113 protein-coding genes and 2 tRNA genes (1 of these 115 cut by a window edge) are annotated in these 115343 nt (G+C 41.1%); 30 read left to right on the top strand and 85 right to left on the bottom strand.

The annotated features are described in order from the left end of the window. The 3 genes in view from NDN11_RS17235 to tsaC are tightly spaced (at most 36 nt apart) and all read left to right on the top strand, a layout consistent with a single transcriptional unit that may run on beyond the window. Positions 1-574 carry the end of a LysM peptidoglycan-binding domain-containing protein gene (locus NDN11_RS17235; protein WP_251110312.1) on the top strand. Its footprint begins 578 nt before the window's first position, so the window shows 574 of its 1152 coding nt (coding positions 579-1152); the start codon falls outside the window, past its left edge; it ends in the stop codon at positions 572-574. Between the two features lie 12 nt (positions 575-586). Continuing rightward, positions 587-1717: a DNA-processing protein DprA gene (gene dprA / locus NDN11_RS17240; RefSeq protein WP_251110313.1), complete on the top strand. Its 1131-nt coding sequence runs from the start codon at positions 587-589 to the stop codon at positions 1715-1717. A 36-nt stretch (positions 1718-1753) separates the two neighbouring features. Further along, positions 1754-2323, top strand: coding sequence for an L-threonylcarbamoyladenylate synthase type 1 TsaC (tsaC, locus tag NDN11_RS17245; protein ID WP_251110314.1), 570 nt, complete (start codon positions 1754-1756; stop codon positions 2321-2323). Between the two features lie 393 nt (positions 2324-2716). On the opposite strand, the gene NDN11_RS17250 is transcribed toward tsaC, so the two are convergent. Both NDN11_RS17250 and NDN11_RS17255 read right to left on the bottom strand, forming a co-directional pair. Then, positions 2717-3637, bottom strand: coding sequence for a DMT family transporter (locus NDN11_RS17250; protein ID WP_251111564.1), 921 nt, complete (start codon positions 3635-3637; stop codon positions 2717-2719). Positions 3638-3740: 103 nt separating this feature from the next. After that, complete coding sequence (locus tag NDN11_RS17255) at positions 3741-4394, bottom strand: TetR/AcrR family transcriptional regulator (protein WP_373885796.1); 654 nt, start codon at positions 4392-4394, stop codon at positions 3741-3743. Between the two features lie 137 nt (positions 4395-4531). Here NDN11_RS17255 and NDN11_RS17260 point away from each other — a divergent pair, with 137 nt between their 5' ends. From NDN11_RS17260 to NDN11_RS17280, 5 genes are all read left to right on the top strand, one after another. Further along, entirely contained in the window at positions 4532-5755 is a 1224-nt protein-coding gene (locus NDN11_RS17260) for an MFS transporter (protein WP_251110315.1), read from the top strand. A gap of 309 nt (positions 5756-6064) precedes the next feature. After that, complete coding sequence (locus NDN11_RS17265; RefSeq protein WP_005319710.1) at positions 6065-7279, top strand: MFS transporter; 1215 nt, start codon at positions 6065-6067, stop codon at positions 7277-7279. Between the two features lie 14 nt (positions 7280-7293). Beyond that, on the top strand, positions 7294-8067 hold the full coding sequence (locus NDN11_RS17270) for an AraC family transcriptional regulator (protein ID WP_167250923.1): 774 nt from the start codon (positions 7294-7296) through the stop codon (positions 8065-8067). Positions 8068-8185: 118 nt separating this feature from the next. Further along, on the top strand, positions 8186-8731 hold the full coding sequence (locus NDN11_RS17275) for a glutathione peroxidase (protein WP_251110316.1): 546 nt from the start codon (positions 8186-8188) through the stop codon (positions 8729-8731). Between the two features lie 171 nt (positions 8732-8902). Then, positions 8903-9502 carry a PM1805 family lipoprotein gene (locus NDN11_RS17280; protein WP_251110317.1) on the top strand — a complete coding sequence of 200 codons (600 nt, stop codon included), beginning with the start codon at positions 8903-8905 and terminating at the stop codon, positions 9500-9502. 57 nt (positions 9503-9559) lie between these two features. Here NDN11_RS17280 and NDN11_RS17285 read toward each other — a convergent pair whose 3' ends face one another. The 11 genes from NDN11_RS17285 to NDN11_RS17335 all read right to left on the bottom strand — a co-directional run bounded on the left by NDN11_RS17285 (position 9560) and on the right by NDN11_RS17335 (position 18893). Further along, positions 9560-10522: a hypothetical protein gene (locus NDN11_RS17285; protein WP_251110318.1), complete on the bottom strand. Its 963-nt coding sequence runs from the start codon at positions 10520-10522 to the stop codon at positions 9560-9562. Between the two features lie 193 nt (positions 10523-10715). Continuing rightward, positions 10716-11135: a F0F1 ATP synthase subunit epsilon gene (locus NDN11_RS17290; RefSeq protein WP_004773226.1), complete on the bottom strand. Its 420-nt coding sequence runs from the start codon at positions 11133-11135 to the stop codon at positions 10716-10718. Between the two features lie 28 nt (positions 11136-11163). Continuing rightward, positions 11164-12558 carry a F0F1 ATP synthase subunit beta gene (atpD, locus tag NDN11_RS17295; RefSeq protein WP_004656517.1) on the bottom strand — a complete coding sequence of 465 codons (1395 nt, stop codon included), beginning with the start codon at positions 12556-12558 and terminating at the stop codon, positions 11164-11166. A 30-nt stretch (positions 12559-12588) separates the two neighbouring features. Beyond that, the gene (gene atpG, locus NDN11_RS17300) at positions 12589-13458 is read right to left on the bottom strand and encodes a F0F1 ATP synthase subunit gamma (protein WP_167250929.1); all 870 of its coding nucleotides are present in this window, start codon (positions 13456-13458) and stop codon (positions 12589-12591) included. 77 nt (positions 13459-13535) lie between these two features. Then, positions 13536-15080, bottom strand: a complete 1545-nt coding sequence (gene atpA, locus NDN11_RS17305; protein WP_004656522.1) for a F0F1 ATP synthase subunit alpha — start codon at positions 15078-15080, stop codon at positions 13536-13538. Between the two features lie 42 nt (positions 15081-15122). Continuing rightward, positions 15123-15659 (bottom strand): F0F1 ATP synthase subunit delta, encoded by a 537-nt coding sequence (locus NDN11_RS17310; RefSeq protein ID WP_251110319.1) that lies wholly within the window; start codon positions 15657-15659, stop codon positions 15123-15125. A gap of 11 nt (positions 15660-15670) precedes the next feature. After that, positions 15671-16141: a F0F1 ATP synthase subunit B gene (locus NDN11_RS17315; RefSeq protein ID WP_004801977.1), complete on the bottom strand. Its 471-nt coding sequence runs from the start codon at positions 16139-16141 to the stop codon at positions 15671-15673. A 39-nt stretch (positions 16142-16180) separates the two neighbouring features. Continuing rightward, a complete protein-coding gene (gene atpE / locus NDN11_RS17320) occupies positions 16181-16426 on the bottom strand; it encodes a F0F1 ATP synthase subunit C (RefSeq protein ID WP_000424060.1) in 246 nt (81 codons plus the stop codon). 82 nt (positions 16427-16508) lie between these two features. Continuing rightward, entirely contained in the window at positions 16509-17384 is an 876-nt protein-coding gene (gene atpB / locus NDN11_RS17325) for a F0F1 ATP synthase subunit A (RefSeq protein WP_016542587.1), read from the bottom strand. Positions 17385-17484: 100 nt separating this feature from the next. Continuing rightward, the gene (locus tag NDN11_RS17330; RefSeq protein ID WP_167250933.1) at positions 17485-17883 is read right to left on the bottom strand and encodes an ATP synthase subunit I; all 399 of its coding nucleotides are present in this window, start codon (positions 17881-17883) and stop codon (positions 17485-17487) included. Between the two features lie 170 nt (positions 17884-18053). Then, positions 18054-18893: a metal ABC transporter substrate-binding protein gene (locus NDN11_RS17335; RefSeq protein ID WP_251110320.1), complete on the bottom strand. Its 840-nt coding sequence runs from the start codon at positions 18891-18893 to the stop codon at positions 18054-18056. Positions 18894-19111: 218 nt separating this feature from the next. On the opposite strand from NDN11_RS17335, the gene NDN11_RS17340 reads away from it, so the two are divergent. The 3 genes from NDN11_RS17340 to znuB are packed head-to-tail and all read left to right on the top strand — an operon-like array spanning position 19112 to position 21183. Then, positions 19112-19609, top strand: a complete 498-nt coding sequence (locus NDN11_RS17340; RefSeq protein WP_167250937.1) for a transcriptional repressor — start codon at positions 19112-19114, stop codon at positions 19607-19609. Further along, positions 19582-20370: a zinc ABC transporter ATP-binding protein ZnuC gene (gene znuC, locus NDN11_RS17345; protein ID WP_251110321.1), complete on the top strand. Its 789-nt coding sequence runs from the start codon at positions 19582-19584 to the stop codon at positions 20368-20370. Before NDN11_RS17340 ends, znuC begins: the two co-directional genes overlap by 28 nt. Before the next feature lie 3 nt (positions 20371-20373). Then, positions 20374-21183, top strand: coding sequence for a zinc ABC transporter permease subunit ZnuB (gene znuB, locus NDN11_RS17350; RefSeq protein ID WP_251110322.1), 810 nt, complete (start codon positions 20374-20376; stop codon positions 21181-21183). A gap of 6 nt (positions 21184-21189) precedes the next feature. On the opposite strand, the gene NDN11_RS17355 is transcribed toward znuB, so the two are convergent. Then, positions 21190-21816 (bottom strand): LysE family transporter, encoded by a 627-nt coding sequence (locus NDN11_RS17355; protein WP_251110323.1) that lies wholly within the window; start codon positions 21814-21816, stop codon positions 21190-21192. Between the two features lie 157 nt (positions 21817-21973). Here NDN11_RS17355 and NDN11_RS17360 point away from each other — a divergent pair, with 157 nt between their 5' ends. The 3 genes from NDN11_RS17360 to NDN11_RS17370 all read left to right on the top strand — a co-directional run bounded on the left by NDN11_RS17360 (position 21974) and on the right by NDN11_RS17370 (position 25735). Beyond that, the gene (locus NDN11_RS17360) at positions 21974-22894 is read left to right on the top strand and encodes a Dyp-type peroxidase (RefSeq protein WP_251110324.1); all 921 of its coding nucleotides are present in this window, start codon (positions 21974-21976) and stop codon (positions 22892-22894) included. 172 nt (positions 22895-23066) lie between these two features. After that, the gene (gene argS, locus NDN11_RS17365; protein WP_251110325.1) at positions 23067-24857 is read left to right on the top strand and encodes an arginine--tRNA ligase; all 1791 of its coding nucleotides are present in this window, start codon (positions 23067-23069) and stop codon (positions 24855-24857) included. A 266-nt stretch (positions 24858-25123) separates the two neighbouring features. Further along, positions 25124-25735: an SPOR domain-containing protein gene (locus NDN11_RS17370; RefSeq protein ID WP_004801958.1), complete on the top strand. Its 612-nt coding sequence runs from the start codon at positions 25124-25126 to the stop codon at positions 25733-25735. 56 nt (positions 25736-25791) lie between these two features. Here the strand turns inward: NDN11_RS17370 and NDN11_RS17375 are convergent, their stop codons facing one another. The 7 genes from NDN11_RS17375 to NDN11_RS17405 form a co-directional block, all read right to left on the bottom strand. Further along, positions 25792-26445 (bottom strand): glutathione S-transferase family protein, encoded by a 654-nt coding sequence (locus NDN11_RS17375; protein WP_167250951.1) that lies wholly within the window; start codon positions 26443-26445, stop codon positions 25792-25794. 97 nt (positions 26446-26542) lie between these two features. Next, entirely contained in the window at positions 26543-26941 is a 399-nt protein-coding gene (locus NDN11_RS17380; protein ID WP_167250953.1) for an OsmC family protein, read from the bottom strand. After that, complete coding sequence (locus NDN11_RS17385; protein WP_167250955.1) at positions 26938-27885, bottom strand: pirin family protein; 948 nt, start codon at positions 27883-27885, stop codon at positions 26938-26940. The genes NDN11_RS17380 and NDN11_RS17385 overlap by 4 nt, the downstream gene beginning before the upstream one ends. 164 nt (positions 27886-28049) lie before the next feature. Further along, entirely contained in the window at positions 28050-28289 is a 240-nt protein-coding gene (locus tag NDN11_RS17390) for a DUF2798 domain-containing protein (RefSeq protein ID WP_167250957.1), read from the bottom strand. 44 nt (positions 28290-28333) lie between these two features. Continuing rightward, complete coding sequence (locus NDN11_RS17395) at positions 28334-28630, bottom strand: DUF3861 domain-containing protein (protein WP_167250959.1); 297 nt, start codon at positions 28628-28630, stop codon at positions 28334-28336. Between the two features lie 20 nt (positions 28631-28650). Beyond that, on the bottom strand, positions 28651-29040 hold the full coding sequence (locus NDN11_RS17400) for a Fur family transcriptional regulator (protein ID WP_167250961.1): 390 nt from the start codon (positions 29038-29040) through the stop codon (positions 28651-28653). Positions 29041-29053: 13 nt separating this feature from the next. Further along, a complete protein-coding gene (locus NDN11_RS17405) occupies positions 29054-29581 on the bottom strand; it encodes a PadR family transcriptional regulator (protein ID WP_167250963.1) in 528 nt (175 codons plus the stop codon). 427 nt (positions 29582-30008) lie between these two features. Between NDN11_RS17405 and NDN11_RS17410 the strand changes: the two genes are divergently transcribed. Further along, complete coding sequence (locus NDN11_RS17410; RefSeq protein WP_251110326.1) at positions 30009-30428, top strand: hypothetical protein; 420 nt, start codon at positions 30009-30011, stop codon at positions 30426-30428. A gap of 367 nt (positions 30429-30795) precedes the next feature. Here the strand turns inward: NDN11_RS17410 and guaA are convergent, their stop codons facing one another. Beyond that, a complete protein-coding gene (gene guaA, locus NDN11_RS17415; protein ID WP_167250967.1) occupies positions 30796-32364 on the bottom strand; it encodes a glutamine-hydrolyzing GMP synthase in 1569 nt (522 codons plus the stop codon). 445 nt (positions 32365-32809) lie between these two features. Here guaA and NDN11_RS17420 point away from each other — a divergent pair, with 445 nt between their 5' ends. After that, complete coding sequence (locus tag NDN11_RS17420) at positions 32810-34036, top strand: DUF445 family protein (protein WP_171067187.1); 1227 nt, start codon at positions 32810-32812, stop codon at positions 34034-34036. Between the two features lie 50 nt (positions 34037-34086). Here NDN11_RS17420 and NDN11_RS17425 read toward each other — a convergent pair whose 3' ends face one another. Next, a complete protein-coding gene (locus NDN11_RS17425; RefSeq protein WP_167250969.1) occupies positions 34087-34458 on the bottom strand; it encodes a NirD/YgiW/YdeI family stress tolerance protein in 372 nt (123 codons plus the stop codon). 147 nt (positions 34459-34605) lie between these two features. Next, positions 34606-35022 (bottom strand): DoxX family protein, encoded by a 417-nt coding sequence (locus NDN11_RS17430; RefSeq protein WP_251110327.1) that lies wholly within the window; start codon positions 35020-35022, stop codon positions 34606-34608. Between the two features lie 219 nt (positions 35023-35241). On the opposite strand from NDN11_RS17430, the gene NDN11_RS17435 reads away from it, so the two are divergent. Next, the gene (locus NDN11_RS17435; RefSeq protein ID WP_167250973.1) at positions 35242-35877 is read left to right on the top strand and encodes a DedA family protein; all 636 of its coding nucleotides are present in this window, start codon (positions 35242-35244) and stop codon (positions 35875-35877) included. 16 nt (positions 35878-35893) lie between these two features. Here the strand turns inward: NDN11_RS17435 and NDN11_RS17440 are convergent, their stop codons facing one another. From NDN11_RS17440 to NDN11_RS17460, 5 genes are all read right to left on the bottom strand, one after another. Continuing rightward, positions 35894-36484 carry a LysE family translocator gene (locus NDN11_RS17440; protein WP_167251120.1) on the bottom strand — a complete coding sequence of 197 codons (591 nt, stop codon included), beginning with the start codon at positions 36482-36484 and terminating at the stop codon, positions 35894-35896. A gap of 210 nt (positions 36485-36694) precedes the next feature. Then, a complete protein-coding gene (locus NDN11_RS17445; RefSeq protein ID WP_251110328.1) occupies positions 36695-37084 on the bottom strand; it encodes a hypothetical protein in 390 nt (129 codons plus the stop codon). A 9-nt stretch (positions 37085-37093) separates the two neighbouring features. After that, positions 37094-37936, bottom strand: coding sequence for a ParA family protein (locus tag NDN11_RS17450; protein ID WP_004801912.1), 843 nt, complete (start codon positions 37934-37936; stop codon positions 37094-37096). An 82-nt stretch (positions 37937-38018) separates the two neighbouring features. Beyond that, on the bottom strand, positions 38019-38408 hold the full coding sequence (locus NDN11_RS17455) for a SirB2 family protein (RefSeq protein ID WP_251110329.1): 390 nt from the start codon (positions 38406-38408) through the stop codon (positions 38019-38021). 9 nt (positions 38409-38417) lie between these two features. Next, the gene (locus NDN11_RS17460; RefSeq protein WP_004801908.1) at positions 38418-38726 is read right to left on the bottom strand and encodes a BolA family protein; all 309 of its coding nucleotides are present in this window, start codon (positions 38724-38726) and stop codon (positions 38418-38420) included. 190 nt (positions 38727-38916) lie between these two features. Here NDN11_RS17460 and NDN11_RS17465 point away from each other — a divergent pair. Together NDN11_RS17465 and NDN11_RS17470 are read left to right on the top strand one after the other, a co-directional pair. Next, positions 38917-38989 (top strand) — tRNA-Gly (locus NDN11_RS17465). A gap of 41 nt (positions 38990-39030) precedes the next feature. Then, positions 39031-39106, top strand: a tRNA-Gly gene (locus NDN11_RS17470). Between the two features lie 74 nt (positions 39107-39180). Here NDN11_RS17470 and NDN11_RS17475 read toward each other — a convergent pair. The 7 genes from NDN11_RS17475 to NDN11_RS17505 all read right to left on the bottom strand — a co-directional run bounded on the left by NDN11_RS17475 (position 39181) and on the right by NDN11_RS17505 (position 47782). Then, positions 39181-40542: an MFS transporter gene (locus NDN11_RS17475; RefSeq protein ID WP_251110330.1), complete on the bottom strand. Its 1362-nt coding sequence runs from the start codon at positions 40540-40542 to the stop codon at positions 39181-39183. Between the two features lie 117 nt (positions 40543-40659). After that, positions 40660-41685: an enoyl-CoA hydratase/isomerase family protein gene (locus NDN11_RS17480; RefSeq protein WP_251110331.1), complete on the bottom strand. Its 1026-nt coding sequence runs from the start codon at positions 41683-41685 to the stop codon at positions 40660-40662. A 13-nt stretch (positions 41686-41698) separates the two neighbouring features. Further along, positions 41699-42472, bottom strand: a complete 774-nt coding sequence (locus NDN11_RS17485; RefSeq protein ID WP_251110332.1) for an enoyl-CoA hydratase — start codon at positions 42470-42472, stop codon at positions 41699-41701. A gap of 21 nt (positions 42473-42493) precedes the next feature. Next, positions 42494-43621, bottom strand: a complete 1128-nt coding sequence (locus NDN11_RS17490; RefSeq protein WP_251110333.1) for an acyl-CoA dehydrogenase family protein — start codon at positions 43619-43621, stop codon at positions 42494-42496. A 10-nt stretch (positions 43622-43631) separates the two neighbouring features. Beyond that, positions 43632-45281 (bottom strand): AMP-binding protein, encoded by a 1650-nt coding sequence (locus tag NDN11_RS17495; RefSeq protein ID WP_251110334.1) that lies wholly within the window; start codon positions 45279-45281, stop codon positions 43632-43634. 78 nt (positions 45282-45359) lie between these two features. Next, positions 45360-46250, bottom strand: a complete 891-nt coding sequence (gene mmsB / locus NDN11_RS17500) for a 3-hydroxyisobutyrate dehydrogenase (RefSeq protein WP_171526159.1) — start codon at positions 46248-46250, stop codon at positions 45360-45362. Positions 46251-46264: 14 nt separating this feature from the next. Continuing rightward, positions 46265-47782 carry a CoA-acylating methylmalonate-semialdehyde dehydrogenase gene (locus NDN11_RS17505; protein ID WP_251110335.1) on the bottom strand — a complete coding sequence of 506 codons (1518 nt, stop codon included), beginning with the start codon at positions 47780-47782 and terminating at the stop codon, positions 46265-46267. A gap of 165 nt (positions 47783-47947) precedes the next feature. Between NDN11_RS17505 and NDN11_RS17510 the strand changes: the two genes are divergently transcribed. Continuing rightward, positions 47948-48829, top strand: a complete 882-nt coding sequence (locus NDN11_RS17510; protein WP_251110336.1) for a LysR family transcriptional regulator — start codon at positions 47948-47950, stop codon at positions 48827-48829. Between the two features lie 67 nt (positions 48830-48896). On the opposite strand, the gene NDN11_RS17515 is transcribed toward NDN11_RS17510, so the two are convergent. The 4 genes from NDN11_RS17515 to NDN11_RS17530 all read right to left on the bottom strand — a co-directional run bounded on the left by NDN11_RS17515 (position 48897) and on the right by NDN11_RS17530 (position 53272). Next, positions 48897-50330 carry an amino acid permease gene (locus NDN11_RS17515; RefSeq protein WP_167250987.1) on the bottom strand — a complete coding sequence of 478 codons (1434 nt, stop codon included), beginning with the start codon at positions 50328-50330 and terminating at the stop codon, positions 48897-48899. Positions 50331-50519: 189 nt separating this feature from the next. After that, positions 50520-50879: a RidA family protein gene (locus tag NDN11_RS17520; protein ID WP_251110337.1), complete on the bottom strand. Its 360-nt coding sequence runs from the start codon at positions 50877-50879 to the stop codon at positions 50520-50522. Positions 50880-50888: 9 nt separating this feature from the next. Continuing rightward, on the bottom strand, positions 50889-51992 hold the full coding sequence (alr, locus tag NDN11_RS17525; protein ID WP_251110338.1) for an alanine racemase: 1104 nt from the start codon (positions 51990-51992) through the stop codon (positions 50889-50891). A gap of 23 nt (positions 51993-52015) precedes the next feature. Next, the gene (locus tag NDN11_RS17530) at positions 52016-53272 is read right to left on the bottom strand and encodes a D-amino acid dehydrogenase (RefSeq protein ID WP_167250990.1); all 1257 of its coding nucleotides are present in this window, start codon (positions 53270-53272) and stop codon (positions 52016-52018) included. 139 nt (positions 53273-53411) lie between these two features. Here NDN11_RS17530 and NDN11_RS17535 point away from each other — a divergent pair, with 139 nt between their 5' ends. Beyond that, a complete protein-coding gene (locus tag NDN11_RS17535) occupies positions 53412-53879 on the top strand; it encodes an Lrp/AsnC ligand binding domain-containing protein (protein WP_005186529.1) in 468 nt (155 codons plus the stop codon). Positions 53880-53940: 61 nt separating this feature from the next. Here NDN11_RS17535 and NDN11_RS17540 read toward each other — a convergent pair whose 3' ends face one another. The 14 genes from NDN11_RS17540 to NDN11_RS17605 all read right to left on the bottom strand — a co-directional run bounded on the left by NDN11_RS17540 (position 53941) and on the right by NDN11_RS17605 (position 66866). Then, positions 53941-54306, bottom strand: a complete 366-nt coding sequence (locus tag NDN11_RS17540; RefSeq protein WP_004801857.1) for a ribonuclease E inhibitor RraB — start codon at positions 54304-54306, stop codon at positions 53941-53943. Between the two features lie 136 nt (positions 54307-54442). Further along, a complete protein-coding gene (locus NDN11_RS17545; RefSeq protein WP_251110339.1) occupies positions 54443-54916 on the bottom strand; it encodes a GNAT family N-acetyltransferase in 474 nt (157 codons plus the stop codon). 24 nt (positions 54917-54940) lie between these two features. Continuing rightward, positions 54941-55606, bottom strand: coding sequence for an RluA family pseudouridine synthase (locus NDN11_RS17550; protein WP_167250996.1), 666 nt, complete (start codon positions 55604-55606; stop codon positions 54941-54943). A 98-nt stretch (positions 55607-55704) separates the two neighbouring features. Beyond that, a complete protein-coding gene (locus NDN11_RS17555; RefSeq protein ID WP_251110340.1) occupies positions 55705-56157 on the bottom strand; it encodes a hypothetical protein in 453 nt (150 codons plus the stop codon). 232 nt (positions 56158-56389) lie between these two features. Beyond that, the gene (locus NDN11_RS17560) at positions 56390-56797 is read right to left on the bottom strand and encodes a hypothetical protein (RefSeq protein WP_251110341.1); all 408 of its coding nucleotides are present in this window, start codon (positions 56795-56797) and stop codon (positions 56390-56392) included. A gap of 498 nt (positions 56798-57295) precedes the next feature. Continuing rightward, complete coding sequence (locus NDN11_RS17565) at positions 57296-58183, bottom strand: DMT family transporter (RefSeq protein WP_251110342.1); 888 nt, start codon at positions 58181-58183, stop codon at positions 57296-57298. A 72-nt stretch (positions 58184-58255) separates the two neighbouring features. Then, on the bottom strand, positions 58256-58957 hold the full coding sequence (locus NDN11_RS17570; protein ID WP_251110343.1) for a hypothetical protein: 702 nt from the start codon (positions 58955-58957) through the stop codon (positions 58256-58258). 42 nt (positions 58958-58999) lie between these two features. Continuing rightward, positions 59000-59575, bottom strand: coding sequence for a DUF4126 domain-containing protein (locus tag NDN11_RS17575; protein ID WP_251110344.1), 576 nt, complete (start codon positions 59573-59575; stop codon positions 59000-59002). A gap of 127 nt (positions 59576-59702) precedes the next feature. Continuing rightward, positions 59703-59846 (bottom strand): zinc ribbon-containing protein, encoded by a 144-nt coding sequence (locus tag NDN11_RS17580; protein ID WP_004637424.1) that lies wholly within the window; start codon positions 59844-59846, stop codon positions 59703-59705. Positions 59847-60001: 155 nt separating this feature from the next. Continuing rightward, positions 60002-61147 (bottom strand): hypothetical protein, encoded by a 1146-nt coding sequence (locus tag NDN11_RS17585; RefSeq protein ID WP_251110345.1) that lies wholly within the window; start codon positions 61145-61147, stop codon positions 60002-60004. Positions 61148-61342: 195 nt separating this feature from the next. Beyond that, positions 61343-63961 carry a Fe/S-dependent 2-methylisocitrate dehydratase AcnD gene (gene acnD, locus NDN11_RS17590; RefSeq protein WP_251110346.1) on the bottom strand — a complete coding sequence of 873 codons (2619 nt, stop codon included), beginning with the start codon at positions 63959-63961 and terminating at the stop codon, positions 61343-61345. Continuing rightward, positions 63961-65118, bottom strand: a complete 1158-nt coding sequence (gene prpC / locus NDN11_RS17595) for a bifunctional 2-methylcitrate synthase/citrate synthase (protein ID WP_004656677.1) — start codon at positions 65116-65118, stop codon at positions 63961-63963. Before prpC ends, acnD begins: the two co-directional genes overlap by 1 nt. 160 nt (positions 65119-65278) lie before the next feature. Beyond that, positions 65279-66163: a methylisocitrate lyase gene (gene prpB / locus NDN11_RS17600; protein ID WP_005209856.1), complete on the bottom strand. Its 885-nt coding sequence runs from the start codon at positions 66161-66163 to the stop codon at positions 65279-65281. Further along, a complete protein-coding gene (locus tag NDN11_RS17605; RefSeq protein WP_005186499.1) occupies positions 66156-66866 on the bottom strand; it encodes a GntR family transcriptional regulator in 711 nt (236 codons plus the stop codon). Before NDN11_RS17605 ends, prpB begins: the two co-directional genes overlap by 8 nt. A gap of 453 nt (positions 66867-67319) precedes the next feature. On the opposite strand from NDN11_RS17605, the gene NDN11_RS17610 reads away from it, so the two are divergent. Further along, a complete protein-coding gene (locus NDN11_RS17610; RefSeq protein WP_005186496.1) occupies positions 67320-68534 on the top strand; it encodes an amino acid aminotransferase in 1215 nt (404 codons plus the stop codon). 59 nt (positions 68535-68593) lie between these two features. On the opposite strand, the gene dld is transcribed toward NDN11_RS17610, so the two are convergent. The 4 genes from dld to lldP all read right to left on the bottom strand — a co-directional run bounded on the left by dld (position 68594) and on the right by lldP (position 74343). Next, positions 68594-70300, bottom strand: a complete 1707-nt coding sequence (gene dld / locus NDN11_RS17615; RefSeq protein ID WP_251110347.1) for a D-lactate dehydrogenase — start codon at positions 70298-70300, stop codon at positions 68594-68596. 455 nt (positions 70301-70755) lie between these two features. Then, positions 70756-71907: an FMN-dependent L-lactate dehydrogenase LldD gene (gene lldD / locus NDN11_RS17620; protein WP_004801823.1), complete on the bottom strand. Its 1152-nt coding sequence runs from the start codon at positions 71905-71907 to the stop codon at positions 70756-70758. After that, positions 71904-72638, bottom strand: a complete 735-nt coding sequence (lldR, locus tag NDN11_RS17625; RefSeq protein WP_251111565.1) for a transcriptional regulator LldR — start codon at positions 72636-72638, stop codon at positions 71904-71906. The genes lldD and lldR overlap by 4 nt, the downstream gene beginning before the upstream one ends. A 37-nt stretch (positions 72639-72675) precedes the next feature. Continuing rightward, positions 72676-74343 carry an L-lactate permease gene (gene lldP / locus NDN11_RS17630; RefSeq protein WP_251110348.1) on the bottom strand — a complete coding sequence of 556 codons (1668 nt, stop codon included), beginning with the start codon at positions 74341-74343 and terminating at the stop codon, positions 72676-72678. Positions 74344-74726: 383 nt separating this feature from the next. Here lldP and NDN11_RS17635 point away from each other — a divergent pair, with 383 nt between their 5' ends. Then, entirely contained in the window at positions 74727-76097 is a 1371-nt protein-coding gene (locus NDN11_RS17635) for a phosphohexomutase domain-containing protein (protein WP_251111566.1), read from the top strand. A gap of 50 nt (positions 76098-76147) precedes the next feature. On the opposite strand, the gene galE is transcribed toward NDN11_RS17635, so the two are convergent. The 19 genes from galE to wecB form a co-directional block, all read right to left on the bottom strand. Next, a complete protein-coding gene (galE, locus tag NDN11_RS17640; protein ID WP_251110349.1) occupies positions 76148-77164 on the bottom strand; it encodes a UDP-glucose 4-epimerase GalE in 1017 nt (338 codons plus the stop codon). Continuing rightward, entirely contained in the window at positions 77157-78830 is a 1674-nt protein-coding gene (pgi, locus tag NDN11_RS17645) for a glucose-6-phosphate isomerase (RefSeq protein ID WP_251111567.1), read from the bottom strand. The genes galE and pgi overlap by 8 nt, the downstream gene beginning before the upstream one ends. Before the next feature lie 2 nt (positions 78831-78832). Then, positions 78833-80092: a nucleotide sugar dehydrogenase gene (locus NDN11_RS17650; RefSeq protein ID WP_251110350.1), complete on the bottom strand. Its 1260-nt coding sequence runs from the start codon at positions 80090-80092 to the stop codon at positions 78833-78835. A gap of 16 nt (positions 80093-80108) precedes the next feature. Further along, on the bottom strand, positions 80109-80984 hold the full coding sequence (galU, locus tag NDN11_RS17655) for a UTP--glucose-1-phosphate uridylyltransferase GalU (protein ID WP_251110351.1): 876 nt from the start codon (positions 80982-80984) through the stop codon (positions 80109-80111). 12 nt (positions 80985-80996) lie between these two features. Continuing rightward, complete coding sequence (locus NDN11_RS17660; protein WP_251110352.1) at positions 80997-82871, bottom strand: polysaccharide biosynthesis protein; 1875 nt, start codon at positions 82869-82871, stop codon at positions 80997-80999. 142 nt (positions 82872-83013) lie between these two features. Next, positions 83014-84186 carry a DegT/DnrJ/EryC1/StrS family aminotransferase gene (locus tag NDN11_RS17665; RefSeq protein WP_251110353.1) on the bottom strand — a complete coding sequence of 391 codons (1173 nt, stop codon included), beginning with the start codon at positions 84184-84186 and terminating at the stop codon, positions 83014-83016. Between the two features lie 25 nt (positions 84187-84211). Next, positions 84212-84862, bottom strand: a complete 651-nt coding sequence (locus NDN11_RS17670; protein WP_251110354.1) for a NeuD/PglB/VioB family sugar acetyltransferase — start codon at positions 84860-84862, stop codon at positions 84212-84214. After that, complete coding sequence (locus tag NDN11_RS17675) at positions 84859-85470, bottom strand: sugar transferase (RefSeq protein WP_251110355.1); 612 nt, start codon at positions 85468-85470, stop codon at positions 84859-84861. The genes NDN11_RS17670 and NDN11_RS17675 overlap by 4 nt, the downstream gene beginning before the upstream one ends. A 55-nt stretch (positions 85471-85525) precedes the next feature. Beyond that, entirely contained in the window at positions 85526-86782 is a 1257-nt protein-coding gene (locus tag NDN11_RS17680; protein WP_251110356.1) for a glycosyltransferase family 4 protein, read from the bottom strand. Beyond that, the gene (locus tag NDN11_RS17685) at positions 86782-88614 is read right to left on the bottom strand and encodes a hypothetical protein (RefSeq protein WP_251110357.1); all 1833 of its coding nucleotides are present in this window, start codon (positions 88612-88614) and stop codon (positions 86782-86784) included. Before NDN11_RS17685 ends, NDN11_RS17680 begins: the two co-directional genes overlap by 1 nt. A gap of 197 nt (positions 88615-88811) precedes the next feature. After that, a complete protein-coding gene (locus NDN11_RS17690) occupies positions 88812-89912 on the bottom strand; it encodes a glycosyltransferase family 4 protein (RefSeq protein ID WP_251110358.1) in 1101 nt (366 codons plus the stop codon). A 1-nt stretch (position 89913) separates the two neighbouring features. Further along, on the bottom strand, positions 89914-91089 hold the full coding sequence (locus tag NDN11_RS17695; protein ID WP_251110359.1) for an O-antigen ligase family protein: 1176 nt from the start codon (positions 91087-91089) through the stop codon (positions 89914-89916). A gap of 54 nt (positions 91090-91143) precedes the next feature. Beyond that, on the bottom strand, positions 91144-92472 hold the full coding sequence (locus tag NDN11_RS17700; RefSeq protein WP_251110360.1) for an oligosaccharide flippase family protein: 1329 nt from the start codon (positions 92470-92472) through the stop codon (positions 91144-91146). A 5-nt stretch (positions 92473-92477) separates the two neighbouring features. Further along, the gene (locus NDN11_RS17705; RefSeq protein ID WP_285292129.1) at positions 92478-93647 is read right to left on the bottom strand and encodes a glycosyltransferase; all 1170 of its coding nucleotides are present in this window, start codon (positions 93645-93647) and stop codon (positions 92478-92480) included. Then, positions 93637-94719, bottom strand: coding sequence for a DegT/DnrJ/EryC1/StrS family aminotransferase (locus tag NDN11_RS17710; protein ID WP_251110361.1), 1083 nt, complete (start codon positions 94717-94719; stop codon positions 93637-93639). Before NDN11_RS17710 ends, NDN11_RS17705 begins: the two co-directional genes overlap by 11 nt. Before the next feature lies 1 nt (position 94720). Further along, entirely contained in the window at positions 94721-95299 is a 579-nt protein-coding gene (wbpD, locus tag NDN11_RS17715) for a UDP-2-acetamido-3-amino-2,3-dideoxy-D-glucuronate N-acetyltransferase (RefSeq protein WP_005209808.1), read from the bottom strand. After that, a complete protein-coding gene (locus NDN11_RS17720) occupies positions 95296-96246 on the bottom strand; it encodes a Gfo/Idh/MocA family protein (RefSeq protein WP_251110362.1) in 951 nt (316 codons plus the stop codon). The genes wbpD and NDN11_RS17720 overlap by 4 nt, the downstream gene beginning before the upstream one ends. 27 nt (positions 96247-96273) lie before the next feature. Then, positions 96274-97569 (bottom strand): Vi polysaccharide biosynthesis UDP-N-acetylglucosamine C-6 dehydrogenase TviB, encoded by a 1296-nt coding sequence (gene tviB, locus NDN11_RS17725; protein ID WP_251110363.1) that lies wholly within the window; start codon positions 97567-97569, stop codon positions 96274-96276. 209 nt (positions 97570-97778) lie between these two features. After that, positions 97779-98918: a non-hydrolyzing UDP-N-acetylglucosamine 2-epimerase gene (gene wecB / locus NDN11_RS17730; RefSeq protein ID WP_251110364.1), complete on the bottom strand. Its 1140-nt coding sequence runs from the start codon at positions 98916-98918 to the stop codon at positions 97779-97781. Positions 98919-99486: 568 nt separating this feature from the next. Between wecB and NDN11_RS17735 the strand changes: the two genes are divergently transcribed. The 5 genes from NDN11_RS17735 (at position 99487) to bamJ (NDN11_RS17755) (ending at position 104839) form a co-directional block, all read left to right on the top strand. Then, positions 99487-100587 carry a polysaccharide biosynthesis/export family protein gene (locus tag NDN11_RS17735; RefSeq protein WP_251111569.1) on the top strand — a complete coding sequence of 367 codons (1101 nt, stop codon included), beginning with the start codon at positions 99487-99489 and terminating at the stop codon, positions 100585-100587. Between the two features lie 5 nt (positions 100588-100592). After that, the gene (locus tag NDN11_RS17740; RefSeq protein WP_251110365.1) at positions 100593-101021 is read left to right on the top strand and encodes a low molecular weight protein-tyrosine-phosphatase; all 429 of its coding nucleotides are present in this window, start codon (positions 100593-100595) and stop codon (positions 101019-101021) included. An 18-nt stretch (positions 101022-101039) separates the two neighbouring features. Further along, positions 101040-103223 (top strand): polysaccharide biosynthesis tyrosine autokinase, encoded by a 2184-nt coding sequence (locus NDN11_RS17745; RefSeq protein WP_251110366.1) that lies wholly within the window; start codon positions 101040-101042, stop codon positions 103221-103223. Between the two features lie 176 nt (positions 103224-103399). Further along, on the top strand, positions 103400-104107 hold the full coding sequence (gene bamJ / locus NDN11_RS17750; RefSeq protein ID WP_251110367.1) for a BamJ family beta-barrel-assembly machinery protein: 708 nt from the start codon (positions 103400-103402) through the stop codon (positions 104105-104107). 48 nt (positions 104108-104155) lie between these two features. Then, positions 104156-104839, top strand: coding sequence for a BamJ family beta-barrel-assembly machinery protein (gene bamJ, locus NDN11_RS17755; protein ID WP_251110368.1), 684 nt, complete (start codon positions 104156-104158; stop codon positions 104837-104839). On the opposite strand, the gene NDN11_RS17760 is transcribed toward bamJ (NDN11_RS17755), so the two are convergent. The 3 genes from NDN11_RS17760 to ampD all read right to left on the bottom strand — a co-directional run bounded on the left by NDN11_RS17760 (position 104836) and on the right by ampD (position 108007). Next, the gene (locus tag NDN11_RS17760) at positions 104836-105771 is read right to left on the bottom strand and encodes an acyltransferase family protein (RefSeq protein WP_251110369.1); all 936 of its coding nucleotides are present in this window, start codon (positions 105769-105771) and stop codon (positions 104836-104838) included. The genes bamJ (NDN11_RS17755) and NDN11_RS17760 overlap by 4 nt on opposite strands. A gap of 29 nt (positions 105772-105800) precedes the next feature. Continuing rightward, positions 105801-107351, bottom strand: a complete 1551-nt coding sequence (gene murJ, locus NDN11_RS17765; RefSeq protein ID WP_251110370.1) for a murein biosynthesis integral membrane protein MurJ — start codon at positions 107349-107351, stop codon at positions 105801-105803. 62 nt (positions 107352-107413) lie between these two features. After that, positions 107414-108007, bottom strand: a complete 594-nt coding sequence (gene ampD / locus NDN11_RS17770; protein WP_167251128.1) for a 1,6-anhydro-N-acetylmuramyl-L-alanine amidase AmpD — start codon at positions 108005-108007, stop codon at positions 107414-107416. 145 nt (positions 108008-108152) lie between these two features. Between ampD and nadC the strand changes: the two genes are divergently transcribed. Further along, the gene (gene nadC, locus NDN11_RS17775; protein ID WP_167251071.1) at positions 108153-108998 is read left to right on the top strand and encodes a carboxylating nicotinate-nucleotide diphosphorylase; all 846 of its coding nucleotides are present in this window, start codon (positions 108153-108155) and stop codon (positions 108996-108998) included. Here the strand turns inward: nadC and NDN11_RS17780 are convergent. Then, positions 108995-109180, bottom strand: a complete 186-nt coding sequence (locus tag NDN11_RS17780) for an ABZJ_00068 family colistin stress protein (protein WP_251110371.1) — start codon at positions 109178-109180, stop codon at positions 108995-108997. The two genes, nadC and NDN11_RS17780, sit on opposite strands and share 4 nt — an antisense overlap. 195 nt (positions 109181-109375) lie before the next feature. Between NDN11_RS17780 and NDN11_RS17785 the strand changes: the two genes are divergently transcribed. Next, positions 109376-109615, top strand: coding sequence for a hypothetical protein (locus NDN11_RS17785; protein WP_167251075.1), 240 nt, complete (start codon positions 109376-109378; stop codon positions 109613-109615). 68 nt (positions 109616-109683) lie between these two features. On the opposite strand, the gene NDN11_RS17790 is transcribed toward NDN11_RS17785, so the two are convergent. The 4 genes from NDN11_RS17790 to NDN11_RS17805 all read right to left on the bottom strand — a co-directional run bounded on the left by NDN11_RS17790 (position 109684) and on the right by NDN11_RS17805 (position 115202). After that, positions 109684-111864, bottom strand: coding sequence for a phosphocholine-specific phospholipase C (locus NDN11_RS17790; RefSeq protein WP_251110372.1), 2181 nt, complete (start codon positions 111862-111864; stop codon positions 109684-109686). A 311-nt stretch (positions 111865-112175) separates the two neighbouring features. After that, the gene (gene rph / locus NDN11_RS17795; RefSeq protein ID WP_004801766.1) at positions 112176-112892 is read right to left on the bottom strand and encodes a ribonuclease PH; all 717 of its coding nucleotides are present in this window, start codon (positions 112890-112892) and stop codon (positions 112176-112178) included. Between the two features lie 108 nt (positions 112893-113000). Continuing rightward, positions 113001-114143: a fatty acid desaturase family protein gene (locus NDN11_RS17800; protein ID WP_251111570.1), complete on the bottom strand. Its 1143-nt coding sequence runs from the start codon at positions 114141-114143 to the stop codon at positions 113001-113003. A gap of 33 nt (positions 114144-114176) precedes the next feature. Further along, positions 114177-115202: a flavin reductase family protein gene (locus NDN11_RS17805; RefSeq protein ID WP_251110373.1), complete on the bottom strand. Its 1026-nt coding sequence runs from the start codon at positions 115200-115202 to the stop codon at positions 114177-114179. Between the last annotated feature and the right edge of the window lie 141 nt (positions 115203-115343).

A 115343-nucleotide genomic window follows, 5' to 3' on the forward strand; every position in this document is an offset into this window, starting at 1 on the left:
ACGTGGTAAAGGACTTGAAAACGGTCAACGCTATGGCGTATTCCGTGAAGGTGAACCCTACACCGCATTAGATCAAAATGGCAAAAAACAAATCATTGGTGTTGAATTGACCCAAGTCGCTTCAGCCGTTGCGATTCGTAACGAAAATGACATCACCACAGTTGAACTGACAGATAGTTATAACGGTGAAGTTCGTCGTGGTGATCGTATCATGGCTGAACAAGATGCCATGCTACCGACTTTATTCTATCCAATTGATGCCAATCAGGTAAAAGACGGCGGTAAAATTATTCGCGTGATGGGATCAATCGGTACAGCAGCCAAAAATGGTGTTGTTACTGTAGATCGTGGCACAGCTGACGGTGTTGAAACAGGGCAAGTCTTTAGCATCTATCAAGATGGTGAAACAGTACGTGATCCAAAAACTAAAGAGAAAGTAAAACTCCCGGGGCAATACCTAGGTAGTGTTATGATCTTTAAGAGTTTTGACCGTATCAGCTATGCTTATGTACTCGAAAGTGAGTTACCAATTAAGCTTGGCTCAGATATCAAACCACCTCGTCTCGACGACTAAGTTCTCAAGCAGATGTTGAATCAACTGTCACCGCACCACTATCACACTGTGCTGGTGTGGTACTTGGTTCAACATTCGCTCTCCAGTTTTGCCAAAATTCAGCAACATTTTGGCAATTGTGAGCAAGCGACGCTGCCACATCGTTTCTCTGAATGGTCTCAACTTGGCTTACATGCCAATCATTTAAAACGCGTAGACGAATTTCAAAGCCCTCAAGGACAACAACAATTCCAACAATTACTTGATCTTGTTTATAAACATAGTGATTTTATTTTAACGCCTGATGATATTGGCTACCCAACTCAACTATTGCCATATGTAGATCGTCCGCCCATTTTGTTTGGGCAAGGTCAGGCGCAAGCATTATTACAACCGCAAATTGCCATGGTGGGCAGTCGTAAACCCAGCCCTCATGGACGGCAGGTCGCTTATGACTTTGCTTATTATTTAAGTGAAAAAGGCTTTTATATCAGTAGCGGTCTCGCACATGGAATTGATCAGGCCGCACATCAAGGTGGACTGGCTCATCAGCGCACCATTGCAGTGACGGGTACAGGTCTAGATACGGTTTATCCATCACAACATACCCAACTGGCACAACAAATTGTTCAATCAGGTGCGATTGTCACCGAGTTTCTACCGACCACCATGCCCTTGCAACAACACTTCCCTAGACGTAATCGTATTGTCAGTGGTCTTAGCCTCGGCGTCTTAGTGGTAGAAGCCGCACTCAAAAGTGGTTCTCTCATCACCGCGAATGAGGCGGCAACACAAGGTAAAATGGTGTTCGCGATTCCTGGGCATATATACAGTGAGCATCATCAAGGCTGTCATCAACTGATTCGCGAAGGTGCGACGTTGGTCGATCATCCCGAGCAAATCATCGAAGATCTTGCATTACCAACGCAATGGCAAACCCAGCAACATCCTACTGAAGTAGCACCCATAGCCCCAGCAACGTTACCCAATCATCTGATTGCGCTTTATCAAGTTTTAGATTGGGTCGGACAAGATCTGGATCAGTTGATTCAACGCCATCCGGTCCCCATTGCAGAACTGACAGCACAATTAATGGAGTTAGAATTACTCGGTTTATGCATGCAACAAGCAGGACGCTATTTACGTTGTCGCCGAATGCATTAAACTAGTCATACTCTCTCCTGTTTTCACATACTTCCCATGATTACTTCCTCGATTTCTGAAGCAGCTCAACTTTTAAAGCAAGGACAAGTTCTGGCTTATCCCACAGAAGCAGTTTGGGGATTGGGTTGTGATCCATTCAATGAACAAGCGTTTCAAGACATTTTAGAACTCAAACATCGTCCCGTTGAAAAAGGCGTGATTTTATTGGCAGGGCATTTAGACCAAGTTGAGCATTTGCTACCAACTTTAAATGCAGAAATCCGAGCACAAGTGATCGCAAGCTGGTCGAATCGCCTTGAGACAGAACGTGCCACAACCTGGCTACTGCCTGCTGATCAAAGTATTCCAACATGGATCAAAGGGCAGCATCCTTTGGTCGCAGTTCGTGTAACTACCCATCCTCTATGCATGCAGCTGTGCCAGCAATTTGGTGGCTTTATTGTCTCTACCAGCGCCAACCCTGCAGGTCTCTCCCCCGCACAAAGCTTAGAAGAAGCCCAGCACTACTTCAGCACTTCATTAAATTATCTCGAAGGTGATTTAGGCTTGAGCCGAGAGCCAAGTCGCATTTTGAATGCACTGACAGGTGAAGTTGTTCGTGCCTAATTAGGTGAATAGCGGACAAAAAAAAGCTCAGTTATATAGGGATAACTGAGCATAAAAAGGATGTGTATAATCACATCCAGAGGGTTCGCAAATTTGGTAAGCAACTTATTCATTCTAAAATGAATCATCGTGCTGTGGTTGGTATTATGGGGGAATCGTCCCATTTATACAAATATATTATTTATCTAACAAAAAGTGTGAAAAGCGTACCAATTTTGTCACTTCCGTATTTTCAATAAAATTATATTTATATTTTTATTCAGCTTTTTTTTGATCATAAATTTAGTAAATCTAAAAAATATATTTGCAAATCATATAGAAAGCACAGTCATCAAAAAATATTTTTGGTGCGTTTGTTTATATTTTAAACAAACGCACCACCAATTTTCACATTTAGGATGCAGACTCAACCAGTGGAGCCGATGCTTTAACCGTTTTCTTCTGCGCCATAATGATCCCCATCAGGATCATCAGACCACCAATGCTATGATAAATCGTCCAATGCTCTGACAACCAGAAACTGGCAATAATCGCAGTGAATACCGGCATTAAATTCATGAAAATACTGGTACGATTTGGGCCAATCGCCTGTACAGCGACCATCCATAATAACGGTGCAATTAATGAAGGGAACATACCTGCATAGAGAACACTCGCTGCATTCTGTGCATTAATCCCATCTAGGCCAAACCAGAGCAAGAATGGGATGTGATATACCAACGCAAAACCAATTTGCACATACAAGCTGCTTAACAAAGGAAGCTGTAGCTGCCATTTTTTCAAGAACACGCCATAAAATGCATAGAAACCTACAGCCAATACCATGACCGCATCGCCCCAGTGCCCGCCTTGATCAAATAGGTTTGACAGGTGACCTTGACTCATCACATAAATCAAACCCGCAAAAGACAAGAGACTGCCAAAAATGGCAAAACGATTGGGTGCATCTTTTAAAATAAAATAAGAGATAAAGATGGTAAAGATCGGGACAAAGGCATTCACAATGCCCATATTGGTCGCAGTGGTATAGTGAGCAGCGGTATAAGATAAACCTTGGTACAACACCATACCAAAAGCACTGAGTACGGCTAATTTAGGAATCAATGGGCGAATTACAGCGCGTTGTCGCCATACTTTCGGCAACATAAACGGTGTCAAAATAATAAAGGCAACAAACCAGCGATAAAAACTAATACTCACAGGCGAAATATAGTCCGCCACATAGCGTGTCACTGCAATATTCAGCGACCAAATCAAAACTGCAATCAAGGGCAATACGAAGGCCCATTTTTGGTACTTACTTAACTGACCCATCATTTTCTCACCATATCTCAGCAATGGGAGTATTGTGGAAGATGTCCAAAATAATTGAAATATCGTATTTCAGACATTTATATCGCAGTCACGACATCGTGGCTTAGAACAGCTCCCATGCGCGCATCGCGTGTTCAACCACCTTATGCAGTTGCTCAACCGTCGCCCCATCTCGTGCTTGAATCGTCAGCCCCTGCACAACCGTTGCATAGAAGTCTGTCATTTCCTGTAAAGGCGCTGTTGCTGGCAAATCCCCGTTGGCAACGCCCTGCTCTAAACGTTCAAACAGTTTTTGCTTAGTCTGCAAACGTTTTTCCAGAATATTGTGTTGCACCGCCTGCGCATTGTCGGAACAACTCATGGTCGCAACAACCAACATACAACCTGCAGGTTTATTCGGTTGAGCCAACCGTTTGACGTTGTCATATAAATAAAGCTCAAATGCAACTTTGGCAGTTTTGGCTTCTAAAAAAATAGGAACTATCGGACAAGCTTCATGTGCCAAATAATAATCAATGCATTTATAAAACAGCCCAGCTTTATCACCAAAGCTACTATATAAGCTCGGTGCAGTCAGCTCTAGCGCTTGTGTCAAATCACTGATCGATGTGGCTTCATAACCATGCTCCCAAAATAGCAACATGGCCTTTTCCAAAGCCTGTTGCTCGTCAAAGCACTTTGGACGACCGCGCTTTTTTTTCAAGCTGTCATCGCATGGTGTTGGCAGGGGATCAGGTGCATTTGTCATAACAGTCACAGATATTTTCATAACGATCACTATCAAATTAATTGACGCAGCAACATTAATCAACTATTTTATTTTATATCGATCGTTATAAAAAATTACTATTTTTCAATTTTATTGTTATCCGACTAACAATAAAGGGAATTTTTATGGAAAATCCATCTGCAACCGACATCAGCTCGCTGGAGTCAAACCCTTCACAAGGGAACTGGCTCGCACTGCTCTCTGTTACCTTCAGCGCTTTTGCCTTGGTCACTGGTGAGTTTCTTGCGATTGGTGTACTCAATGACATCGCACGGGACTTTCAAGTCTCGGTTGGAACAGCAGGTCTAACCGTTTCATTGACCGCAATCGTCGGTATGTTTGCTGCAGTGCTAATTCCAATTTCAGCAAAGACACTGGATCGGCGCACGTTGTTACTGATGCTTACCCTGCTAATGATTGTCGCCAATCTCCTCACCGCATTTGCGCCTAACTTTATCCTGCTGTTAGTCGGACGTATCATTCTGGGTATTGCTGTTGGCGGATTCTGGGCCACTGCGGTTGCTTTAAGTGGTCGCCTTGCACCTCCCCATTTACCCATTGCCAAAGCAACGGCTTGGGTGGCTTTCGGAGTGACCTTGGCCAGTGTATTGGGGGTGCCAATGGGCACGTGGTTGGCTCAGTATAATGGTTGGCAAACCTCTTTCACGGCGATTTCATTGATGGGGGTACTCTTATTTATCTTCCAGTATCTGTATCTGCCTCAACTCAAACCCGCTTCTTCGCTACGTTGGAAAGAACTCCCAATCCTGTTGCAACATCCTGCTGCACGTAAAGGCTTGATCATCTTTATTTTTATGGGCTTTGCACATTTTGCGGCTTATAGTTATTTTTCTGCCTTTTTTAAGCATCAATTGGACTTCTCTGACGGCTTGATTAGTCGTTTACTGCTGGTCTATGGGATTGCTGGGATTTTTGGCAACATTTTTGCGGGCTATCTCGGTCAGAAGAATATCCGTTATACCTTTGCCGTCAGTGGTATCACCTTCTTCTTTGCCTTTCTGTGCCTGCCGCTGTCTGGTGCACATGTCGTCTCTGCAATCATATTGACTGCTTTATGGGGCTTCGCTTATGGGATTATCCCAACTGCAGTTAACATCTGGATGTTTACTCATGCGCCTGAAGCCGTTGAAAAAGGCATGCCAATGGTGACATTGACCTTTTTAATTTTGATTGCGTTGGGCAGTATGTTTGGCGGCATTATCGTTGATTATTTTAATGGTACGGTCTTATTTTTCGCCATGCTGCCATTGGTCCTCTGTTCTTTGGTATTGATTTTTACGTTGGCACGGGGTCTAAACAACCCTAAAATCCATTATCAAAAACAATGATACAGGCTGAGGTCAGCAATATGAGTATTCTAGCTGAGCTGAGATCCTGTGTTTAATCCATAATCAATGGTCGCTTTTTACAACGATACGTTAAGGCGACCCTATTGATTCATTTACATTTGCGCATCACTTTCCTCTTCATCAGCTATGCATATTTATCATAAGCCTAACAAATATTTTTATAACGATCACTATTAAATTAATTGACGACCTTGCATTTATCTACTATTTTATTTTATATCGATCGTTATAAAAACTTTATTTATTCATAAACCTTTTGTCATCTTACTGACAAATAAGGAAATTCATATGGAACAATCCACTTCCTCAGATGCACGACCCATCGAAACCACGCAAGGTAGTTGGTATGCAATTTTAGCTGTCGCGATTGGTGCTTTTGCATTGGTGACCAGCGAATTCTTGCCTGTAGGCGTACTGAATAGTGTTGCAGCAGACTTAAATATTTCCGTCGGGACTGCAGGTTTAATCATTACCTTGCCTGGTGTAATGGCAGCAATTGCTGCACCGCTATTACCCATTTGGGTCAAACAGCTTGATCGTCGTTATGTATTGATCTTACTGACTGCAATTATGGTGATTGCCAATACCATTACGGCATTTGCCGATAACTTCAATGTGCTATTGCTCAGCCGCTTGGTACTCGGAATTTCAATTGGTGGCTTCTGGGCAACCGCAATCGCGCTCAGCGGTAAGCTTGCACCACCCCATTTACCTATCGCCAAAGCCACTGCAATTGTGATGGCAGGTGTTACTTTTGCAACTGTCCTAGGTGTTCCAATCGGGACATGGCTGAGCGAATTCTATGGTTGGCGTAGTGCCTTTGGCATTACTGCGGTGATTGGACTGCTGGTTTTGGTTCTACAAGTGATTTTCTTACCCAAACTGAAACCTGAGTCTGCCATTCATTTACGCGACCTACCTGCATTATTGCGTACCCCCAAAGCACGTAGCGGTATGTTGATCGTGTTACTGATTGGTCTTGCTCACTTCTGTGCTTATAGTTACTTGGCACCCTTCTTTAAAAATATTGCAGGTTTTAACGGAACCACCATTAGCTCATTGCTTCTGCTTTATGGTATTGCAGGTATTTTTGGTAATGCCTTTGCAGGCTATAGCGGCAATTTAAATGTGCGCTATACCCTTGCCTTTGTCGGGATCTGTTTTGCAATCGTATTCTTTGGCTTCCCAATTTTTGCCATTCATGAGTTTGGTGCCATTGTCCTGACCGCCTTATGGGGTTTTGCCTTCGGCGCTTTCCCAACCTCAGCCAATATCTGGATGTTTGTGCACGCCCCTCATGCCGTGGAAAAAGGGATGCCTCTGTTCGTGGGCATGTTCCAAGTCATGATTGCAACAGGTTCATTGCTCGGTGGTTATGTAGTTGATCATTTCAATGAAAATATCTTAATTTATGGTGTAATCAGTTTTGTTGCTTTGGCCTTGATTAGCATCTTTACTTTAGCCAAAGGTCTAAACAATCCTAAAGTGACTTACGAAAACTAAAATGAGACCCTCAAATGAAGCATGATGTTGCTGAACAATTTCCCTTTTTGCACGGTATAGAAGTACACGAATTTCTATATCAAAAAGATGATATTGTCACACCTCATTCTTCACTTTGGGGTGATTTCAATTTCAGTTTGAATGGAACTTTAGAGTTTGATATTGAAGGCAAATACTACCTATCACCACCGAGTTACGGATTATGGTTACCCTCACGAACCGAACATCAATCGCTCCCTGTTGAGCATGAGATTCATTATATTTGCATCCGCCTGCATCCGAAGTTTGGCGATTTTTTAGGAAATACTTGTCGCTGTTTTAGTATCGAGCCTTTCTTTCGGGCATTGGTACTACAAATCTTAGAGCAACAAAAACAAGCTGCTCCCCCTGAATATCTCGAACACCTGCTACAAGTGCTGTTCGATCAGCTCAAACAAGCGCCTGCTTATTCACATTACTTACCCCAAAGCAGTCATCCCATTTTATCGCCAATCCTAGAGAAGCTGTCTGATCCTGAATTATTCAATAGCAGTCTACAGCAGGTCTTGCAGAACTTTACCGTGAGCGAGCGGCATGTCTTACGCCTGAGTCAACAAGAGTTACAACTGTCGCTGTCAGAATGGCGTAATCGCGCCAAGATTATCTTTGCCATCAACCAAATTCGCCAAGGTATGACTATTAAACAGTTGGCCTTTGCTTTGGGTTATCACCACAGTTCCAGCTTTATTGAGTTCTTTAAGCGCTATACGGGACAAACCCCCATTCAACTTAAAAATGCCTCCCTCTAAAATAAAGGCTTGGTTTTTCTAATTATTTGTATGGATTCATATCAAGAGCATTGCACTCTACGGCAATAGCAGTTAAAACAAACGGGTATTGTCACAACAACAAATTAGGACGTATTCAATGAGCCAATCGGTTTATCACATTCCAGTTAAAGACATTAAAGGTCAAGAAGTCGATCTAGATCAATATCAAGGCAAAGTCCTTTTGATTGTCAACGTTGCATCAAAATGTGGTTTAACACCGCAATACGAAGGTCTGGAAAAACTGTATCAAGCTAAAAAAGATCAAGGTTTAGAAATTCTTGGTTTCCCTGCGAATAACTTCTTGGAACAAGAGCCAGGATCAAATGATGAAATTCAGCAGTTCTGCTCGCTGAACTATGATGTGCACTTCCCTCTGTTTGCAAAAATCTCGGTTGCGGGTGAGGATAAACATCCCTTATATCAAACCCTGACTCAAGCAATTCCAGAGCGTCAAGGTGAAGGTCCATGGTGGAAAGACTTGGTTGATTATGGTTTAACGCCAAACAACCCACCAGAAGTGTTATGGAATTTTGAAAAGTTCTTAGTAAATAAGAACGGTGAAATTGTAGCTCGTTTTGCACCAGATATTACTGCGGATGACGAGCGTATTGTCAGCACAATTGAAGCAGAATTAGCAAAATAAAGTGAAGAAATAAATATAAAAGAGCAGTTGATCTGTTCTTTTATATTCAAACTTAGAAAGCCCTTCATCCCTCTGCGTTGATCAAACTGTTGCTGAATTGCAAAAATCACTTCTTTCTCCACACTTTCTCATTATAGTGACCATCTTCATATAATCTGGTGCCGTTCAGCCATGATGGAAAATCTATCCCTCAAAGCCCTTCTTTCCGCATCTACACTTACAGCGGTATTAATGCTCACTGGCTGTGATCAGGCCCCTCAAGAAAATGAACAAGCTGAGCAAACAACTGTATTTGAACAAACAAGTACAACTACTTCTGAAAATGAAGAAAGCGCAACAACAGTCACTCAAGACAGCCAACCCTTAAGTCGTGGCAATATGTTGAACATCGCCCGTGATATTGCCAAGTTGCAAATCGAGACGGATGATTACGTCACTCTGCTTAAGCAATCACAAAGCAACCTTGAACAAGCGATTCAAGATAAAAATGTTCAAAGCCTGCAAAAGACAACAGCTGCTTTAAGCCAAGAGTTGAATGGTTTACATGATGCCTTACTGGCACTTAATTTAAAAAGTACCGAAGTAGATCAAATTCGCCAAAGTTTATTAAGTGCAAATCAACAATTACTCAATATGCCGTTATTACATGGTCAAACCGATCTTTCAAAAATTGATTTTGCCAAGATAGAAAAACAATTCAATACCATTCAAATGGATATGGTTAAACTGGCAACTCTGGTCTTAGGGAATAAGCCAGACTCAGCAGCTTAACTCAGAAAATAGTTCAACACTGGAATGAATCACAGGGATCCACTCCAGTCTCAAATTTTATACTGACGTGATCTGGTACAACCATGGCAATCCTAACGCTAATACAATACTAATGACTAAACCCGTTGCAGCTTTCAGCGCATCTGAACGTACAATTTTGGCAGTTTCGTAGATAGAAGGTTTAAACATATGCATCGAGATTGCAAATTCACGACCAGCCAATAATCCAAGGAATACCCAAGTGGTACTCATTGGTACATGACTCCACTCTTTGAAAACTAATAAAATAATGGCGTAAATAAAATCGATAATCGTCGCAGCTCGAATATCCGTTGTTCCTGTTTTCGAAGTCACAATTTTTTGGATCGCTCCACCACTACGATAAAAGATGAAGCCCAATAAGGCTACGAATACAAATGTGGCAAAAATCATCCACTCCAAAGAAACTTGACGTGGTAGGTACACAAAGATATTGGCTAAATCTTGAATGAGCCACTGGCTCCAAAGAAATGCAGTTGAAAGCCATTGCAATGCCAACCAATATTGAGGTGCAGGCTGCCCTGCAGTTCGGTCAAAGTACTCCGTCATGTGTTTAATCACAAAACGATACACCAAAATACCGACAATAAAAGCAACCACATACCCCATTAAGGACTTGGTCAACATTGAGCCCAAACTACTAGGTGCAAATATAGTGAGTACCAAGAAAGTGGTACTTACTGGAATAGAAAAACGCGTTAAAATTAAGATCACTAATGGCGGAATAATATAGAGCCAATTGAGCCCACTTTCAGGAAAAGGGATTTTATCCAAGCGTTGATATGAAGCATCACCTACGCCTGAAGCATACCAGCCATAGAACAGCACTACGATGAGAACGCTGCTCGCAAACAACCACAGGGTCCACCACGGCCGTTGACTATTAGAAGAAATAAAAGTCCCTAAAGTCTGGATTGCATCATTAGCGATAATTGAATAAGCAGCCAGCACAAAGCCAACCACCATATAGACTTCCAACATAACAATTCTCTTTTAATTTTTAGTATGTTAGTTATGCAATAAAAATATTACATTTTTAAGTATTGATTAATAATTTATTTAATTTTTTATAATAATAGGCTTGCATACCTGATCATTAAAATAATGATAAAAACCTAAAAAATAAAAAAAGCCACCTGACGGTGGCTTTTTTTCAATCTCAAATCGGCAATAATTAAAGTGCGCGGTTTTTGATTTTACGAATCGTTTCAAGCTGGCCTGAGATCTCTGAAAGAGATGCCAATGCCGCAGCTGAGTCCAAATCACTCTTTTGATTGGCTAACAATGCTTCAGCTTGTTTACGAGCTTCCATAATTGCAGCTTCATCTAAGTTGTCAGCACGGATTGCAGTATCTGCAAGCACGGTCACAACATGAGGTTGAACTTCTAACACACCGCCTGATACATACACGATTTCTTCTGTACCATTTTCCAACTGAACACGAATCGGGCCCGGTTGGAGTAAAGTTACGAGTGGCGCATGCCCTGGTAAAATACCAAGCTCACCGCCCGCACCTTTTGCGATTAACATCGTAACTTGCCCAGAGTAAATCGACTCTTTAACACTTACAACGTCACATTGCATAGTCGCCATGAGAATCTCCTTAAATTAGAGTTGCTAATTAAAGTTTCTCGGCTTTAGCAATCACTTCGTCAATACCACCAACCATATAGAACGCTTGTTCTGGGATGTGGTCGTATTCACCAGCTAATAGACCTTTAAAGCCACGAATCGTTTCTTTAAGTGGTACTAATTTACCAGGTGCACCAGTAAATACTTCAGCTACGTGGAACGGTTGAGAGAAGAAGCGTTGGATTTTACGCGCGCGGTAAACAACCAATTTATCTTCTTCAGCTAACTCGTCCATACCCAAGATTGCGATGATGTCTTTAAGCTCTTTATAACGTTGCAATACGTTCTGTACAGAACGTGCAATTTCATAATGCTCAGCACCAACAACCAATGGATCTAACTGACGTGAAGTTGAGTCAAGTGGATCGATCGCTGGATAAATACCAGAAGATGCGATGTCACGGCTCAATACAACTGTAGCATCTAAGTGAGCAAACGTTGTTGCAGGCGATGGATCGGTTAAGTCATCGGCAGGTACGTATACTGCTTGGATCGATGTGATCGAACCAGATTTAGTCGACGTAATACGCTCTTGAAGAACACCCATTTCCTCTGCAAGTGTTGGTTGGTAACCTACTGCAGATGGCATACGACCTAACAATGCTGATACTTCAGTACCCGCAAGTGTATAACGGTAGATGTTGTCGACGAATAATAATACGTCACGACCTTTACCGTTTTCGTCTTTTTGATCACGGAAATATTCAGCCATGGTCAAACCAGTTAACGCTACGCGTAAACGGTTACCTGGTGGCTCGTTCATCTGACCGTAGACCATTGCTACTTTGTCAAGAACGTTAGAATCTTTCATTTCGTGATAGAAGTCGTTACCTTCACGAGTACGCTCACCAACACCAGCAAACACAGATAAACCTGAGTGAGCTTTCGCGATGTTGTTGATCAACTCCATCATGTTAACGGTTTTACCAACACCGGCACCACCGAACAGACCAACTTTACCACCTTTCGCAAACGGGCAAAGTAAGTCAATGACTTTAATACCTGTTTCTAAAAGATCTGTAGAAGCCGCTTGTTCAGCATAAGAAGGTGCTTGACGGTGAATCGGCAAACGCTCTTCAGTCGCTACAGGACCTGCTTCATCAATTGGGCGACCCAATACGTCCATAATACGACCAAGTGTCGCTGGACCTACTGGAACAGAAATCGGTGCATTTGTGCTGGTTACATTTAGGCCACGTTTAAGACCTTCTGTAGAACCCATTGCGATGGTACGAACAACACCATCGCCAAGCTGTTGCTGAACTTCTAATGTAGTTTCAGTACCGTCAACTTGGAGAGCGTCATAGATCTTAGGAACGCTATTGCGCTCAAACTCGACGTCGATAACCGCGCCGATGATCTGAATGATACGACCGCTACTCATTGCTGTCTCCTCAATTCAAACTTAATAATGTTAAACGGCAGCGGCACCGCCAACGATCTCGGAAATTTCCTGAGTAATCGCGGCTTGACGCAGCTTGTTGTAAATGAGTTGTAGGTCTTTAATCAATTGTCCTGCGTTGTCTGTCGCTGCTTTCATCGCGACCATACGAGCTGACTGCTCACATGCAACGTTTTCAATCACACCTTGATAAACCATAGACTCGATATAGCGAACCAACAAACCATTTAACAATTCTTCTGCTTCTGGTTCGTAGAGATAGTCCCAACCATAAGTACGGTTGAGGTCATCGCCTTCTTCTGCCGGTGCTAAAGGAACAAGTTGTTCAACTTTAGGCTGCTGAGTCATTGCATTGACGAAACCATTTGATACGAGGTAGATACGATCTAATTCGCCCTTATCAAATGCATCAAGCATAACCTGTACTGAGCCAGTTAACTGTTCCAAACTCGGCGCATCGCCAAGTTGGGTCGTTGCACCAAGCACTTTACCGCCGTAATTCTTAAAAAACGAAACCGCTTTTTGACCAATCAAAGCAAATTCAACTTCAATTGACTGCTCTTGCTGTGCTTTGACATGCTGCACAACTTTCTTGAACAAGTTAATGTTCAAGCCACCTGCCAAGCCACGATCTGAAGACACTACAATATAGCCAACGCGCTTAACTGGGCGTTCAACCATATAACGGTGTTTATATTCAGGGTTTGCTTGTACCAAGTGAGCAATTACACGGCGCATATTATCGGCATACGGACGGCCCTGAGCCATGCGCTCTTGCGCACGACGCATTTTCGAAGCAGCTACCATTTGCATCGCGCGAGTAATCTTTTGCGTGCTCTTGATACTAGCTACTTTGGCGCGAATTTCTTTTAAATTTGCCATACGCTTAACCTAGTATTCGAAAGCTCTTTCGAGCTTCCGAAGGTTGATCCGTGAACCAAACTTAACTAAAGATTAACTTAGTAAGTTTGAGTCGCTTTGAAGCTCTCAATACCTGCTTTGAATGCTGCTTCGATGTCTTTGTTGTAATCACCAGTTTCATCGATCTGTTGCATTAACGCAGCATGTTCAGAACGGAAGTAAGAAATTAACGCAGCATCAAAGTCTACGATTTTCTTCACTTCTACGTCAGCCATGTAGCCTTCGTTAGATGCATATACAGAAACAGCTTGGTCAGCAATTGAGTATGGAGCATATTGTTTTTGCTTCATTAACTCAGTTACACGTTGACCATGCTCAAGTTGCTTACGCGTTGCTTCGTCAAGATCAGAAGCGAACTGAGCAAACGCAGCCAATTCACGGTATTGCGCTAGAGCGGTACGGATACCACCAGACAATTTTTTGATGATCTTAGTCTGAGCAGAACCACCAACACGTGATACCGAGATACCCGCGTTCACAGCAGGACGAATACCTGCGTTGAATAATGATGTTTCTAAGAAGATCTGACCGTCAGTAATCGAAATTACGTTGGTTGGTACGAATGCAGATACGTCACCAGCTTGAGTTTCAATGATCGGTAACGCAGTTAAAGAACCAGTTTGACCAGTTACTGCACCGTTCGTGAATTTCTCAACATAATCAGCTGAAACGCGCGAAGCACGTTCAAGAAGACGCGAGTGAAGATAGAATACGTCACCTGGATACGCTTCACGACCTGGTGGACGACGTAAAAGTAATGAAATTTGACGGTAAGCAACAGCTTGCTTAGACAAATCATCATAAATGATTAACGCGTCTTCACCACGATCACGGAAGTATTCGCCCATTGTACAGCCTGAGTACGGAGCTAAATACTGCATTGCTGCAGGATCAGCGGCCGCAGCTGCGACAACAGTTGTATACGCCATAGCGCCAGTTTCTTCTAGCTTACGTACAACGTTTGCAATTGTTGATTGTTTTTGACCAATCGCAACGTATACACATTTAATGCCAGAATTTTTCTGAGCGATGATCGCATCGATCGCCATTGCTGTTTTACCAGTTTGACGGTCACCAATAATCAACTCACGCTGACCACGACCTACAGGGATCATGGTATCAACTGATTTATAACCAGTTTGAACAGGTTCGTCGACAGACTGACGCCAAATTACACCTGGTGCTACTTTTTCAACAGCATCAGTAAGTTTCGCATCAATTGGGCCTTTACCATCAATTGGGTTACCCAAAGCATCTACCACACGGCCAAGAAGTTCAGGACCAACCGGAACTTCTAATACACGACCTGTACAACGAGCTTTTTGACCTTCTTGAAGGCTTAGGTAGTTACCTAAAACAACGGCACCCACTGAATCCTGTTCTAGGTTCAGTGCCATACCAAATAAGCCGCCGTCGAATTCGATCATTTCACCGTACATTGCATCTGCAAGACCGTGAATGCGCACGATACCGTCAGATACCATGACGATGGTACCTTCATTCTTCGCGGTCGCGCTGGTGTCCAGATCGCCGATACGCTGTTTAATGAGCGCACTGATCTCGGATGGATTCAGTTGTTGCATTGCGCTATTCCTCAATCTTTTTTAAGTTCAGTCTTTTTGCTATTACGCAAGAAGACGAGTCCGCATTTTTTCAAGCTTGTTAAGCGCAGAGTCATCTATCACTTGGTCGCCTGCACGAATCACAACACCTGCGATCAACGCTGGATTAACGTTAACAGTGACATGAACTGTTCTGTTAAAACGTTTTTCAAGCGCATGAGCTAAAATATGCTCTTGTGTCGCATCCATTGGAAAAGCAGATTCAATCTCTACTTCCAATGTGTTGTTGTTCTGCGATTTAAGTAGTTCGTATTCTGCTGCAATTTCAGGCAATAAAACTAAACGATCGTTATCTGCAAGCAATGTCAAAAAGTTAGACACTGGTGCAGTTTGACCTTCACCTAAAACCTTGGCAAAAAGACCTACTTGTTCCGCAGGAGTCAGCTCAGGGCGATTTAAATAAGCGGAAAATGCTTCATCTTGCACCGCAGCACTGAGCAGTTGTAACGCATTTGACCAAGCGTCAGTTGCATTCTGCTCAGATGCATAAGCAAATGCTGCTTTGGCGTACGGGCGTGCTAACGTCAAGAGTTCAGCCATATTCGCCTCGCTTAAAGTTTAGCAGCCAGCTGATTCAGCATGGCATTATGAGCTTCTGCGTCAACTTGTTGGTTCAGAATTTTTTCTGCACCAGCAACTGCCAAAGCAGCAACTTGTTGACGTAATTCTTCGCGAGCAGAATTGATGTCTTGATCAACAGTTTCTTTCGCCTGTTGACGAATACGCTCACCTTCAGCAGATGCTTGGGTACGCGCTTCTTCGATCAATTGTGCTGAACGACGGTTCGCTTGTTCGATCAATTGAGCCGCTTGTGCTTTTGCTGCGTCTAATTCTGCCTTTACTTGTGCTTGCGCATCAGCAAGGTCAGCTTTTGCTTTTTCAGCAGCATTTAAGCCATCAGCGATTTTACGCTGACGCTCACTAATCGCATTGATTAGTGGAGGCCAAACAAACTTCATGCAGAATGCGACAAAGATCGCAAATGCAATTGCTTGGCCAATCAATGTGAGGTTGATATTCATTTCGCTATTCCTCAATATGTGGATTTAGGAATTAAGCTATTAACCTACAAATGGATTAGCGAAGATGAAGAACAAGCCAATACCAACACCGATCATAGGCACAGCATCAAGAAGACCCGCAATTAAGAACATACGAGTTTGAAGTTGTGGAGCCAATTCTGGTTGACGAGCAACAGCTTCTAAGAAGCGACCGCCTAAAAGACCAAAACCAATCGCAGTACCTAAAGCACCGAAAGCGATCAAGATAGCAGATGCAATTGCAACTAGACCTAAAGTGAGTTCCATGAAAAATTCCTCAGAGGTTAGGTTATTACCAAATTAAACTAAAATTTAAGCCTAACGATCAGGTGATAGTTAGGCAATACCATTAATGCTTTTCGCTTGCCATGCTCAAGTAAACGATGGTCAGCATCATAAAGATAAATGCTTGCAGCGTGATTACAAGAATGTGGAAAATAGCCCAAGGCACAGATAACGCCCACTGGATCCAGAACGGCAATAATGCGATCAAGATGAAGATCAACTCACCCGCATACATGTTACCGAACAGTCGTAGAGCCAACGAAACTGGACGAGCAAGGAAAGTTACTAATTCCAAAATTAAGTTCACTGGAATCAATAACGCTTTTGCAACTGGGTTACTTGGGTTGAATGGGTTAAGTGCCAATTCACCGACGAAACCGCCGATCCCTTTCTCGCGAATACTATAGAACAAGATTAAAACAAATACAGACAACGACATACCAAGGGTAATGTTCGGGTCAGTAGATGGAACAACCTTGAAGTAAACGTGGTGAGGGTCCATGCCAAATACGTTTGCACCAATCAATTGAGCTGTATACGGGATCCAGTCAACAGGGATTAAGTCCATTGCGTTCATGAGGAAAATCCACACGAAAATGGTTAATGCCAAGGGTGCAATTAAACGTGATTTGCCGTGGAAAGTATCACGAACACTTGAGTCCACAAACTCGATAATCATTTCAATTGCTGATTGGAATTTAGTTGGAACACCTGCATTCGCAGCTCTCGCAACTGTCCAAAACAACAAACAGAAAATCACACCAAGTCCGATAGACCAACCCATTGAATCCAAGTGAATTGCAGTGAACCCCATCGAATGAGCTTCTTCAGCAGTCTCAGCCAATTTCCATGTACCATCAGGCATTTTGCCATAGGTCATATTGGTCAAGTGATGCTTGATATACTCGGTCGAAGTCAGGGCATGTTCTTCAGCAGCCATAAATCACACCTGGTCAATGTCAATCATTAAAAAGAAGTAGAAACGAATCAAGCGGATGGCAAAGATCCCGCCTCTACTTCCAAAAATCTCAAAATGTGCCTTACCCTCGTTTTTGTAGACGTGCCACCCAAAATGGCGCGACCCACGACATCGCTTGTACGAGAATAAATCCACAAAACAATGCAACCGGTGACAGCGGTTTAACATTGCTCAAAATTAATATAAAACCCACGATCACAATCGCAAACTTACCGAGCATTCCTCGGTACATATTCAGCATGACTTGTTTTGATGCTCTTGCGCCTGCCGTTCTAAACGACTGCCAAGCAAAATAACAATGTGCCAACCAACATACCAAAGCCCCAAGCGCAGCACTCAAAGCAGCAGTTTTATCTTTCATTGCCCATGCCAGTAAAGCGGCAACAGGAATCATACATGCTTGTAAGAAGACCAAAGCTTTTGCTAATCGTCGGTCAATCATGCGACTAGTTTGGCTCATTTTTTACCCACTTACAGCAGAACTGCTTGACAAGTTTTAATCATGATCGTTTCGAATCGCAGGCATTATAGAGTTACACCCCTGAACATGCAATCTTTTCTCGACTTAAGTCTGCTTTTTTCGTTACCATATTTTCTGACGATAGAGTCAATTGATTTTTATTTTTTTTATCAATTTTGTGCACTTATTACGCATTTATCGGTTTTTGAAGCCAATTTTTGCCACGCTGTTACAAAATTGTCTTCGCCACGCATGCTTTCATCGACCGACTGGAAAACTACTGGGTTCATTTTTTGGTACTGACTGGCACTCGCTGTCGTTTCGGCCAATAAGCACATTTTATTTTGCGGACGATTGTCTCTTAAGTACTTAATTTGAGCAGCAGTTGGTGCAATATGCGGGTCATCCGTCAAGGCGCCTGCAAATTTCAAGTTCAAGGCACGCTCTAGGTACTGGTAGGCATCATGATAAGACCAATAGTTTTTGGCTTTATTTGAGCTTTCATATTGTTGTGAGGCCTGCAGCATTTGCTGTGAGAATTCTTTCGCATTGGCCATATATTTGGCTTTATTTTCTGGATATTGCTGTGCGCGTAAAGTTGCAATAAAAAACGCAATGCGCACTGCATTATTTGGATCTAACCAAACATGGCTATCCACTGTATTCGCCATGGATACACCACGTAGATTACGTTGCGGCAAGGTGGTTAAAATCCCTGAATCTAATAAAGCAATCGCTTTACGGTTCTGATTCAACATTTTTTCCAACGGCGCCTCATGTGACTTACCTAGCCAAATCACTAAGGAAGCATCTTGGATTGCTTTACGATGCGCTGGCGTAAGTTGTACATCATGGCCACTTTGATCTTTCAATAGCAAAACAGGCTCTTCGACCCCTTCTGTTACTTCTTTGGCAATCAAATAAATTGGGTGTGTTGAAACCACCAAGCTTTGTGTCCAGCCCCATGTGCTTAACATCGAAAACAAGACAAAAACAATCAGGCGAGACATCACAACATTACTCAATTCAGCGAAGCATGTTATAATATAACAAAAGTTAAAAAATGCCTATGTCTATTTTTAGATTGATCAGATGATCAGTCGTAGGTTTAACTTATATAGATAGTTATCCTAAATTGCGTGTTATGATAGCGAGTCTATTGAGACGTCATAACCACTATGACCCAATGCAAAATCAATAGGTTCTACAAAAACAACGAGGTCAATCTATGAGTTCTTGTTCACATGAACATGACAATGCGTTACATGGTGTTCACGGTCATCACGATATTAAAGCGCGACTAGCTGAAGCAGAACTTTTATGTACTGCGACTGGCGCTCGCCTGACACCTTTACGCAAAGAAGTACTTGAACTCATTTTAAATGCATCGGCACCGATGGGTGCCTATGATTTATTGGCTAAAATTAAGGGTCAAGCAGACCGCCCTGCTGCCCCTCCTACGGTATACCGCACTTTAGACTTTTTATTAGAAAAAGGTTTAATTCACAGATTAACCTCTATTAATGCCTATATTCCTTGTTGTCATCCACGTGAAGGACATCAAGCCGCTTTTCTGATTTGCACGGAATGTCATTCTGTCAAAGAAGCATCTGCACAAGGCTTGATTCAACAGCTAGATCAACTTGCGTCCTCAGACCAGTTTTTAGCGCAACACAGCATTATTGAAATTTCTGGAAAATGTCATCAGTGCAGCACACGCCAATAAGCACTCCACTGATTCAGCTGGAGAAAATCTCAGTTCGACGTGACGAACGAGATATTTTGAGAAATGTCGATTTTGCCTTGCAAGCAAAAGAGATTGTGACGCTCATTGGTCCCAATGGCGCAGGTAAATCAACACTGATCAAAGTGCTGCTCGGCATCATGCCACCCAATAAAGGCAAGGTTCTTTTTTCAAAAAAATTAAAAATGGCCTATGTGCCGCAGAAGTTTAATCCTTCTGCAAGCCTACCTTTGCGCGTACAAGATTTGCTGGATCTAGAAGTCTGCGAAAAGACTTTACGTGAAGAGATTATTCGCGATACAGGCATCGAAAAATTACAGGCATCCAAAGTACAGCAACTTTCAGGTGGAGAACGGCAACGGGTTTTACTGGCCCGTGCTTTATTACGTCAACCTGATATTTTAGTACTGGATGAACCCATGCAAGGACTGGATATCCAGTCCGAAGCCGAACTGTATGAATATGTACGGAGCTTACCTGAACGCTACGGCTGTGCCGTTTTGATGGTATCGCATGACCTACAATGGGTGATGCAAGGGACACATCGTGTGGTCTGTCTGAACAAACATATCTGTTGTAGCGGCTTACCCGAAAGTATTCAGCAACATCCTGAGTACCAAGCGATTTTTGGTACTCAACGCATGTTCTACCAGCATCATCACAACCACTGTGGACATAGTGATCATGCCGAACCATGTTCGCACGATCCACGCCCACATATTCACCCTGAGCCAAAGGTCTAAGCCATGATGGAATGGTTACAACTCCTCCTACCTGCTTGGATCATGGGGTCATTACTGGTTTTCCTAACCGCCCCACTGGGCTGCCTGATGCTTTGGCGCAGAATGTCTTTTTTTGCAGATACCATGGCACATGGCACCTTACTCGGCGTGGCCGTTGCAGGGATTTTGAATTTACCTTTTTGGCTGGGTGTTGCTTGCCTTGCGCTGTTGTTAGTTGCTCTTCTTTGGGTTTTGCACGATTCACGCCTACCCAATGATGCATTACTCGCTTTAAGCTCTGCCACCCTACTCTGCTCTGGTCTGCTGTTGATTCAGCAAGTACCAAGTTTGCGCCCTGAACTACTTAGCTATTTATTCGGTGATTTACTCAGTATCGAATGGGCTGATTTACCAATGTTTGCCGTGGTGATTGCAGGCGCACTGGTCATACTTTATCGTTCATGGTCAGCACAAATACAAATTGCGATTGATCCTGATATTGCCATGAGTGAAGGCGTCAGCGCCAACTGGCAACGCTTGATCTTCATGTTGTTATTGGCATTGTTTACAGTATTGGCTTTACGTGCTGTTGGTTCATTACTCATGGGTGCTTTATTGGTGATCCCTGCATTAAGTGCACGATTGTTGGCGCACTCTCCCAAACAAATGGTGGTTTGGGCCTTTGTTTTGGCGCAATTCGGTGTCACCGTCGGTCTATGGTCAAGTGCCGCCTTAAATATTTCAACAGGTCTAAGCATTGTGCTGTGTATGGCGCTTTGTTTTGCAGCCATTTTTATCGCACAGAAATTCAAAAACCAATCTCAATCGGCCTAACAAGGTTTAGATGGATTGCTGAATAGCACTTAATAACAGTGCTGCGCAACTAAACATCACCGCAAAACCACGATTTAAATATTTTTGCTGTTTTGGGGAACGAAGCAGCCTTAATACTTTCGATGCTAGTCCAGTATATGCAGCCATCACAATAAGATCGATGGTCACCATGGTGGTCGCCATAATTAGATATTGTGGCCACTGCGGTTGAGTCAAATCCAAGAATTGCGGCAGAACAGCCAGTAAAAATACAATGGCTTTAGGATTACTCATATTCACCACAAAGCCTTTAAACACCAGCACCCAAGCAGATTTATCATTTTGTTCGTGCTGAATCTCAATCGCCTGAATGGGTGCTTTCCACTGCGCATACGCCAAGTATAGCAAATAGATCACCCCAAACCATTTCACCACCTGAAAGGCCCAAGGTGTTGTCGCAAACAGTACGCCAACACCTGCTGCCACAATCAGAATTTGTATCAGCAGCGCGACTTGCAAGCCAATTGCATTCCAGTAACCATGCCTGAAACCATAGTTAAGCCCACTCGACATTGAGGCAATCGCACCAGCGCCTGGGGAAATACTAATCACCCAGCACGCCAACATAAAAGCAAACCAAACCTGCACAGACATAACAACAGCGTTGAACAATAAAAGATGAATTATAACGTTTTATCAACATATCGTGATGCTATTTTGGGCAATAAAATTTCACGAATAAACTACTCAGCTCAAGTAACATCAGGCACAATTATCCTTTTGCCCCTTAAAAATAAATAAGGAGATTTTAGTGACTGCGCAATCTGTCATTCTTCCATTACCTTCTGACCATGCCCGCTTTATTGTTTTACGTTTAAAAGATTTAAGCCTTGCCGAATTAAAACAACAGATTGAAGCGCTACTTTCGACACGTGACCGCTTGATCACGCAACATCCGAATGACCAGATTAAAACAGCCATCGCTTTTGGTCCCGAACTTTGGGCACAACTCAATTCACAAACACCAGAAGGTTTTAAACAGCTCGATCCGCAACAGGGTGCGTTTAATATGCCTGTGGTGCCAGCTGATGTATTTATTCATCTTGCCAGCGCCCGTGCAGATATTTGTTTTGCCATGAGCCAAGCTTTTTTTAGCGGCATTCAAGACAAAGTCGAAGTCCTAGATGAGCGTGCTTGCTTCCGCTTCTTTGATGGCCGTGATATGACAGGCTTTATTGATGGAACAGAGAATCCGCAATTTCCAGATGACCGTGCAGAAGCAGCATTGCTGCCAGAAACAGCAGGTGCCTTTGCCGATGGCAGCTTTATCTTTGCGCAGCGTTATATTCACGATCTGACAAAATGGCAAATGCTGAAAGTCGATGCGCAAGAACATGTGTTTGGCCGTACCAAACTTGAGTCGATTGAGCTTGATGACGATGTGAAACCACAAAATTCACATGTGGCTCGTACCGTAGTGGAAGATGAAGAAGGCGAAGAAATGGAAATCTTGCGTCATAGCTTGCCTTATGGCGATGGTAAAGGTGAGCAAGGCTTATTCTTCGTCGCTTATACCAACAACCTCAGCATTATTGATGAAATGCTAAAACGCATGTTCGGCACCACAGGTGATGGCATTCATGACCGCTTATTGCATTTCACCACCGCTATTGATGGTGCTTATTATTTTGCGCCTAGTGATGAATTATTAGAACAGGTTTTAGAAGACTAAAAGACCAAGATGCTATATCTATCAATGGTATAGCATCTTAAATAGACACATTAAAATATCGGATTCAAAAAGTTTTATTGGAATATGTTAATTCCAGATCAATCCCACTCCCCCTAAGCCAATAAATTTTGCTATATTGTTCGTTTTTCCGCGACATTTATTTTCGGTAACTATGAATACGGCAATACAAGCAGCTCTCGATCATGCGGTACAAACCCTGCAACAACAAGGTGTACTTCCTTCAGATTGGACCAACACGAGCCATTTAACCCGTACCAAAGACCGAAGTCACGGAGACTTTGCTTCAAATATCGCCATGATCGGTTCCAAAGCCGCTGGCATGAAACCACGTGATCTTGCTGAAAAAATCTTGGCAGCCCTTCCTGAAGTGGCTGACATTACCAAAGCAGAAATTGCAGGTCCGGGTTTTATTAACTTCTTTTTAAATGCAGACCAACGCTATGCAGTGCTTGATCAAATCCAAGCACAAAAAAATGACTATGGTCGTAGCCAAGCTAATGCAGCTAAAAAAATCCAAGTCGAATTTGTCTCTGCCAACCCAACCTCTAGTCTGCATGTCGGACATGGTCGTGGTGCAGCCTACGGCATGACCGTTGCGAATCTATTAGAAGCAACGGGTGCCAAAGTTGATCGCGAATACTATGTCAATGATGCAGGTCGTCAAATGGACATTCTGGCGACTTCGACTTATTTACGTTATTTAGAATTAACTGGTCAAACGCTAGTCTTCCCTAAAAATGCCTACCAAGGCGACTACGTTAAAGAAATTGCTCAAGAAATTATTGATAAAGATGGCAATGCACATGTTCGTGCCGTTGTTGATATCTATAAAGATGTACCAGAAGACGTTCAATACGCTGAAGAACTTGATGCAGAAGGCAACAAAGTTGTACTTTCTGGTGACAAAGAAAAACACATCGATGGTTTGATCGCAAACTCGCAACAACACTTGGGTGCGGACTACCGTGTTTTCCATCAAGCAGCGTTACATGCCATCTTAGATGACATTAAAGATGATTTGGCTGACTTTGGCGTGACCTTTGACAAATGGTTCAGCGAAGACTCATTGACTGACAAAATTGATGAAGCACTCGAAACATTAAACCAACGTGGTTACCTCTATGAAAAAGAGGGCAACATCTGGTTCAAATCAACTGAATTTGGTGATGAAAAAGACCGTGTGGTGAAACGTCGTAATGGTCAAACCACTTACTTTGCTTCTGACATTGCTTATCACTTGAATAAACTACAACGCGGCTATACCGACCTGATTGATATTTGGGGTTCTGACCACCACGGTTATATCTCACGTGTCAAAGCGGCGATTGATGCCATGGGTTACGACTCGAAGAAACTAACTGTGCTTTTGGTTCAGTTTGTCAGCTTGTGGCGTGGTGGCGAGATGGTGCAAATGTCATCTCGTTCGGGTCAGTTCGTGACTTTACGCGATCTACGTAAAGAAGTCGGTAATGATGCGGCACGTTTCTACTATGTGATGCGTAAGTCTGAACAACATATCGACTTTGACTTAGACCTTGCTGTTTCACAAAGCAAAGACAATGCAGTGTATTACATTCAATATGCCCATGCGCGTATTTGCCGTATGTTAGAAAAAGCAGCATCTACAGAGATTAGTTTTGATATTGCATCAGCACGTGAACAAGCTAATCGCTTAGAGCTTGATGCTGAAACAGAAATCCTGTCTAAGCTTGCTGCTTATCCAGATATTTTAGTACGTGCAGCAAATGCCTATGAACCACACCAAATTGGTAACTATCTTAAAGAGTTAGCTGCCCTCTTCCATGCTTGGTACAATGAGCATAAAGTTTTGGGTGATGATGTCGCACTTACACAAGCACGTTTATTGCTTTCAATCAACGTACAGCAAGTTTTGCGTAATGGCTTAGAATTACTCGGTGTATCCGCTCCTGAGACGATGTAAACAGCAAAGCAACGCTTTGCACATCGTCGCAAGACCGAAGGCTATGCCTGAGGTGGCGATGTAAGCAAGCTCTCTTTGCATCGTCGCAAGACCGAAGGCGATGCCTGAGATAAACGACAATCAGTAAATCAAAGCTTAAATACATGTAAACTTAAGCCATGATTGTTTGACAATATGGTAAACAAAGCATTATTTTTAAACATAATGCTTTGTTTTTAAGCAGATTCAAGTTACAAATAACCTAATAGGATCAAGAGGAATTTCTGGTGTTTGGAAAAACGCAACGTGGTGTATCTGAACGACCAAACAAGCCTAAAAAACCACTCATTCCAAAGTGGTTGGGAATGCTTGTCGCAGTTCTCGCGATCCTGTGTGCTGCTGTAATGTTGATGCTTTGGCAACCTTGGCAACCGGTACCTGCAAAAAACCAAGTGACGTCTGAGCATTATGAAGAAGAAAATACTAATAAAGACTACCGTTTTTATGACTTACTTCCGCAACAGCAGGTAACCCCAATTCCTGAACAAGCCGTGCCAGAGTCTAAACCTCAGGGCAATGTTGTGATTATCGAGTCACCAAAACCTGAAACCACAACCACAGAAGATCCGAGTGGCATCACCCCAAGTGAACAAGCTGCAGCACCTGCACATGCGACCTATATTTTACAAGTACGTAGCTATCCCGACCCAGACAGTGCTGATGCACGTCGTGCAGAAATCATCCTGAATGGTTTATCTGCAGATGTGGTGAAAAGCGTTGAAAATGGTCAGACTTGGTATCGTGTTTTCTCTGGACCTTATGATAGTCAAGAGTCTGCGCTTGCTGCTCAACAGACCTTACAACATAGCGGCATTGATTCAATTGTAATTAAACGCTAAAAATAGAGTCACAATAAAAAAGGGAACAATCAGTTCCCTTTTTTATGCTTAAAGATTTATGCGCATTGAGAATGTAGAGTTCCTTGTTCAGCACGTTGAAAAGCTGGACGCTGCTGAACACGTTGTACAAAAGCCTGAATATTTGGATACTTACCATGTAAGCGGTTCTGAATCGCAATCAGTGGAAAGGCCATTTGAATGTCAGCGAAAGAAAAATCACCTGCAAAATAATCATGTTTTGACAGATAATCCTCAAGATACAAAATGTGTTCTTTAACACGCGGGCGTACAAAGCCTGCTTTAACACCATCACTAATTTTTTCAGCAATAGGACGAATCACCCAAGGCACATGTTTGCTGACACTGTTCATCACCAAGGTCATAACGAGCAAAGGCATCAATGAGCCTTCGGCATAATGCATCCAGTACGAATACTGACGTTGATCGCTGGAGTGCTGTGGTTTAAATTTATGTTGTAGATCATATTGTTGCTGAAGATAATCCAGAATCACGGCGGACTCTACAATTACATCTTCTCCATCTACTAAAATGGGTGCTTTACCAAGTGGATGAATCTGTTTAAGGCTTTCTGGGGCTGCGTAATTGGCTGACCTTTGATAATACTCAACTTGGCAATCCACACCAAGTTCTTCTAATGCCCACAAGATACGGAACGAGCGTGAGCATTGTAGGTAATGTAAGGTAATCATTTTTGTGCCTGCTTTTTTGCTGCGTAACTATGGTTTTAATCCCTCTCATAGTCACGCTTAGAATTATGTTTTGCCCAAGCACAATAGCACTTTAGTCTTAAAGAATCATGGTCTGAATGTCTAAACTACGTAACAAAGTTTTAGTAACAGGTGTTTTGCTACAGACATTGAGAAGTTTTTCTTGTAAGTCTTGTGAAACAGGTTGTTTAAATATTACACGACGCTCGATTCGTTCCTGCTGTTCACGATTGGTATGGAAATCCACTTCAACCGAAAACTCACCCAAATCTATTTCCTTATGCTGCGCATACATCCGCAAAGTGATCATGGTACAGGATGCCAGACTTGCAGTGAGGAAATCATAAGGTGCTGGACCTGTATCGTGTCCACCAAATTGCTCTGGCTTATCGGTGAGAAATTGATGCGTACCACTATTCACCGTCCCTTTCCAAGGCTCTGGCAAAGTTTGAACTGCTGCACTCGCGATAATACTCATTTCGATGCCCTCATTTGATCAGGTAAAACAGGTGCTTCTAAGCGTTTGCCTTGGTAATCTGGAATCTCTCCAAAACGTGCATCATGATTAATCCAGTCTTCACGCGCCTGCTTTAGATCTTCCATGGTACGACCGACAAAATTCCACCACAGTAAAATCGGTGATTCAAACGGCTCACCACCTATCAATAACAGACGATGACCTTGAGTTAACTCGACTTCAATCTCAGTTAGACCTGTTTCTAACACCACCATATTATCGGCCGTCAATTCATGCCCATTCACACGAGCCGTACCTTCCAACGCCATGAAAGCATATTCAAACTTAGGATTAAGCGGAATACGGGTTTTAGTGTTCGCTTGCGCAGTTAAATCCACCCCCACCAAAGGTGTATGCACTTGCACAGGTGAGGTTGTATCGAGGAAATCCCCAACCAATACCGTAAATTCAACCTGATCTTTATTCACGATCGGCAATTCTGGATAGTGCTCAAACTTAGGCTCCATATTGCGCTTATCATCTGGCAAAGCGATCCAAAGCTGTGCAGCATGCATTTTTGTTTCAGTATCTGGCGCCACTTCAGTGTGTGAAATCCCATGACCTGCTGTCATCAAATTAACCTGCTTTGGGCGAATTAATTGCTTTGAACCCAAACTATCAGTATGCATCATGGTGCCTTCAATCATCCATGTAAATGTCTGCAAACCAATGTGTGGATGGGGTCCCACATCTAGACCATCACCCGCGGGGAAACTGACAGGTCCAGCATGATCTAGAAAACACCACGCTCCGACCAAGCGTTTTTGTCGGCTCGGCAAGGCTCGTTTAATCACGGTCCCCTTACCAATTTCTGCTGAGCGAATAGTAAATTCTTGAATAAATTGATTGATATATGTTTCGCAGTCTTTTGAATCAGAAATATCGTAATCGTTATTATTGCTCATGATATGACTCTCTTTTACCTATGCTATTGCAATGAGTTGATAGCTTGATCTTATCAATACAATCATTCAGCAATATAGTCTTTTAGTAATACACAGAGTGTTATCAATGAGACAATCTCTCCTCTTTTTTACAGATCTCCTAAATAGAAAATGCCCGAAATTCATCAATGCGTTTTCATATCAACGATCAAACCTGTTAAACGACGTACAATGGGTAATAAGAACATGACCAATGGATAAGCAATCAACCAAGAGAACATCCATGTTGCTGACCATTTACTTAAAAACTCTGGTATGAAGCCAATGCTCATCCACATATTGGCGAATGACAAAGTACCACTCATAAAAAAGGATAAAATTAAGGGTAATACCCACGCTGCATATTTTGCAGGTAGTTTTTTCATAGACCGTTTTCTAGATATCAATTCCATATCGTTGATATTCGCCACTATTTCTTTACCTGCTGCTTTAGATTTTTCATAAATTGACCAAATTGTGGAAGAAACTCCTCAAATAAAGGATGATCTTTATTTTCCAACATCACTTCACTAAACAGCTTTAAACCAACTGCAAAAGATTTAGTGGTTTGATCATCAAAAAATTCTGCTTTCTTCAAACGTTCAACGATCTCAAAAATATCGTCATGGTTGCCTGTATAAAATTCTAAACGCTCGGTATAGGTCGAGACTTGCCCTTTCGCATCCTTTAAATGCTGTACGGTGACATGATATTGGTGTTGTTTCATAACATTCTCCACATGCTTTTTTAAGCACTTTCTTTAATTTCGACCTGCATCAAGTCAATTTGATATTGATTAAACACAACCTTCAAAGACTGTAAAAATTGTGCTTGTTTTGCTGTGGTTAAATCGGCACAGCGAATTTGTAGTAGTTGGATCTTAGACAAATTCGGAAGGTTAAATTTTGTCTCGGCACGATGAAATTGATAACTGGCAATTAGACCTGCGACCACGAGATCACTAACCACTCGATAGACTGTAGCCAGACTTAGCTGCTGTTGTTGCACATTAAGTCGTTGATAAATCTGCTTTACCGTAAGATCATCTGTCTGTTGCGCCAATATGGACAATACCGCCATACGCGGATGCGTGACTCGTAGCCCTGCCTGTTTGATTTTCTGTTGTAGCTCTAGCACCTTTACCTCCAACCTATAAACGTCCAATCGCAATGGCTGCTTGATCAATTTTTTCAGCAATTTGATGGATTTGCTCTTGTTGTAAATCCGCGATATTCAGTTTTAAACGCAGTGCTGTTTTTAAGTTTTCCATTGCACGGTGAATATCAATTAACTGATCGTTATTATGAATTTCACGTCTCAATCGCAGTTTTTGTAGTAATGCTGCCAGCATGTCTTGCTGCTCTTTTAAGTAAGCTTCGCCATATTCAGTCACCTGATATTGCTTACGTTCCACATCGAGTAAATTGATAAGATTCATTTCTTCCAATGCAGTCAGTGTTGGATAGATTGTTCCTGCACTTGGGGTATAACCATCACCTACAAGATCACTAATTTCTTTAATGATTTCATAACCGTGTTTAGGACTCTGCTGGATCAAATGTAACACCAATAGTTTCATACGACCTGATTCAAATAAACGACCACGACGGCCTGAACGGTGATGTTCTCGATGCTGGATATCACGTTCGTGTTCATGATGATCTGTTATGTGTTTCATCTTTATTTTTCTCATATTGCTTACTTTATGTATATTAAGATATATCTTAATTAATCTTATGGCAAGTAAAGATATATCTTTAAATTTTAAAATTCTGATATTGAATGAATTATTTATTTTTTAGATAGATTTTTAGAAAAATTAAGTAATAAAAAAGAGCGTTTGAGTACTATTTCTACCGCAACGAAAATAAAAAATTGCTTACAAAACAGCCGATTTATTTAAAATGCTGCTTTTGTATCTTTCTTAAAATACTGGCTAATTTGAAGTTTAATTTCATATTACTTTTATTATGTTAAATCGCGTTTAGATGCCTGAATCTGACAAAACTATTACTCTACAGCAAAGGATAAATATTAAAGCTGTTTTATAATCAAGCTGCAAAAACCTGCTGAAATGAAAGCCAAAAAATAGAGTTAAAATCTCAATGAATCAAATAGATGCAATCTTAAAACACTTTAAAGAATGGCACCCATTTATGGGGATAGAATATTTATGGCATAGCTGTGATGGTGAAATGGACAGTGAAGATTATCCAGACGTAAAATTTGAATACGATCCAGACACTGCTTTTTTTATGGCATTAGAAAGACTCCTAAAAAGTGGAGAAGCATGTTTATTTTATGTTTCATGTACTGAACATCCAAAAAAATCGGAACTCTTAACAGAATCACCAGATAGCCAAATTACGCTACTCAAAAATGCTTGGATTGGTAAAGAAGAAATGGACAAATTGGATAAAGAGCATGATTATTTAGGTTGGTATTTTTTAGTGCATTGTCCTTATTCATTAATCCAAAAACAATATGATGAACATGGGAATTTTTTAAGGTGGTATGTTAATTAAATTTTTAATAGGAACTTTAACGTTTTCCTAAAATCAATATAATACGCCTCATAGCAAATCAATTTAACCTATTAAATAAAAATCATATATTTAAAAATTTACTTTAACGCAAAACAGCAAAAAGCCGACTTTTCCAAGTCGGCTTTTTTGATCTATTTTAGAGGGATTTCAAATACCATAAAAATACTGCATGTATTTTGAAACCCCTCTGCCACGGCATCTTGCACTTCATTTTAAAGTTTCACTTTAAAACTCGTTCATGGCGTAATTCAGGCAAGAAGCTTCGCTTCATGAACCCCCGTGCTGCCGCAGGCATAGCCTTAGGCGTAAATTTGGCTAAAAGCTATCGCTTTTAGAAAGCCCAAATTTACTCCCATTCAATCGTTGCTGGTGGTTTAGATGACACGTCATACACAACACGTGAAACATCTTTAATTTCATTCATGATACGGGTTGAGATTTTATCAACCAAATCATATGGTAAGTGCGCAAAACGTGCTGTCATAAAGTCAACGGTTTCCACGGCACGCAGGGCAATCACCCATGCATAACGGCGGCCATCACCAACAACACCCACTGATTTTACAGGTTGGAATACCGCAAACGCTTGAGCTGTTTTGTCGTACCAACCACTGTCACGCAGTTCCTGCATAAAGATATCGTCAGCAAGGCGAAGAATATCAGCATATTCTTTTTTCACTTCACCCAAGATACGCACGCCCAAACCTGGACCTGGGAATGGATGACGGTAAATCATACTATGTGGTAAGCCAATCGTTGTACCCAATTTACGCACTTCGTCTTTAAACAAATCACGTAACGGCTCAACCAATTCAAATTCTAAATCATCAGGTAAGCCACCCACATTGTGGTGTGATTTAATCACGTGTGCCTTACCTTGTTTGCTTGCAGCAGATTCAATCACGTCTGGATAAATTGTACCCTGTGCCAAGAATTTCACGCCATCAAGTTTACGTGCTTCTTCTGCAAATACTTCAATAAACTCACGACCAATGATTTTACGTTTTTTCTCAGGATCAACTTCACCAGCCAATGCAGACAAGAAACGCTGTTCAGCATCCGCACGGATCACACGAATACCCATGTTTTCTGCAAACATTTGCATCACTTGATCACCTTCGTTTAAACGAAGTAAACCATTGTCTACAAATACGCACGTTAACTGGTCGCCAATTGCTTTATGCAATAACGCAGCAACAACAGATGAATCAACACCACCAGACAAACCTAACAGCACTTTTTCATCACCAATTTGTGCACGCAATTGCTCTACACGTAGGTCGATAATGTGTTCAGGCGTCCAAAGACCGCGACAACCGCAAATCTTATGTACAAAATTCGAAAGTAATTCAGCACCTTTAGCTGTGTGAGTCACTTCTGGATGGAACTGTACGCCATAGAAACGACGCGTCTCATCACTCACTGCAGCAAATGGGCAGCTTGGTGTGCTTGCAGTCACTTGGAAACCTTCTGGAATCGCACTGACTTTATCACCATGACTCATCCATACGTGCAGTTGGTTCTCGCGATCTTGCAAGTTACCAATCAAATTATCACGTACTAGAATGTCTACTTCTGCATAACCAAACTCATGTACTTTACCTGGCTCTACTTTACCGCCAAGTTGTTCAGACATGGTTTGTAAACCATAGCAAATACCCAACACTGGCACGCCTAATTCAAATACAACTTGTGGTGCGCGTGGGCTTCCTTCTTCATGTACGCTCTCAGGTCCACCTGACAAAATAATCCCGTTCGGATTAAACGCACGAATGTCTTCTTCAGACATATCGAATGCATACATTTCAGAATAGACACCCGCTTCACGTACACGACGTGCAATGAGCTGGCTATATTGAGAGCCGAAATCCAGAATAAGGATACGATCTTCAGTAATTTGAGTATTGGTCGTCATGGTTCATCTTAAAGGCAAATGAATTAAGCGCCACATTCTAACATTTTTCACGCTTTGACGCACCGCAATTCATCATCTATCTTATTTTTTAGTTGGACTGGGAAATAAGCACTGATATTTAAACTAAAATTTCACAACCATGCTGCCAATAAAGAGAGTTAAATCAACAATTCTTGCTTATTCTGCTCAACACAAAACAAAAATTGGTGCTAAGATGATGAGTCGAAATATGTATTACCATGGAAAGGTATTCAGTCGACAATCTCGTTGCCTTTTTATACGATTGTGATGACCTTATTCGAAGGAAAAATAAAGGGTAACTAAAAAATTTAAAGATATTGGCACATCACCACTATCCAAAATATTTCACTATCATCATCTAGCGCTTGCCCGACCACGAGCAACAATTAGGACTTGAAGGACCAATAAAATAATGTTTCAAGAAATGATTGCGGATTTTCAACAGAATTTCTGGTTATACATCTCAATCCCGTTTATTAGTGGCTTTATTGGTTATGTGACCAAAGTCATTGCCATTCAAATGATGTTTTCACCACTTGAATTTAAAGGGTTGCGATTATTTGGTCTGCCACTTGGATGGCAAGGGATTGTTCCTCGCAAAGCAGAGAAAATGGCCACCACTGCGGTGGAATTGATGACCTCTAAACTGATTAAACCCGAAGAAATTTTTGCCCGACTCGACCCCAAACGGATTGCCCAAGAAATTGAAAAACCATTGATGGCAGCAGCTGAAGACATTACCCGAGAAGTTGCACAGCAATATCAGCCGGGTTTATGGGAAGGCATGCCCGAGTTTGCACGACAAAAACTGATTAAACGAGTTCAGGCGAAAGCGCCAGAAATTGTTGAACACATTATGAGTGAAGTACAGAAGGATGTGACCAAGTACTTCGACATCAAACATATGGTCGTCAACAACCTACTCAAAGATAAACGCCTCCTCAACGAAATTTTTAAGAAAGTCGGCAAACAAGAATTCAAATTTTTTAGTAATGTCGGCTTTGTTTTTGGCTTTGCGATTGGTGTTGTGCAAATGCTATGCTGGATCGTCACTCAAGGTAAATATCCTTGGATGCTACCAATGTTTGGCGGCTTTGTCGGTTTCTTTAGTGACTGGATGGCCTTACAAATGATGTTCCGCCCGTTGTATCCGAAAAAGATTATGGGCTACACATGGCAAGGTTTATTCATTAAACGTCAGAACGAAGTTGCGGCTGATTATGCAGCCCTGATCTCGAAACAGTTACTCACCTCACGCAACATGATGGAAGAACTTTTTTCAGGCACACATTCGGATAAAGTCATCGAGTTGGTCAGCCGTCAAGTCAAACAAGAAATTGATTTACAAGCTGGTATTGTCCGCCCATTAGTGGTCTATGCCATTGGTGGTGAGAAATACCAAAACCTGAAAGCCGAAGTTGCAGAGCGTATTTTAAAACAACTTCCAGATACCATGCGCTACGTTGAATCTTATGCAGAAGATGCAATGAATGTGCGTAATACATTAGTTGAGCGCATGCAGAAACTCAGCCCTGAAGAGTTTGAAGGCATGCTGCGTCCAGCCTTTAAAGAAGATGAGTGGTCATTGATTATTGTCGGTGCTGTACTCGGTTTTCTGGTTGGGGAAATGCAAATTCACTTTATGCTCTAATCATTTCAATGATGAAAAAAGGAAGCTTAAGCTTCCTTTTTTTAATGGCTTTATTTATGCGCATGCTTTTCAATTTTAATCACTTCAATATCTGTCGGTTTATAACGATGCGTATCTACTTCACCGACTAAACGCACATGATCACCGACTTTTAGACCAGCTTGACGCCAAATATCATCATCAATTTCAATACCAATCGTGCCACTTTGATCTTTGAACTCATAATGATCACTTTGTAAATGTTTCGTGATTTGTCCTGTCAGCGTCACGCCCGTTTCATCTTTCAGTTTGGCAACTTGACTGACCGTAACCACATTCTTTGCAGCCTCTTGTACAATCACATGGTCATCTTTACCTGCCCATGTCAGTGTTGATAATCCCGTTAAGATCACAATTCCACAACTTGCGATGATTTTTTTCATTTCATGTCCTATTTTATTCTCAAGTCTTTTGATCTAAACAGAAATAAGTACTGATGTCGGCTTCAGTTTGTAATCAAGCGTAATCAATGTAATGGACAACATACGCTTAACCCCGCTACTTAGAGCGGGGTGATTTTCAACAATGAATTATTTTTCAATCACATGGTCTAGACTAAAACGACCGGCACCATAGAGCATTAACGCGAAGAAACCTCCAGCCATTGCAAAGTTTTTCATAAAGTTAATGGCATCCTCCGCCCCAGCATGGAAAATAAAGGCTGTAATAATACTAAAAAGCCCTAAACCCAAAGATGCAAAGCGTGTTTGGAAACCAAATAACAGCGCCAAACCACCACCAAATTCCACCAGAATCACCAATGGTAATAGAGCACTCGGAACACCCATTGATTCCATATAACCAGCAGTACCCGCATAACCAACAATCTTGCCCCACCCAGCAACAAGAAAGATATAAGCCATTAATAAACGTGCAACTAAAATTACAACGTTTGATACACCAGACTGAGTTACGATATTTTTTACAACAACATTCGGATTAAACATAATTGATTCCACAGTGTGTTTGTTTTTTAACATGTAGACAGTTTATGTATCTTTAATTTTGCAATAAACACCAATTTAGTTAACATATCGTTCCTTATTTGCAACAATGAACATCTTCTAAACCTATTCTGAAAAGTTACCAATTAATTTGCTTTTTATACTGACATTCTACAGATGCACTGCTAGGATTTAGTCCACATTCACAGTGTTAACACCTTCATGGAACTCATTGATTTTATTCTGCACGTTGACGAACACCTTTTAGAATTCATTACCAATTATGGCGTATGGATTTATGCCATTTTATTCTTAATTATTTTTGTTGAAACCGGTTTGGTGGTGATGCCATTTTTACCAGGTGATAGCTTGTTATTTGCTGCAGGTGCATTAGCCGCGTCCACTGGGGCAATGGATCCATGGGTGCTTGGCGTTTTATTGTTTATCGCAGCAGTACTTGGCGATACCTTAAACTATCATATTGGCCGTTATGTGGGTCCACGTGTTTTTGAAACCAATTCTCGATTCATTAATAAACAGCACCTGCTTAAAACCCAACAGTTCTTTCAGCGCCACGGTGGTAAGACGATTATTTTCGCCCGTTTTGTTCCTTTTGCACGTACCTTTGCACCATTCGTAGCAGGTGCTGGCAGCATGAACTATAAGTACTTCTTGACCTATAACGTGGTAGGTGCATTCTGCTGGATCGCATCGTTCATTACCCTTGGCTATTTATTCGGAAATATGCCAATCGTGAAAGATAATTTTACCCATTTAATTTTCGGTATCATTATTATCAGTATCTTACCAGGTGTGATTGGCTTTATTCGCCAGAAAATGAAGGGTGTTAAAGCATAATAAATTGAATCTTCGTTTAAAACAGACGAAAGATCATTGGTAGCATACAAATCAGTAATAACATGGCCGATCCTTTATACAAATGATCGGCTTTGAGCCCAACTAGACTCCCCGCCAATAAAGCACGTCCAAACAACATCCAGAAAATACTGACAGGAATTAGAATTAAGCTAAAGATAGCAAACACTAAAGCAGCCTGTTCCATTGAATTCCAGGTTTCACTTGGAAAAATACCAGATGCCAACAATACCGTTTTAGGGTTCTTTAAAGTCGATAAAAATAGCTGTCTTTTACGGATATGCTGATGATGCTGGTCAAGTTTTTGTAGATGAGAGCCTTTCCACAGATGGAATGCCATCCAAAGCACATAGAGTAAACTTAGCGTATGCAGAATCGCCCCAATTGCTGGCCAAATCGGATCAAATAAATGAATGAAAAGCGCCCATAAACTAATGCCATACATATACCCCAACCATTCAATCGGGATAAAAGTCATGGTCTTAGGTACACCGTGTTGATGTGTTGCACTGGCAAGCAAAGCATTGGTCGGACCAGGTATTAACAATACCGCCAACATCGCCAAAACAAAAAACCAACTCTCAATCATATACATACCGAACGACTATACATGGCCGCCACCTTAAACGAATTTAGGGCAAGAATACAAATTTTAGGGGGCTGCTCAAATAAAATAAATCAATCAATTAGCTCAAGTTGAAATTTTAATTATTTGATTTTTATAACTATATTTTGAAACATTTTGCTATAATTTAGTTGCTGACCGTCATCGTGAACCATAACGATCAGCACTCAAAATTTATGATTTTGGACGTTGCTTCACAATGATTGGGCAGCCTTTGAATCTCGCTGCTTGTACAATTGCATCTTGTTGTCCCAACACATTGGCAAGTTCAGTATTTTTGGTATTCATTGACTGTCCCATATTCACCGAGATCGATGGACCAAAGCCCCAGCCACCTCTACCCCAGCCACCACCAAGTCCAAGACCAACCCCGACACCAGTACGTTTTGGCGTTGGTACACCATTTTCGATGTAAAGCTGAATACGGTTGTACTCGGCTTGCAACTGTTGGCAATTCAGTGCTTGATATTGTGTCGGCGATACATAAGCTGGCTTAACCGTTGATGCACATGCACCCAATAACATGCTCGCTGCCAAAACAGGCATCCAATATAAGCGTTTCATAAGATTCTCTTATTTCTTTGATTCAATCTCATTGAACAGGGTCACATAAGCGACGGTCAATTTGTGGTCAGATGCCAAATGAATCAGGGGTAAATTCTTTTGATGTGATTCTTTCATCAAGATCGATGGCGGCAACATGCTATCCAGCACAGGCAAGCCTTCATCTTTTAACTGTTGAACCACTTCACGAGGTAATTTTGCCTGAGATTGGAACTGATTGACCACAATTCCCTCAATCTCCAAGCGATCATTATGATCATCTTGGGTTTCGAGCACATTTTCAATCAAAGTTTGTAACGCACGTTTTGAAAACACGTCACAATCAAACGGAATCAGCACGCGATCTGCTGAAATTAATGCAGATAACGTAAAGAAATTAAACGCAGGCGGTGTATCAATAAAGATGCGGTCATAGCGCGCACTGAGAGACTGAATCGAATCACGTAATTTATAAATTTTGTGTTTACTTTCCAGCGCATGTTCTAATGCACCTAGGCTTGGACTTGCAGGAATCACATCCAGATTGTCAAAAGAAGAACGGTGTACATAACTGTCTAAACCTTTGCCACGTGGCGCTTTCAGGATTGAGCCAATCGCATTGCCGATTAAGCCCTTTTGCTGCGTACTCCCTAAAATATCATCAAAGAAGTTTTCAATGTTTGGCTCTAATGCTGCCTTGTCGGCAGAATAGGTTGCATCTTCACCTAAAAGGTATTGGCTTGAATTCGCTTGTGGATCAAGGTCAATCACCAAGGTTCTAAATCCTTGTTTCGCACTAATCGCAGCGAGATTGACTGTAATACTTGATTTCCCCACACCACCTTTTTGGTTAAACACCACACGCGTTAACATGATTTCCCTCTATAATATTTTTGTAAACTGCATGCAGTTTAACCTAGTGACAAAACAATTACTCAAACAATGTGTCAAACAATCAGGCAAAAACAGGCTTAATCATCACCAAACCGAGAATACCCACCATAGCCACCGTCCCAATGAGTAATCCTGCACGGCGTTGTTGCAATAAAATACTGCTGTCCTGTTTATAGGTTTTGATCAAAGAAGACCACAACACAAAGAACAAAATCACTTTGGCATAGAACCACGGCTGCACCTCAAAATTGTTCATGAACAGTAAAACTGCCCCCGTCACAATAATTAAGGTCAAAGATAGATGTTGTAAACCCACCAAGCCTTTGCGTGCTTTTGGATTGGGCTGTTGGTCTTGTACACCAACAAATAGTGTTGCGCCACGTAATACAAAAGCAATGATCAATAAGCTCACTGCGGACATATGCACAATTTTAGTGAGGAAGAGGTCCATCATTAATCCTTAGCTTTTTGGTGCATGTGCACATTCAGGGCTGGCAGGTGCTTGGCCTTGCCATTCGCTAGGGACATAGGCATGAATCGCAAGTGCATGGATTCGACCAGGACTCATCAACTCCGCTGCAACAGCATAAATTTTTTGATGACGTTGTACTAAGCGTAGGCCTTGAAATTCATCACTTACCACGATGACTTTAAAGTGTGATTCTTTACCTGGGAAATATCCACCATGCCCTGCCGACTCATTAATCACTTCAAGATGGGTAGGTGCAAGCGTGTTTAAATGTTCAATCAACTGTTGTTCTAAGTTCATCAGTCACTCTGTAAGGTCAGATTGAGATAGCTCATTAGTATACATGAGCGGAATCTGAGGGAAACTTTTGTACAAAAATTTGCTTTCTCAGGCTTTTTTTGCATGAAAATGCTTTAATTTTATGCAAATAATCAATTTCTTTGCATAAAATTATTGACCCTATTTTTGCATAATGTATTATACACGGCATGCGGGAATAGCTCAGTTGGTAGAGCATAACCTTGCCAAGGTTGGGGTCGGGAGTTCGAGTCTCCTTTCCCGCTCAAATTTTTAAGTGTAAGTTTTAGTAAAAACTGCTCAATTAGCGGGAATAGCTCAGTTGGTAGAGCATAACCTTGCCAAGGTTGGGGTCGGGAGTTCGAGTCTCCTTTCCCGCTCCAGATTCAAAAAGCCCTAATCGAAAGATTAGGGCTTTTTTCTTTGCAAATTATAATGCTCCACGTGGAACATAAAATTAAGACTGTTCTGTAATCTTGGCATCCAAATTGAGACTTGGTTTTTTAATCTCAGTTTCTACCACACCATATTTTCGATCACGTGGCATAAAGGTGGTCGAGATAATCGCAATCACCGCCATACTGCCAATATATATCATGATCAGATGAGGGCTGCCGCCACCGACACTGAGTAGCTTTGTCGCAATCAGTGGCGCAAGACCACCACCCAATACACCAGCCAACTGCACCGAAATTGAGATCCCGCTATAGCGAATTTCTGCGGGGAACTGGCGGGCAAAAAGCTGTGCCTGTGGTGCGTACATAATCGGAAACACCACCCCGATCGCCAGTACAATTGCAGTCCAAACCAATACAGGATCTTTGGTATTAAGCATGCTAAAGAATGGATAGCTATACAGTGCCAGTACACATAGCCCAAACATAAACATGTTGCGCTGCCCCACTTTATCTGACAAATGCCCACATAATGGTGTCATCACTAAAATCACGGCTGCACCGCAAATCGTTGCAAATAAAATCTCTTGTCTTGCAATGCCAAGCTGTGTGGTGGTGTAGGCCAAAGTAAAAGTAGAAGCAATATAAAACCATGCATTCTCGGCTGCACGCGCTACGATAATGGTGATGAGTTGCTTTGGATGCTTTTTAAAGACCTGTAAAGCAGGAACTTTAACTTCTTCCGCCTGCTGTTTTACTTTTTCAAAATCTGGTGACTCTGGCACTTTGACTCGAATATACCAACCGACTGCCAGTAAAATAATGCTCGCTAGAAACGGAATCCGCCACCCCCAACTAAACAAAGCCTGCTCGGGCAATAAAGAAACTAATCCAAGTGCGATCGATGCGAGCATTAAGCCACCGCCAGTACTGGCTTGAGGAAGGCTGCCCCAAAATCCTTTTTTACCTTCTGGCGCATGTTCAACCGCCATCAGCACTGCACCGCCCCACTCACCACCCATGGCCATACCTTGGATAAATCTCAGGACCACCAAGCCAATTGCAGCCCAGTAACCAATCGTCTCATAGGTTGGCAACAAACCAATCAGTACCGTTGGAATACCCATCAACATCAGCGTGAGCAATAACATCGATTTCCGACCAATCTTGTCACCAAAATGCCCAAACACCAGACCTCCCAACGGTCGCCCGATGAATCCAACTGCATAGGTCGCAAATGCCGCAAGTACACCCGTCAGCGGATCTAAATTGGGAAAAAATAATTTATTAAAAATTAAAGCTGCTGCCGCACCGTAGATAAAAAAGTCATACCATTCAATGGTAGTCCCTACCATACTGGAGATACCCGCCAATCGATGGGATGACTTTTTAGAAGATGAACCGTTTCCATGTATTGTTTGCATCATCATGTTCCTTGCTTGGATTTTCTTGTTTTATGTTTTTTGCTGATCATCAATCCTGACCATCAGCATGTCAGACTTTGTAATACTCCTGAGATTGGTCAATATGAATATTTGGATTTAGCTGAGTTTTTCTAAAATCTGTTCTAGCTCTGGATTACGTTGTTGCCATTGCGGCTGTTTGTCTTTATCTACAATTAAGGCACGCACACCCTCAATAAAATCACCATGTTCAAACCAGATATCTTGTAGATCGCGCTCCAATTGCATACATTGTGGCAAGGAAAGACCACGGCCCAAATGTTGTAGTTTCAAACTGGTTTGTTTGGCAATAAAGGAACGTTGCTGCAAGATGCTGAGCATTTTTTCTGCCCAAGGCTGCAATTGCTCATCCTGCTCATTCGCAAGACTTTGCTCAATTTCGTCCAAATGCTGAAAACCAAAATGTTTGCGAATACCATCTGCCAACTGTTTCAGTTCACTTTCAGCAGGGCGAGTAATAAAACAAGCAACAATATGCTCAATATTCTGTTTACTCAGGTTCGATTCATTGATCAGTGCATTTTGCAAGGCTTGTAGCTTTTCGCTCGGTACGTGATAGTCGATCAAATCCAAATAAAGAGCATCACTGCTACTGATCTGCTCGCCCGTTATGGCCAGATAAACCCCAATATCATCTAGTCGAGACAGGAAGTGGGTCGCACCAACATCTGGGAAAAAGCCAATCGCTGTTTCAGGCATCGCAAATCGAGATTTTTCACTGCTCACCACAATATGACACGCTTGTGCTAGCCCAAAACCACCACCGAGCACATAACCATCGAGCACCACCACCACAGGCTTTGCATACTCACGCAGCAGATTCAGCATTTTATATTCGGCACTAAAATAACCTTTATAATCAGCCGTATCATTTTTATAGCTATCATATAGATAGCGAATATCCCCACCTGCACAGAAGGCTTTGGGGCTATTCGATTTAATCAGGACCGCCTGAATTGCTGCATCATAACGCCACAGTTCCAGTTGGCTACAGATGCCCTCAATCATCTCCAGTGACAAGGCATTTAAATGTTTGACCCGATCTAAGCTAATTAGACCAAGACCACCTTTTTGCTCAATCATTAACTGATTTTCGATATTCATTGTTGTTGATCTCTTATCGATTTTTAAATTTGGCCTGACGTTTTTCCACAAAAGCCTGCATCCCTTCTTTCTGATCCGATGTGGCAAAAATGGAGTGGAACATCCGTCTTTCAAAACGTAAGCCTTCTGTCAGATTGACTTCAAAGGCGCGATTAATAGTTTCTTTTAACATCATGTTGGCTGTTAAAGAACGTGCAGCAATTTTTTCTGCGGCTTGTAGGGTTTGTTCAAGCAATTCTTCCTTACTAAACACACGTGCCACCAGCCCACTTTGCTCAGCTTCAACTGCACCCATTTGTCGTGCGGTAAAGCACATTTCCATGGCTTTGGCTTTGCCAATCGCATGAGTTAAACGTTGTGTGCCACCAATCCCTGGAATCACACCCAAAGTCACTTCAGGTAAACCAAACTTGGCATTTTCGGCACAATAGATGAAGTCACACATCAGTGCCAATTCACAACCACCACCCAAAGCATAGCCACTAACTGCTGCAATGAGCGGTTTACGGCGTTGCGCAATACGATCGGCAAGATGGAAAAAATCATCAAAATAAATGTCAGGAAAGTTCAGATCGGCCATTTCCTTAATATCGGCACCTGCGGCAAAGGCCTTTTCTGAACCTGCCAACACCATACAACCAATCTCGCGATCTTTTTCTAATTCATCTAAAGCCTGATTCACTTCGCTAATCAATTCACTATTCAGCGCATTCAAGGCGTGCGGGCGATTCAGCGTAATCAACCCTACGCCATTGTGTTTTTCTAATAAAATGGTTTGCCACTGCATCATCGATTCCTTGTTCTCTGGTTATAAGCTACGGGCGATCACTAAACGTTGAATATCACTGGTGCCTTCATAAATCTGACAAATGCGCGCATCACGATAGATGCGTTCAATCGGAAAATCTTTAAGATAACCATAACCACCAAACACCTGTAACGCGGCTGAACAGACGCGCTCAGTCATTTCCGAGGCAAATAGCTTAGCCATAGAAGCCTCATTTAGACAGGGTTGCCCTGCTTCTTTAAGACGTGCAGCGTAGTGCACCAGTTGTCGAGCCGCTTCAATCTCGGTCGCCATACTGGCAAGTCGGAATGCGAGTGCCTGATGTTCAAAAATTGGTTTACCAAAGGTCAAACGCTCTTTGGCATAGCGCGTGGCTTCTTCCAGTGCAGCACGCGCCAGACCCACCGCCTGTGCAGCAATACCAATACGACCACCTTCCAGATTGGCAAGCGCGATTTTTAAACCTTCACCTTCCGCACCCAACATCAGGCTTTTATGAATACGCACATCTGTGAGGGCAATCTGACAGGTATCTGACGCATGTAAACCGAGTTTTTCTTCCACTCGAATCACCTCATAACCTGCTGTATCACGTGGAACAAGGAAGGCACTAATGCCCTTTTTGCCTGCATTGGGGTCAGTCACGGCAAAGACGATAATCACGCCTGCGTTGTCGCCCGAAGTAATAAACTGCTTGGCACCATTGAGAATATAGTCATCGCCATCTTTCACGGCACGGGTTTTAATCGCTGCCGCATCCGAACCAGTATGCGGTTCAGTCAGGGCAAAAGCACCGATCATTTCACCTTGTGCCAATGGTTTTAAAAAGCGCTCTTTTTGCTCATCGCTACCAAATTTTAAAATCGGCACACAGCCCACCGAGTTATGCACGCTCATAATGGTTGAAGTGGCGCCATCTGCTGCGGCCACTTCCTCAAGCGCCAAGACATAAGCGAGATTACCTGTATCGGAACCGCCCCATTGCTCTGGAATCAGCATCCCCATAAAGCCAAGTTGCCCCATTTGTGCCAGTGCAGCTTTCGGAAAAGTGCCATGTCGATCCCAGTCACTGGCATTGGGCTTGATTTGTTCTTGGGCGAAGCTTTTCGCCATATTTCGAATTAAGCTTTGTTCTTCAGTTAATTGCATCTTATCTTCCTTACCCTGCTTTCGCTTGCTGTTTCGCAATTTCCTGATTACGTAATAAAAAACGCTGAATTTTGCCACTTGGGGTTTTTGGCAATTCAGTGACAAACTCGACCAAACGCGGATAGGCATGGGCAGACAGGCGTTTTTTCACAAACTGACTCAATTCCTCAGCCAGTTGCTCCAAAGGCTGAATGCCTGCCGATAAAATCACAAAGGCTTTTACCACCTCGGTCCGCTCTGGATCAGGCACCCCGATGACCGCTGCTTCAACCACCGCATCATGTTCCAGCAAGGCACTTTCCACATCAAACGGTCCAATCCGATAGCCCGAGGTGGTGATCACATCGTCACTACGACCAACAAAACTCATACTGCCATCGGCATGTAATTCGGCAGTATCGCCTGTCAAATAGTACTGCCCAATAAAAGGCGATTTACGCGTTTCATGATAGCCACCAAACCACATCATCGGGGATTGACTGATATCCACCGCTAAAATCCCAGGTGTATCTGCAGGCAATTCTTCGCCCTGTTCATTCACCACGGCAACACGATAGCCTGCACTGGCAAACCCTGCTGAACCAGCACGAACCTCATGGCTTAAACCATGGTGATTACACACCACCATGCCCACTTCAGTTTGCCCATAATGATCATAAATTGGCGCATCCAACACCTGTTTAAACCAGCGAATCACTTCTGGATTCAATGGCTCTCCTGCACTACTGACTACACGGAACTGGCCTTTTAACGCTGCCATCTGGGCAGGGTCTGCTGCCATCATCATGCGGTAAGCCGTAGGTGCACCCGCCAGATTGGTAATCTGATAATCCTTCACAATTTGACACAGGCTGTCCGTGCTAAAACCACCGTCATAGAACAAAATGGTGTGCCCTAGAAATAAGGGGCCAGTAATACCGAAGTACAGGCCATATGCCCATCCTGGATCAGCAATATTCCAAAATGAATCGTCTTCCCTTAGACCAACCGCATCTTGCATATAGCGAGCAAATGCCAGTAAGGCTTTTAACGGAACTTCTAAAGGTTTTGCAGGTCCTGTGGTCCCCGACGTAAACATCAGTAAAAATGGATCTTGGATGGTTCGCATCACCAATTCACATTGATCAGACTGCTGTTTAACTTCATCCCAGAAATTAAAGTCTTCTGGATTTAACGGTGTCGCTTGCTGATCTGCAACCGTGACAATCGCTGGACAACGCTCAACTTCATCGAGTTTGCTGCGGTTACCTGTATCCGTCACCACCAGCTTACTTTGTGCCAGTTGTAGACGATGCTCGATTGCCTTCGGCCCAAATGCAGTAAACAAAGGCTGATATACCGCACCAATTCGCCAAGCGGCAAAAATCGTCACCAATAGCTCCGGTGTTCTCGGCAGTAATCCTGAAATACGATCACCAGCTTTTACACCTTGAGATTTTAAGAAATTGGCAAATTGACTCGACCATTGCTGTAACTGGCGAAAGGTGTATTGTTCTTTTCGACCATCTTTACCTTGCCAATACAACGCGATCTTGTCGTCATGCGCATGGCGATCACAACATTCATAACAGGCATTTAGTGCATCGACTGAACCTGACAGCATTTGTGTTGCTGTGCTTTGCAGATCAAAAGCCTGTACCGTCTCTTTATAATTCAACATCTGTGTTCCCTCAGTCTGCTTTGATTGTTATTCATGACAGGGTTTAATTTTTTGGTAGCCATCCTTTGGCTTGAGCTGTTATGCCTCTGGCGGCAGGTATTGCTGAATAATGCTGGAAAAATCGAGATGCGCATTGCCACGCATACACATTTGCTGATACAGCTGCTGCACCATCCCACCCAACACAATCGGTTGTTTGACCTGTCCTGCCGCTTCTACTGCAAGCCCAAGGTCTTTCAGCATCAACTGCGTGGCAAAACCATCTTGATAGCCACGCGAAGCTGGTGCATTTTCATTAATCTGTGGCCATGGATTACAGACTTCCGAACTCCAGCAACGACCACTTGAGGTGTTAATCACACCAGCCAAGGCTTTTGGATCAATGCCCAGTTTGGCACCGAGCGCCATACCTTCTGCCACGGCAGCCATAGAAATCCCGAGAATCAAGTTATTGCAGATTTTGGCAATTTGACCCGCACCCACCTCACCACAATGCACCACGTTTTTGCCCATGTGGCTGAGTACGGGTTTGACTTCATCAAAAGTCTGATCATTGGCACCCACCATAAAGGTCAAGGTACCTGCTTGTGCACCGATGGTGCCACCCGAAACAGGCGCATCACAAATATGAATATTTTTACTCTGCGCAATCGCAGCAATGTCCTTGATGGTTTTCGGGTCAATGGTACTGCTATCGATACATAAGCTACCTGCTTTCAATACCTCTAACACACCATTTTCACCGAGATAGACTTCTTTGACATGTTTTGCCGCAGGTAACATGCTGATCAGTACATCAGCTTGTTTGGCAGCCGCTTGAGGGCTATCACACACCACACCACCTGCCTCGGCAAAGTGCTGAATCGCCACTTCGCTGAGGTCATAACCATAGACTGTAAGTCCTGCTTTAAGCAGATTTTGGGCCATTCTGCCGCCCATATTGCCTAGACCGATAAAGGCGATATTCATCCGTGATCCCCTTATTAACGTAAACTGATGGTGGTATTGACACCGCCCACTTCGTGGCTGTCTTCAAACCAGCGGCTGGTGATGGTTTTGGTTTGGGTATAGAACTGCACGGCTTGTTTGCCGTAAGGACCTAAATCACCGAGTTTTGAACCACGAGAGCCAGTAAAGCTAAAGAACGATACAGGGACAGGAATAGGAATATTGATGCCGACTTGACCGATATCAATCAGGTTCTGGAAAGTACGCGCAATCGCCCCACTTTGAGTGAATAATCCCACCCCGTTGCCAAATGGATTGGCATTGATCAGTGCAATCGCCTCTTCAAGCGTATCGACACAAATAATAGACAGCACAGGCCCAAAGATTTCTTCTTTATAAATGCGCATGTCAGTATTTACACCACTGAAAATCGTCGCTCCGACAAAGTTGCCTGACTCATAACCTTGTACCTGAACATCACGCCCATCGAGCAACAGTTCTGCACCTTGCTCGACACCACTATTGATCAAATCCAGTACACGCGCTTTGGCACGTTTTGAAATCACAGGACCTATATCGGTATTCGGTTCATGCCCTGCATTAACAGTTAACGTTTTGGCTTTTTCGACTAACTCTGCAATCCAGTATTTGCTATCTCCGACCATCACCGCGACCGACAACGCCATACAACGTTGCCCTGCTGCACCAAATGCCGCACCGACTAAAGCATTCAGCGTTTGTTCTTTATTGGCATCAGGCATTACCGCGACGTGGTTTTTCGCGCCCATCATCGACTGCACGCGTTTGCCATGTTGTCCTGCAAGGTTATACACATGCGTGCCCACCGCGGTCGAACCGACAAATGAAATGGCTTTAATATCTGGATGCGTACACAGGCGATCGACCACCTCCTTACCGCCATGAACCACATTGAGTACACCCGCTGGAATGCCTGCCTGAATCGCGAGTTCGACCAGCATCATGGTCGACAATGGGTCTTGTTCTGATGGTTTTAAAACGAAGGTATTGCCGCATACAATTGCCATTGGAAACATCCACAATGGAATCATGGCTGGGAAATTAAATGGGGTAATGCCCGCACACACGCCCAAAGGCTGCTGTAAGGTATAGGTATCTACACCACGCGCCACGCCTTCAACGTATTCACCCATCTGCAAAGTACCCACAGAACAGGCATGCTCAACCACTTCTAAACCACGTTGAATATCACCTTCGGCATCTGCCAGAGTTTTGCCTTGTTCCGCAGTCAGTACCTGTGCAATCTCCTTCATATTTGCACGAATCAAATCTTGCAGTTTCAGCATGATACGCATACGCGCCTGAATCGGGGTCTGACGCCAAGAAGCAAACGCTGCTTGTGCAGACTGGATCGCTGCATCGACTTCCTCTGTTGTAGCAAATGGCACACGACCAATCACCTCCTGCGTTGCAGGATTAATAATGTCTTGCCATTGTTGGGTCTCTGATTCGATAAAACTGCCGTTAATGAGTAACTTGGCTGTTTCCAATTGAATATTTTGGATTGTGTTCATAACCTCTCCATAGGCCGTATTTTTATTGTGTTCAGTGTTTAGAAAATATCGATCGTCGTATTTTCTTTATTCAGGTTTTATTCGAGACTAGCAAAGAAAGCTTTGACCACCAACGCAAATTAATGCACGATCATTGTGCAAATATGCACAAGGAAGACCATAACAATGAAAGTGGATTGGGATCATCTACAGTTTTTTTTAGTGTTGGCACGTACCAAAACTCTAACCAATGCCGCCCGTATTATTGGGGTTGAGCATAGTACTGTTGCGCGACGGATTCAGGCTTTAGAACAAACTTTAGGCATTACCTTGTTTAAACGCGAAGCCTCTGGCTATGAGCTGACTATGGAGGGTTTAGCACTGGTGCCGCGGGTTGAGCAAATGGAATACGCTTTCCTGCAAATTGAAAAACCGCATCAACCGTTGCAGGGTCGTGTGCGAATTGGCACACCTGAAGGTTTTGGTACCGCATTTTTGGCGCGCTTGTTAGCAGAGTTTTCCATACAGTATCCCTCGCTCACGATTGACCTGATTCCAGTGCCGAAAATGATCAAACTGTCGCATCGTGAAGCAGATATTGTGGTCTCGATTGAACGACCCACCTCTGGTCCCTATATCATTACGCGACTCTCGGATTATTGTTTAAAAATTTATGGCAGTAAAAAGTATCTGTCACTCAACCCACCCATCCGTGATTTACAGGATTTAACTTCGCATCGCTTTGTGAATTATATAGATGATCTGGTCTATAGCCCTGAGTTGTACTGCTTGGAACGCTTACCTTTAAAACTCAACGCTAATTTCCGTAGCAGTAGTATTTTGGCACAGCAAATTGCTGTTAGTTCTGGCGCAGGACTCGCCATCTTGCCCAAGTTTTTAGCCGATGATAAACCTGAACTTGAAACAGTATTAGAACAACAAGTGCGTTACACCCATACCTTTTGGATGCTGACTTTTGTCGATTTACAACATGAACCCCGTATTAAACTGGTCTGGGATTATCTACGCAAACAGGCTGATCAATACCAGCACTTATTGGTGGATTAAATACCATTGCCAGACCATAAAAAACCGATCAATGGAGATCGGTTTTTTACTCAACAGATATGAATTATTATGCCAATTCGCGACCCAGTTTTTTCATACGTGGTTTATACATCAGCTGATAAGTCACGGCCAAAATGACTACCCACAATGGACTAACATAAAGTGCTTTTAAGGTATCTGGTTCAAGTGCCAAAATCACCAAAGCAAATAACAAGAAGGCAATCACCATATAAGACATGAATACACCACCCGGCATTTTAAACTTCGATTGTGCATGCAGTTCTGGACGTAGCTTACGGTAGCGCAGATAGCAGACCATAATCAGACTCCAGACACTGATGAATAAAATCACACACAGTGAACTCGCCAGCGTGAAAGCTTCAAGGGTATTCGGTACAAAGTATTGTAGTACCGCACCACCCATGATGAATACGCAAGAGAAAATCAAACCATTGGCAGGCACGGCACTTTTGGATAAACGGCCAAAGGCATTGGGTGCCTGACCATCTTTAGATAAACCAAACAGCATCCGACTGGTGGAGAATACGCCACTATTCATCGAAGACATCACTGAAGACAGTACCACCAAATTCATGATGATGGCCGATGTCACAATCCCAGCATTTAAGAACAATTCGACAAATGGGCTCTTGTCTGCACGGATAATATTCCACGGTGTGACTGACATCACCACCAATAATGCCAACACATAGAACAAGATAATGCGAATCGGAATCGCATTAATGGCCTTTGGCAAATTCTTATGCGGGTCTTTGGTTTCAGCAGCGGTGGTTCCAATCAATTCTACCCCGACAAAGGCAAATACCGCGATCTGAAAACCAGCCAAGAAACCATCCAGACCTTTTGGAAACATACCACCATGCGACCAGACATTGCTAAGTGAAGCGACAGTGCCATGAGGTGCATGGAAATGGCTAAAGATCATATAGCCACCGACACCAATCAAGCCAATAATCGCCAAAATCTTGATCAGGGCAAACCAGAACTCAATTTCACCAAATAGGCGCACAGTGAGCAGGTTTAAGAACAACACAAATAGCACACAGCCTGCACTAATGGCAGCCTGTCCAATTGGAGTAAACATGGTGCCTTCGGGTAACCAAAAGGTGAGATAATTGATCACGGCCGCCAAGTCGGCAATACCGACCAGTACCCAACCTAACCAATAGGTCCAGCCCATGTAGTAGCCAGCCCATGGCCCAATCAGGTCATGCGCCATATCAACAAAAGATTTGTAGTGCAAGTTGGCAAGCAGCAATTCACCGAGTGCTCGCATTAAGAAGAAGAACATCCCACCAATAATCATGTAAATAAACAGAATCGATGGGCCTGCCAAAGAAATGGTTTTGCCTGAGCCCATAAAGAGCCCTGTACCAATGGCACCGCCGATTGCAATCAATTGCAAATGGCGATTTGAAAGTTTTCTTTGTAAGTCTTGGGGCGATTGCTCGCCTTCTGACTGATGCTGTGTAACCGTCATCTTAAGTTCCTTTTACTCTTTCCTAAATGAGTCAGCCTTGATTTATGCGCCATACCTTAGCTGTCTTTTTAAGACTGCTGACTCATCTTCGATTGCAAGAAAATACGTATCTGACTACGTTTTATCTACTGCAAATACGTTACTTTTCTTCTTTTTTTATATTTTTAAACAAAGATAAAGCTGATCGCTTTATTTTTGTGCTGCAACAATTGCAATTTCGATCAACCATTTTGGATTGACCAAATCGGCCTGAATGGTGGCACGTGAAGGTGCAACATGACCTTTCAACCAATCAATCCAGATCGTGTTGACCACAGGAAAATCTGAAAGATCTTTTAAAAACAGTTGCGCTGAGAGTAGACGAGATTTATCCGTCCCTGCTGAAGCCAAAAGTTGTTCAATGGTTGCAAGTACTTCACTGGTTTGTCCTTCAATATCTAAGTCGGCATTTTTAGGTACCTGACCTGATAAATACACCACCTTATTGAATACTGTGACTGCACTCATCACTTCATTGGTATTGAGCTTTTGAATATCTGAATGTGACATGATAAATCCTTATTCCTGAGTTATAAATGAAACGCGCGCAGTCACGCCACACATCAGTTCATAACCGATGGTGCCTGAAGTTGCTGCGACGTCGTCAATGGGTAAAACTGTTCCTGAACTAGACTGGCCCCATAACACCACTTCACTGCCAACATGGGCATCGCTGATCGAACTGAGATCCACAGCCAGCATGTCCATGCTGACCCGCCCAATGGTTTGGGTCCGAATTCCATTGACCAAAACTGGCGTACCAGTGGCTGAAATCCGTTGATAACCATCGGCATAGCCACACGCCACGATACCAATACGGATCGGTTGCTCGGCCACATAGCTAGAGCCGTAGCCAACACTTTCATTGGCATTGAGTTCTTGCACGGCAATAATTTCACTGCGCAGGCTCATGCTCGGTGCAAGACCCCAATCCTGAATCGTGTGTTTAGGATAATCGGGAGAACTGCCGTACAGCATGATGCCACCACGGACATAATCTGATTGCAATTGGGTTTGATATCTTAAGATTGCAGCACTATTACTGACAGACCTTTCCCCAGGTAGACCTTGGATCGTAGCTTCGAATTGCTTGAGTTGATAATCAATACCAGTTTGCCCAAAACGGTCACCATCAGCATCGGAGAAATGCATCATATGGGTGATACTGGCCACGTTAGGAAAACGATTTAAATGTTGCCAGTTTTTACGATACTGTTCTGGTTTGAAACCAAGTCGGTTCATACCACTGTTCATTTTTAAGAAAATATCAAATTGAGCTGGATAGATATGTTGCTGTAGCCATTCCACTTGTTGTTCACTATGTACCGTAAAGCTTAATTGGTACTGCGCACAATCAAATAAGTCTTGTGGGGAGAAAATGCCTTCCAGCAATAAAATCGGGCCTGTCCAACCTAAAGCACGTAAGCGTTTTGCCTCATCGATATCGAGTAAGGCAAAGCCATCTGCGCTTTTAAAAGATTCATAAACACGTTCAATCCCATGCCCATAAGCATTGGCTTTGACCACAGCAAACACTTTGCTGTCGGGTACCGACTGCCTGACCACCGCTAGATTTTGGCGTAAGGCTTGGGTATGGATGACCGCAGTAATTGGACGAGGCATACGATACTTCCTTGTATGTTCAATTATGCTGCGTGTGAATAACGTTGAATCGACAAGCCATCAGTGCTGATGTCTGGACGATGATTCATGACCAGATCACTGATCAATTTTCCAGAACCACAAGCCATGGTCCAACCTAAAGTGCCATGACCTGTATTTAGGAACAGATTCTTATATTGCGTTGCACCGATAATCGGTGTGCTGTCAGGTGTCATCGGACGTAAACCTGTCCAGAACGATGCTTGAGCAAGATCACCACCTGGGAATAGATCTTGTGTCACCATTTCCAAGGTTGCACGACGATCTTCTTTTAGACCAAGATTGAAACCACTGAGCTCAGCCATACCACCAACACGGATACGCTGATCAAAACGTGTCAAAGCAACTTTATAAGTTTCATCCAATACCGTTGATTGCGGAGCGAATTTTGGTTCCACAATTGGGATCGTGAGTGAATAGCCTTTCACTGGATATACAGGCAAATTTAATTCCAGTGGTCTGAGGAAATCACGTGAATAGCTGCCAAAAGCCAGCACAAAACGGTCGGCTGTTAAAATCGCACCATCGACCATGACGCCTTTGATTTCATCGCCTTCAACAATCAATTTTTCAACGTTTTGATCGAATTTAAATTCCACGCCCAAGTCTTGTGCTAATTTTGCCAAGGCATTGGTAAACAGATAACAATCACCCGTTTCATCATTCGGCAGATGTAAACCACCCACCAATTTATCAGTATGCGCTAAGGCAGGTTCTACAGTACCCAACTCTTGAGCGTTCAATAAATCAAAGTCCACACCACATTCTTTGAGTACCTGAATATCACGCTGCACAGCTTCAAGTTGTGCCTCGTTACGGAACACCTGTAAGGTTCCTTTCGCGCGGTTTTCGTAATTGATCCCTGTTTGTGCTCTGAGATCGCGTAAGCAGTCACGGCTGTATTCTGCAACACGCATCATGCGTTCTTTATTCACCGCATAGCTTTGTGGATTACAGTTTTTCAGCATCTGAGCCATCCACTGCAACTGCCACATACTGCCATCAATATTGATGGCTAATGGCGCGTGATGCTGGAACATCCATTTTACGGCTTTGAAAGGAATACCAGGCGCTGCCCACGGCGTTGAATATCCTGGGGAGATTTGGCCTGCGTTACCAAAACTGGTTTCTTTTGCAGGTCCTGACTGACGGTCAAGTACCGTCACTTGCGCACCTTGTTGTGCAAGATAATAGGCACTTGCCACACCAATGACGCCACTTCCTAAAACGATTACGCGCATAATAGATCCCTCACGCACACACTAGGTTATTTAACTAGTATATTTTTGGATCAATAGTTTTTTTCACTTATTTTATGACTATAATCTAGGTAATTTAATATTTTTGTCGCGAAAAAATTAAAATAAAAGGGAATCTTCTATGCGTAAATTAGACCGTATTGATCGCCTGATTTTAGATATTTTGCAGCGCGAAGGCCGAATTGCGATCAGTGAACTTGCTTCACGGGTCAACCTGTCCACGACGCCTTGCTCGGAACGAGTGAAGCGTTTGGAACGCGAAGGGATCATTGTAGGCTACTATGCTCGACTTAACCCAGCCTATGTCGATCGCAGTCTGCTGGTGTTTTTGGAAATCAAACTGTCTGCCAAATCTGGTGATGTATTTGATCAGGTGGCACGTGATTTGGTTGATATTCCAGAGGTATTGGAATGCCATCTCATTTCAGGCGAATTTGATTATTTGGTAAAGGCACGTTTAAAAGAAATGAGTGCTTATCGACGCCTATTAGGTGATTTATTAAAAAAACTGCCTGCCTCTGCTTCTTCACATAGCTATATTGTGATGGAAGAAGTCAAAGAGTCCTTATATTTAGATATGGGTATATAAACTTGCCCGCAACAAAAAAGCCCTAATGGAAGGGCTTTTATTTGATCGAGCTTGAGATGGTTTACTCATCTTCATCATAAATATAGCTCATACAACCCCAACCATCATACTCACCATTGAATTCTTTGGCGATCTTGGTCATCCACTCTTCCAAGTCTTCAATATCTTCATATTCCAAAATCATGTTGACATGAATGTTCAGTACCCACAGATCTGAACCATCTGAATGTACTTCTTCCTGAAAAAGTGAAATTTTTTGTTCTTGGTGTAAAAGATGCAAGGCACATTTTTCTACTTGTTCTTGTTTTTCAAAAACAATCGAAAATTCGACTTCATGTGGCTCGTTGAGTTCATTACCATCTTCAACCATCTGCCATAGCACGTTGCCATTATCATTGTCTGGGAATTGGTCATAGTCGCGAGTCATATAAATATCCTTTGTTGTGTTTTGGACTTGATATTTGGCTATAGATTAACCGATTTTTATGTCATTTTTTAGACGGATTAATAGCAATATTGTAGTCAAAAAACGATCAAAGTAAACGTCTTGAGACTACGGTGTATCAGCCTAATACGATGCCAAGTACCACCTGATCAAGGCAAGCTATGCCATTTTCATAAATTGGTTCTGGGTAGTTCTTAAAAACATCTCGTTCAATATGCGACAGACGAAACCCACACTTTTGATACAGTGCCAATTGATTCAGACTGGAATTGCCTGTTTTAACCCATAAGGTGTGCGTATTCAGCTGTTTGGCAGACTCGATTACATGTTGAATCAATGCTTTAGCCAACCCTTGTCCTTGATAGCCATCCGCCACGGTCAGATTCTTAATTTCAGCTTGATCATCCGTTTCGAGTAAACAAAGCTGGGCAATAATCTGTGCTTGATCATTCAAGATCACAAAAATTTTTGAATTAAATAGGTATGTTTCGATCTCCGCCCAACTCGGATCAGCCTCTAACAACAATGTTTTTAATTGATCTTGTTGTGCCTGTGCCAATAACTTCCAGAGAACAGATTGAATTGAATACATGATCTTGCCTATTTATAGTTGTGCTTAGAACTTTACCTCAGAATGGATTTCAACTTCATGCAGCTTGAGTGGATGTTGAAATGCTAAATAGGCGGCATGCAGCGCCATCCGTTTTAAATGAAATTTGGTTGGTTCAGGATGATAGAGTTTATCCCCCATAATTGGATGACCAATATGCATCATATGTACCCGCAATTGATGCGAACGACCTGTGACAGGCTCTAGACGTACACGGCTTTGATCGGTTGCTGCATCATATGCCATGCATTGAAATAAGGTTTTGGCTTGCTTACCCAATTCAAAATGTACCATCTGACGTGGACGATTTTCCCAATCGGTAATTAAGGGAACTTCCACACTGCCTTCTGACTGAATTTTCCCCTGTACCAATGCCACATAGTATTTTTTGACGGTTCGTGCCTGAAACATTTTACTGACTGCGACTTCTGCATCACGATGTTTGGCAAACATAAGTAAGCCCGAAGTTGCCATATCCAGACGATGAGTGACTTTGGCAGCAGGATATTTGTCCAAAACTCGCAAATAGGCACTATCCTGATGTTCAGGTAACCGCCCCATCACAGACAATAGCCCCGCAGGTTTATTGATCACCAGCAAGTCCTCATCCTCATAAACGATGTCTAAAGGATCTTGTGGCGGAGCATAAATAAAGTTGTCATTTAAAGGCATGGAATAATAAACAAATCAAGCAAAGACAGAAGCAGCAGTGATTATAGATATTCCAAATAGTTTCGCAAACACTGATTCAGATGATGTCTTAAGGCAAATTAAGATGGTGTTTTGAGTGATTTGCCTAGATTTTCTTTATAGCGCTGTTCTAAGCTTTCAATATCTCGATTGAGGAAGGCAATCAGGTAGTCTTTTGCCCGAGCAAGGCTGAGCTGTTTAAATGAGATGCTGTCTTTGCTTTTGCGCGTAACCAAGCCAAATAGATCTTTTTTAGGAATGATGACTGGAATATCACTGTCCAGCTTAAATTCTAGTTGCTGTGACTTGGCATAGGCATCAAGGGTAATGGAAATGGTCTGTTCTGTCTGATGATCGCTGACAATAAAACTGGTATCCGCACCATTGAGTTGTAATTGACGAACCAACTGCTGACGCCAAGCCATCTCATCAAACTTGGTTAAAATCGTTGCCAAATCAAAGCGACCGACATGATCGATGTCATTATGATTCATTTGATGTGGATAGCGGACTTTAAGCTCGAACTCATTCATGATGGTACTGACCTATTACTGTGATTTTTTTGATTTATTAATATAAAAATAATTATATCACCTTGTTTTTTAATATAAAAATATCGATTTATATTCACAATATTCAGATTACAGGATTGGTTTCACATTCAGTTTTAGTTTTATTGATCTAGTTTTTATTATTTTGAGCGAATTATTGATGTTCTATTCAATTAAATTTTTTTAATTCATGTTAAAAGGGATAGCTTTTCAGCTAGCCCTCCAAAATAGGAAAAACATAAACATCACTATCGCTCGCTACAGCTTCATTCATGTTTAAAGTCTGATTCAAAATATCGATAGGAATATGATATTTAATACAATAATTCTCGAAATTTTCCAGCAATACTGTTACTTCTTGATCGACATCGTTAGGAATCGCAATACATGATGCAACGATATCCTGCTCTAATACTTTCTGAGAATAACTTTCTAACATATTTTGAATTAAGTCAGGGATCTGCTCTATATCATCGTAAACAATCAGACTTACTTGTACTGATCCATTCTCATGTAACAACAGACCTAGAGGAGGAATTTTTTGTCCTGATTGCAGCATCTTATTTGTTCTTACAATAAAGTGAGCCATTAACTCTGAAAATTGTTCTTCCGATTGTTGCATATTCATTTCATACGTTTAATTTTAAATTTATTCTAAAGTAAAAAACAGTATGTTATCAAATTGAGTATTACGAGGTCTTGCTCTTATAATCTTTAATTATTCATATAAATTTTATATCAATCATTTTTTAGGGTATCAAGGGAAAACAGAGGTTGTTTACTTCAACACCTATGACTTTGTAAGCCATAACCTTTGCCTATAAACTTTTGATCTATAGCGTCCTAAGCCGAATCGAGACCTTTTGGGTTCGTACACACTTGCTTTATAAGCGTCGGTGCATGCTACTCTTTTCGATCCCTTTCACACCCTTGAGACATAGTTTAGGCAGATCACGGTGGGATTGTTTTCCTAAAAATAGCTATTTTCAAAGATCAATGAAATAATTTTGCATAATCTATTCTAAAAGTTAAAATATTTACCACATCCAATAAAAAACCAAGATTTTTATTCCGACAAATTCAAATTTACATGTGTATTTTTTCAAATAGAGCTTCTCATCTAAGCCCAAATCACCATAATCGCAGCCACAATCACCAGCCATAAACCTAAATGATCGGTTTTAGCGAGTTTTTCTTTAAAAAAGAAGGCAGAGATTAATAGACTAAATAGAATTTCGACCTGACCCAGCGTTTTCACGATCGCGACGGTTTGCATACTCATGGCACTAAACCAACCGACGGACGCTAAAAAGCTACAGATACTCACTCTTAAGGTTAAACCAACACGTTGCCACATTCTATACAGGGTAGGTCGGCTAAAAAATCCGAGATAGATCAGCAATACAATGCATTGAAAGCTGATCAAACTGCACAGCACCCATGCAGCACGATGTAAGAATGGCAACATGCTCAATTCTAAACTAGCTTCACGCACCAACAAAGAAGTAATGGCAAAACAAAGCCCACTACCCAACCCAATCATCAAGGTTTTAAAGGACAGATCGGACTGTTGCTTGCCTTTACTCAGTAAAAATACTGCAAGCCCTCCAATCACTACCCCGATCCAACCCCATGTACTGAGATGTTCCTGTAAGAACAGTACACCGACCAAGGCCGCCAAGATCGCTTCACTTTTGGCGAGTCCGACCCCAATGGCATAATTCTTTTGTTGAAATAGTTTCACCATCAAGGCAGTCGCATAGATTTGGCTAATACCTGCAATCACAATATACAGCCAGAATTTATCGGAAAAATGTACCGATGCGGTAACTGGTTTATGCCAATAGAGAAAAGCCAAATAACTAAAGGCAAAGATCGGTGAGAAGATAAAGCGAGCCAGTGTGGTGCCATAAACATCCACGCTCGTACTGAGTTGTTTTTGAAATGCATTGCGCCAAGCCTGCATAAATGCAGCCATGAGAGTGAACAGAATCCAAGTCATCATCATAAGCTTGAGCGCAATATTATAAGTGCCGCTAATTTACGCTGTTCTGACTGGTTTTTCGATAGTCGCCAGTGCTTAAAAACTTAAATCATTAAAGTCCTTCACTTTGGAGAGATAGATCGGCGCCTGATTGATTTTACTCCATGTTTCTTTAAATCTTGGATCCGCTTCTTCATCTTCACTCATATTTTTCCGTATCACTTTTTTTCCTGTTAAAAAATTAATACTGGTTTGGCTTTGAATGAGGGGGCCATGATTGCTTGAATCATCATAGCCAATCAGGCGTAGATCATTGCCTTCCAAGCGAAATAGATAACGCCAGTAGCCATAACGCCCATGCGAATAATAAACACTTAATACGTTATTTTTAATTTCCATCCATAGGTCAGGCGGGAAATAGACACCACCATCTTCATTTTCTGAGCTAAAACAGTTGAGGTTGCTGACAATAGCTTTGTATTTGCCTTTTTCATTGAGTAATACAATTGCACCTCGGCGGTTGCGGTCTAAATGCCCACGATATTCATCATGTACAAAGGCTTTGGGATCGGTGGCTTTGACGATCAGTACCACATCCTTCAGACCATCTTTATTGAGATCACCTTCGATGGCTTCAAATAGATGATATTTTGCAGGGATATAGGCTTTATAAGTGACTTTATCTTTGCGCAGTTTCAGTTCTTCTGCCGATGGTTGTTCTTGAGCAAAGCTGACTTGTGGCAATATCGCTAAGCCTGATAATACGAATAATGCGGCAATGAGTTGAGTCTTTATCATCTTTTTATTTCATCATTCAGGTTGTTATCGGAGTTATTGCATTTATATGGAATGGCTCACTTGCTCTTGGCGTTTTGCATGAATCCAACGTGCGGCAACAATAATAAGAATAATCACCAAGACCGTAATCACCACAGGCATGATGAAGGCCAAAATCGATAATACGACCGAGCCAATCAACTCACCTGTCGAGATCACAAAATTACCCAGACCACCTGTGGTTGCTGTCGAGACACCTCGTGCCGCTACAGTACTCATTTGCACCACGCCTGCTGTTCCACCACCGACAATCAATGCAGCAGCCCAAGTGGCAAACTGTGACATTTCTCCACTACTCACCGCCATCGTGGTCAGCGTACCTGCGACCACAGCCGCAGGTGTGGCAATGGTATCTAATAGGTTATCTACCCACGGCACATAGTAAGCTGCTATTTCACAGATCGTGGCAAATCCCAATGCCATACACACCGCTGGAAGTGCCAGCCATTCAAAGCCTTGGGCAGGTTGATACCATCCCATTAAGGTCGCAATGCTCATCGCCAATAGCGGTACAAAGACACGAAAACCACAGGCTGCGCTGAGTCCAACACCAATACAGAGTCCTAAAATCGTTTCCATCACGGATTACCTTTCTATGCCTATGACAGGTCTTGTTATTTAAATCTTATTTTTAAGGTAACAAAAAGCCCTATCAAGGGATAGGGCTTTTATTCAAACAGTGGATAACTGTTTGGTATTTTTCGGCTTAGGCATTCTTACTGTTGAATTGATTGCCAAGGCATTTGGTACACGGAGGTAAACGATCAGTACCAATTTCTAAATAGGTGCGGTGTCCGCATTGAACACAAAAATAGAAGCCTGTTCCAGGTTTTTCGCCAGCAGTTACCATCTTTGCTCTCCATAGATTTTAGAAATGGTATATATACTATAGCGTGATAGTTTTGATTATTTATTGACCTTTCCGACAAGTGGTGATGGCGGAAAGGTGAAAACTATCATTTATACTCTATGAGAAGCTTTATCTCCCCCTTCGACAAGATCTCATTATCTTGTATATATACCATCACAAGAAATAAGATCACTCTGACTTCCTTTACTATCTACGTGATATGCAGCCGCCATAACAAGTAAATCATATTGGAAAAGAATTTCTACTCGCTGATTTCCTTCGGCAAGTAATAAGGTATTCATCACTGGATAACCATCTGTAATTTTGTCATTTTCTTGCTGATTTATTTTAACTTGATAATTGGCTTGACCACTTTTAATTGAAAGCAGATCTCCTGTCTTTTGAATTTCACAAACCTGCTTATCTTTTTGTCTTAATTTTTTAGACTTAAAATCAGGTAATAAGCCTGAAGAACAATGTGTCAATATTTTGGTACTCCCTTGATACTGCTCTCCGGCACAAGCCTGATAATTAATTTTTAAACGTGCATAATCCTCAGGTATTGCTGGAATTGCACTGAGTTGCCCTTTCGCTACTAAATCGACTAAGTCAGAGTATTTTGCAAATCTAGTTTCGCCATGAATTGCTTCTTCCAATTTACTTAATCCCGAATAATAAGAACTATTGCTCATCACATCATCTGTGATTAAATTTAGATCTTGATCAATAGCATAGTCTTTTTTAATTAATTCTTGTTTTATCGCTTCACTTGCTTTATTTAGATCCATTTTAGTAAATATAAGTTTGGAATTAAACCAATCTTCAGATTTTTGTTGAGATGCCAAAGCAACCACCAAGGTAGTTATAGGATTAATATTTACAAAGGTATCTTTATCAAAAACATAAGAATAATAAGTATCTTTTGCTGAAACAACTTTTAATTTACATGGAAGTTGTTTTTGCTCTACTTCACCTGACCATGCCCCATGAAGATCACTGATTACTGTACTCTTAAAGCCAGTATCATTTACACATTTTGCTGTGACATTCAACTTGACGTTATCCAAAACATTCCCATAAGCACGAGCATTACCTTTCAGCAGAATATATTCAGGTTTTGTCTCAGGTTTTGTCTCAGGTTTTGTCTCAGGTTTTGTCTCAGGTTTTGTCTCAGGTTGTTCAGTTGAATTGTTTGCGCTCTTATTCGAATTGTCACCACCTCCACCGCCACATGCAGTAAGAAAAATGGCAGAAAATAATGGGAATATTATTTTTCCTAACTTATTTTTTTCAAATGACATTATCTATATAACCTTAGTAGTTTATTTATTCGCGGCAGTATAATCTAGAACAGGAAGCCATTCAAAGAAACTAAAAAAAGTGTTAAATAAAACCCAAAATGACTTATAACTTAAAGTATTAAAAAATGATTAAATGCATTAAAAAAGCTCTATCAAAATGATAGAGCTTTTCCTAAATAAAGTAACAATCTCTATTTACGCCACTTGACCTTCTAAAAAGTCTTGTGCAAAACGCTGTAATACACCACCCGCTTCATATACAGACACTTCTTCTTCTGTATCTAAACGACAGGTCACAGGCACTTCAACAATTTCTTCCTTACCATCCGCTGTGGCACGCTCAATCACTAAAGTTAAAGTTGAACGAGGCGCAATATTGCCGATTACGCTATATAGCTCCGTACCATCCAGCTTTAAGGTCTTACGGTTAACGCCTGACTTAAACTCAAGCGGTAAAACGCCCATACCGACTAAGTTGGTACGGTGAATACGCTCAAAACCTTCGGCAACAATCGCTTCAACACCTGCAAGACGAACACCTTTCGCAGCCCAGTCACGGCTAGAACCCTGACCATAATCCGCACCCGCCACAATGATCAACGGTTGCTTACGGTTCATGTAGGTTTCAATCGCTTCCCACATACGCATCACTTCACCTTCTGGCTCGACACGCGCTTTTGAACCTTGCTTAATGGTGCCGTCTGAACGAACTACCATTTCATTAAACAATTTCGGGTTAGCAAATGTTGCACGTTGCGTGGTTAAGTGATCACCACGATGGGTTGCATAAGAGTTAAAGTCTTCCTCAGGCACACCCATTTTCGCCAAATATTCGCCGGAAGCACTGTCTAACACAATCGCATTCGATGGAGACAAGTGATCCGTGGTGATGTTGTCACCCAAGATCGCAAGCGGACGCATATTGGCTAAAGTACGAGGTGCAGCCAACGCCCCTTCCCAATATGGAGGACGGCGGATATAGGTACTCATTGGACGCCAATCATACAGAGGGCTTGCCGCTTCTTCATTGACTCCCAAATCAAACATCGGAATGTAGATTTTACGGAACTGTTCAGGCTTCACTGCTTCTTTCACAAGTGCATCAATTTCAGCATCCGAAGGCCAGATATCTTTCAGGTAAATTGGATTACCGTCTTTGTCATTTCCAAGCGAATCTGTTTCGATGTCAAAACGGATGGTTCCTGCAATCGCATACGCCACCACAAGCGGCGGAGATGCCAAGAACGCTTGTTTTGCGTATGGATGGATACGACCATCGAAGTTACGGTTACCCGAAAGCACCGCAGTGGCATACAAGTCACGCTCAATGATTTCTTGTTGAATCACAGGATCAAGTGCGCCTGACATCCCATTACAGGTGGTACATGCATAGGCGACGATACCAAAACCAAGTTTCTCAAGATCACCTAACACACCCGCTTCTTCTAAATACAGCGCAGCTGCCTTAGAACCTGGTGCAAATGAAGATTTCACCCAAGGTTTACGTACCAAGCCCAGTTCATTGGCTTTACGCGCCAATAGACCTGCAGCAACGGTATTACGTGGATTGGAAGTATTGGTACAAGAAGTAATTGCAGCAATAATCACTGCACCATCAGGAATTAAACCTTCTGCTTCTTGTGCCTTGGCAAGATCCAAATTCCCTGCAATGCCTTTTGCTTTCAAATCAGCGGTAGAAACACGTGCATGTGGGTTTGATGGGCCTGCAATGTTACGGGTCACAGTTGAAAGATCAAAACGAAGTACACGTGGGTACTCAGCTTGGGTCATATCCGATGCCCAAAGACCAATTTCTTTGGCATATTGCTCAACCAACGCCACTTGCGCATCTTCACGACCTGTCAGACGTAAATAATCGATGGTGTTCTGATCGATATAGAACATTGCCGCAGTTGCGCCATATTCAGGCGTCATATTCGAGATGGTGGCACGGTCGCCCACAGACATGCTGTCAGCACCTTCACCAAAGAACTCGAGGTAAGCACCAACGACACGTTCTTTACGCAAGAACTCAGTCAATGCCAACACGATATCCGTTGCAGTAATGCCTGCTTGACGCTGACCAACAAACTCAACACCAATGATGTCTGGTAGACGCATCCAAGACGCGCGACCCAACATTACGTTTTCAGCTTCCAAACCACCGACACCGACTGAAATCACGCCAAGTGCATCGGTATGTGGGGTATGTGAATCTGTACCGACACAGGTATCAGGGAACGCTAAGCCATCACGGTTTTGAATCACTGGAGACATTTTCTCCAAGTTGATCTGATGCATGATGCCGTTGCCCGCAGGGATCACGTCGACATTTTTAAAAGCTGTTTTGGTCCACTCAATAAAGTGGAAACGGTCTTCGTTACGGCGATCTTCGATTGCGCGGTTTTTCTCAAATGCATCAGGGTCAAAACCACCGAATTCCACAGCTAAAGAGTGATCGACGATCAACTGGGTTGGCACAACGGGATTGACCTTGGAAGGATCACCGCCTTTATCGGCAATCGCATCACGCAAACCTGCAAGATCCACCAATGCCGTTTGACCTAAGATGTCATGACAGACTACACGTGCTGGATACCAAGGAAAATCAAGATCCTGACGGCGTTCGATCAACTGAGTTAAATAGGCCGTTAAATTCTCGGCATCCGCTTTACGTACAAGCTGTTCAGCCAGTACTTTCGAGGTGTATGGCAGCTTTTCGTATGCGCCTGGCTGAATATCTTCAACGGCTTGACGCACGTCATAGTATTCGAGCTGGGTACCTGCCAGCGGTTTACGATATTTTGTGTTCATTAACCACGCTCCGCCAATGGTTTGAATTCAAGATTTTCAGGGCCAGTATAGTTCGCGCTTGGACGAATGATTTTGCCGTCTTGACGTTGTTCAATCACGTGTGCAGACCAACCCGCAGTACGTGCAATCACGAATAATGGTGTGAACATTGCCGTTGGGACACCCATCAAGTGATAGCTCACCGCACTGAACCAGTCGAGGTTCGGGAACATGTTCTTCACTTCTTTCATCACAGCTTCTAAACGTTCAGCAATCACATACATCTTGGTATTTTCTTGTGCTTCAGCAAGTTCACGCGCCACTTGCTTGATCACTTCATTACGTGGATCAGAAACGGTATAGACTGGATGACCAAAACCGATCACCACTTCTTTTTTCTCTACACGGCTACGGATATCCGCTTCTGCTTCATCTGCATTGTCATAACGTTGCTGAATCACAAACGCAACTTCGTTCGCGCCACCGTGTTTAGGGCCACGTAACGCACCAATACCGCCTGTGATTGCCGAGTACATGTCTGAACCTGTCCCTGCCACCACACGTGAAGTAAAGGTTGATGCATTGAACTCATGCTCTGCATACAGAATCAAAGAGGTGTGCATAGCTTGAATCCACTCTTCCGATGGCGCTTCGCCATGTAGGAGATGCAAGAAATGCGCAGCAATCGAGTCATCATTGGTTTCAACTTCGATACGACGACCGTTGTTGCTGAAGTGATACCAGTACAACAACATTGAGCCTAGGCTTGCCATCAATTTATCAGCGATGTCTTTTGCGCCTGCTTCGTTATGGTCTTCATGTTCTGGGGTTAAACAACCCAGTACAGATACGCCAGTACGCATCACATCCATTGGGTGTGCAGATGGTGGTAGTTGCTCAAGGGCGGTTTTCAATGCTGCAGGTAAGCCACGCAATGCTTTTAATTTTGCTTTATAGGCTTTGAGTTCGGCTTTGTTTGGAAGTTTGCCATGTACAAGAAGGTGTGCCACTTCTTCAAATTGGCTGCCGACTGCAAGATCGAGAATGTCATAGCCACGATAGTGTAAGTCATTGCCGCTGCGGCCTACGGTACACAGCGCAGTGTTGCCTGCCACTTGTCCGCTGAGTGCAACTGATTTTTTTGGTTTGAAGCCTGTTGGAGTTTCATTACTGCTCATAAGATTGTCCTTTTTATATATCCTTAGGTTAAAACTTATAAAGATTCTTAATCTCCCTCAATCCCTCTTTCCAAAGAGGGACTTCCCACCAACCCTAGATCATCCAAGATTTAGGTGATTCCCCTCTTTTTCAAAGAGGGGTTAGGGGAGATTGTTTGACTTATTTATTCTTCGCAAAAGTTCCATCAAGATATTGTTCAAACGCATGGTAGTTAATGCGTTCATACAACTCCTGACGGGTTTGCATGGTATCGACCACATTCTTTTGTGTGCCTTCTTTACGCAAAGTCTCATAGACATTTTCTGCGGCTTTATTCATGGCACGGAATGCAGAAAGTGGATACAGTGCAATGCTGACATCGGCAGAGGCCAATTCTTCAGTGGTAAATAATGGCGTAGAACCAAATTCGGTGATATTGGCTAAAACAGGTACTTTAGTCAGATCAGCAAATTGCTTATACATTGCCAATTCAGTGATCGCTTCGGGGAACAGCATGTCTGCACCCGCTTCGATATACGCTCCTGCACGGTCAATTGCTGCCTGCAACCCTTCAACCGCCAGTGCATCAGTACGTGCCATAATCACAAAGCTGTCATCGGTACGTGCATCGACCGCAGCTTTAATACGATCGACCATTTCTTGTTGAGTCACGATGGCTTTATTCGGACGATGACCGCAACGCTTAGCTCCGACTTGGTCTTCGATATGCATCGCAGCAGCACCGAACTTGATCATCGACTTGGTGGTACGCGCGATATTAAAGGCAGAAGCACCGAAACCCGTGTCGACATCGACCAATAATGGCAGGTCACAGACATCAGTAATACGGCGTACATCTGTCAATACATCATCAAGGTTACTGATACCCAAATCAGGTAAGCCCAAAGAACCAGCCGCAACACCACCACCTGACAAATAGATCGCCTTGTAGCCTGCGCGTTTTGCCAATAACGCATGGTTGGCATTGATCGCACCCACCACTTGTAATGGTTTTTCATTTGCGACCGCGTCGCGGAATAGCTGACCAGCAGACTGTTTAGCCATGTTGTTGTTCTCCTTGATTTTGCAGCAATGTTTGCTCAACAATTTTGTAAGATGCATTGATGTGACGGTGCATCAGCATTTCGGCGAGTTCACCGTCACCTTCAGCAATCGCATCTAATATGCGGATATGTTCGTCCCAAGCTTTGCTTGGTCGATCTGGGGTATTTGAAAACTGGATTCGGTACATACGGATGAGGTGATACAGCTCATCGCATAACATTTTTTCTAAGGTTTTATTGCCACTGCTTTTGATAATGCAGTAATGGAAATCGTCCTGACCTTCTTGCAGATAGTAACCCTTACCTGCTTTAAAATTTTCATCTTCGGCATGCATGCGCAAGACATCACGCAAAGCTAGAATCTGTTTTTTATCAATATGCTGAGCAGCCAATTTGCAGGCCAAACCTTCTAAAGAAGCACGAATTTGATAGAGTTCTTGAAACTGTTGTAGTGACAATGACACCACGCGTGCACCGACATGCGCAGTTCGCTCCACCAGTTTCTGCCCTTCCAGACGATGAATCGCTTCCCGTAACGGACCACGACTAATGCCATAAATACGTGCCAGCTCAGGTTCTGAAATCTTGCTGCCCGCAGGAATATGTCCCAATACAATTGCTGACTGAATTTGCTTGAATACGTGTTCCGTCAGGGTCATTCCCTGACTTGTGCTGAGGGCTTGAGGAACAAGGGTATCTTGCATATTGTCGACAATCTCTACAATTTTTATGATTTTATAACCAGATAAAAGAAAAAATGCAATAGGATTGTCGACAATAAATTAGACTGCTGCTTTCAATTCTACTGTATTGTGATCACTCAGTTGATTCTCAAAAAACTGCCAAAAAGCTTATATAAGAATAGATAAAACAATAGGTTAATAATATTTCCAATCATCACTCAACCCTGAGCTTTGATCGAATGAGCAGCCTTAGACTGTTAATGCTACGACCATGGTATGACAGCTTGATTGTAGACAATCTTTATAATCAGCTTGTACCGACAAATTTTGTAAGTAAATACTGCACCAAAATGTAAATAACAGCGTGCTTCATGCAGTCTTTATTGATACATTATTGGGCATCAAAGGTTCCGCTTCTGAAGCGCCAACCTCTCCAGACATCTATGCACTTTGTTGAAGAAAAGGACATTGTTAATGTTTCAACATATCCCACCTTATGCAGGCGATCCAATCCTTTCATTGATGGAACAGTTCAATGCTGATCCACGTGCTGAAAAGGTAAACCTCAGTATTGGTTTGTACTATAACGAAGACAGTATCGTTCCTCAGCTTGATACCATTATCGAAGCGCAAAAACGTATTGCACCTAAAAACACACAAACCAAGCTTTATTTACCAATGGAAGGTTTCAAACCTTACCGTGATGCAATTCAAGCCTTATTGTTTGGTGCAAATAGCCCAGCAATTCAGCAAGGTCGTGTTGCTACGATTCAAACGCTTGGTGGTTCTGGTGCATTGAAAGTCGGCGCAGACTTCTTAAAAACCTACTTCCCGAATTCAGAAGTTTGGGTCAGCCAGCCAACTTGGGATAACCATGTTGCGATCTTCAATGGTGCAGGCATCAAGAGCAACTTCTACCCGTACTTCGATGCTGAAACACGTGGCGTTGATTTTGATGGGATGTTGTCTACGTTAAAAACATTGCCAGAACAAAGCATTGTGTTGTTACACCCATGCTGCCATAACCCAACAGGTGCAGACTTGAACCCAGCACAATGGGATCAAGTGATTGTGGTATTAAAAGAGCGTAACCTGATTCCATTCCTCGACATCGCCTACCAAGGTTTTGGCGATGATATGGAACAAGATGCTTATGCCATTCGTGCATTAGACCAAGCGGGTCTAAACTTTATTGTCAGCAACTCGTTCTCTAAAATCTTCTCACTTTACGGTGAGCGTGTTGGCGGTTTGACTTTCGTATGTGATGATGCTGAAGCAGCAAAATGCACATTCGGTCAGTTAAAAGCAACGGTACGTCGTATCTACTCTAGCCCACCAACAACAGGTGCATGGTTGGTTGATCAAGTGTTAAATGACGCTGATCTCAATCAACAATGGCAAGGCGAAGTGAAAGAGATGCGTGAGCGTATTATCAAAATGCGTAGCATCTTGAAAGATGAGCTAACTAAAGCCCTTCCTGAGCGTGACTTTAGCTACCTTGTGAATCAAAAAGGCATGTTCAGCTATACTGGTTTAACCGCTGAGCAAGTGGATACGCTACGTGAAGAATATGCAATCTACTTGGTACGCAGTGGTCGTATCTGTGTTGCAGGCCTGAACATGAACAACGTATACAAAGTTGCCAAAGCAGTCGCTGAAGTTTTAGCAAAATCTGCTGCAACAGCTTAAGTTGTAACAGATAAAAAAGGCGCTTGAAGCGCCTTTTTTATTGCCTACTTTATTTAAATTTAGGTCTTGGACTTGCCCCAATACTTCAATTTAGAGGTCTGTCCAATCCCGACATTAAAACAATTATTCGGATCAAGCTTTTGATAGAAATTTGCCAATGCAGGCTTGGCAATATACAGATGACCGACATTATGCTCAGCAGGATATTCAGCACGGCGGGCATCCAGCAAATGCCACATCTGATGTTCCATCGCTAAAGGATCGTTGCCCTTTTTAAGAATGTAATCCTGATGAAAGACATGACAGAAAAAGTGCCCATAATAAAGTTTATGAATGATCTGCTGTTCCATTTCCACAGGCAGTTGCTCCACCCATTCACGATCATTACGACGTAAGGCGATGTCCAAGGCTACAATATCCTCGACTTCATCCCGATGGGTATCACGATAACGAATCGCTGCACCTGCCACCGCAAAACGATGCAAAAAGGCTTTACGTCCTTCCGCAGCATCACAAAGGAAGAAATTACCTGATGCATGTACCGCAAAATAGTCCTGTAAAAATTGCTCGGTCTGGGCTTTGCAATTATTTTCAACTCGCAACATCAGATGGTGTTCATAATGATCACGATATTCGGTCATTCGCTTCGGTAAATGGCTCGGTAACAATGAAGTGACCGCTTGTAGAATATGATCGGTCAGTCCTTTGATTTTAAATTTTTCTAAAAAACCATCGATCTTGTCTTTAAGAGCAAAGGCTTTCGGCACATTGGCTGTACCAAATTTTTCAATAAACAGGAAGGTATCTTTACCGTATTTTTCGCCAATATGATAAGCATTGCGGTGAATATATTCCCCTGCAATCGGCAAGCTTGGCAATGAAGTCAGTAAATAGCGACGAATCGCAGTCAGATCATCGGCATCATTTGTACCAATATAAAATACGCTGCTCTCTACCTTTTCATAAGTATCAAGACGCACTGCAAACACACAGACTTTACCTGCCGAACCCGAAGCTTCAAACAGACGCGATGGATCAGCATTAAAACGAGCCGGACTATCGGCATCCACTTGGGTGACATCTTGCGCATAACGCTGATCGGATGCCTGTTTTTCAGCATCATCTAAAATATCACCAGCTTGGTATTGCTGCTGCTCTAAACGGGTTAGGATTTCTTCTGGACTTGAGCCTAAATTCACACCCAGATGATTGACCAATTCCAGCTGACCTTGGGCATTGACCTGCGCATATAGTGCCAATTCGGTATAAGCAGGTCCACGACGGACCAAGGCACCGCCTGAATTATTACAGACCCCACCCAATACTGAAGCGCCAATACAAGACGAGCCAATCACCGAATGCGGCTCTCGATCATAGCCTTTCAGTAGCTGTTCCAGATTATCCAAAGTCGCACCAGGTAAACAAATCACCTGCCTGCCGTTATGGATGACCTGAATGCCTTTTAAACGGCGCGTACTCATCACTAATACAGGACGGTCATAATCATCACCATAGGGTGTTGAACCGCCTGTCAGTCCTGTATTGGCAGCTTGCATGATGACAATACAATCTGCTTCGATGGCGGCTTGTAGCACCTGCCATTGTTCCAGCAAGGTGCCTGGGATGACCACTGCAAAGACTTTGCCCTCACCAAAACGACGACCTTGCCGATACTGGCGAGTACTTTGATCATCACTCAGCACATGCTGACGTCCAACAATCTGCTGTAAACGATCAATCACCGCTTTGGGAGAAAATATTTGCATGATGGCTCCTTTGGATCATCTATATAAAATCGAGCTATATCTTATGCACGCTAAAACTAGATCAGCACGGCAGGGTCTTACGGTATATAGGTTATGATGGAAGTAACTCATTCCGTTACTTTGGTTTTGCCCAAAGTAACCAAAGGCATTGTCACTTACAGAACCTGTTCACTGTATCCATTTTTCAAGTTGCATTGCAAAAACAATATCTTACCAATACCACGCAGGCTGTAAGTGACGTTTAGCACCAGCAACTAATTTCTTAACCTAAGTAGCTACACGTCGGTGGCAAGGATGCCGCCTGTTCCGATGCGGTAGCAAGGAAGTACCGTCATCGGAATAGAGGATTTTTGGTTACTTTTGATCCTTCAAAAGTGACAAATGCCTATACCTCAGACATAAGCATGTCACCAGACTTGGTGGCTGTGCCTACTGCATCACTTAGCAAATTATTCTTAAAAACCTTGTTTAATTGCCTGTACCAAACAATCCGCATTAATCTCTTGAATCGACTTAGCGCCCGTCAAGGTCATCGCTACCCGCATTTCCTTCTCAATCAGATCCAGCAGATTCGATACCCCTTGCCCACCTGCTGCTGCCAAGGCATACACAAAAGCACGTCCCAATAACACCGTATCCGCACCTAGGGCTAACATACGAACCACATCCAGACCATTACGGATGCCTGAGTCTGCCAAAATCGCTAGATCACCCTTCACCGCATCAGCAATCGCAGGCAAGGCACGCGCAGAAGACATCACCCCATCGAGCTGACGCCCACCATGATTGGATACCACGATGCCATCGGCACCAAAACGCACTGCATCTTTGGCATCTTCAGGATCCAGAATACCCTTAATCACCATCGGGCCATCCCAAAACTCACGAATCCACTCCAAATCTTTCCATGAAATTGATGGATCGAAATTAGAGCCTAACCAGCCGATATAATCTTCAAGCCCTGTTGGTTTGCCTAAATATTTCGAGATATTGCCCAAGTCATGCGGACGCCCACACATCCCAACATTCCATGCCCAATGTGGATGCAACATCGATTGCAGATAACGACGCATCGCTGCATTTGGTCCACTCATGCCTGAATGTGCATCACGATAACGTGCACCTGGTACAGGCATATCCACAGTAAATACCAATGTCGAACAACCTGCCGCCTTGGCACGTTCCAAGGCATTGCGCATAAAACCACGATCACGCAACACATACAACTGAAACCACATTGGACGTTGAATTGCAGGTGCTACTTCCTCAATCGGACAGACAGAAACCGTCGATAAGGTAAATGGAATGCCCTTTTGATCTGCTGCCACTGCGGCTTGCACCTCACCACGACGTGCATACATACCGGTTAAACCCACAGGTGCCAAAGCCACTGGCATCGACAAAGTTTCGTTAAACAGCTTGGTTTCCAGACTCAATGCCGACATGTCATTCAGCACCCGTTGGCGCAAGGCAATTTCAGAAAGGTCTTGCACATTGCGCTTTAAGGTATGTTCCGAATACGCTCCACCATCAATATAGTGAAATAAAAAGGGCGGTAAACGACGTTGTGCCGCAGCACGATAATCATTGCCAGAAGAAATAATCATTTTGAATCAACTCTCGTTAAACGTGTTGCACGTTTCTGGCGAGCTTCATCTTCGCCCAGAGCACGTACATGATTAATCACAAATTCAATATGACCGCACACCGCTTGGCGTGCAGCCTCGGGATCTTTACGATCAATCGCATCCATCACCTGAAAATGCTGCTCACTGAGCAAGTCACCATTGACAGGATGGTTATAAACTTTGTTACGCCCGAGCAAGACGTTGTATTGCAGCAAGTCAAACAGACTGCGCATCATTTGGATCAACACAATATTGTGTGAGGCTTCAGCAATTGCTAAATGAAATTCCGCATCCGCAACTGCTGCCTGAGCCGAATCTCCGGCATTTTGATGACGGCTAATCTCATCAAAATAATGATGGATTTTGGCACGATCTTCGGGGGTCGAACGCAATGCGGCATACCACGCAGTTCCGCCTTCCAGTAACAAACGCGCTTCCTGTACATCAAAACGGTACAACGGATCTTCTTCAATCAGGTTACTGATCGGATTCACAATCAACTGTTGTGACCATTGCTCAGGTAACTGATGAATATAGGTGCCATCACCGCGACGGCTACTGAGCACGCCTTGACTTTTTAACTGCTGGATCGCTTCACGTAAAGAAGGACGAGACACCCCCAAACTAGTCGCAAGTTGACGCTCGGCTGGCAAACGATCACCTTTTTTCATCTGGCGCTGCTCAATGAGTGCCTGTAACTTCATGACCACTTGATCGGAGATTCTCATCACATTTCCTTGATTAGAGTTATGGAATCATCCACGGCACCAGATAAGCCTGAACCGTGACGATGATGCCAACAAAGACTGTAAATATGATGCTATGTTTTACCGTGAAACGGAACAAGTCAGATTCTTTTCCAACCAAGCCCACTGCTGCACAGGCAATCGCGATCGATTGCGGGGAAATCATCTTGCCTGTCACACCACCACTGGTATTGGCTGCCACCAACAACACTTCTGGAATCCCAATTTGCTGTGCCGTAGTCGCTTGCAATGCCGAGAACAGTGCATTGGATGATGTATCTGAACCTGTTAGGAATACACCCAGCCAGCCCAAGAATGGCGAGAAGAAAGTAAACGCATGACCCGTATGCGAGAGTGCCAGAGCCAAGGTTGCAGATAAACCTGAATAATTGGCAATAAAGGCAAAGGCCAATACCATTCCTATCGAATAAATCGGGGTTTTTAACTCATTTAATGTTTCAGCAAAGGTACTAACTGCGTCACGGGTTTTCATTTTCAGAAAAATGATGGTAATAATCGCGGCAATAAAAATGGCGGTTCCTGTCGCAGAGAACCAGTCAAATTTATAGATTGCTTCATAAGCGGTACTTTCAGACACAATCGGTGGCATTTTTTCCACCAACTTATGCAGATAAGGCACTTCTATTTTAAAAATCCAGTCTGCCAACGCACCGTCTTTGGCAAAGAGTGCTTTAAACGGTTGAACACTCCAAATGGTCACCATAGCAGTCAAAATCATAAACGGTGACCATGCTTTGGCAATCTGTGTAATGCTATAACGCTGTTGTGATGAGGCCGCATGGCTTGCTGCTTGTTCATCAGTCATTTCGAAACGGAAAATATGTTTAGGTTTCCAAACGCGGAACAGCAAAGTTAGACTAACGAGAGAAGCAATCGCAGCCGTAATATCAGGCAATTCTGGTCCCAAAAAGTTTGACGTCAGATATTGTGCAATCGCAAAAGCACTACCACCGACCAGTACCGCTGGCCAAGTTTCTTTCACGCCACGCCAGCCATCCATGATCGCCATAATCCAGAACAGCACTATGATGGTTAAAAATGGCAATTGGCGACCTACCATCTGACTGATTTCCATGGTATCGACACCCGACACCTGTCCTGCCACGATAATCGGAATCCCCATCGCACCAAAAGCAACAGGTGCCGTATTTACAATCAGACAGAGGCCCGCAGCATAGAGTGGTTTAAAGCCCAATCCAACCAACAACGCTGCAGTAATCGCAACAGGTGCACCAAAGCCAGCCGCACCTTCCAAAAAGGTACCGAAAGCAAAGCCGACCAATAACATCTGCAAACGCTGATCTTCGGTAATCGATAGAATACTGGAGCGAATCACATCAAACTGCCCCGTTTTTACCGAAATTTTATACAGAAAAACCGCCCCGATAATAATCCACGAGATTGGCCATAAACCGTAAATAAAACCATAAACAACAGAAGCAAATGCCATTTCAATAGGCATTTGATAGAAGAATAAAGCAATCAACATGGCAATAATCACGGTACAGGTTCCCGCGACACTGCCCTTCATACGAAAGACCGCCAACGCCAAAAAGAAGAAAATAATTGGGATCAACGCGACTGCACTAGATAGCCAGATATTATTTAAAGGGTCATATAGTTGTTGCCACACATTTAGCATTCTCATCTCCTTGAAATGCTGGGCGTCATTTTGTTTTTACTTCGATATTTAACGAATCTTCTCAATATTGGTATGACCAATATTGAATAAATAAGCAAAACACACTCATTTGCAATGTTTATGCATCTTAATTACATGAATTAAAAGGATCAACCCTATTCACATGGTGATAATTGGTATGACCAATAATAATTAAAATAAATCAATCCTTTTGCTCTGCTCTAGTTATTCCACATTCGACTAAAGTCTTATAAAAGGTTTGTCTTTACGGCAACCCTGCGAAGTTGAACTCAACTGGAACACTGGATAAAGAACTATAAATATGACTTCTTGGTGATATCTGTATAATGTGTTCACAACTCAAATCACATCCCTATGAATTGAATAATATGACTCAACTGACTTGTTTTAAAGCCTATGATATTCGTGGCAAACTCGGCACAGAACTGAATGAAGAGATTGCTTATAACATTGGTCGTGCCTATGGACAGATCTATCAACCCAAAACCGTGGTGATCGGTTGTGATATCCGTTTAAGTAGCGAGGGCTTAAAACAGGCAACTATTCGTGGTTTGAATGATGCAGGCATCAATGTGCTTGATTTAGGTATGACAGGCACAGAAGAAGTGTATTTCGCAGCCTTCCATTTAGATGTGCAAGGCGGTATTGAAGTGACTGCCAGCCACAACCCAATGGATTACAACGGCATGAAATTGGTGCGTGAGAATGCACGCCCTATCAGTGCGGAAACAGGCTTAAAAGAAATTCAAGCACTAGCAGAATCAGGGCAATTCACTGAGGTTGTGAATAAAGGCACCACGCAAAACTACAATATTTTACCTGAGTTCATCGAGCATCTGCTCACCTATATTGATCCGCAAAAAATTAAACCACTTAAACTAGTGGTCAATGCAGGGAACGGCGCAGCAGGCCATGTGATTGATGCCATCGAACAAAAATTCCAGCAACTCAACATTCCAGTGGAATTTATTAAAATTCATCATGAAGCTGATGGCAACTTCCCAAATGGTATTCCTAACCCAATTTTAATTGAAAACCGTGACAGTACCCGTGATGCAGTACTGCAATATCAAGCAGATATGGGGATTGCTTGGGATGGCGACTTTGACCGTTGTTTCCTGTTCGATGAAAAAGGGCAATTTATCGAAGGCTATTACATCGTTGGTTTATTGGCACAGGCCTTCCTGATCAAACAATCAGGCGAGAAAATCGTGCATGATCCACGTCTGGTCTGGAATACCTTTGACATTGTCGATCAATACCAAGGCGTTGCGGTACAGTCAAAATCTGGACATGCCTTCATTAAAGATGTGATGCGTGAACACAATGCTGTGTATGGCGGGGAAATGAGCGCACATCACTATTTCCGTGATTTTGCTTATTGTGACAGCGGTATGATTCCGTGGTTACTCACCATTGCACTACTTTCAGAAACAGGACAATCGCTTTCAACACTGGTTGAAAATATGATTGCCAAATTCCCATGCAGTGGCGAGATCAACTTTAAAGTGGCGGATACACAAGCCACAGTACAAAAAATCTTTGATCACTATGCCGATCAGAATCCTCAGGTAGACCGTACCGATGGCGTGAGTCTTGATTTTGGTGCATGGCGCTTAAACGTCCGTGCTTCCAATACTGAGCCATTATTACGTTTAAATATTGAAAGCCGTACAGACCAAAATCCGCAACCGATGCAGCATTATGTAGATGAATTAACGGCTTTAATTCAGAGTTAAGTTATTCCAAATAAAAAGGAGCATATCGCTCCTTTTTATTTGCTTGGTATTTAGTTAAAGCCGTTTGGATTCTGCTTCTGCCAGTTCCAACTGTCGGCCAACATATCTTCCAGAGTATATTGAGGTTGCCAACCGAGTTCATCCTTAGCTCGCGAAGCATCCGCATAAAATGCTGCCAAATCTCCAGCTCTCCGCTCAGCAAATTCAGTCAAAATCTGAACCTCATTCACTTTTTCAAAAGTTTCTTTGATTTGCAGAACTGAAATTGGAGTTCCTGTACCAATATTCCAAGCTCGACACCCTTGATTGTTTAAACGATTGGTAACCGCCAGAACATGGGCTTTAGCCAAATCAACAACATGAATAAAGTCCCGTTCGCAGGTACCATCTTTGGTTGGGTAGTCATTGCCAAAAATCGAAAGTTTTTCACGTCGCCCTACAGCCACCTGAGTGACATAAGGCATTAAATTATTAGGAATCCCTTGAGGGTCTTCCCCAATCTGTCCGCTTTTATGTGCACCGACTGGATTAAAATAACGTAATAAAGCAATCGACCATTTTGAATCTGCTAATGCTATTTTTTGCAGCATCTGCTCAATAATTAATTTGGTATAGCCATAATTATTATTGGGTAAACTTAATGGCATCTCTTCTTGATAAGGAGATGGATTCAACTCCCCATACACAGTAGCAGAGGAGCTAAAAGCCAAGGTAAATACACCAGCTTTCTCCATTGACTTGAACAATTGAACACTGCCAGCAATGTTATGATCAAAATATGCCAAAGGAATTTGCTGACTTTCCCCAACTGCTTTTAAACCTGCGAAATGTATTACTGCATCAATCTGATGATCTTTAAAGACTTGGTCTAGCTCAACTTGGTTACGGATATCCCCTTGCACAAAGATTAGCGATTTATTTGCCAGCTTCTGTACTCGACGTAAAGCTTCTTCCGAGCTGTTTGAGAGGTTATCAAATACAATCACCTCATGGTCTGCACTGAGTAACTCTAAACAAGTATGCGAGCCAATATAACCCGCGCCACCTGTGACTAAAATCTTAGCCATCTATTTTTCCTAACAATATTTTCAATAAACCTTGCGTTGATGTATCAAAACTAGATAGATCATCTTGCTCACGGTTTAAAATCGGTAATAGCTGATTGGCAATTTCCTTACCTTTTTCTACCCCCCATTGATCAAAGGGGTTGATATTCCACAACACGGATTGCACAAATACTTTATGTTCATACATCGCAATCAGCATCCCTAAACTATAAGGATTCAGTTCTTTGAGTAAAATGGTGGAACTTGGTTGATTACCTTCATATTGTTTATAGGCAGGCAAGTCCTCTAATTCATCTGATGCCAAAGCTTGATTACCAAAAGCCAATAAGCGTGACTGTGCCAAACAATTCGATAAGGCCAGATGATGCTGCTCGATCAAGGCTTCTGCACTTTCAGCATAAGTAAATTGATTGGCATTATAACGTTTCACAGGTGCAATAAAATCACAGCTCACCGAATGTGTCCCTTGGTGCAGCAGTTGATAAAATGCATGCTGCGCATTGGGCCCCACTTCGCCCCAGACAATTGGACATGTTGCTGACTTTACTTTTTCACCATTACGCTGAATTGATTTACCATTGGACTCCATTTCGAGCTGCTGCAAATAAGCCGCGAAATATTTGAGTCGTCCGTCATAAGGCAATACCGCATGGGTCTGGATATCCAGAAAGTTATTGTTCCACGCGCCTAATAAACCCATTAATACAGGAATATTCTGCTGAAAAGGTGCTGTTTGGAAATGTTGGTCAATGGCATAAGCACCTGCTAATAACTGCTTAAAACCCTCTACGCCAATGGTTAGTGCGATCGGTAAGCCGATACATGACCAAAGTGAATAACGTCCACCCACCCAGTCCCACAGCAACAGCTGCTTATCCGGTGCGATCCCCCACTCTGTCATTTTTTCGGGTTTAGTCGAGACCCCAATAAAATGATTTTTTAGAATTTCAGCATTTGTACCCAAGGCCTTTTCCAACCATTGGCGCACAGTTTGCGCATTTGAAAGCGTATCAATTGTGCCAAATGACTTGGAGGAAATAATAAATAAAGTCGTTTCAGGTCGAAGCTGATGCAGCAATTCAGACAGTTGACTGCCATCCATAGTCGAAACGAAATGCACATCTAAAGGTTTTGCCGTGGCAACCTTAAAATCAGACAAAGCATGGGTAACCATAACTGGTCCCAAATCAGATCCACCAACCCCGATGTTGACCACATCTTGAATGACTTCACCCGTTGCACCACGGTATTGACCAGCATGAATTTTATCAACCAAGGTATACATGCGTTCAAGCTGTTGATGCACAGCTTGATTAATCTCAGTAAAATTTGAATGAGATTGAGGCAGACGTAATGCCCAATGCATCGCGGCCCGATGTTCGGTATAATTAATCTGCTCAGAAGAAAATAATGTTTTGATCCATTGTTTTAAATCTTGTGCCTGAGCCAAGTCGACCAAACTATTTAAAATATTCTGATCAAGGCGATGCTTACTAAAATCTAAAACAATTTGGTCACATTCAACCGAAAAATGTTTAAAGCGTGTAGGATCAGCCGCAAATAATTCTTTGAGGTGGATATCTTTAATTTGCTTTTGCAAAGATGATAACTGCTCAAGCACTGACGCTGGCTCCTTAACAGTAAAGGGCTGAATCTGTTTTATCATCATTAACGCCCCACTCCCATATATGCAAAGCCTTGTAATTTTACATAGTCTGGATCATAAATATTGCGACCATCCAAAATTAAAGGATGCGCCATAAGCTGTTCAAGCTGTTTGAACTCTGGGCTCCAATATTGTTTCCATGCAGTTAATACACATAGCCCATGCACATTTTTCACTGCATCATACTGATCTTGATAAAGGATCAGATCATCACGTTGCCCATACATCTGTTTAATTTCATCCAGAGCTTGTGGATCATGTAGATGAACAGTTACGCCTTGTGCCCAAAGTGCTGCAAGCATTTGATGAATAGGTGATTGCTGAATGCTTGAGGTATTCTCTTTAAAAGAGGCCCCCCAGATCGCTATTGATTTACCCTGTAAATCCCCATGATAGTAATTCCAGAACTTGCGGAATAGGATTTCTTTTTGTTGCTCATTGATATCCCAAACTTGAGCAAGTAACTGGCTTTTCACTCCAGTATTTGCAACTGTGTTTGATAAAGTCAGGATATCATGAGAAAAATTTTCACCGCCAAAACCTGCACCTGGCGCCAAATAAGCTGAGCCGATACGACTATCTGCAGCCATACCCTGTCGGACTGAAGCAATATCAATTCCAAGTTTTTCTGCCACAACGGCTAAATCATTAATGTAACTAATCCGTGTCGCTAACATGCCAGAGATGCTGAGTTTGGTAAACTCAGCATCTAAAATCGGCATAAACAAATATTGGTGTTCCAAAGGAAAAAATGGTCGCAGCAATTCTTTCACTTTGCTTTGAACTGTAACTTGAGTGCATCCCACAATCAGTTGCTTAGCTTGAGTCAGACTATGTAAAGCATTCCCCTCCTGGATCGTATCTGGTAAATAGACCCAATCGTCCTCAGACAGGATTTGCTTAAAGTGCTCAGTGCCTTGCAAACCAAAAGTTGATGCATTGATCATCAGCTTAGGATGAATGATTGGACGTAGTTTCAACAACTGTAATAATTGAAAAACTTGTTGTTCTTGTGTTTGGTTAAAGCTAAATAAGTAAGCATCAATATCTAAAGGGATTCCCTCTAAATCTCGATAATTTAGAAAACCACTATTACACTGTTTCTCCAATAAACGACTGACATTTTCATCATGAAATACATATTGCTGATCATCAGCGTTATCATCAATATGTGAACACCAATAAACAAAGTGTCCAGATTCAGACAATAATGCAGACATCACGCCTGCATATAAAGTATTACCAAAGATTGCAACTTTCATAACTACATGCCCTGAACTAGAGGGCCAATTCTTGGATTAAGCCCTTAAAATCTGCGCCCAATTTTGGATGCTCAATACCATAGTGCAATACAGCTTTTAAATAGCCCAATTTACTGCCACAGTCAAAAGTTTGCCCTTTCATTCGATAGGCTTCAACAGCTTCCGATTGTTGTAATGCTGCGATGGCATCAGTGAGCTGAATTTCATTCCCTGCACCGCGTGGCGTATTTTCTAAAAGCGCCATAATTTGAGCGGGTAGAATATAACGCCCGACAACCGAAAGATTTGAGGGTGCTGTACCCACGGCAGGTTTTTCAACAATACCCTGCATCTTGATACTTTCGCCCTCATTCGGCGCAACTGCAACATCAACAATACCATATTGATCAACGAGATTGTCAGGCACCGCTTCAACCATAATTTGCGCAGCTTGTGACTGTTCAAAACGCTGAATCATGAGTGACAAATCATTGTCATTAGTTTGGTTCTTGACCAAGACATCGGGTAATAACACAGCAAAAGCCTCATCCCCCACAATATCTTTCGCACATAGTACCGCATGACCTAATCCAAGTGGTTGCGGCTGACGGACACTCACAACACTGACATGCTTGGGTAAAATATCGGTAATTTCTTTCAGTAGGTCAAATTTCTTTTTTTGCTCTAAAGTGGTTTCCAACTCGAAGTTGCGATCAAAGTAGTTTTCAATCGACGCCTTAGATGAATGTGTCACCAGAATAATTTGTTCTATGCCCGCTTCAACAGCTTCTCGCACAACATATTCAATCGCTGGGCGATCTACAACAGTCACCATCTCTTTCGGAATAGATTTACTTGCTGGTAAGAATCGTGTACCCAAACCTGCGACTGGTAAAATTGCTTTTTTGATCATTTCTTTCTCAGATTAATTAACTCTAACTTCACCGCTACGTTTATAGCCATCTACATAATGTTCAAGCTGGGTTAGGGCCCAGTCCACGTCATGATCGATTGCTGTCATTTGGCTGATTTTACCAAATACACACTCAATTTCGTGTAATGGAAAATGTTTTTCAAACGAACGTAAGATACGGGTATGTTCAGTATATTCGGTATTATCCTGATCAATCAGCAATTCTTCATAAAGTTTTTCACCTGGGCGCAAACCACTATAGGCAATTTCAATATCACCATCCAGTGAACCAGTTTCTCTCACTTTCAAACCGCTCAGCTTGATCATTTGACGGGCTAAGTCCTGAATTCTCACAGGTTCCCCCATATCAAGCAAGAACACATCGCCACCAGAACCTAATGCACCCGCTTGAATCACCAACTGAGAAGCCTCAGGAATGGTCATAAAATAACGAGTTACCTCAGGATGTGTCACAGTTATTGGCCCTCCTTGTGCGATCTGTTGTTTAAATAATGGAACAACAGAGCCAGAAGAACCTAAAACATTACCAAAACGCACAATACTAATTTGTGTATGAGGTTTGGTTTCAGCCATTGCCTGACAATAGAGTTCGGCCATACGTTTTGAAGCGCCCATCACATTGGTCGGCCTAACAGCTTTATCTGTTGAAATCAGAACAAAAGTTTCAACACCTTTTTTAACCGCAGCATTTAAACTATTTGCAGTACCAATGGCATTGTTTTTTAATCCTGCAATTGGGTTACATTCAACTAAAGGGACATGCTTATACGCTGCAGCGTGATAAACTGTTTGAATGTGATATTGTTCAATAATACGTTCAAGTTTTTGCTGATCTTGTACAGTTCCCAAGATCGGAACAATCTTGCATGTTGCGGTTTGTCTCAGTTCTTTATCAATATCATATAACGCAAATTCTGTGAGCTCATACAGCACTAATATTTTTGGTTGATTTTTGATAATTTGTCGACACAGTTCTGAACCAATTGAACCACCTGCACCTGTCACCATCACTACTTTATTCTGAATGTTTTTAGCGATCAGATGAGAAATAGGAGGAACAGGATCACGTCCTAATAAATCAATAATATCAACTTCTTGTATATCGGAAACTTGTATTTCACCATCAACAAGACGGGTTAAGCCAGGTAATTCTGTAATTTTTAAGCGCGCAATTTCAAACTGCTGAATAATTTCAGCTTTACGTACCCGCCCAACTGAAGGAAGTGCGAGTAAAATTTCTTCTATACGATCTTTTTGAAAGCGTTGTAGTGCCTTTTCAACAGAGTAAACTTTTAAGCCGCCGACAATCTGGCCCTGTAAAGATGCAAAATCATCAATAAAGAAAACAGGTAAGTGGTCATCAGAACGATGTAATGCAGCTGCGATTTGCTGTCCAGCATCCCCCGCCCCATAAATTGCAATTCTTTTTCGCCCGATCTCTGAGTAAAAAGATGCCTTAATGATAAACCGAATAACTGCTCGACTAATCCATACCCAAGCAAATACCATAAATCCATACATAAATGGAATAGACATAGGGACATAAGCTGCTGTGAATACATTCAAAATGTACAGTGCAATCATTGTCAGCGAAACAGCAATTGCCAACTTAACAATAAAGACTTCGTTAAATGTTCGGACAATAAAATGATAGACGCCAGTTAGCCCTAGACTTACAACCGTAATGAGACTGATCCAGACAATACCATGATCAATCCCAGGGATAACATCTGCACCTAAATCAAATAAACGAATGACATAGCACAACCATAAAATCACTGGAAAAGCGAAAGCATCCAAAAAAACCAGAAAAATCTGTTTAAATAGCCTTGGTGCTGAGGCGAATTGATGAATAATCTTTTTCACAATGCTCTTCTAATCATCCATTTTACAGTTTGATCTTTATACGCATTTCTTATAGAACTAGAAATGAATTTTACATACTGATTACATAAACATAAAAGCAAGAGTTTGACCTTATATCACTCTCTTGCCATTGTTTCTACAGTTATTGAATCGTACTTTTCACGTTTTGAATGGCACGAATTGTTTTGGCTATATTGTCTTGGCTTAAGGTTGGATGTACCAAAAACATAAGACTGGTTTCACCAAGTTGTTGTGCATTCTGCAATCGCTGTTCAGGACGCCATGCTGTCCCATCAAAGGCATGCTCTAAATACACCTCTGAACATGAGCCACTAAAGCAAGGTACATTTTGTGCATTAATTTCTTGCATGATTCGATCACGTGACCAGCCTTCAGGTAAGGCAGCCAGATTCACCTGTACATAACACTTATAGTGAGCATGTATATAATCACTCGAAGGCAATTGAACAGTAAAATAAGGCGAATCTTCAAATACTTTCAGAATTTGTTCTGCATTTTCAGTCCGCTTCCTTGTCCACTCTGTCATACGCGTAAGCTGAATACGGCCAATTACTGCCTGCATTTCCATCATACGCCAATTGGTTCCAAAAGAATCATGTAACCATCGGAAACCTGGTGGATGTTGTTTGTTATAAACGCTATCGTAACTTTTACCGTGATCTTTATAAGACCACATTTTTTTCCAAAGACCTTCATCGTTGGTGGTGACCATACCGCCTTCACCACCTGTGGTCATAATTTTATCTTGGCAGAAAGACCAAGCCGCAATATGCCCAATACTCCCCGCAGGCCTACCTTTATATTGTGCACCATGCGCTTGTGCACAATCTTCAATTACATAGAGCCCTTTCTCTTCGGCAAGTTGCATAATTGGATCCATATCGCACATCCAGCCTGCCAAATGCACACAAATAATCGCTTTGGTATTTGGTGTAAGTACCGCTTCAATGGTCCGACGTGAAATATTTTGAGAATCCAGCTCAACATCAGCAAAAATAGGATTAGCCCCAGCTGTAACAATAGAGCTTGCAGAAGCAAGGAAGGTGCGTGAAGTAACAATCACATCATCACCAGCCCCAATTCCCAGAGCTTTCAAAGCGACATCTAGTGCAACGGTGCCATTGGTTAAAGCCACCGCATATTGAGTGCCCGCAAATGTTGCAAACTCTTTTTCAAACTCTCGGCATTCTTGCCCTGTCCAGTAATTTACCTTATTTGAAAGTAATATTTCTTTAATTGCGTCCGCTTCTTCTTGGGTAAAACTTGGCCATGGTTCAAATGCAGTGTTCAACATTGTGATTTCCTAATAAAAATATGTCTTACTTTCTTTCTAAAACTCTTGCAGGATTACCAACAACAGTTACACCCGCTGGTACACTCTTGGTCACGACCGCCCCCATACCCACAACAGCACCTTTACCAATCACCAATGGCTTGTCTGGTGTGCCCTGTTTGATCACTGCCCCAGTACCAATATAGGCATGGTCCTCAATATGAATATTGCCATTACATTTCACACCTGGGGCAAAGGTAACGTAGTCACCAATTACACAATCATGAGCAACGTAACTATAGATATTAGCGTGGAAAAATTTTCCAATTTTAATATTTGAGGTCAAACAAGTGAATGGGCAAAGTAGACTCCCTTCACCTATCTCCACCTCATCTAGAATCACTGTATTGCCTGCTTGGACTGCTAAATGTTGAACTCCATCCTCATTTAGTCGCACAACTAGTTTTTCACGAACAATACTATTTGCTATAGCAATCGTTACAGCCTTATGCGTGGCTGTGTTATTAATAAAATCTGTATAGGTTAAAACTGAATAACCATTTAGACTTTCACCTGCTTGTCCATCATCAATAAAAACAAATTGTTCTTTTTTCAACGTTGGAAATTTTTGGCGGACTAATGGCATCACTTCCTTACCAAAACCACTCGCACCGTAAACACCAATAAATTCAGTCACTTATCCAACTCCTTATTATTTGTTCCAGTAAATTTACTCATTGTCGCCTCTCCAGCTTCACTGATATCATCCTTAGCAATGACCTTCTTCACTGTTTGCAACATAATTTTAAAATCTAACCAAAGTGATCTGTTTTCAACATACCATGTATCAAGTTTAAATTTTTGTTCCCAACTAATTGCATTACGTCCATTGACCTGTGCATGTCCTGTCATACCTGGACGTACATCATGGCGCTTGGTTTGTTCTTTGTTATATAAAGGTAGGTATTCCATGAGTAATGGACGTGGTCCCACAACACTCATATCCCCTTTAATCACATTCCAAAGCTCAGGCATTTCGTCCAGACTCGTTGAACGTAGCATCTTACCAAAAGGTGTTAAACGCTCACTATCTGGTAAAGGATTGCCCTGTTCATCCAGTGCATCCTTCATGGTGCGGAACTTAATCATTTCAAAAGGCTTGCCATGCAAACCTGGGCGAACTTGACGAAAAAGAACTGGTGAGCCTAAGTTCTTTTTTACTTTATGAGCTACATAGAAATATAAAGGTGAAAGCAACACCAAAGCAATTGAAGCAATAACGATATCAAGTAAACGTTTAAGCATAAATTAGGCACATGACAAAAAATTAATAATTATTCCCACTATAGGAATACTCAATTTACTTTCTTCTATCAAAAGATGGCATCAAGCTTTCAATTTTAGACAAATATTGTTCAGCTAATAGTTTATAACTACGATTTTTATAAACCCAATCCCGCCCTCTGCTCCCCATCTCGTTTCGAGCATCTGGCGTCATTTGAGCAATAGACAGTAGTGCATCTTTTATCCCAACTTCCACATGCTCTCCTTCTTTTGGAGATACAAATACACCACAACTAGCTTCGTTAATCATAGTCGGGTAACCCGTATAAGAAGCAACAATAGGTTTTGCAGCAAGCATATACTCAACAACTTTATTCATAGATTGACCATAATTCCAAACTTTGGAATGCTGGGTCGACAAATATAAAATGTCACATTTTTCCAAAAGGAATTTTACCTCATTCTGCTGAATTCTTGGCAAAAATGTAACATTATCACATTCAAGCAAATCCGTTTCGAATTTGGCCCGTAAATCACCACTTCCAACCATTATGAAGTGGATATTTGAAAAACACTTCAAGTCTTTGATTACACTAATAAAAGGCTCTAAAGAATTAGTAATTCCCATACTGCCTGCATAGCCAACAACAACTTTATCTGAAGGAATAATTTTAGAGAATGGGTTCTCTATATCATTGAAAGTGACATTATAATTTTCTGGATGGAATCCCAACGGAGCACAATGAAAATTAAAATGTTTATGGCCTAAAATATTTTCAACATGCAAATCTAATCTTGGCATTGTTCCCACAATCAAATCTGAGACCTTATAGCCAAATTTCTCAACAAGTCCTATAAATAAGACCAGAGGGTGCCATTTTGAAAATCCAGCTTCCTCCGTCATTGTTAAGGGCCAAATATCTCTAATTTCAAACACCAAAAAAGCTTTGTATTTTACTTTCAAAAAGAATCCATAAAGAATACTTAAAATTGATAGAGATGAGACAATAACAACATCTGGTTTTTCAACTGAACTCCTCTTAAAACAAAACAGTAAACGCTCAAAGTCAAACCAACTTAATATGCGTCCTAATGAGGTTGTTTTTTTGTATTTCTTGGTTTTAAGCCAATATACGGGAACAGTATCAATAATTTCTTTATTGTAAATATCCGTTGTTTCAGGAAATTCTGCTAAATGATTAGCATCAGATGTAAACAACGTTACATTATGTCCACTTTTTATCCATTCCTGACACAAATAAAATAACCTTGCAGGCATTTTGCTATATTTTGCAGGGCTCGCATATTTAGATATACACCAAATATTCATCATTAATCTTCCTGATATATTTTAGGAATATTATTTACAATATTAATAACTTCTTCAAAATTCATATTTAAAGTATCTAGATACCAACGGATATTTTCATATCGTGGTTGGTTTTCATTCATAACTAATGCCAATGCTTCCTCACGAGTTACTTGACCTTCTCTAATTTGATTACTTCTAAAAGTATCATGCTCAGTAAATCCAGCCACGGTATAATAAACATAATTATAAAATGCCGCCGTTCCATCACCAATACGCCATGTTGTTGAAGTATCTACAGCCTTTTCCCAGTGATACTCATTTAAAAGCGTATCATCAACAATATTTTCATCCCAACGCCAGTAATCAAAAAGATGATAATAGTCTTTTTTCTCTGTAAAACTACGGAAGTATTCTCCAGAAAGAGTATCCCAGAGAGAAGTATTGAAGTAACTAGGGCTGTCTAACATTGCTTTAAAACGCTTACTATGGTAAACCATCTGTGCGTTCATGCCGTGACTATAAACTCTCTTTTCTTCAAAATCTGGTGGAATATCTAAAAATCCAGTTTTAAAATAAGTAACTTCTAAAGGGTTAACTCCCCACAGATTCAAATTAATACCTGTCTGTTTTTTAACATCTTCTACATAACGGAAAAAATGCTTATCACCTGCTGTAAGCATTGCCATCATTCCTAAATGCGGCGAACGAAGCCATGCTTTTAGGTTTTTCCGAATATTTTCTCGCTTTTTAGAAATATCTGCTGCAACAATAATATTCTCAACACCTAGTTGTGCGCACATGCGGCTAATATTTCTTCGCCCTAGATCTGTTACCATTCCCCAATCATATGTATAGGTCACTGGTTTCATTTTAAGCTCATTTACAATTAAATGTAGCCCATAGCAACTATCTCGTCCTCCAGAAAAAGGCACAATACAGTCCAATTCTTTACCAGCCCTGCGATAAGGTTTTACTAATTCAAATAATTCTTCTTTCGGCTTTGGGTTATTTCTTAGTTTATAACTATGGCAATAATTACATACGCCTTTATCATCAAATCGGATAAATGGCATGGTTTCTGGCAAAATACAACGCGAACATCTTTTTAAGTCTAATAACTCATATTTTAATAAAGACTTTTCTTTAATATCAAATACGAATTCTGGGATTAAGTTTTCTTCGCGCTGCTTTTCATCTACTACATTAAATTTTTTGGTATTATGGATTGGTATATCTAGAATTATAGCTTCATCTTTAATTTGACTAATATTTTTTGCTGATATTTGTTCTAAAGCATATCTTTCTGAAGCGAAGAAAATATTTTCACCATCATATGCTATATATAAACTCCCATTGTTAGAAAATAATACTAGCTTACCAAGATCAGCAATAAGTAGTGCACAAGCAACTACACCTTTACATGCACCTAATATTTTTTCAGAAATTTTTTCAACGGGTTCATTATTTTTTAAAGTTTGCTCAGCTATTGCAACAATCACTTCTGAATCAATTTTGTATTTACGATCTACATCCAATTTTCCCCATATTTCCTCATCATTCACAATGATTCCATTATGAATCGCACAAATATTATCACGTATAACTGGTTGATTATCACTTAAACCATTTGTAATTAATCTGCTATGCCCAAGGACTATATTAGCTTGATATGGCTTTACTTTAGATAAAAGCTTTATAACATCATAATCTGCTCGATTAATATAATATTGATTGTCTTTAAAATATACTAATCCACTTGAGTCACGTCCACGTTGCCGAGAATGCTTTACTAGAGTTTTAAGCTGCTGTTTAGGAACGGCCTGCTGAGAAATTACACCAAAAATACCACACATAACTTAATCCATCCAATTTATAAAATAACTAGCTGTTTAGCTAAAACTTTTCATACAATTAAAATTAACTAGGTGTCATGAAAAAACTTCCAGACGAAAATTCTCATAACTTGTCACAACAACTATTCAAATACTCCATGAGCTTTAAACCCAATAATCATTCTCTGTAATTGATAATAAATCGTTCCAACAATCAATTATTCTAAGTTGCTATAGAGCCCAAATAGCTTATTTTCCTCAATATTCCAATTATATCTTTCCAAAACAGCTGTCTGTCCATTTTTCCCCATTTCAGCAGCAGATGAAGAGTTACACAAAAAATAATCAATTGCTTTGGCAATTTCTGATGAATTTAAAGGATCCACACAAAGTCCACAGCCAGCCTCATCCACAATAGAACGCCATAATGGAAAATCTGATGCAATCACAGGAATACCAGCACACATATATTCAAACATTTTTACAGGCAAGGAGTCTAAATAGCTTTGTGTAGGATGTAATACAACTAAACCCGCTATAGATGATGCTAAAGTATCTCGAATCTCATCTCTATTAACATATCCTAAAAAATCGACTTTCTTCCATCCATCAAGCTGCTTTACTTTTTGCTCGAGGCTATTGTCTGCAAAGTCCCCTGCTATTTTCAACAGGCATTTCTTTTCCACTAGCCCTATTGCATTGACCATTTCAACAATACCACGTACATCTGCAAGCCCCCCCACATAACAAACTTGATTATTTTGATTTGATTTTTTACCAATACTTTCAAATTCTTCCAATTTAGGGTAATTATTGATATCTAAAGTATTAGGATTAATTTTTAAGAATTTTTCACGAATATAAGGTGTAGCAGCTACAATTCCATCAAATTTCGCGCATGTAAACTTTTCATAATGTTTTACAAGAAATGACAGTATTTTTTTGGTAACACTATTCAAATAATGCTTAGACATAATTTGATTAGGCAAATCCTCATGCGCATCAAAGATTACTTTTTTCCCATGTTTTTTTAATTTTATACCAATCGGTATTAATTCTGGATCATGTAAGTGATAAACATCAGCATTAATTTCTAGTGCTTTATCAAGTATAGCCTTTGGTGCATTTAATATTCTATTTTTACGCCCTATAAACTTTCCAATATCAATGATATCTACAGATTGGTTTCTTTCATCACCCATTCCATCTGCAACAATAAGATAGACTTGGTATTTTTTTGCTAAAGAAATACATTGTTTAACAAAGATTCGGGTATCAAATCTTGGGTGAGCTGAAGTAAGATGAGCAATTTTCAACATATTATTTTTTCTCCGCATCTACTCTTAACCAAATAATAAGAAGAATAGTTATAGACATAAGCTGATATCCACTATAAGCATTATTAGTTAACATCACTACCAATGTTAAAATTGTATATAAAAACAATATCAAACCTGGATCTCTATTGATATTTCTAAATCCGCTCCATAACAAGCTTATTATAAAAATAGTAAAGACTAAGCAGCCTAACAATCCATACCTCATAAAAATCAATACATACTCGGAATCTAAGATTGAACCAAACTCATCTTTTGAGGGCCCAGTCCCGAACCAGGGAGACTTTAAAAAAGCTTGCTTAGCTATCTGAAAAGTATCCAGTCTCACATTAACACTATCATTATTCCCTTCAGATAAATACTGAATTCCATATTTAATGTAATCAAGATTTAAATAGGTATAAATAAAAAAGCCTATTATTGGAATAGAGAAAACAAGTGATATTTTAAACTTAAAATTGCCTTTTGAAAGCAAAACAAAAACAACTATACAAACTGCTAACCCGGCTAATGTAGTCCTACTCTGAGTCATTACAATAGAAAGGAGAAGTAAACCTGAAATAGCAAGATTTAGAGGTGTGATCTTTTTTAAAATCTGCGTAACATAAAAGAATAAGAAAAATGAACCTATTACTGCACCAGAGTTTGGATTAGAACCTGTGATTGGCGGCCTTTGTCCTGATTCGACACCAACCAAATGAGAACTCCCATCTCCCAAATAAAAAGCTGAGATAAGATATCCAATATTTGCAGGATTAATTAGTTGTAATAAAAATACTAACAAATACAAGAAAACTGAATATTCTATAAAATCAATAATTACCTTATCCATACCTTTTTTGTTTATACTATTAAACAGGATTAAATATGGAAGAAATTGAAAATATTTTACTACTTCAATATAATTTCTATAATCATCGGAAGACAAACCAAAAGCACCAGCATGCAAAGTGCTTAAAAATACCAAAAAACATATTAAAAATATAATAATAGAAAATTTATCAATTTTTATTTTATATAAAAAAACAAATAAGAATAGAAAAATTGAAATTATAGTGGTTAAATAAAGACCGAACCCAAAAAAATTAAAAAAAGGTAGAACAAGTGATGACAATAGGCCAAATACTATTCCTTTCTGTAAAGTCTTAGTTGTGTTCATAATGACCTCACCTTTTTAAAACTAGTACTAAAGACATTATCCAAAATTCCATTTTCACAATTTCATCCACCAAAATAAAACAGGAAAGCAAGCAATAACAACACTTAAAACTGTAAGAATGTGTGTAATGAAAAAATTAGTTTTCACCCACAAAAGATTAGAAAATAAAGTTCGCATCAGAAAAAACATATAAAATGCCAATCCACCAGCAACAGAAGCCCCTACAGCTCCAAACTTAGGAATTAGCATAAAACTTAGAACAATATGTACCAAAATAGCGGCAAAGCAGCTAATTAAAGTATATTTAGTTTTTTTCATCAGATTTATTCCTATTCCTGTAATCTCAGATAAGGTATACAGTAAAGGAGCCAATGCACATAAAGGAATAATAATATAAATATTAGAATATGTTGCAGGAAGAAAAAATATTATTAATTTAGAAAAAAATATTAAAATAAAAATTATTACACAGATGGCAAGTGAGGCCTTAATCGAGATACTCTCAACTTTTTCTACAATAAAATCACTTTTAACATTAGTTTCTCCAGCCCACTTATAAACAAGAGGGGCCCATATTGTATTAAATATACTAGAGAATATAATCACTCCACTAGCAACACTAATTGCCATAGAATATATCCCCAACTGCTCCAAATCTGAAAAAGTTTTTAAATAAAATCTATCAGCTAGCTTCAACCCCCAAATAACCACACCAGTCAATATTAAAGGAAAGCCAAATAGATAATATTTCTTTATATCTAAAAAATTTAATGACGTTTTAAAAGCTGAAAAAATATCTTTTTTATTTATCCATAAAAAATACAACAGAACAAAAAAAACTGATAAAAACTGAGCCCAAATTATATTTTCAAAACTAATTTTTGTGAAAAAAGTAAATAATACCACAAGTATCAAGAAAATTATTTTTGGGAAAAATTGACTTAAGGAAAACAATAATGCTTGGTCTTTGACCCTTTGAATTGAACTAAGGATTTTAATAAGTAGGCTAAAGAAACATGAAAAGAAAGTAAGCAGCAACAAAGTAAATGAGTATTGATCATACAAAAAAACAGAAATAAATTTTCCAAAAATTAAAAAAAGAAGCAGCCCACCACCTAATGATGGGAATAAAACACCATATATTATATTTTTAAGTAATAATGACTTATTATTTGTGTCAAAATACTCTCTGATATATGCTTGATCTAGACCAAAACAAAATACCAAGGTATATAAAACTATCACTGCTTGAAATATTGTATATCGTGCAACATCGTGCACTGTATAAAACCATGCAATAAGTGGGATCGTAGCAAGAGAGATTAGTGCCGCTCCTAACGGACCAATACTATATTCAAGGATTTTTCTCCGGACAGCTGTCATACTTATTACTTTACTTGGTTATATATCGTCATCAGTTTATTTACTACAGCAGATTCACTATAGTTTTCATAACAAGCGTTTCGAATCGCTAAATTATTATATTTCACACCATCGGATTCTTTTATTTTTTTCATTGCACTAGCTAACTCTTCAACATTGTTCTTTTCAACTAATAATCCATTTGTTGGATTCACAATATCTTCTGGCCCTCCACAACGTGTCGCAACAACAGGTAACCCACTCGCTAAAGCTTCAATCACAACGACACCAAATGTTTCAACCTCACTCGACAAAACAAAACAGTCACATTGAACCATAATATCTGCAATAAACTCTCTATTCTGTAGGCCTAAAAGTTTAATATTCGGAATATTGTTTTGTTTAATATATTCTTCTAAATTTTTCTTTTCGGATCCATCTCCAACAATAATCAATTCAATATCTTGAATCCCTTGGTTATATAGGGACTCTACTGCTTTAATAATATTAATTTGCATTTTGTTCTTATTCATAAATGCAACATTAATAAATTTAAAAGACTCATTGTTTGATCTTTTATACAATGATCGTTCAAAAAAAATAGCATTAACAATGTTAGGAATTATCTCCCAATGTTTTTGAGTAGTAAATTTTTGACGAAAAAAACTACCCATTATCTGAGAAATAGCAACTAGCTTGTTGCTTTGTTTAAGAATATTTTCTGTACAATTAATTTCATATCCAGTGTACAAATTCCTTATATACCCACTACTATGCTCAGTAACAATATAGGGTATACCATATTTCTTCTTAATATATAGTGCGACTGCACCCATATGAAGGCAAGAATGAACATGTATTAAATCAGGCTTTCCATACTTCTGTATGTATAACTCAAATGCTTTAATCCCTCCAAATAAACTCAGTCTATTAATAAGACGAGGCATTCGGGGAAACCAATACATTGTCTTAAATCGTAATGTATTTATCCCATGGTCATTTTCATAAAAGATACCATGGGATCTATCAAACAACGTTCGCCAACGTCTTAAAGATCTTAATTCTACTGTGACGACACCAACCTGAATACCAACGTTGAGAAGTGCTAAAGCCTGCTCTCTAAAAAAACATCCTCGAATATCTTCTGCGTCTTCTGGGTACCAAGATGGCATCAGTAAAATATGTTTATTTTGCATATGCAGCAACAATTTTCTCTTGATCCTCAACTGTTAAGTAAGGATGCATTGGCAAACTCATCACTCTTTCAGCAATCGTATCACCAACAGGCAACAGCACACTTGCATCTGCCACCGCAGGTTGTTTATTTAAAGGAATAGGATAATGCACAGCTGTTGGAATACCTTGGGCTTTTAACTGGTCTTGGACTTCTGCACGATTATCGACCTGAATCGTATATTGCGCCCATGCACTGGTATTATGTGACTCAAGGTATGGCGTTGTCTGGATACCAGCCTGATTAAATAACTGGTTATAGACGTCAGCAACTTTTTGGCGTGCTTGCATTTCATCATCCAAAATTTCTAGTTTTGGTAACAAAATGGCAGCTTGAATGGTATCTAAACGGCTATTCACACCCACACGTATATGGTGATAACGCTTGTCCTGACCATGACGCGCAATCTGACGAATCACTTTCGCCAACTCATCATCGTTAGTAAAAATAGCACCGCCATCGCCATAACAACCCAATGGCTTACTAGGGAAGAAGCTAGTACATGCAACTGTGCTTAAGTTACAGCTTTTACGCCCCTTATAAGTTGCCCCAAAGCTTTGTGCGGCGTCCTCAATCACTGGAATACCATACTTTGCAGCAATCGCATTGATGGCATCAAAATCAGCACATTGACCATACAAACTCACTGGGATAATGGCCTTGGTTCGAGGTGTAATTGCCGCCTCTAATTTCTCAGCATCTAAATTATAAGTTTTAGGATTTACATCTATATAGACTGGCTTTGCGCCTAATAATGCCACTGTTTCGGCTGTTGCAATATAAGTAAAACCAGGTGTGATCACTTCATCACCTGGTCCTATACCAAATGCCATTTGTGCAATTTGCAATGCATCTGTGCCATTGGCACACGTAATACAGTGCTTCGCCCCAACATAAGCAGCTAACTTTTCTTCTAGCTCAGTGACTTCTGGCCCAAGAATATACTGACCATGTGTCAATACATTTTGAATACCTGCATCAATTTTATCTTTAATTCGATGTTGCTGCGCTTTTAAATCAATAAAGTCAATCATATTAACCTTGCTTTGTCAGTGTCGTTCCATCAAGTTGATAAACTGCTCCTGTGTGCGAACAGGTCACTTGTGCCTGCCCGTGCAAAGGAAGATCTAGCTGTTCCCCAAACTCACTCATCCAACCGATTTGTTTTGCAGGTACACCGACCATCAGTGCATATGCAGGTATGTCTTTATTTACAACCGCACCTGCCCCAACAAAAGCATATGCTCCAATAGTCACACCACAGACAATGGTACAGTTTGCGCCTAATGTGGCACCCTTTTTCACCAACGTGTCACGATATTGGTCTTTTCGCTCAATTAGCGAACGTGGGTTATATACATTGGTAAAGACCATGCTTGGCCCACAAAATACACCTTCTTCCAAAACGACATTATCGTAAACCGATACGTTGTTCTGGACTTTACAGTGGTCGCCAATGACAACGCGGTTACCCACAAATACGTTTTGGCCTAAAGACACACCTTTACCGATTTTGGCACCACCACAGACATGAACAAAATGCCAAACACGGGAATCATCACCAATTTGTGCACCATCATCAACTATGGCCGTTTCATGTTGATAAAAGCTCATGCTTTTTTCACCTTTGCCAATAATGGATGCGGATTTACTGGGTTTTCAACAATTGGTGAAACGCGAATCACTTCAACGGTTTCAATCGCAGCACGGTTTTCTTCAACACCGTAACCTTTACCTTCCAAGACACGTTGATAGCTTTGCGTATGCAAATCGGTAAACCCGCCTGAAAATTCAAGTTCTTCATTTTCAATGGTAATACTGCGATAAGTCAGTTTTTCACCTTGTACCGCATTATCTGGAAGGTTATTTGCATCAATCGACAAGAACCAGCGTACACGCGCGCGTTCATATTCCAAATAACCAGAAGAGGTTTTTTCATCACGGAAATGCACTTCATTTTTAACAATTTTTCCAAAAATAAAATGCAACATGTCGTAGAAATGCACACCAATATTAGTTGCTACACCGCCAGATTTGTTGTCCACGCCTTTCCATGATTTTAAATACCATTTACCGCGGGAAGTTAAATAAGTAAGATCAACATCAAATACTTTATCTGCTGGCGCAGCTTGAACTTTATCGCGCAATGCGATAATAGACGGGTGTAAACGTAATTGTAAAATCGAGTTTACCTTGGCACCATATTGCTTTTCATATTCTGAAAGCATATTTAGATCTTCTGAATTCAGTACCAATGGTTTTTCACAAATGACTTCAATACCATTTTTCAACGCATATTTCATGTGAGGGGCATGTAGATAGTTGGGTGAGCAGATCGCAACATAATCTAGCTTTTCACCTTTTAATTTTTGGTCTTCTACGTAGGCTTCAAATTCTTCAAACTCAGTAAAGAATTCCGCTTCTGGGAAATGACTGTCCATAATTCCTACGGAGTCATTTACATCCATGGCAACAGCTAAAGTATTACCAGTTTCTTTGATCGCTTTAAGGTGGCGTGGTGCGATATAACCTGCAGCACCAATAAGGGCAAATTTTTTCATAATTAGAACTTCAATGTATAATTAAAATTAGAGACGGAAAACTGTAAATCCAGCATCAGACATTTGGTTACGGTCAAAAAGACTTTTCACATCAGCTAATACTGGTTTTTCACTCTGTACATAACTACGTAATTCATTTGCCGCTAGCGAACGGAATTCATTATGCCCAACAGCCACAACAAGCGCATCAACGAGGTGTTCAGCATTAACTTGACCTAGTTCTACGCCATATTCATCTTTCACTTCTTTTGCATCAGCCCATGGATCCGTCACAACAACCTGTGCACCCCATGCTTCGAACTCTTTAATTAAATCAGCAACCTTACTATTACGAATATCAGGACAATTTTCCTTAAAGGTCACCCCAAGAATGCCTACTTTTGAACGAGGAACATCAATACCATTTTGAAGCATTAGCTTAATCGTATTTCGAGCAACGTAGCGAGCCATATTGTCATTAATACGGCGACCGGCCAGAATCACTTGTGGATGATAACCAACTTCTTCAGCTTTATGCGTTAAGTAATAAGGGTCAACGCCAATACAATGCCCTCCGACTAATCCTGGACGAAAAGGTAAGAAATTCCACTTGCTGCCTGCAGCTTCGAGCACGTCAACAGTATCAATACCAATACGATCAAAAATTACTGACAATTCATTTACTAAGGCAATATTTAAATCACGTTGAGTATTTTCAATTACTTTTGCAGCTTCCGCGACTTTAATACTAGATGCTTTATGTGTCCCTGCCGTAATAATACTCGCATACACTTGATCTACGACTTCAGCTACTTCCGGCGTACTGCCACTGGTAATTTTCTTGATTTTTGTAAGCGTATTGACTTTATCACCTGGGTTAATTCGCTCAGGACTATACCCTGCGAAGAAGTCTTGGTTAAATTTCAATCCCGACACTTGTTCTAATACGGGAATACATACTTCTTCTGTCGCACCAGGATAAACAGTCGATTCATATACAATGATATCGCCTTTTTTAATCACTTTCCCTAGAGTTTCGCTTGCTTTTTTAAGTGGAGTTAAATCTGGGCGATTAACCTGATCCACAGGAGTAGGCACAGTTACAATAAAAAAATTACAGCTTTTTAAGTCTTCTAGGTCTGCACTATAGCTCAATTGCTTTGCTTGAATCAGTTCTTCTGGTGAAACTTCTAAAGTATGGTCCTGACCACGTTTCAATTCATCTATACGTTTTTGGTGAATATCAAATCCTACCACAGGAGTTTTTTTACCAAACTCAACTGCCAATGGCAGACCTACATACCCTAAACCAATAATTGCTATTTTCAATTCGGCAAGTTGCATCACAATCAGCCTTTTCCCTTGTATTAAAGTGTATATCTGTCTGTACAAAACTTATACCAGATTCTTTAAAATTAATTAACCGCATTAATCTCAGGGCGTACTATAGCAAATTTTTTACAAATGCCGCATTCCAATTGTATGAATGTGTTTACTGAAACTTATCAATGAAGTTTGTAAGAAAGATCCTTCCTATGTAAAAACTCGGAGAGCTACCCCCTCCCATCAGTATTCTTGAGCAAAAACTGAATAATAAGTTGACATGCTTGACCATCCCCATAAGGATTATGCGCCTCAGCCATCTCTGCATAAATAGTTGGATTTTCAAGCAACTCTGTTACTGAACGTTCGATAGTTCCTGCATCTGTTCCAACTAAACGTACCGTCCCAGCACGAACTGCCTCAGGTCTCTCAGTGGTATCTCGCATCACTAAAACGGGCTTACCCAAAGATGGTGCTTCTTCTTGAATTCCACCAGAGTCGGTTAGAATTAGGTAACTACGATTCATTAAATAGACAAAAGGCAAATAATCTTGTGGCGATATCAGATGAATATTGTCTATATCCGCTAACAACTCATTGACAGGCCGTTGTACATTCGGATTTAAATGCACAGGGTAAACTATTTGGATATCAGGATATTTTTTAGCTAAATTACCTAATGCCTGACAAATATTTAAAAAGCCCTGACCAAAATTCTCACGACGGTGCCCTGTAACCAATATCAGTTTCTTATCCGCATCTAGGAATGAAAACTGTTGTTGAAATTCATCGACCAGCGACTGGTCTTGCTCAACCTTTTGCTTTACTTGTAACAAAGCATCAATCACGGTATTTCCTGTAATGACAATATTTACAGGATTCACATTTTCTTTAATTAAATTTTCATACGATGATTGTGTAGGTGCGAAGTGATAATTCGTAAGTACGCCTGTTAATTTTCTGTTAGCTTCTTCTGGCCAAGGAGAATACAAATCCCCTGTCCTAAGGCCAGCTTCGACATGACCTACTTTTATCTTGTGATAATACGCGGCCAATGAAGCGGCAAAAGTTGTGGCAGTATCACCATGCACTAAAACAACATCTGGCACCCAAGTTTCAAATAACTGCTCTAAACCTTTGAGTACCCCTGAGGTAATATCAGACAAAGTTTGCCCTGGTTTCATTAAATTCAAATCAAAATCAGGTGTTAACCCAAATAAACTCAGCACTTGATCCAACATTTGACGATGTTGACCTGTCACACAGACTTTTGTCTCAAAATCTTGCTTAAGCTGTTGTAGGTTTAAGGCCAAAGGAGCCATTTTTATCGCCTCTGGCCGAGTACCAAATACCAATAGAACCTTTTGCATTCAACGCACCCTCTATATTTACATTTCTATTTATGATTTTAAACATTCTAGGCTCTATAACACTTAATTCCAGCAAACAAATTCACACCATATCCATATTATATAGTTTCAAAGAACCACTATCACAACATGAATAAATCAATAAACTCACAAACTAATAGAAAAATAAGCACTATTGATCTTTTGCTAGCACTAATCAAACATGATTTTATTGTTAATAATTTTTACCATTGCACTGCGTCAAAGCAAAATTCTTTAACTTATTTCATACACTCAAGCGTTAGGATAACTTCTTTATTGAGTAAATTTAAAAATAGAAACCTCGATGTTTGAATTTACTCAAACTTGATTTGTATGATTGAACATCACTATACAACCTAGCTTTCATCTAAAGTATTTCACTATATTCTTTCCAATACTTGTTTCCATATTATTCAGATAAACTAAACATACAAACCGAAATGATTCTTCTATGCTTTTTTGATCTTTTTCAGCTAGAATTAGCCCAATTCTAAGTCCAAAGATATGTTGTTGTGTGACAACAGGTATAACTATTCAAGGGTCGATTGTGAAGCATTATCAACTTTTTTCCATTCTTGCAATTAGTATTAGTGCTACAGGCTGTGCTGTTACTTCTGGCTTACAAACATATGATATTCCAACCGAAGGTGTTTACAAAACAGATCAGGGAACCAATGTCAATGTTATGCAAATTACTCAAGATAACTTGCCAGCAATTCAACCTGCTCAAATAGACTATCGAAACAATTACGCAACGCTTTTTAAACAACAACAACAGGCATATCGTTTGAGTTCTGGTGATGTACTCTCTATTCAACTTTGGGCTTATCCTGAAATCACCCCTCCTGTAAACAATCTGACCAATGATCAATCCATACAAGCGAATGGCTACCCAATCGATTATAACGGTTTTATACAAATACCATTAGTCGGGCGATATAAAGCTGCAGGGAAGACCTTAGCTCAACTAAATACAGATTTACGCAGCCAATTTGCTCATTACTTAAAAAACCCTGATGTGATTGTGCGTGTACTCTCATACCAAGGACAACGCTATTCTGTTCAGGGAAGTGTAATGAAAGGTGGTCAGTTCTTCCTCAATGATCAACCCATTAGCATCTATACGGCTCTAGGTATGGCAGGCGGCGTTACAGACAAAGGTGATAATACATTTATCCAGCTTATTCGTAATGGTATGACATATGACCTCAACACGATAGACTTAGAGAAATCAGGATACTCTTTACACAAACTCTTAGTACAACCTAACGATACTATTTATGTAAGTACCAAAGAAAATCAGAAAATTTACGTAATGGGCGAATCAGGTAAAAATCAGGCCTTACCTATGCGCGATCAAGGTATGACCTTGAGTGATGCCTTAGGTGAAAGTTTAGGGCTCAATCCTTTGTCTGCCAGTGCTAGTCGTATTTATGTTTTAAGAACTAACCCCAATAATCGGCATACCGAACTGTATCATCTAAATTTAATGAGTCTGGGCGATTTTGGGCTTGCCAATCAATTTCGACTGCGTAGTAATGATATCGTGTATGTTGATGCAACAGGCTTAACTCGTTGGCAACGTGTTATCAACCAAATTATTCCATTCTCTAGTGCTCTATATAACTTTGATCGTTTAGGGCAATAATTTAAATGGATATTAAAACTATTTTAGTTGTTTGCGTTGGAAATATTTGCCGTAGCCCGATGGCGGAGTATTTACTAAAACAACAACATCCAGATTTTCAAATTGAATCTGCTGGTATTTCTGGGCTGATTGGACATGCTGCTGATGCTAAAGCCCAGTTATGTATGCAACGTTTAAATATTGATATGAGTGCGCATGTTGCACAGAAACTCAGAGCAGATCACCTGAAAAAGGCAGATTTGATTTTAGTGATGAGCAATAATCAGCAAAAGCATATTGAGCAAAGTTGGCCTTTTGCAAAAGGTAAAGTATTTCGTCTGGGCCATTGGCAAAACAAAAATGTACCTGATCCCTACCAACATGATCAAACTTTTTTTGATGATACCTGTCTGCTAATTCAACAGTGTGTTGCTGATTGGAAAAACTATATTTAACTTTTTTAGATTAAGATTATGAGCCAAAATACCAATATTGAAGATACAATTGACCTAAAAGAGCTTTTCTTTGCTTTAATTGCACAATGGAAGCTCATTGCATTGTGTATTATTCTGAGCTTAGTCTTTGCTTTACTCTATCTGCGTGTAACTCCAGATACCTATTCCGTTGATGCTTTAGTACAAGTTGAAGATAGTAAAGGGGCTTCTGCTGCCCTTTTAGGTGATTTATCAAATATGATTGAGCAAAAATCACCAGCTCAAGCTGAGATCGAAATTTTAAAGTCTCGTTTGGTTTTAGGGTCGGTTATTAAAGATTTACATCTGAATATACAAGTATCTAGTGCTGAAAATACACTTCTGAAACGTTTATTAAATGGCAGTGACTATAAAACCAATTACACAAAAAATTCAATTATCTTTAACGATGGTCCGAAAAGCTTTGAAATTCGCCAACTTGAAGTACCAGCATTTTATTTAGACAAAAACTTATTGCTTAATTTTGACCAACAGTCTGTACGTTTAACAGATCCTGTAACAGAAGAAGTTGTCTTAACTGCCCCATTAAATCAATTAAACCAGATTAAAGGTCATAAAGGAACTTGGAAGGTTGGAATTTTTACAAAAGATCAATTGGGCGCAACTTATCATATTAAAAATTTATCTACACCTAGCTCTGTAAATAATATCAGTTCAAATTATAGTGTAGCAGAGCAAGGAAAACTCACAGGTGTTTTAGGCTTAACTTATCAAGGACAAGATAAAGAACATATTACCAAAGTTTTAAATGCAATTTTGGCCACTTATAGCGCACAAAACATCGAGCGTCGTTCAGCTGAATCAGCTCAGACTTTAAAGTTTCTGGATGAACAATTACCAGAACTAAAGAAACAATTAGATGATGCAGAACGCGTATTCAATAAGTTTCGCCAGCAATTCAATACAGTCGATGTAACCAAAGAGTCTGAATTGTATCTGACCCAAAGTATAACATTAGAAACCAAAAAGATTGAGTTACAACAACAACAAGCTGATTTTGCAGCCAAATATACTGCTGAACATCCAGCAATGCGTGAAATTAATGCTCAAATCACAGCATTAAACAAACAGATCTCTCAATTAAACAATACCTTAAAGCAACTGCCTGATATTCAACGTCAATACTTACAACTTTATCGTGAAGTTGAAGTTAAAACTCAACTCTACACGGCTTTACTAAACTCTTATCAACAACTCCGTATCGCCAAAGCAGGTGAAATTGGTAATGTCCGTATTGTTGACACTGCCGTTGAACCTGTAAAACCAATAAAACCAAAGAAATTGCAGATTCTTATTCTTTCAATTTTCTTAGGTGGCTTCTTGGGCACTTTGATTGCTTTGTTACGTAATATGTTACGTACAGGTGTAAAAGATTCAACACAAATTGAAAATGAATTCGATCTTCCTGTCTATGCAACTGTGCCGCGTTCACCTGTGCAAGAAACACGTATTAGTATCTTGAAAAAGAAGAAATCTATTCCTATTCTTGCTGTTAAACACAATGATGATATTGCTGTAGAAAGCTTACGTAGTATTCGAACCGCGATTCATTTCGCTTTGGCAAATGCCAAGAACAATATCATCATGATCGCAGGCCCTTCACCAGAAGTCGGTAAATCATTTATCTCGACCAACTTAGCTACTATTTTTGCCCAAAGTAGTAAAAAAGTACTCATCATCGATGCCGATATGCGTCGTGGTTATCTACATAAATATTTTAATGTAGAGATCAAGCCTGGTTTATCGGAATATTTAAGCCATCAAGCTGACTTAAATCAAGTGATCCATCAAACTGATATCGCTGGTTTAAGTGTGATTACGCGAGGCAAAAACCCAACCAATCCGTCTGAAATGCTTGGCTCAGAACAATTTAAATCATTATTGGAACAACTGAGTCAACAATACGATCACATCATTATTGATACTCCACCGATCTTGGCAGTCACTGATGGTATTATTATTTCTCAATACGCGGGTGTAAATTTAATCATTGCTCGTTATGCTAAATCACAAATGAAAGAACTTGAACTGAGTTTGAATCGTTTTGAGCAAGCTAATGTAAAAGTTAATGGATTTATTTTGAACGATATTCAACGTACAAGCGCTGGATACGGTTATGGATATAATTATTCATATGCCTATAAAGCCCATAAAGATGATTAAACACGCTTCATATTGATGAATAAAAAGCCAGATTATTAGATCTGGCTTTTTATTGTTAAAAACATAAATCTTATAAAAAACACACGCATTTTTGCTGTTAATTATTCAATGTATTAGCCTATACATGCTAAGATCAACCCCATATTGTTTATTAAAATTTCGCTTTGGTACATCTCATGAGTAAAGCTTTACCTTTCGTTGTCGCAGCCGTTTTAGGTGGCGCAGCGCTCGTTCCAATTTACTACGCCACTAAAAACCCAACAACTGAGCTTGGTGCCAAAGCTGACAAAAATGCAGCACCCGTGGCAAAAATCAGTTATGCATTAGGTTATGAAGTTGCAAAACAAACACCACCCGAATTAGAAACCAGCGCATTTATCACAGGCTTCCGTGATGCACATGCACAAAAACCTGCTGCCTATACAGAAGAAGAGTTACAGGCAGCTTATGTTGAGTTCCAAAAAGAGCAACAACAAAAACAAATCACTGAAACAAAAAAAACTGAAGCAACCAACAACAGCTTTTTAGCAGAAAACGCGAAAAAAGAAGGTGTGAAAACAACCGCTTCAGGCTTGCAATATAAAATCACTAAAGAAGGCACAGGTAAACAACCTGCTGCTACATCTGTTGTGAAAGTTCATTACAAAGGCCAACTTACTGATGGTAAAGTTTTTGACAGTTCCTATGACCGCGGTGAGCCAATTGAATTCCCACTGAATCAAGTGATTCCTGGTTGGACTGAAGGCTTACAACTGATGAAAGAAGGCGGCAAAGCGACTTTTTATATTCCTGCAAACTTAGGTTATGGTGAACAAGGTGTCCCTGGTTCGATCCCACCAAATAGCACATTAATTTTTGATGTAGAATTAATCGCTGTTAAGTAAATGATCTTAAGGAGAGCCTATGCTCTCCTTTATTTTTTGGAAAAAAGAATGAAAAGATTAGGTCTCATTTTAATTGCTTTAACCATCGGAACGGTTCAAGCAGCACCCATTACACTAAAAAGTCCACAAAAAGATCAACTCGGTTATAGTTACGGTTATTTCATGGGCAGAGGTAATGCCGAAACCTTAAAAGATTTGAATATTGAAACCTTTGCACAAGGTTTACAAGAAGCTGTACAAGGTAAAACGGCATCATTAACCGATGAAGAAATGACCAACGTTCTAAATCAATATAAAAAACGCCTAGAAGCCAAGCAACTGATTGAGTTCCAAGAACAAGCACAAAAAAATGATCATGTAGGTAAGGCTTTTTTAGCCGAAAACGCGAAGAAGGCTGATATTGTCACTACAAAATCTGGCTTACAGTATCAAGTGCTACAACAAGGTCAAGGCAAGTCTCCCAAAGTGACCTCTACAGTTAAAGTCAATTATGAAGGTCGTCTACTTGATGGCACCGTGTTTGATAGTTCAATTGCACGTAACCATCCGCTTGAATTTAAACTGAGTCAAGTAATTTCGGGTTGGACCGAAGGTGTTCAAACCATGAAGGAAGGTGGTAAAACACGTTTCTTTATTCCAGCAAATCTAGCCTATGGTGATGTCGGTTCGGGTGATGCGATTGGGCCTAATAGTACGTTGATTTTTGATATTGAATTACTTGAAGTTCACTAAAGTAAATATTTCAATTTTTTATTTAAGATCGTCAGTAAATAACCTAAAAAAATAGAAAGTAACAGCACTATAATTGTATATATTATAGTGCTGTTACTTTCTATTGTCTTGGCCAATTCGTACATTACTATGGGGTGAATCAGATAGACTGCTGTTGAAAGTGCAGCAAGGTTCTTGCTTTGATTATAAACCTTTTTATTTAATGTAAAAATTAAGATTGCTGGGGAAACCAGCAATAACATTATCAGTAAATCAAGAGCCTCTTTATTATTTACAAAGTAATAATTAACAAAAGATTCAATCAACAACAACAACATTAAAAATAATATCATATATAAATTAATATTAATTTTTCGATCTAACTTATACTTATTAATCCCAAAACCAATCATCATAAATGGAAAACACATCATAAAAAAATTTCGATAATTTCTAGAATTATTCAGAAAACTGTCCAATTCTTTAGGAAATGAATGTAAATTTCCAGAGGTTTGTATAATGTATCCTATAAAAAAACACAACAATGCAGAACCTAACTGAAAAGCCCACGAACGATTTCGAATCAGGTAGACCAATAATCCACCAAAGAAAGTTCCTATCAGATACCAAAGTACAAAATAGCCCCAGAATAGACTTTTAATATTTGCTAATAGTGATGAAGACGAGAACCAAAATGATATATAAAATAACATCCAAATCAAATAGAGGATCAGAATTCTCCGACCCCAATGAATTAGTTTTTTAAAATCATCTATATAAAAGAAATAATAACCTGTAATTATAAGAAATAATGGAACAGCTATCCGAAATAAACCATTCACCGTTAAGTAGTATAAAGAAGTGTTTATATCTTTGAATAAACTACAATGTAGCATTACAACTAAGAAGGACAGACAAAGCTTTAATATGTCTATTGCTGCATTTCTAGTCATTAATTCAAATATTCCTTCCTACTCAGTTTTTAAGCCTTCAAATGTCTTGGTCTAAAGCCTGTCACCAACAATCCAACTACATAAGCCACCACACCAAGCACACATAAACCAGCCACTTCAGCAATACGTAGCCATTGTGAAATCTCGCCTTGATACCATGTTAAACCGTACCAAAGTGCTGTAATCATAGTGATATTGGCAACCGCATATTGTAATGCAAGTTTCTTCCAATGCGTCCCAAAACGATAAATATTACGTTTATGCAGATAGAAATACAGCATTCCCGCATTGACCAAAGCAGAACCAGAAGATGCTAATGCGAGTGCCATATGCTCGGCATGCCAGTCGATCAATTTAAATAAACCAATAAAGATTAGGTTTAGAATCGCATTGGCTGCGACGGCCATTAAACCTACACGGACAGGCGTTTTGGTATCTTGCTGCGCATAAAAACCTGGTGCGAAGACTTTAATCAACATGAATGATATGACCCCTGCACTCATACATTGAAGCGCCAATGCTGTCATTCGCGTATCTTCCACGGTAAATTCACCGCGCTGGAACAAGGCCTGAATAATTGGTGTCGATAGCATAAATAATGCAATACTCGCAGGAATACCGACCAGCATAATAATCTTCGCAGCCCAATCAATCATGCCTCTAAATTTGGCCTGATCTTGCTCTGCATGACGTGCAGAAAGTGAAGGTAAAATCACCGTACCAATCGCCACACCAATCAATCCCAATGGCAACTCAGTCATACGCTCCGCACTGTATAACCATGAGACTGAACCATCTTGCATAAATGATGCCCAGATTGTATTGAGCAATAAGTTAATCTGAGTCACTGATACCCCAAACAAAGCAGGCAGCATCAGTTTTAAAATACGATCCACACCTTCATGTTTGAAGTCTACTTTCGGTGGAATCAGTAGGTTCTTTTTCCATAATTCAGGGATCTGAATCGCCAGCTGTAAAACACCCGCAGCAACCACAGCCCAGCCCAAAGCCATGATTGGCTCTGCCATATACGGCGTTAACCACCACGCCCCTGCAATCATCGCCACATTGAGTAATACAGGAGAAAAAGCAGGTGAAGCAAATGAGCCATAGCTGTTTAAGATACTGCTGGCAAAAGCCGTCAATGACATAAACATCAGATATGGAATAGTCAGACGGAACATATCGACAGCGAGATCAAATTTCTCTGGGTCATTATGGAAACCAGGTGCATATAAATAAATAATCGCAGGTGCTGCCACCATAGCAACAAAGGTCAATAAGGACATGGCTGTAAGCAAACAGCCAAACACCCGACTAATTAAAATCTGGACTTCGGCATGGGCACGACTGGTTTTATATTCTGTCAGGACAGGAATAAAGGCTTGAGAAAATGCCCCTTCTGCAAATAAGCGCCTGAAAAAGTTGGGAATACGAAAGGCGACAACGAAGGTATCGAAATCCTTACCTGCACCAAACACATTGAGTAGCACGACATCACGTACTAAGCCCAACACTCGAGATAACATCGTCATTGCACTGACAATTACAGTCGATCGCCACAATGCCATCGCATCCACCTACGGCTTATATTTTAAAAAGCGTTATTGTAATGAAAGTCCGAATAGATTTCGTTGTGAAATTATAAATCCGACAATGTTTTTTGGGCGAATTTTTGTTGGGACAATAAGTTCCGAAACAATTGCCAATCAAAATATAAGCCAGGATCGGTTTTTCGTTTTGGCGCAATGTCGGAATGACCTGCAATATGATTTTGAATTTTTGGATATGCTTGGCGTAAAGTATTCACAACCTCAACCAATGCCTGATATTGCTCAGATTCGAAAGGGAGATCATCACTTCCTTCCAGCTCTATCCCTATCGAATAATCATTGCATTCTTTCAATGCCAAATAGCTAGAACGGCCTGCGTGCCACGAACGGTCATTAAAATTCACAAACTGAATCACTTCACCTGTACGCAAAATCAATAGGTGCGCTGAAACTTTCATCCCCTCAATAGTTTGGAAATAAGGGTGTAATGACCAATCCAGCTGATTCTGAAAGAATTGTTGAATATAGCCACCACCAAACTGTGAAGGAGGCAAACTAATATTATGAATAACAATTAGTTGAATATCGGTATCTGTAGGTCGGACATTAAAATTAGGCGATGAAATTTGTGTTGCGCCTGCCAATATCCCATCTTGAACTTGAGTAAATCTAGATTGTTGCATGGTGACTCGAATCAGCAATTTAATATTTATCTTGCCCATTCTGACATGCTTTATCACGAATAATCGAGATGAAATACTTATTTTTTATGAGTAGAGTGCTAATATAACGCACAAGTTTTTTAGTCAAAAATATACTGGAAATGGTATGAGTATCCCTCAATCTTTGCTTGAACAATCTATTCAAATCAATATTCAACAAGCATTACAAGAAGATATTGGGGACGGCGATATTACCGCCATGCTCACACCTGAAGATGAACAAGCCACTGCAACCATTATTACACGTGAAGATATGGTGTTGGCGGGTCAACCTTGGGTCAATGCGTTAATTCAAGCCTATGACGGCACGGTTCAAATCACATGGCTCAAGCAAGAAGGCGAACATGTTGCGGCAAATGAAGCATTCTTAAAACTTGCGGGTTCTGCACGTAGTTTACTCACCGTAGAGCGCCCTGCTTTAAACTTTGTGCAAACCCTCTCAGCCGTAGCAACCAAAACGGCTAGCTATGTCCAACAGCTTGATGGTTTACACACTAAACTACTCGATACCCGTAAAACTTTGCCAGGTCTTCGTATTGCACAAAAATACGCGGTTGCTGTCGGCGGTGGTCAAAATCATCGTTTAGGTTTATTTGATGCATTTTTGATTAAAGAAAATCACATTATGGCAGCGGGTGGAATTACCCAAGCAATTGCCAAGGCGCACACCATTGCACCCGGTAAACCTGTAGAGGTTGAAGTTGAGACATGGGATGAGCTCAATCAAGCACTTGAAGCAGGTGCTGATATTGTCATGTTGGATAACTTTAGTCAGCAACAAATGATTGATGCGGTCAAACATGTGGCTGGCCGTTGTAAATTAGAGGCTTCTGGCAATATCACCATTGAAAATTTACGTGAAGTCGCAAGCACTGGCGTGGATTATATTTCAATGGGCGTATTGACCAAAGACGTACGCGCAGTTGATTTATCCATGCGTTTTAACGCTTAAGCCTGATCAAAGTCTTTTTCTTGCTTCACGGGCTTTTGTTCTACTAGAGCCTCTACACCATTCAATTGTGTTGTTTCAACTTGCCACGCTGATTCGGCTTCGGTCGAATCAGTTGGACGAGGGTCAGCCGCCATTAAGACAAAAGTCACTGCGGTGAGCAAAACCAGAAATACTTGTAACATCGTTCTCCCCTAAAAGTTCTTACTTTTAATTTGTATCCAATCTATCAAAGCAACATGAGCCAAATCGGTGGGCTGTGTTATAGGCATGTAAATGCTCAGTGAGCTATTGTTGACGATGATGTGTTTGTGTCTACTTTCATTTCAATCTATGTAAGCTTAAAATGCTAAGCAGCTCAATTTATTAAAATAATAAATATGGATACCGTATTCGAAGCCGTATTTCATTTACTGTTTAAGCTGTTCCGTTTTCTATTCATTGACCTGATCTTTGAAATTATTTTTGAAGGCTTGATCCGTAGCATTGGTTATGGAGTTGTACGTTGCTATCGCCTTGGACAGCCGGTAGATTTTGACAGCACTGAAGTATTTGTCGTCGGTTTTATCACGCTGCTCATATTGATATTTCTATGTATCTACTGGTTTTTACTACGATAATTTTCAACCCATAAAAAGCAGCCTAAGATTTACTTAGACTGCTGATTTAGCGTTAGCATTTAAAAGTTTTAGCTACCCGAAAAGCCCATATAAGGATCAGAAATTGAGTCCTCATTGGTTTCAATACGTCCAGCAAAGCGACGGCTATAGCTTGGATCATTTTCAATCGTAACGGTAAAATCGTACCAACCACCAAATTCAGTCATGTCCCAGCTCAGTTCTTTTTCAGTTGCAGCAGTTTCAATTTGCCAAGTCTTATTGGGTAAGTAGGCATTGGCTTTCACCACTAGTTTTGCTGTTTGTGTAGCGTCATTGCGGACTTTTAAGAAAATCTTTGGATCACACTCTTCCATACAGACACGAACTTCTGGAAGTGCTTGAATTTGTGCTGTGTGCGTTAGGTTACCCGTAAAGCTGCGATGGAAACCATTTGGTCCCAGTACCCATAAATCATATTGAGTGTCTTTGCTTTGCCAAACATCATCCAGTTGCTTGCCTGCTTCAACCATATAGCGGCGTGGAACTTCTTCTAAATTCAATTTGTCATAGACATGAAAGACGGCCGCATGAGTGCCCGTATTTGAGAATATCAATTTCACAGTTTTAGCCACAGCATCGACTTTAGCACTGGTATGCAAAATATAGGGTAGTGCACGCGATGGACGAATCCCCATCTCCTGAACAGGATACGTCTGGCTTAAAGGACGGCTGACCTGTGCCAACCCCTCTTGTGCTTTACGAATCGCATCGGCTTCTGCTTTGGTCTTCTTGCCCGATAAGTCCTGCAAAGGTAAGACATTCGGTGTTTTAAAATTGAATGCCGAGCTTAAATCACCACATACTGCACGACGATAGGGACTGATATTTGGTTCTTTCACATCAAAACATTGCTCCAAGAATCGGATCACGGAAGAGTGATCAAACACTTGAGAATTGACCCAACCACCACGACTCCACGGTGAAATGATATACATCGGCACACGAATACCCGGTCCATAGACCCCAACGCCATTACTGACTTCTGGATCGGTGAAATTAGGCTGCCCATTCGATGCTTTAGCATGCGTCGCATACTCATAGGACATCTGTTCTTTGCTGAGCGTGGATTTGCCATATACTATGCCTGATGCATCCATTGAAGGTGCACTTGGTGAAGGTACGTGGTCAAAGAAACCATCATTTTCGTCAAAATTGATCAAGAAAACGGTTTGGCTCCACAGCTCAGGACGCTCAGTCAGCGCATTGAGAACTTCTTGGATGTACCATGCCCCCTGCACTGGGCTTGATGGTCCTGGATGCTCACTATAGGTTGCGGGTGCGACCAACCAACTTACTTGCGGTAATTGACCTTTAGCAATGTCTTCTTTAAATGTCCCTAAGAAACCACCATCTGGCATGGTATTGGCAATACCTTTATACAAAGGTTGACTGGCATCAATTGCTGGATCATAAGCTGGGCAAATGGTGCTGTTATTGACTGGTTTACCTGATAACTCATTGGCGCGACGATACTTTTTAAATCCTGCTAATGGATTATCAGTAAAGTTATCAGGCATGTTTTGATAAACTTTCCAACTTACGCCTGCTTGCTGTAAACGCTCGGGATAGGTGGTCCAGTCATAACCTGTGGTCGATGGGCCAATTGCATCCAGATCATTCACCACGCTGGCAACATTAGCACCTGTTGGACCATTGGTGCCCGTCCAGATAAACATACGATTTGAGTTAGTGCCTGTATGCATCGCACAGTGATAAGCATCACACAGGGTAAAGGCATTGGCTAAAGCAAACTGGAATTCAACTTCTTGTTGCTTGTAATAGCCCATCGACTGCGGTTCTTTATACTGCACCCAACTGCCCATTCGACCATGATCCCAAGCATATTGACCATCAGTCCATGAGTGCGGTGTACCACGGACACGCTGTGCGTTACCGCGACTACTGTCTAAGTGATACGGATAGACCTTTTTCTTATTGGCATCATACTGTTCCCAGACTTTACGACCTTGGCTTAAAGGAATGGTAAAACGGTCACCGAAACCTCGAACACCTTTTAGCGTCCCAAAATAATTATCAAAAGAACGATTTTCTTGGGTCAAAATCACCACATGTTTCACGTCTTTGATGGTGCCTGTTTCTACCTTGGCATCAATCGCAAGTGTCTTTTGAATACTCATTGGGAAACTGGTGAGTGCTGCTGTACCAAATAAGGCTTTGGTTGAATTTAATAAAAAATCACGACGATTCATTGGTTTATTTCCTTATTGTTCTTGTTTATGGCGCGCAGTGAATTTTGCATGTGGATGTTGGCGGCTTTGGATTTGGCGTAGCATTATTATTATCGCCATCACTGTCGTTACAGGCACTGAGTAACAAGCAACTGCTGCTGAGCAACGCTAAAAGGAAATTTCGCATTTGACTATCCGTTAAATATCAGTGCAGATAGTCAATACAATCTAAATGACAATTCGATGATGATTTGATCGCAATTCGATGACAAAAAATGAATAAAAAAAAGGCGGTCTAAAAAAACCAGACCGCCCGCACTATCAACTGGAACTTACCAACCGAGTGCCTGCTGTTGCTTCTGAATCAATTCCGCGATTCCTTTTTCTGCAAGCTCTAACATGGCATTGCACTGCTGGCGCGTAAACGGTTTGTCTTCTGCCGTTCCTTGAATTTCAATAAATTCGCCCGCTTGTGTCATCACCACGTTTAAATCGGTTTGGCAATTTGAATCTTCTTCGTAGCATAAATCGAGTAAAACTTCGTCTTGATACATCCCGACTGAAATTGCTGCGACTAAACTTTTTAATGGATCCTGTTTAATTTTCTTGTTGCTGAGCAATACATTCATCGCATCAACCAAAGCCACTGCTGCGCCTGTAATTGCTGCTGTACGTGTTCCGCCATCCGCTTGAATCACATCACAGTCAATCGTGATGGTGTTCTCACCTAATTTCTTCAAATCCACCATGGCACGTAAGCTACGACCAATTAAACGTTGGATTTCTTGCGTACGACCCGTTTGTTTACCGCGTGCCGCCTCACGATCACTGCGAGTATGCGTTGAGCGCGGTAACATGCCATATTCAGCCGTCACCCAACCTTGCCCTTGACCTTTCAAGAAACGAGGTACTGAGTTCTCAATGCTTGCGGTACACAACACTTTAGTATGACCAAACTCAACCAAAACTGAGCCTTCTGCGTAACGAGTAAAGTTACGGGTAATTTTGACCTCACGTAATTGGTCTAATGTTCTTTGGTCAATACGCATAACGATTCCTTAAAACTATGGCACAAATATCATTGCGCCATAGTATATCTCAATTACACGTGCTTCCAGTTTTACTTATTCGTTACAATTCACAGAATTAGTCATCGCTTAAGCAAACTTAAACTTCGATTTGAAATTCGTCCAAGTTTGCGCCACGTGTGCAGCCATATCATTTGGCAAAGAACATCTTGCTAAACGAACCCAAACCGTCCAGAACTGCTTCATAAAGTTAGCTTCGTTGTAGTTCACGCCATATTCAGCACATAAAGCTCTGATTTGTGGTGCAACTTGCTCATAACGATTGGCAGGCATATCTGGGAACAAATGATGCTCAATTTGATGGCTCAAATTACCACTCATAAAGTGCATCCATTTACCACCAGTAAAGTTGCTCGAACCACGAATCTGACGCAGATACCACTGCGCTTTGGTCTCATTCTCAGTATTGTCTGCTTCAAAGGTTTCCGCATCTTCAGTAAAGTGACCATTAAAAATCACGGCTGACGACCATAAATTACGAATGATGTTTGCAACTGCATTTCCAGCCAATACTGGAATAAAGTTAATCGTTGCAATTGCAGGGAAAAACACATAGTCCTTTAACACCTGACGTGTCGCTTTTTTACGAAAATCAGATGCATCCGCCCAAACCTGCTTCCAAGTTTTGGTTTTATACACTAACGCATCTTCCAAATGCAGGTTTTGTACCCCGACATACCATTGGAAAAAGAACATCAACTGTAAAGCCAACGGAATATTGGCCAAATGACGTACTTCCCATTTTTGATCTTCTGTTACTCGTAAAATGCCATAACCGACATCATGGTCTTTTCCAACAATGTTGGTATAGGTGTGATGCATATAATTATGGGTATAGCGCCAGTCATTGCCTGAACAGGTATTGTCCCAATCGTAGTCTTCACCACGCAAGCTTGGGTCATTCAACCAGTCAAACTGACCATGCATCACATTATGTCCAAGCTCCATGTTCTCGACGATTTTAGACACACCCAGCATGGCTGTCCCCAACAACCATACAGGTGGGATCCAGCCACCGAACATCAACATGCCACGTGATGCGATTTCGGTATAACGTACGAAGTTACGAACTTTGTAGATATATTTTGAATCCTGCTCACCGAGATTTTGCATCACATCTAGACGTATTTGCTCAACACGGCGACCAAACTCTTCGACTTGTTCAGGGGTTAAATGGGCTGACTTTGATACGTTTTTAAATTCTAATGCCATATTCATTGTACTAATCCTCAAATATCTTTGTTTTTATAGGTCAATCGTGACTGGGCTTAAGGCCTGGCTCACACATAACTTGATTGGACGATTCGGTTGATCATCAATTTCGCCTGTGATCACGTTCTGCGTCACACCACTGACTTTGGTACAGCTACAGCGGTTACATACACCCATACGGCAACCATGTTGTGGACGTAAACCTGCTTGTTCTGCACTACTTAATAGATTGGTCGTTGCAATAAAATTCTGTTGCGCACGACGGAAACTAACCGGTTGAGCTGCACTTGAATGCTCAATCTGGATCGGTTGGAAAAACTCTTGATGAAAATTTCCAGCTGCATCCTGTTGTGTATAAATGTCTTGCGCTTGGCGCATCATGCTGTGGTGACCACACGCATACGCCTGCATCTCTTTAAAATTTGGGACCAATTTCTCTAACAATGCTGCATCTAAATGCTGTTTTTGCTCTGCGGTATTAAAGAAATGATAGTGCAACTGTGGATATTGCTCAGCCAAGGCCAAGATGTCCTGATGCAACACTTCTGCACGGTTAAAATAAACCACATGAACCTGTTCAAGCTGCTGTTGTAGCGCTTGCTGCAATAAAGAGTAAATCGCGGTAATCCCTGAACCTGAAGCAATCAGTAATGCTCGTTGCTGCCCTTGATGTAAGACGAAGTCACCTTGTGCCTGCGAGATCTCGAAACGATCACCTACACGCAATTGTTGTGCTGCTTTCGATACTACACCTTGGACTTTAATCCCAAGACGAATTTCGCCCTGTGGCGTGATATCAATAATTGAGTAACTACGTTGTTGATATACCCCATTGATCATCAAGGTAATCAAAACACTATGACCTGCTTGGACTTGGCTAAAATCAAAATTATGATTTGGCTTTACAGTCAATAACACCATATCCGAGCTGAGAGGCTGTACGGCGGTCACCTCTGCAAGAATGCGTTTCCAAGCAAAGGTTGGCTTTATTTTTTGCAAAATAAAATCAACAAAATCTTCTCGAATCCAATGTGGCTGATAACTTAACTCTGCGTTCATACGTTCCTCGTTTTGTATCTGGCTATTTATTTTGAGTGAACAAATGTTCGTGTAGTGAACATGTGTACACTATATTTATTTGTGTTCACTGAGTCAACACTTGTTCACTAATTTTTTGAATAATTTTTATACTTTTTAATA

This window comes from Acinetobacter sp. C26M (genome assembly GCF_023702675.1).
GTDB lineage: Bacteria > Pseudomonadota > Gammaproteobacteria > Pseudomonadales > Moraxellaceae > Acinetobacter.

Excerpts from the sequence above, each read along its gene's own strand:
- atpA (WP_004656522.1), bottom strand. The coding sequence starts at position 15,080 with ATGCAACAACTGAATCCATCCGAGATCAGTGCGCTCATTAAACAGCGT.
- lldD (WP_004801823.1), bottom strand. The coding sequence starts at position 71,907 with ATGATTATTTCTTCTGGCAATGATTATCGTGCTGCGGCACAACGTCGT.
- NDN11_RS17335 (WP_251110320.1), bottom strand. The coding sequence starts at position 18,893 with ATGTCTCGCCTGATTGTTTTTGTCTTGTTTTCGATGTTAAGCACATGG.
- NDN11_RS17510 (WP_251110336.1), top strand. The coding sequence starts at position 47,948 with ATGAAAGTGGATTGGGATCATCTACAGTTTTTTTTAGTGTTGGCACGT.
- NDN11_RS17805 (WP_251110373.1), bottom strand. The coding sequence starts at position 115,202 with ATGAACGCAGAGTTAAGTTATCAGCCACATTGGATTCGAGAAGATTTT.
- znuB (WP_251110322.1), top strand. The coding sequence starts at position 20,374 with ATGATGGAATGGTTACAACTCCTCCTACCTGCTTGGATCATGGGGTCA.
- atpB (WP_016542587.1), bottom strand. The coding sequence starts at position 17,384 with ATGGCTGCTGAAGAACATGCCCTGACTTCGACCGAGTATATCAAGCAT.
- NDN11_RS17270 (WP_167250923.1), top strand. The coding sequence starts at position 7,294 with ATGAAGCATGATGTTGCTGAACAATTTCCCTTTTTGCACGGTATAGAA.
- NDN11_RS17455 (WP_251110329.1), bottom strand. The coding sequence starts at position 38,408 with ATGGACCTCTTCCTCACTAAAATTGTGCATATGTCCGCAGTGAGCTTA.
- NDN11_RS17265 (WP_005319710.1), top strand. The coding sequence starts at position 6,065 with ATGGAACAATCCACTTCCTCAGATGCACGACCCATCGAAACCACGCAA.
- NDN11_RS17275 (WP_251110316.1), top strand. The coding sequence starts at position 8,186 with ATGAGCCAATCGGTTTATCACATTCCAGTTAAAGACATTAAAGGTCAA.
- NDN11_RS17490 (WP_251110333.1), bottom strand. The coding sequence starts at position 43,621 with ATGCAATTAACTGAAGAACAAAGCTTAATTCGAAATATGGCGAAAAGC.
- NDN11_RS17760 (WP_251110369.1), bottom strand. The coding sequence starts at position 105,771 with ATGACTAGAAATGCAGCAATAGACATATTAAAGCTTTGTCTGTCCTTC.
- tviB (WP_251110363.1), bottom strand. The coding sequence starts at position 97,569 with ATGCAACTTGCCGAATTGAAAATAGCAATTATTGGTTTAGGGTATGTA.
- acnD (WP_251110346.1), bottom strand. The coding sequence starts at position 63,961 with ATGAACACAAAATATCGTAAACCGCTGGCAGGTACCCAGCTCGAATAC.
- NDN11_RS17430 (WP_251110327.1), bottom strand. The coding sequence starts at position 35,022 with ATGTTTAATCCGAATGTTGTTGTAAAAAATATCGTAACTCAGTCTGGT.
- NDN11_RS17680 (WP_251110356.1), bottom strand. The coding sequence starts at position 86,782 with ATGATGAATATTTGGTGTATATCTAAATATGCGAGCCCTGCAAAATAT.
- NDN11_RS17355 (WP_251110323.1), bottom strand. The coding sequence starts at position 21,816 with ATGTCTGTGCAGGTTTGGTTTGCTTTTATGTTGGCGTGCTGGGTGATT.
- NDN11_RS17580 (WP_004637424.1), bottom strand. The coding sequence starts at position 59,846 with ATGGTAACTGCTGGCGAAAAACCTGGAACAGGCTTCTATTTTTGTGTT.
- NDN11_RS17475 (WP_251110330.1), bottom strand. The coding sequence starts at position 40,542 with ATGCAAACAATACATGGAAACGGTTCATCTTCTAAAAAGTCATCCCAT.
- NDN11_RS17550 (WP_167250996.1), bottom strand. The coding sequence starts at position 55,606 with ATGCCTTTAAATGACAACTTTATTTATGCTCCGCCACAAGATCCTTTA.
- NDN11_RS17575 (WP_251110344.1), bottom strand. The coding sequence starts at position 59,575 with ATGGAAACGATTTTAGGACTCTGTATTGGTGTTGGACTCAGCGCAGCC.
- NDN11_RS17710 (WP_251110361.1), bottom strand. The coding sequence starts at position 94,719 with ATGATTGACTTTATTGATTTAAAAGCGCAGCAACATCGAATTAAAGAT.
- prpB (WP_005209856.1), bottom strand. The coding sequence starts at position 66,163 with ATGGCTAAACAGTCTGCTGGTCAGCTATTCCGCGACGCGGTCGCAAAT.
- NDN11_RS17390 (WP_167250957.1), bottom strand. The coding sequence starts at position 28,289 with ATGAAAAAACTACCTGCAAAATATGCAGCGTGGGTATTACCCTTAATT.
- ampD (WP_167251128.1), bottom strand. The coding sequence starts at position 108,007 with ATGCAACAATCTAGATTTACTCAAGTTCAAGATGGGATATTGGCAGGC.
- NDN11_RS17610 (WP_005186496.1), top strand. The coding sequence starts at position 67,320 with ATGTTTCAACATATCCCACCTTATGCAGGCGATCCAATCCTTTCATTG.
- NDN11_RS17445 (WP_251110328.1), bottom strand. The coding sequence starts at position 37,084 with ATGAAACGCTTATATTGGATGCCTGTTTTGGCAGCGAGCATGTTATTG.
- NDN11_RS17315 (WP_004801977.1), bottom strand. The coding sequence starts at position 16,141 with ATGAATATCAACCTCACATTGATTGGCCAAGCAATTGCATTTGCGATC.
- NDN11_RS17485 (WP_251110332.1), bottom strand. The coding sequence starts at position 42,472 with ATGCAGTGGCAAACCATTTTATTAGAAAAACACAATGGCGTAGGGTTG.
- dprA (WP_251110313.1), top strand. The coding sequence starts at position 587 with ATGTTGAATCAACTGTCACCGCACCACTATCACACTGTGCTGGTGTGG.
- NDN11_RS17530 (WP_167250990.1), bottom strand. The coding sequence starts at position 53,272 with ATGCGCGTAATCGTTTTAGGAAGTGGCGTCATTGGTGTGGCAAGTGCC.
- NDN11_RS17560 (WP_251110341.1), bottom strand. The coding sequence starts at position 56,797 with ATGCAACAATCGGAAGAACAATTTTCAGAGTTAATGGCTCACTTTATT.
- galE (WP_251110349.1), bottom strand. The coding sequence starts at position 77,164 with ATGGCTAAGATTTTAGTCACAGGTGGCGCGGGTTATATTGGCTCGCAT.
- atpD (WP_004656517.1), bottom strand. The coding sequence starts at position 12,558 with ATGAGTAGCGGTCGTATCATTCAGATCATCGGCGCGGTTATCGACGTC.
- NDN11_RS17280 (WP_251110317.1), top strand. The coding sequence starts at position 8,903 with ATGATGGAAAATCTATCCCTCAAAGCCCTTCTTTCCGCATCTACACTT.
- NDN11_RS17260 (WP_251110315.1), top strand. The coding sequence starts at position 4,532 with ATGGAAAATCCATCTGCAACCGACATCAGCTCGCTGGAGTCAAACCCT.
- NDN11_RS17605 (WP_005186499.1), bottom strand. The coding sequence starts at position 66,866 with ATGCAAGATACCCTTGTTCCTCAAGCCCTCAGCACAAGTCAGGGAATG.
- NDN11_RS17555 (WP_251110340.1), bottom strand. The coding sequence starts at position 56,157 with ATGAATGAGTTCGAGCTTAAAGTCCGCTATCCACATCAAATGAATCAT.
- NDN11_RS17405 (WP_167250963.1), bottom strand. The coding sequence starts at position 29,581 with ATGAAACACATAACAGATCATCATGAACACGAACGTGATATCCAGCAT.
- lldP (WP_251110348.1), bottom strand. The coding sequence starts at position 74,343 with ATGAGAATGCTAAATGTGTGGCAACAACTATATGACCCTTTAAATAAT.
- NDN11_RS17425 (WP_167250969.1), bottom strand. The coding sequence starts at position 34,458 with ATGAAAAAAATCATCGCAAGTTGTGGAATTGTGATCTTAACGGGATTA.
- NDN11_RS17380 (WP_167250953.1), bottom strand. The coding sequence starts at position 26,941 with ATGAGTATTATCGCGAGTGCAGCAGTTCAAACTTTGCCAGAGCCTTGG.
- tsaC (WP_251110314.1), top strand. The coding sequence starts at position 1,754 with ATGATTACTTCCTCGATTTCTGAAGCAGCTCAACTTTTAAAGCAAGGA.
- NDN11_RS17460 (WP_004801908.1), bottom strand. The coding sequence starts at position 38,726 with ATGAACTTAGAACAACAGTTGATTGAACATTTAAACACGCTTGCACCT.
- NDN11_RS17685 (WP_251110357.1), bottom strand. The coding sequence starts at position 88,614 with ATGTGTGGTATTTTTGGTGTAATTTCTCAGCAGGCCGTTCCTAAACAG.
- NDN11_RS17385 (WP_167250955.1), bottom strand. The coding sequence starts at position 27,885 with ATGAGCAATAATAACGATTACGATATTTCTGATTCAAAAGACTGCGAA.
- NDN11_RS17790 (WP_251110372.1), bottom strand. The coding sequence starts at position 111,864 with ATGAATCGTCGTGATTTTTTATTAAATTCAACCAAAGCCTTATTTGGT.
- NDN11_RS17585 (WP_251110345.1), bottom strand. The coding sequence starts at position 61,147 with ATGTCATTTGAAAAAAATAAGTTAGGAAAAATAATATTCCCATTATTT.
- NDN11_RS17520 (WP_251110337.1), bottom strand. The coding sequence starts at position 50,879 with ATGTCACATTCAGATATTCAAAAGCTCAATACCAATGAAGTGATGAGT.
- NDN11_RS17375 (WP_167250951.1), bottom strand. The coding sequence starts at position 26,445 with ATGATTACCTTACATTACCTACAATGCTCACGCTCGTTCCGTATCTTG.
- wecB (WP_251110364.1), bottom strand. The coding sequence starts at position 98,918 with ATGCAAAAGGTTCTATTGGTATTTGGTACTCGGCCAGAGGCGATAAAA.
- NDN11_RS17450 (WP_004801912.1), bottom strand. The coding sequence starts at position 37,936 with ATGTTAACGCGTGTGGTGTTTAACCAAAAAGGTGGTGTGGGGAAATCA.
- NDN11_RS17675 (WP_251110355.1), bottom strand. The coding sequence starts at position 85,470 with ATGCTTAAACGTTTACTTGATATCGTTATTGCTTCAATTGCTTTGGTG.
- rph (WP_004801766.1), bottom strand. The coding sequence starts at position 112,892 with ATGCGTATTGACCAAAGAACATTAGACCAATTACGTGAGGTCAAAATT.
- NDN11_RS17635 (WP_251111566.1), top strand. The coding sequence starts at position 74,727 with ATGACTCAACTGACTTGTTTTAAAGCCTATGATATTCGTGGCAAACTC.
- wbpD (WP_005209808.1), bottom strand. The coding sequence starts at position 95,299 with ATGAGCTTTTATCAACATGAAACGGCCATAGTTGATGATGGTGCACAA.
- pgi (WP_251111567.1), bottom strand. The coding sequence starts at position 78,830 with ATGATAAAACAGATTCAGCCCTTTACTGTTAAGGAGCCAGCGTCAGTG.
- znuC (WP_251110321.1), top strand. The coding sequence starts at position 19,582 with ATGTCATCAGTGCAGCACACGCCAATAAGCACTCCACTGATTCAGCTG.
- NDN11_RS17800 (WP_251111570.1), bottom strand. The coding sequence starts at position 114,143 with ATGGCATTAGAATTTAAAAACGTATCAAAGTCAGCCCATTTAACCCCT.
- NDN11_RS17665 (WP_251110353.1), bottom strand. The coding sequence starts at position 84,186 with ATGTTGAACACTGCATTTGAACCATGGCCAAGTTTTACCCAAGAAGAA.
- NDN11_RS17545 (WP_251110339.1), bottom strand. The coding sequence starts at position 54,916 with ATGTATTCAATTCAATCTGTTCTCTGGAAGTTATTGGCACAGGCACAA.
- dld (WP_251110347.1), bottom strand. The coding sequence starts at position 70,300 with ATGCAAATATTTTCTCCCAAAGCGGTGATTGATCGTTTACAGCAGATT.
- nadC (WP_167251071.1), top strand. The coding sequence starts at position 108,153 with ATGAGTATCCCTCAATCTTTGCTTGAACAATCTATTCAAATCAATATT.
- NDN11_RS17440 (WP_167251120.1), bottom strand. The coding sequence starts at position 36,484 with ATGATTGAGAGTTGGTTTTTTGTTTTGGCGATGTTGGCGGTATTGTTA.
- argS (WP_251110325.1), top strand. The coding sequence starts at position 23,067 with ATGAATACGGCAATACAAGCAGCTCTCGATCATGCGGTACAAACCCTG.
- guaA (WP_167250967.1), bottom strand. The coding sequence starts at position 32,364 with ATGACGACCAATACTCAAATTACTGAAGATCGTATCCTTATTCTGGAT.
- atpG (WP_167250929.1), bottom strand. The coding sequence starts at position 13,458 with ATGGCAAATTTAAAAGAAATTCGCGCCAAAGTAGCTAGTATCAAGAGC.
- alr (WP_251110338.1), bottom strand. The coding sequence starts at position 51,992 with ATGCCTCGTCCAATTACTGCGGTCATCCATACCCAAGCCTTACGCCAA.
- NDN11_RS17285 (WP_251110318.1), bottom strand. The coding sequence starts at position 10,522 with ATGTTGGAAGTCTATATGGTGGTTGGCTTTGTGCTGGCTGCTTATTCA.
- bamJ (WP_251110368.1), top strand. The coding sequence starts at position 104,156 with ATGAAAAGATTAGGTCTCATTTTAATTGCTTTAACCATCGGAACGGTT.
- NDN11_RS17565 (WP_251110342.1), bottom strand. The coding sequence starts at position 58,183 with ATGATGATGACTTGGATTCTGTTCACTCTCATGGCTGCATTTATGCAG.
- NDN11_RS17650 (WP_251110350.1), bottom strand. The coding sequence starts at position 80,092 with ATGAAAGTTGCAATCTTTGGTAATACTTTATATGCAGGCGTGATGTCT.
- NDN11_RS17505 (WP_251110335.1), bottom strand. The coding sequence starts at position 47,782 with ATGAACACAATCCAAAATATTCAATTGGAAACAGCCAAGTTACTCATT.
- NDN11_RS17250 (WP_251111564.1), bottom strand. The coding sequence starts at position 3,637 with ATGGGTCAGTTAAGTAAGTACCAAAAATGGGCCTTCGTATTGCCCTTG.
- NDN11_RS17740 (WP_251110365.1), top strand. The coding sequence starts at position 100,593 with ATGGATATTAAAACTATTTTAGTTGTTTGCGTTGGAAATATTTGCCGT.
- NDN11_RS17570 (WP_251110343.1), bottom strand. The coding sequence starts at position 58,957 with ATGATAAAGACTCAACTCATTGCCGCATTATTCGTATTATCAGGCTTA.
- NDN11_RS17420 (WP_171067187.1), top strand. The coding sequence starts at position 32,810 with ATGATTGCGGATTTTCAACAGAATTTCTGGTTATACATCTCAATCCCG.
- NDN11_RS17290 (WP_004773226.1), bottom strand. The coding sequence starts at position 11,135 with ATGGCGACTATGCAATGTGACGTTGTAAGTGTTAAAGAGTCGATTTAC.
- NDN11_RS17785 (WP_167251075.1), top strand. The coding sequence starts at position 109,376 with ATGGATACCGTATTCGAAGCCGTATTTCATTTACTGTTTAAGCTGTTC.
- NDN11_RS17480 (WP_251110331.1), bottom strand. The coding sequence starts at position 41,685 with ATGAATATCGAAAATCAGTTAATGATTGAGCAAAAAGGTGGTCTTGGT.
- galU (WP_251110351.1), bottom strand. The coding sequence starts at position 80,984 with ATGATCAAAAAAGCAATTTTACCAGTCGCAGGTTTGGGTACACGATTC.
- mmsB (WP_171526159.1), bottom strand. The coding sequence starts at position 46,250 with ATGAATATCGCCTTTATCGGTCTAGGCAATATGGGCGGCAGAATGGCC.
- NDN11_RS17410 (WP_251110326.1), top strand. The coding sequence starts at position 30,009 with ATGAATCAAATAGATGCAATCTTAAAACACTTTAAAGAATGGCACCCA.
- bamJ (WP_251110367.1), top strand. The coding sequence starts at position 103,400 with ATGAGTAAAGCTTTACCTTTCGTTGTCGCAGCCGTTTTAGGTGGCGCA.
- NDN11_RS17340 (WP_167250937.1), top strand. The coding sequence starts at position 19,112 with ATGAGTTCTTGTTCACATGAACATGACAATGCGTTACATGGTGTTCAC.
- NDN11_RS17330 (WP_167250933.1), bottom strand. The coding sequence starts at position 17,883 with ATGAGCCAAACTAGTCGCATGATTGACCGACGATTAGCAAAAGCTTTG.
- NDN11_RS17780 (WP_251110371.1), bottom strand. The coding sequence starts at position 109,180 with ATGTTACAAGTATTTCTGGTTTTGCTCACCGCAGTGACTTTTGTCTTA.
- NDN11_RS17695 (WP_251110359.1), bottom strand. The coding sequence starts at position 91,089 with ATGAACACAACTAAGACTTTACAGAAAGGAATAGTATTTGGCCTATTG.
- NDN11_RS17540 (WP_004801857.1), bottom strand. The coding sequence starts at position 54,306 with ATGACTCGCGACTATGACCAATTCCCAGACAATGATAATGGCAACGTG.
- NDN11_RS17515 (WP_167250987.1), bottom strand. The coding sequence starts at position 50,330 with ATGACGGTTACACAGCATCAGTCAGAAGGCGAGCAATCGCCCCAAGAC.
- NDN11_RS17495 (WP_251110334.1), bottom strand. The coding sequence starts at position 45,281 with ATGTTGAATTATAAAGAGACGGTACAGGCTTTTGATCTGCAAAGCACA.
- NDN11_RS17395 (WP_167250959.1), bottom strand. The coding sequence starts at position 28,630 with ATGAAACAACACCAATATCATGTCACCGTACAGCATTTAAAGGATGCG.
- NDN11_RS17310 (WP_251110319.1), bottom strand. The coding sequence starts at position 15,659 with ATGGCTGAACTCTTGACGTTAGCACGCCCGTACGCCAAAGCAGCATTT.
- NDN11_RS17435 (WP_167250973.1), top strand. The coding sequence starts at position 35,242 with ATGGAACTCATTGATTTTATTCTGCACGTTGACGAACACCTTTTAGAA.
- NDN11_RS17745 (WP_251110366.1), top strand. The coding sequence starts at position 101,040 with ATGAGCCAAAATACCAATATTGAAGATACAATTGACCTAAAAGAGCTT.
- NDN11_RS17535 (WP_005186529.1), top strand. The coding sequence starts at position 53,412 with ATGCGTAAATTAGACCGTATTGATCGCCTGATTTTAGATATTTTGCAG.
- NDN11_RS17720 (WP_251110362.1), bottom strand. The coding sequence starts at position 96,246 with ATGAAAAAATTTGCCCTTATTGGTGCTGCAGGTTATATCGCACCACGC.
- atpE (WP_000424060.1), bottom strand. The coding sequence starts at position 16,426 with ATGGAACTCACTTTAGGTCTAGTTGCAATTGCATCTGCTATCTTGATC.
- NDN11_RS17690 (WP_251110358.1), bottom strand. The coding sequence starts at position 89,912 with ATGTTGAAAATTGCTCATCTTACTTCAGCTCACCCAAGATTTGATACC.
- NDN11_RS17700 (WP_251110360.1), bottom strand. The coding sequence starts at position 92,472 with ATGACAGCTGTCCGGAGAAAAATCCTTGAATATAGTATTGGTCCGTTA.
- prpC (WP_004656677.1), bottom strand. The coding sequence starts at position 65,118 with ATGAGCAGTAATGAAACTCCAACAGGCTTCAAACCAAAAAAATCAGTT.
- NDN11_RS17705 (WP_285292129.1), bottom strand. The coding sequence starts at position 93,647 with ATGCAAAATAAACATATTTTACTGATGCCATCTTGGTACCCAGAAGAC.